This is a genomic window from Enterococcus saigonensis (assembly GCF_011397115.1).
GTDB lineage: Bacteria > Bacillota > Bacilli > Lactobacillales > Enterococcaceae > Enterococcus_C > Enterococcus_C saigonensis.
Genome location: NZ_AP022822.1, coordinates 57,672 through 173,014, shown reverse-complemented (window position 1 = coordinate 173,014; position 115,343 = coordinate 57,672). Strand labels below are relative to the sequence as shown.

Below are 115,343 nucleotides of genomic sequence, written 5' to 3'. Positions count from 1 at the left end.
TTTTTTCAATAATGTCAAATTGGTTTCATTAATTTCAGTATCTTCTCCGTAATTGAGCAAAATTTCTTTCACTGCTTTGGTAAGTTCAGCTGGCTTATCACTGTCACCGCCAAAATCAGCAAAGCAAAAAGTACGATCCAAATTGAACTCATAACCAAAAGTATCATCAATAATTCCTTCATCATATAAGCGCAAATAATTTTTCGATGTCGTGCCTAAAAGTAATTGCCATAACAAACTAGCAGCCGTTTTGAAACGTAATAATTCTGTGTTGTCTGTTGGTAATTGATTGGTTAATACTTTGATGCCTAAAACACCTTTGGCACGCGCCACTGGCATTTCCAAGGAATCAACTTTTTTGATATCTGTCAATGTTTCAGCTGGAAATGCTCGTTGAATTGGTTGCGGCAGTAAAAAATCCTTGCTTGCCTGATTCTCTTTAATCAACGTCATCATACTTTCAGGCTCAATATTGCCTACCACAAATAATTTCATATTGCTAGGATGATAGAAAGTGTTGTAGCACGTGTAGAGGTCTTCTGCTGTAATTTCAGCAATACTTTCTACTGTGCCCGCAATATCAATATGCAAGGGATGTTGTGGATATAAGTTATTAATAATGCCAAAAAATTGGCGCCAATTGGGGTCATCTTGATACATTTGAATTTCTTGGCCGATAATTCCTTTTTCTTTATTAACACTTTCAGCGGTAAAATAAGGTGCTTGAACAAAATCGAGTAAGGTTGCTACATTTAAATCGATATTATCTGTGGCAGAAAATAAATAGCTGGTTTTAGTGAAACTGGTAAAGGCATTGGCAGAAGCTCCTTGTTTTCCAAAATCTTGAAAAACGTCTCCTGTCTCTTTTTCAAACATCTTATGTTCCAAAAAATGCGCAATTCCATCGGGTACAGTAATAAATTCTTTTTCCCCTAGCGGAATAAAGCGATTATCAATTGAACCATAATCCGTTGTGAACAAGCCATAAGTTTTATGAAAATCCGGTTTAGGTAATAAATACACCGTTAAACCATTGGGTAAAACTTCGCTATATAACGTTTCGTTTACCTTTTCGTACACTTTTTTCATTATGAGGCGCTCCTTTCCAAGCAGTAAATAGCTTTTAATTCTACAGATAAAGCCATTTTCTTCACCGCTTCAATCGTTACTGCGTCAATTCCTTTGAGAAAAGCTTCCTCAGACACTTTTGTTTGAGGCAGCCACAAGTCTAAATACGCGTTTTCAATTAACGCCTGGGGATTATCTAAAGATAAAAGAAACTGATTCTTTAACATCGCTTTAGTTTGCGCCAACTCTTCCGTGGAGATTTCCCCTTTACGCAAACTTTCTAGCTGCTCATTGATTAAGTGCAAAACAGCCGCTCTTTTTTCTTGATCAATACCTGTTTGCACCTTTAACATACCGCGAAAAGAATCAAAAGAAGAAGAGGCATAATAAGCTAAACTTTCTTTTTCTCTTACGTTCATAAATAATTTGGAATGAGGAAAACCACCAAATAAACCATTGAAAACTAAGAGAGCAAAGCGATCAGTATCGCCGTAATACGTCTCCATTTGATAGGCTAAATTTAACTTCGCCTGTGTTACTTGATCATATTCCACTTGCTCATTGATAATATTGCTATGCTTTTGGGTAAAGAAAATTTCGGGTTTTGCGCGCGCTGTTTTTTCAAAAGGCAGTTGAGCAAAACTTTTACGCACTTGCTCAGGAGTAACATCTCCAATAACAAAAATATCAATGTGATCTTCTGTCATCATCTGTTGATAAACTGCTACTAATTTTTCTGCAGTTAAATCTTCCGTGGTAGGAACGGTACCAAAACTTGGAACTTTTTGATCCGGCGAATTTTGGAAAAATAATTCTTGCAATCGCAAAGAAGCAAACGTCTGTTTATCTTCTTTCATACTCTTCAAATAAGCGATTAAATTTTCTTTTTCCGTCACAAACGTTTTTTCATCGAATGCGCCAGCTTTTATATTAGGGGCAAATAAAATCTCCTGTAAAAAGGCTACCGCATCATCAAAAAGATGATCTTCTCCTACATATGCTCCATTCACAAGGGACATTCCTACGTTGATTTGATGAATATTACCCTTTTTAGCAACACTAACACCAAACCCTGCCCCATAAAGCTCTGCTAAACGCGTACTTAACTCATTTTGGGTAGGATAGTTTAAACTATTGGTTTCCAATAAACTCGTCAATAATGTGCGCGCTGCTGCTGTTTTCTCACTGTGACGAGCCGAAAAACGGATTAAGATCCGCGTGGTCTTGTATTTTTTGCTTGGCATCACTTCAAGGTTGATGCCATTTCCTAATTCAATTGACATACACATGCTCCTTATTACATAGTACCAACTTATGGACTAAAGGTTGTTACTACTGCAAATTTAACTTCTTTATTTTTTAATCTGAGAATCTAATTTACTTGTAGAAAAAAACTTTTTTACTAGTCATATTTTGAAATTGCATCACTACAATTATAGCATAGCCCGCTGTCAACGGTTTACTTTACGCCTGTTTACGATTTTTTTTCATATCATTTCAAATATTTAAAAATCTTCGCTATACTGATTTTAGTAATTCGCATTTTAATGCAAATTTTTCGCAACAAATGAAATTTTCCGATTTCATTTTCAATGTGAAAAGACTAGAAAGGAGTAGACAAATGATTAAGGAATTTAAAGAGTTTTTAATGCGAGGAAGTGTCTTGGACCTAGCCGTTGGGGTAGTTATCGGGAGTGCTTTTACTAGTATCGTCAATCAAGTGGTTGAAGGACTGATTACACCATTAATTGGATTAATTGTGTCGCTATTTACCAAAAAAGGTGATCTGGATTCCGCAATGAATGTTTTAGACGTTAAAATTAACGGTGTTAAATTCGAATTTGGTAACGTCGTAAGTGCTATTATCACCTTTATCATCACTGGTTTTGTTCTATTCATTATCGTAAAATTTGCCAATCGCGCCAAAGATTTACGCAAAAAAGAAGAAGTGGAAGAAGAACCAGAAATTACAGCTGAAGACTACTTAAAAGATATTCGCGATTTGTTGGAAGCACAAAGTGGACCTGCCACAAAAAAAGCACGGGAAGATTTGAATAATTCAGAATACTAAAAAAGACTCTGGGATAAACGTCAATTGACTTTTGTCCCAGAGCCTTTTTTACATTTTCTTAAAACGGTACGATAGGTTGATGTGCTAAAAATACATGTCTTTTTTAGCTTCGTTAGAGTCGAGGCTTTTCATTTTTACATGTTTTTAACTTTGTACGAAATATTTATCCCTTATGGTACAAAAAAAGCTCTTACACTACTTTGAACAGTGAGTGTAAGAGCTCTTCAATTAAAAAGCATCCAACTGCATATCAATATGAGGAATATCATCTTCTAGATAAACATCAGAAATAGGTTTAAAACCAAAGCTGGCGTAGAAATCTTGTAAGTAAGCTTGAGCACCGATGACAATTTTTTTACCCGGAAATCTTTCTTCAATTACTGCAATTGTTTTGGCTACAATTTGTTTGCCTAACCCTGTACCACGAAATTTCTCCGTTACCAAAACACGTCCAAAATGAATCGTGTCATCATCTTCATAAATGCGTGTATACGCCGCAATTTGCTCGTCTTCTGCGATAAAATAAGTGTGCAGTGCGACTTCATCTATTTCGTCAATTTCTTGATAGGGACAATTTTGTTCCACCACAAAAACTGCCACTCGTTCTTTTGCTAATTGGTAAAATTCTTTAGTTGTTAATGCTGCGAAACTTTTTACCACATATTCCATTTGGCCCCTCCTAATAAAAAAATTATCTTATAATCCTAGATACAGCTCGTGAATTGTGCTATCTTTTAAAAAAAATACGAAAGCCCTTCTGAGCCTTCGTAATTTTTTATATTGCATCACCTAAAAATTCGATTTCGACAGTGCGCGTTAAAACATCGGAATAACTGTATGACACTCGTTCGAAGGAATTTTCTTCTGGATCTAAATCGACCACGAACACAGAAGGGTATGTTTCTGTTAGAATCCCTTTACGTTCCGTTTGACGTTTACGACCAGTTTGCGCCACCAGCATGATTTCACTGCCGATACGACATTCTAAATCTTTTTTGATAGAAGCTAAAGTTGTTGGCATCGCGTTCACCTCGCTTGCCATCTTATCACATTTTTCTGAAAATTTCAAGTGTATCATAATTTTTTTGGTGTTTCAATACTGAATTTTTCGTTATTTTTTTCTTCTTTTAAAGGTTCTGTTTTCAAAAAAATTTCACCAATTCATTTTCATCCTCTTGCGTATTTTTCGGCGGGCACGTTCTAACGCACAATAAATTTTTTGCTGACTCATGGCATGTTGATAAGCATAATATTCTACCTGTTCTCCTTTTAAATAAGCCTGTAATACATCCGCTTCCAACCTTGATAATAAGCAAAAAGCTGACAGAAGCTCTTCTTCTAACAATAGCTGTTCTTCTGCTAATAGTACATTTTGATTGTGGGCAACCAAAAAGTCTGGACCCTCTTTAGCAATTTTTTCTTCCAACGAGATAGCTTCCACCATTGCTTTTCTTTTGTAGGCACCTTGTTTTCGCAATTCGCTTTTTATTTTATTTTCAAAGTTGTTTCTAAAAAAGGTGCCAAAAGAAACACCTCGAGACTCCTCATAACAGCTCAAAGAGTGAAAGAAACTTATCCGACCTTCTTGCAACCAATCATCATAATCAAAATCCCGCAGATAATACTGCCCCATCACTTTATAGACGACCGGGCGATAATCAAAAAAGAGCTTTTCAAAAACTTCCATCTGGTTCAAAACTACTTGGGGGTTAAAAGATGTACACCTCATTTTACTACCTCCTCCCAAATTCTCTTACTTTTTGACTGTATCATGAAAAAAAGCCCAACCAGTTTCATCCGGCGGGCTAATCAGCGTATTAATAATTTTAATTTTTTTTACTTAATTCCTGCAATTTTTGTTGCAACTCCGAAAGTTGTGCTTCATTCCATGGAGAGTTACGCCGAAAATTGCTGAATTTTAAATCTTCTTGATGTTCAGCAATTAATTTATTCGTTTTTTGCACTGTTTTGTACAATTCACGGGCAGAAGTTCGTAAAGCACCTTGGGAAAAGACTACCCATTGTTCTGCTAAATCACTAGTTGCGACGGTAACTTGTGTCAAGGCATTATTCAACTCTCCGGAAACCCGTTCAATATAACTGTCGGCAGTTTCTCCTTCTTCGGTGAAAATAACCTGCAACTGATATTTGGTATAGCGCTGAGTGATCCCTGGTACAAATTGGGCATCAAACACAACGATGATTTCTAAACCTTCGTATTTGGCATAATTTGACAATAAACTAAGCAGTGTTTCTCTTGCATCTTCTAATTTTTCTGCCTTTTTTAGCGAAACCAATTCCGGCCAGGCACCAATCATATTGTATCCATCAACAATTAATAGTTGTTTTTTCACCCTATTCACCTGCCCGTTGACTAAAGGCTTGATACATCAAAAGACCGCTGGCAACACTGGCATTTAAACTTTGTACGTGTCCTACCATTGGAATTGTCAGCAGCTCATCAACTGACTTCATCAAGCCAGCACTCATACCTTTGCCTTCATTACCAATAATAAGACCTATCTTCCCTTTGGCATTCCATTTGCGATAGTCTGTTCCTTCCATTGCCGTACCAAAAATCCAGAAGCCAGTATCTTTTAACTGTTGGACGGCTTGACTTAAGTTAGTCACGCGGGCAATTGGCATGTGTTCTACGGCACCTGTGGATGTTTTCACCACAATTGGGGTAATTCCGACGGCACGGTGTTTGGGAATAATCACCCCGTCGACTCCCGCTGCATCGGCAGTTCGTAAAATTGAGCCAAAATTATGCGGATCTTCTAAATTATCCAAAATCAAATAAAATGGGTTTTCTTTTTTTGTAATTTCCAATAACTCTGGTAATGAAAGGTATTCATATGGCGTAATAGCGAGCACCATTCCTTGATGAACACCGCTATCACTCATCGTATCTAATTTATTTTTTGGAACCCATTTAACCGGTACTGCTTGTTCTGTTGCTAATATTTTTAAGCCTTCGATTTTATCACCACGAGCATCTTCTGCTAAAAAAAGTTTATTGCCGCGACCAGCCTTTAAAGCTTCCACTACCGCGTGATGACCAAAGACAAAATTTTCGTTAACTTCAGTTGCTTGACTACTAACAGGGGCAATTGTCTTTTGGCTTCCGGTAAAATCATCTGCTTTTTTACGCCGAAAATTTCCTTTTTCATTAGAATTTTTCCCGCGTCTGTTTTTATCTCTTGTGCCATAAAAATTCCGGTTTTGATTTTTTGGCGGTTTGTCTTCTCGTCTATTTGCCATTTGTTTCACCTACCTTCTTGATACACCAGTCTATGAGCTCTTCTAAGCGTTCTTTTTTGTTTAACAAGTGCAGATAACCCATCAATGATTCAAAGCCTGTCGCAATGCGATAGGTAGTAATATCCGCATTTTTTGCACTAGTATGACTTTTGCTATTGCGTCCACGACGATAAAACAATTCCTCATCTTCAGATAAAATACCCGCACCTAACATTTCATTCATTAAAAAGGCCTGAGCTTTGGCAGAAACATAGTGGGTTGCTTGTTTGTGCAATTGATTTGGGCGGCTTTGACCAGACGATACCAAATAATCGCGAATGTAGACTTCGTAAATTGCATCTCCCACATAAGCTAGTGCCAAGCCATTTAATTGTGTGTAATCTCTCATACTTCTCGTCTCCATCGTGTACCTTGTGCAGTATCTTCCAAAATAATTCCTTGTTCTTTTAACCGATCGCGAATTTCATCACTGCGAGCAAAATCTTTATTTTGACGTGCCTCAATTCGTTGTGCAATCAATTTTTCAATCTCTTCGTCTAGTAATTCATCGCGAGTAAAACGAATCCCAAAAACGGCTAACCAATCTTGTAATTTTTTTATTGCAGCATTTAAGACAACTTGGGAAACTTCATTTTTTTCAGCATACATATTCAACCATTTGGCTAATTCATACACTACCGTAATGCCATTGGCAGCATTAAAATCATCATCCATTTCTGCCACAAAGCGGTTTTCCAATTCTGCTAACTCTGCAAGCTTTCCTTCATCACAAGTTAAATCAACTTGTGCTGTGGCCAATCGGAAGTTGGCATTTTCATATGCCGTTTTTAAACGTTGTAAATTATTGGCTGCATCTTTTAACGTTGCTTCACTATATCGAATCGGACGACGATATTGCGTTGTTGCCATAAAAAAACGTAAAACTTGTGGTTCAACTTTTTGAATCAAATCGTGAACCGTTACAAAATTCCCCAGTGATTTACTCATTTTTTCATCATCTTCACCAATGGTTACATAGCCATTGTGCATCCAATAATTTGCAAAAGTATGACCGGTTTTAGCTTCACTTTGCGCAATTTCATTTTCATGATGCGGAAATTCCAAGTCTTGACCACCACCGTGAATGTCAATGGTATCCCCTAAATGTTTGGTCGCCATAACAGAACATTCGATATGCCACCCCGGACGTCCTTTCCCCCACGGTGAATCCCAGGATATTTCCTCAGGTTTCGCACTTTTCCATAAGGCAAAATCTAATGGATCTTCTTTAATATCTTGCTCAGCACCTGTCCGCTGACTAGCACCTATTTCCAATTCATCGATTGATTGATCGCTTAACTTGCCATAATTTTCAAATTTACGGGTACGATAATAAACGTCCCCCTTTGATTCATAGGCGTAGCCTTTTTCTACTAAAACTGTAATAAAATTTATAATGTCTGGAATATGATCCATCACGCGTGGATGCAATGTGGCCGGTTCTACATTTAAAGCATTGGTATCTTCTTCAAACGCATGAATAAATCGTTCTGCTACTTCTGGCGCTGTGACACCTAGTTCTTTCGCCGCACGAATAATTTTGTCGTCAACATCTGTAAAATTAGAAACATAATTTACTTCAAAGCCTCGATATTCAAAGTAACGACGGATAGTATCAAACGCAATTGTACTTCTGGCATTGCCGATGTGGATATAATTATAAACAGTCGGGCCGCAGACATACATCCGCACTTTGTTGGCTTCAATGGGTTTGAATTCTTCTTTTTCTCGCGTCATGGTATTGTAAATTTTTATCATAATTCAACCTTCTTTCCTGCAATTCGCACAACTTTAGCCGGTACCCCTACCGCCGTTGCTTCATCTGGAATATTTTTTAATACAACTGCCCCAGCACCAATTTTCGCATTTTTACCAATTGTTACAGGTCCTAAAATTTGCGCATTAGCAGAAATCATCGCACCAGATTTAACCGTTGGATGTCGTTTCCCACCATGTTTACCAGTGCCACCTAGCGTAACTCCATGAAATAAAACCACATCATCGCCAATTTCTGCTGTTTCACCAATCACTACCCCCATACCATGATCAATAAAGACGCCTTGACCAATTTTTGCTCCGGGATGGATTTCAATACCGGTTAAAAAGCGCTGAAATTGCGAACTAAGCCGCGCCCACAAAAACAACTTATGGTTGTACAAAAAATGTTCAAAGCGATGCCAAAACAACGCATGAATACCCGGATACGTCAAAATAATTTCCAATGTGTGTCGGGCCGCTGGATCATTTTCCTTGGCCGCTTGAATCGCACGTTTCCCCCATCCCATCGTATTCCCTCCTAATTAAGATGTTCAAAAAAGATTGGGCTTGATCGTAAACAGTAAGATAAAATGGCGGATATGCCGGTCTATAACACGTGAAATGCTTATTCTTTCAAATCGTTTTGAATCCGATCTTGCTAACTGTTTTAAACAATTGTTTCCCATCTTTTAATAGTCAAAATGCTTATTCTAATAAAAAAGCGCCCTTTAAATAAGTTTCCTTACTTAAAAGACGCTTTTGGCGTGGTTCCACTTTCATTTGAACAAAGTAATTCTTTGTCCCTCATCTGTGGGTAACGTCCACAAAACGGCTTAAAGCTTGCTCCTAGGTGCATTTCCTGCTTCATTTCAGCTACTTCCACCAATCGTAACCTCTCTTTTAGAAAATCCCGCAGTACTTCGTCTAATCAACACAATTTTATTCAATTTCACAACTTTTAATGTAATACTGTATTCCAAAAAAAGTTACATTACTTGTTGTAAGTGAGCTAAAGCTTTTTCTTTACCTAAAAGTTCAACTGTATCTGGTAATTCTGGTCCATGAGTTTGACCAGAAACCGCAACTCGAATCGGCATAAATAAGTTCTTACCTTTTATACCTGTTTCTTTTTGTACTTCTTTAATGGCAGTTTTAACACTTGGAGCATCGACAGTATCCATTGCTTCAAGTTTCGCTTTAAAGGCAGCTAGTACTTGTGGTACTGTTTCGCCTGCTAATACTGCTTTAGCTGCATCATCTAAAACAGGATGTTCTATAAAGAACAATTCAGACAATTCAACAATTTGAGCAGCATAACTCATTTGTGGTTGATATAAACCAACAATTTTTTTCACTCGATCCATATCTTTTTCAGATAAATCAGCTTCCACACGCCCAGCTTTTTGAAGATAAGGCAAGCACATATCCGCTAAAACATCTAAGTCCATTGCTTTAATGTAGTGGTTGTTAACCCATTCCAACTTTTTAGCATCGAAAGCTGCTGGAGACTTACTTAAGCGATTTGGGTCAAACATTTTAATCAATTCATCCTGACTGAAAATTTCATCTTCGCCAACTGGTGACCAACCTAATAACGCAATAAAGTTAAACATTGCTTCTGGTAAATAGCCCAATTCTCGATATTGTTCGATAAATTGTAGAATTGATTCATCCCGCTTACTTAATTTTTTCCCTGTTTCAGAATTAATGATTAAGGTCATATGGCCAAATTCTGGTGCTTTCCAACCAAATGCTTCATAAATCATTAATTGTTTTGGCGTATTGGCAATGTGATCATCTCCACGCAAAACGTGTGTGATTTTCATCAGATGATCATCAACTGCTACAGCAAAGTTATAAGTTGGCATCCCATCGCGTTTTTGAATGACAAAATCGCCACCGACATTATCTGATTCAAAAGTGATTTCACCTTTAACCATATCGTGAAATTGATATTCCGTATTCTTTGGCACGCGAAAACGAATAACTGGTTCTAATCCTTGCGCTTCTTTTTGAGCTTGTTCTTCTGGTGTTAGGTGAGCACATTTACCAGAATAATGAGGCATTTCACCTCGCGCACGTTGTTCTTCTCTTTCAGCTTCTAATTCTTCAGGTGTACAATAACATTTATAAGCCCGGTTTGAAGCAAGTAATTGATCAATTAACGGTTGGTAAATGTCCGCTCTTTCTGATTGACGATAAGGGCCATATTCCCCTGGATTGGCAGGAGATTCATCCCAGTCCATTCCTAACCATTTCAAATTATCCAACTGGCTTTTTTCGCCGTCTTCAATATTACGCTTTGTATCCGTATCTTCAATACGGATAATGAAATCTCCACCATTGTGGCGGGCAAATAAATAGTTGAATAGCGCTGTTCTGGCATTACCAATGTGTAAATGTCCAGTTGGGCTTGGTGCGTAACGCACACGGATTTTAGTCATCTAATCGCTTCCTTCGAGTTATTTTCAAGTAGGGTAACAGCCAACGCCGCAATCGCTTCATTGCGACCAACAGGCCCTAATTGTTCCGTTGTTGTGGCTTTAATACTAAGCTGATTTTCTTCTAATTGACAAATTTCACAAAGCACTTGCCGCATTTTAGGAATAGAGTCCGCAAGTTTCGGCTGTTCAGCTAGAATTGTACAATCAATATTGTGAATAGTAAAGCCAAGCGACCATGCTTTTTGCAAAACTATCGCCAATAATTTGGTTGAAGTGGCATTTTGCACCTTTATTTCACTGGCGGGAAATACTTGCCCGATATCTCCTAGCCCTGTAGCACCTAAAATGGCATCGATAATGGCGTGCGTCAAACAATCCGCATCTGTCACTCCCGCCAAACCAAGTTGTTGTGGATGAAAAATTTCTACGCCACCTAAAATTAACGGACGTCCTGCTACTAAAGGGTGTAAATCATACCCTTGACCAATTCTAAGCATTTTTCCGGCCTTTGTTGCGATTTTTTTGATTGCCGTTTTGATTATTTTGACTTTGATTGCCATTATTTTGCATGGAGTTGTTTGTGTCTGATGCAACGGACAAGTCTTCTGCATTTTCTGGTTTTACATCATCAATTCCACGACCAGAGTGAGCAGGTTTTGCAAAAATCATTCGGCCGGCAGCAGTTTGCAACGCACTTGTGACGACGACTTTGATTCGTTCATTCATATAATGCTGCCCATCTTCTACTACAACCATTGTCCCGTCATCCAAATATGCGACACCTTGTTGGCGTTCTGTACCAGCTTTAACCAACAAAACATCCATCGTCTCTCCAGGAATGACTACTGGTTTCACTGCATTAGCCAAAGCATTGATATTTAAAACTGGAACGTTTTGAAACTCGGCTACTTTGTTTAAGTTGTAATCATTTGTCACTACAACACCATCCAAAAGTTTTGCCAATTTAATCAGCTTACTGTCGACTTCTTGAATATCTTCAAAATCACCATCATACATCTCAACTGAGATATCCTCTTCTTTTTGGAGGGCGTTTAAAATATCTAATCCACGTCGTCCACGAACACGTTTTAGACTATCACCGGAGTCAGCAATGTATTGCAATTCATATAAAACAAAGTTAGGAATTAACAACGTTCCTTCTAAAAAACCAGTTTTAGCAATGTCATACACACGTCCATCGATAATAACACTGGTGTCCAAAATTTTATAGCGATGGAAAGTATCTCCAGCTTTACGTTCTAAAATTTGCTGCTGTGTTTCTTCTGTTTTTTTAGATTTTGGTGTAAATATTTTCTTCCACTCTTCAATTCGCGTAACACCTACTTGAAAGCCAAAATAACCAAGTAAAATCATAACAAAAAAAGGTAAAAAACTAGTCACAAACGGAATATTCAAATTGTACAAGGGAATAGAAATAATCATCCCAATCATTAATCCGATAATAGTTCCAATTGCACCAAAAAGTAGATACGTTAAACTAATTTCACTTAATTTTTTCTCAATATAAGACAAACCAGCTGAAATATACCGTTCCAATACCAACGCGAATAAAAAGAAAATAATTGCGCCAATCAAAATGTTGGTAAAGGGATTGTTTAGCCACTGGTTGTCGGCCACTTGGATCGTACGCCATGCCATGGGTAAAAATGTAGCTCCCAAACTTGCACCGGCTACGACCATTAATAAAACAATGATCCGTCGTTGCATAACAAAACTCCTCCGATTTTTATCACCAAGTGGAAAAGATAAGGCCAACAAGCGCCGCAAACAACACGCCTAGACAATCTCATCTTTTCAACCTTGGTATACTTTTCTTGTCTTTTGACAAGAAAGTGATGGTTTTACTGGGTATTTTAATTAAAAACTTTTTTTAATGTTTCTGCTAGCGTTGCCACACCAACAACGTGAATACCTTTTGGTGCATCCCAGCCACTTAAATTATTTTTGGGCAGATAAACTTTGGTAAAACCCAATTTTTGTACTTCTTTGACCCGCTGTTCAATGTTTGAAACCCGTCTAATCTCACCGGTTAAACCAATTTCACCAATAAAACATTCCGTGGGACTAGTTCCTTTTTCTTTATAGCTAGAAGCAATTGCCACTGCAACGGCCAAATCAATCGCGGGCTCATTTAATTTCACACCGCCTGCTGCCTTTAAGTAGGCATCTTGATTTTGTAACAGCAAACCGGCGCGTTTTTCCAAAACTGCCATAATGAGTGATACCCGATTAAAATCAAGTCCTGTGGTGGTGCGTTTGGCATTACCAAACATCGTCGGGGTAACGAGGGCTTGAATTTCAACTAAAATTGGGCGACTACCCTCCATCGCAACTACAATAGCAGAGCCAGTTGCACCGGCCAAACGTTCCTCCAAAAAAACCTGCGAAGGATTTAAAACTTCATGCAACCCATCTTCATGCATTTCAAAAATACCAATTTCATTCGTAGAACCAAAACGGTTTTTTACAGCACGTAAAATACGGAAAGTATGGTGTTTTTCACCTTCAAAATACAACACCGTATCCACCATATGCTCTAACATCCTAGGTCCTGCAATGGAACCTTCTTTTGTCACATGACCGACAATAAAGATGGCGATGCCGTTGGACTTAGCAATTTTTAACAACTCAGCAGTCGTTTCACGCACTTGTGAAACACTACCGGCAACACTCGTAATATCTGGCTGAGTCATAGTTTGAATCGAGTCAATAATGACATAATCTGGTGCCAGATTTTCAATGGCGCGAGAAATTTCGTGCATGTCCGTTTCGGCGTACAAATAAAATTCCGTTTGAATGGAACCTAAACGTTCGGCCCGCATTTTGATTTGTTCCGCGCTTTCTTCACCAGAGACGTATAACACTTTCCCACCAGATTCTGCCAATTGTTGCGAAACTTGCAAAAGCAAGGTCGATTTCCCAATACCAGGGTCCCCGCCGATTAATACCATCGAGCCAGGGACAACGCCACCACCTAAAACGCGGTTTAATTCTGCTAATTTTGTTTTGACCCGTGGTTCTTTTTTGGGGACAACATCGGCGATTTTCGTGGGTCTCGTTTTCTCACCAGTTAAACTAGTACGTACACGGCGATCCGTTGTGTCTTGAATAACCACTTCTACCATCGCATTCCAACTTCCACAGTTGGGACATTTACCGAGATATTTTGGTGAGATATAGCCACAATGTTGACATTCAAATTGGACTTTAGGCTTTTTAGCCACAAACCATCCCTCCATTTTATTTTAGCACATCAAAAGCATTATCCCGCTGTACTAAACGTGTCTTTTTTATTTGTTTGACGAACCAAAACCACCCGTGCGCACAGCACTAGTACTGTCTTGATCTGATTTTAGAAATGGTAAGAAAATTCCCTGCCCAATTCGCTCGCCTTTTTTTATTATCACATCTGTTAAACCAAAGTTAGTGAACTGAAACATGATATGCCCTTCGTTATCGGCATTATTATAATAATCACTATCAATGACGCCCACCCCATTGGTTAACACCAAGAAACGTTTTAACGGATTGCTGGAGCGATTAGCTAATTGCAAAAATTCTTCTTGTCCCATGTAAGCTTTAATCCCAGTCGGAACTAAAACTGGTTTTAAGAATTTACCGCCATCTTTAGCAGCTTTCAAGGCTTTTAGCCCTGTTATTACGCCTTCTTGCCAAATGCTTGGAATTACAATGTCTTGGGCTGCTTCAAAATCATAACCTGCAGCATGATTGGTCGCCCGCTTTGGTAAGGAAATATCTTGATCTAAAAAATGTGAAACTACTTCAAAACCTCGTGTACGCAAGTGAGTACCTCCTAAAATTACAATCAAATGAAAAATAATTTTTTAGCTTTTACAAATGCAAAGAAAAGCTTTTCACAATTGAAAATCTACTTATTTTACATAACGCTATTTTAGCATAATTAGCGCTTTTTTTTATGAATTCAAAACAATAATACGAAAAATTTCGCAAATTCCATACAATCTTCAAAATTCCGCGCCTAAACTTATTTCTTTCTTATTTTTTACTGGTAAAAGTCGCATTTTTAAGCCCACAAAAACATGTCTTCCATCAGAGAAAAAATAGCGGCGCTAAGACAGACCGTCTTTTCCTAAACAACAGGTGAAAATTTCAACAAAACAAAGTACAATGAATGAAACTAACGGTAAATTAAGTATTTTGTAAAAAACAGGCATAATTTTCCAATATACAGCTAGAAAATACTTTTCTTTACGGGCCTAGCCAAAATTTAATGAGGAGTCAGAATATGGAACGTGAATTTTTAAAAGCAGCACAGCGAATTGTCATTAAAATCGGTACCAGCTCTCTTATTTACCCTAATGGCAACATTAATTTAGCTGGAATTGATCAACTAGCTTTTGTTTTAACTGATTTAAAAAATAGAGGCAAAGAAGTCGTCTTGGTTTCTTCTGGTGCAATTGGTGTGGGGATGAATAAGCTTCACCTTAACGAACGTCCAGCCACCATTCCTGCCCAACAAGCTGTCGCTGCCGTCGGTCAAGCAGAATTGATGAATATTTACAATCAACGTTTTTTGACCTACAGTCAGCAGACTGCACAAGTACTACTAACTCGCGATATTGTTGAATTTCCGGAAAGCCGTAAAAATGTGGTCAATACTTTGGAACAATTGCTAGAGATGGGAATAATCCCTATCATCAATGAAAATGATACGGTAGCCATTGATGAATTGGATCATCAAACCAAGTTTGGTGATAACGACCAATTGTCCGCTATTGTCACGCAACTCGTTCAAGGTGATTTGTTGGTGATGTTATCTGACATTGATGGTTTTTATTCGGGTAATCCTGCTAAAAATAAAAACGCGATTTTATTTCACGCCATTCACGAAATCACGCCAGAAATTTGGGATTTTGCTGGCGACAAAGGCTCAAAATACGGCACTGGTGGTATGATTAGTAAATTAAATGCCGCCCAGCGAATTTTAGCTACTGAAAGTGCCATGGTCTTAGCCAACGGACAACAGCCACAAGTCATTTTTGACATTTTAGCTGGTAAACAAATTGGTACTCTTTTTTGCGGTCCCGCCTAAATCATCATGAAGACAATTTGATAAACTAAAGAAACCCCCACTGTATCTTTTCATCGACATATTTAAACTGCTGAGTAATTTTACTCGCATTTTAGTGGAAAGAATCTATAATAATGGCAATCAACTCAATAAGCAATGCCATTGCTATTGACACAAAAAAGCAAAAAATTTTTAGTTACTATTTCCAACTTTGCTAAGAAACTGTTACTACTCAAAAATTTTACAAGGAGGAAAAACATGTTTGATTTAATTCAGTTAGGGCAACAAGCTAAAAAAAGTGCACAGCAATTAGCACTTTTGTCCACAACGCGCAAAAACGAATTATTAGAATTAATGGCGCGAGCACTTTTAACTAATAAAGACGATATTTTAGCTGCCAACCAAAAAGATTTAAACAATGCGCGCCAAAATGGTATCTCCGAAGTGATGCAAGATCGCTTGCGCCTAACAGGGCAACGTGTTGACGCTATGGCTTACGGTATCCGTCAGGTGATTCAATTAGCTGATCCTATTGGGGAAGTAGAAAAGATGTGGAAAAATACGGATGGTTTACTGATTGGACGGCAAAAAGTTCCATTGGGGGTCATCGGTATTATTTATGAATCGCGGCCAAACGTAACCACTGATGCAGCCAGCTTGTGTTTCAAAACTGGCAACGCCGTTATTTTGCGCGGCGGTAAAGAAGCATTTTACTCCAATCAAATTTTAGTTCGTGTACTGCAAAATGCCTTAACTACAGCGGGTGTTTGCGAAAATGCGATTCAATTTGTAGCCGATACAAGTCACGATGTAGCAAATCAAATGATGCGCTTGACCGAATACTTAGACGTTTTAATTCCTCGTGGCGGTGCAAGTTTAATTCAACGTGTCAAAGAAACGGCGACAGTCCCCGTAATTGAAACCGGCACAGGAAACAATCACATCTACATTGATAAAGATGCGCAATTGGAAATGGCGATTAACATTACCGATAATGCCAAAACACAACGGCCTTCTGTGTGCAATGCTGCTGAAACTTTATTAATACATGAAGATGTTGCTGCTGAATTTTTACCCAAAATTGCAACTAAGTTAGCCGAACATAAGGTGGAATTTCACGCAGATGAAAAGGCGATTGTTTACTTGCCAGACGCAATTGCCGCAACAAAAGAAGATTGGTCAACAGAATATCTGGATTATATCATGGCAGTCAAAGTAGTCGCTTCCATAGAAGAAGCCATTGCCCATATTAATCGTTACAATACCAAACATTCTGAAGCGATCATTACAGACAATTATTTCGCGAGCCAAAAATTTTTAAAAGAAGTAGATGCAGCTGCTGTATATGTAAATGCCTCGACTCGTTTTACCGACGGTTTTGTTTTTGGTTTTGGAGCAGAAATTGGCATTTCCACACAAAAATTACACGCTCGCGGACCAATGGGTTTGGAAGAATTAACATCTACTAAATATATTATCTATGGTGACGGTCAAATTCGAGAATAAAAAAGCAAGATGTACTTGTCTTTCCTTTTAGCATGAAGACAGCCTTGCAATTTGTTGTTTTCAATTTTTTGCTGTTGTCACTTTGACACGAGACATTTGGTCTAGCCAATATTGGATAAAAAAGCACAGCTCCTGCATCTTTAATATGCAGGAGCTGTGCTTTTTTATCCCAATCAATTACTCTCACACTTTTTTCAAGAGCGCACGAATAGCTGCAATTTTTTCAGCATTCAAATTTTTCAAACGTAGACAACTTTTCCCCATATTACTTTTTTTAAAAACAGATTCATATTTTGGAAATAAGGGCTCCCCATTTTCTTTGGGGAAAAAATACAAATTCACCGTTTTTTCATACTGCTTTAGAGAAACTTTTGGGACACCGGCTACTTCAGCGGGAAAAAGCCAACCTAAGCCCGTAAATTTCCCAATCGTATATACTTGTCCTTTTTCTTGCAACTCTTCTTCAATAATTTGGGTTAATTCGTGGTATAACGAATCCATTTTGATTCCTCTTTTCTACTTAACTATACTAATCTAGTTAAAGTATAGCCCATATCCTTTAAACCGCCGAGCTCTTTGCCTCAAAGAAAAAAATTAGAAGGCAACGCTCCAAATACATTTTAAAAATTATTTTTTGCGTTGGCGCCAAATTGCCAACAAAGCTAGAATACTCCCTAATCCAAAAGCAAAAAAATTACGCAAGTTTTTGATTGAAAATTCACGGCTTGTCCGTTGATTTAGATTTGGTTCAACATGAGGCGATAGTACCGGTGGCGTTTTAAAATTTGGATTAATAGGACTAGTAGCATTTTTTTCGGCATGTTTTAGTATCGTCACTTCAGGTACAACTGGGGTTACTGACCAAATAAAATTGTCACTTTTGTTCAAGGCGATAACAAATACCAAACTCACCAACAATTTACTCATGCTACCACTCCCTTCCCTTTTGAATTCTTATTAATATATTGTAACAAAAAGATTAGATTTCTTCTAATTTAAAATCAATTTATTAACTTTCAAAATTTTAAATAAAACCAAAAATATTGATTTAATTGCCTCAGTTCTTCATCAAAGCGGCAAATGATTTCTAATCCTATTTTTAAAATAGAAAATTATATTTCTTTTATTTTCGTAATCATAAGAAACTTTTGTGACAATTGTTTCATGTGAAACAATTTTTTAATGAAAGAGTGAGTTTTCTTCGTTTGCTATTCAAAATTACAAAAAGGAGAAAAAAAAGACAAATAACTGCCTTATTCAGTCAGAGAAGGATTATGGGTGATTTTAATTACTTTGATTGGCATGTTTTCTTTAGATGGTTAACTTGCAAAGTTTTCTTGATACAGTGGATTATTTTTATTATGCATTCCGGCAATTTGTTATTTACTAGATACTATTTGGTGTTTGACTCCCATTTTAAGTGGAGTGCTTGGTATTTCATATTTCAACGGCACAAGTAACAATTACCTATTTTCTTTATTTTAGCAGCTGTCAGTTTTGGCTTTTTTAACATCCGACGTTTGCAGCAAAAAAATAAAAAAAATCCAATCTGCTTAGATGTAGCATAAGCAGATTGGATTTTTTATTTTACTATTCTCAGGCTGTTTTTTCTTGTAAATGCATCATTTTTAAACCCGGCAATGTCAGCATGACTGTTAAACTGATCAAATAGATGACCGCTAAGAAAATAATAACTGTCATCAAAGAATAATGATCCATTAAAAAGCCAATGACAACTGATGAAAATCCGCCAATTGCTCGTCCAACATTCATGATAAAATTGTTGGCTGTCGCCCGAATCGTCGTAGGGTACAAACTACTGATAATCGCACCATACCCCCCGTACATACCGTTAATAAAGTAACCGACAATTACTGCCGCTGCAAGGAGTGTCCATTTGTCATGAGCGAAAACAATCAAGAAGACAGACGCAGATGAACAAATTAGAAAAATACCATACGCTAAACGTGGTCCTAATTTATCCATTACCGTTCCAAAAGTCATCATCCCTAAACACATCCCCAATATGGTACTAATCATCCATAAAGAAGATCCTGATACAGAAAGATGCAATTGTTTTTGCATAATGGATGGCAACCAATTCATTAAGCCAAAGTAACCTGCGATTTGGACGGTTACCATTAAACTTAACCCGACTGTTTGCCAAGCAGTTGCTTTATCAGCAAAAAGTAAAGAAAACTTGCCTGCACTTTTATCTTTGTGGCTTTCAGCAAAAGATTCCGGTTCTTTTAAACCTTTACGAATATCTAAGACTAATAATACAGGAATGACGCCGATAACATATAACATTTTCCAACCTAATAGTGGAATGATAAGAGATGCTAAGATTGCGGCTAAAATTGCCCCAACTTGTGCACCGATTGCAGCTGTCGAGGTTGCCCGGCCCAAGTGTTTTTTGGAGAAGGTTTCTGAAATTAGTGACATACAAGCACCATATTCACCTCCAGCACCAATCCCCGCAATAAAGCGAAAAAGATAGACAAGATAAATATTTGAAGCAAAAAACATTAATAAAGAAGCAATTGAAAAAATAATAACAGTTTGTGAGAAAACTTTAACGCGACCAAATTTGTCCGCTAAAATACCGAAAATAATTCCTCCTACCAACATACCTATATTCGTAATAGTGGAAATAAATCCGGCTTGTGTGCCTGTGATGCCAAAAGTTGTAATCATTGTAGACAAGGAGAAAGATAAAAACATAATATCCATGTTTTCAAGGGCAATCCCCGCTGAAGTAGAAACTAGCACTTTTCGTTGATATTTTGACATAAAAAACACCTTTCTTAAATCCAAACACCTTCTAATACACCTTTTTATCACTATGTGGCCAATTTTGGGCAAAAAAAATTTGTGACGTTTTCACGTCGGCAAATCTTTTTGCTTTCATAATTTTCCCTCAGGCTAAAAGAGCGGCTGTAGTAAGTGGGATTTTTAAAAGATTTTACCCTTATCTAACAGAAAAACAAGGAACTCCTAACATGAAGATGTTAGGTTTCTTTTTTATACGTAAATCAGTTTACGTCATTGCTATAGAAAACTTTCAGAAAATTACCCATAATAACACATAGCAAAAATCTCATTAAACTTTTTTTCTTTTAATAAAAAATGCCCCTTTTTTCTTTTTATTTGCGAAACTTTACACAATCGCCTGCTAAAGAGCATGTAACCGTTCTTCTTTCTTCCTTGACGTCAGTTTTTTTTCTTCGTATGCTAAATGCGAGGGGGTGAGAATATGTATTCGCTGTTAAAAAAAATTATTACCGAAAAAGACTTACATCGGCAAATTCGTTTATTAGAACACTTGTTACAACAGCCACAAATCACTGCCAAGGAATTGGCTTGGCAAATTCATACTACCGAACGAACTATTTTTTCCGATTTGCAAATCATGCGCGAAGAATTACCACCAAACTGGCAAATAAAGACAGATAGCAGTGGCATTTCCTTAAAACGCCAAAAAGATGCTTTAACCAATGACTTGTGGGAAGTCTTTTTACCCCATTCTATTAGTGTGCAACTAATCAAAGCGCTGTTGTTTAAACCAGATTTAGCCGTCAAACCTTTTTTGCGTCAGACCGGGGTTTCATTTGAAACGCTAAAACGACATACCAAAAAGATGAACACCGCATTAACAGATTATCAATTACAAATTAAACTATCGAGTACACAAGCTACTTTTATCGGTACCGAAAGTAGTATTCGCATTTTCTATCACCGGCTCTTAATTCCTTTCACCCATAATAATTATTTTTTTTCAGATTACGCTGTCCATGAAATTCATTACTTTGATTTTTTAAACCAGGTAACAAAAGCCCAAATACACGCCCAAACGGAAGAAATTTTTGGTGTTTGCTGGTTTTTTATCAATACCATCCGCAATAAAGCAGGCTGTACAATTAACCAACTTTCTTATCAAGCAGATCCTCTATTTTCACTTTATATCCCTTTATTAAAAGAACTCTATCAAAAAGAAGGGGTCTACTTACAGCAAAACGAATTATTTTTTGCTTTCTTCTGTTTCTTAGAAAGTTGGAATTATAACAATCAATTTGGTCACAAACTGCAGCAACTAATAAAAAAGGAGTATGTTCGTTTGTACCAGCAGACAACCAAATTTGTCAGCCAGTTAGCCCAAAAATTTCAGTTGCCTGCGCTAAAAGAGACGCTTTTAGCTGACAATTTAATGCTACTCATCTTGAAATATAACGAATCACCTGATTTATCCGTCCAATTTGAATCAGACTACCGCTTATCATTACCGCAAGAAGAAACTTTTGCGCGTCTTTATCCAGAAAATTTGCGCCTTTTGCAACAAGACTTATTTAAAATAGACACAGACAAAAAACCAATTTATTTGCTACATTTAATAACTTTATTGCAACAACAGGCTTTCTTTTCACTTCGTCCTCAAATGCGGACACTTTATTTTCTTTTCCAAAGTGAACCGGCTTGGAAAACGTTTGTCGAACAAGAATTACATGACTACTTAGGTAAGCGAATTGTTTTACAGACGATTGAAGTCACCGACTTAAAAACGTTGCAGTTTGGTCCTAAAGATATAATTGTTTCCAATTTTCCATTAGACCAAGCCCCAATGCCAATTTTTTACATTTCGACCATGCCAACAAAAAATGAGCTCCGCCAGTTAGCCGAGCTCACTTTTGAAAGTTATTTATAGTTATCTTGCGTCTTGTACCACAGGATTTTTAACAAAACGTCTTGTAATCCACTTCTCTACTTCAACAATTACAAATAATACAGCTACATTTGTTAAGACGAGTAATTGTTGGGTTAAGTTTAAACTTGTCGTACCGATTAAATTCTGCGCAACAGGGACAAAAACGACAGTCGTTTGCAGCAGTAACAAGAGTGCCAAGGAAATAAACAAGGCTTTATTTTGTAACATTCCTTTATTAATCGCCGGATTTAACAATTCACGACAGTTTAACATGTAGACAGCTTGAGACATCACAATTGTTTGTAATAAAATCGTCTGTTGTAAAGCTGTCCCTTCAAATTGCAAGGCGATAAAATAAGCTGGAAGAACAATGATAAGTGACACATATACAATACGAAACAGACTGTAGCCGGATAATATTCCCTCATTGACTGCTCGTGGCGGACGATTCATAGTATCTTTGCTGGCTTTTTCAAAACCTAATGCATAAGAAAGTGTAATGGTCGTAACCATGTTCACCCATAAAATTTGCACCGGCGTCAGGGGCAATGGCTGATTTAGTAATAACGCAATGACTACAATCAAGCCTTGCGATAAAGCAGACGGTAAAAAGAAATTGATTGTCTTTTTCAAATTATCAAAAATACGACGTCCTTCTTTTACTGCTTTGGCAATTGTGTGAAAATTGTCATCTGCTAAAACCATATCCGCCGCCTGCTTTGTTACTTCACTTCCTTTAATGCCCATTGCAATTCCAATATCGGCTTTTTTCAATGCCGGTGCATCATTCACCCCGTCACCTGTCATACCAACAACCTCACCATTGTTTTGCAAAGCCGTAACAATTCGCAACTTGTGTTCTGGTGTAGTTCTAGCAAAAATATCTACTTTTTTAACAGCTGTTGCCAACTCTTCATCTGTTAATTGATCAATCTCGATTCCTTCTAATACAGTAGCAGTATGCTTGAGTCCGATTTCTTTACCAATTGCTTGAGCGGTATCTTTATGATCACCAGTAATCATTTTAACGGTAATTCCTGCAGCTTGCGTTTCTTTAACAGCTTGAATGGCACTTTCTTTTGGCGGATCAATAATCCCTGCAATTCCGACAAAATCTAATTCGGTTAGTACCTCGTGGCTTAATTTTGTTTTTACTGGTAGTGTTTTTACAGCAAAAGCTAAAACACGTTGCCCTTTTTTAGCTAATTTTGAAGCCTGATTTTGCCAATCAGCTCGTTGTGTTTTGCTTAGTTGTGCTTTGGCTAGTAAAACTTCTGGCGCTCCTTTGACAAAGACCACATTTTCAGTGGCACTTAGTGGATGTAATGTCGCCATGTATTTGTAACTAGAACTAAAGGGTAGTTTTCCAATTTGCTTTTTCAACGTTAAATTTTTGGCATCTACATAGTGTAACAAAGCTAATTCGGTTGGATTACCTTTTAATTGCGCTACCTCTTGGTCATCTTGTAATTTCAAATCTTGACAGTTATTCATAATAGACATGAGTAACGGTGTATCTTGCGTACTTGTTTCAACTACCGTCATTTCATTTTTAGTTAACGTTCCAGTCTTATCTGAACAAATCACAGTCATCGAGCCCAACGTTTCCACTGAAGGCATACTTTTAATAATCGCATTTTCTTCTGCCATCTCTTTTACCCCTAAGGATAAAATCATCGTTAACACGGCAGGCAATCCTTCTGGAATCATGGCAACAATTAGCGCAATCATCGCAGAAAAAAGCAAGTCTAGTTCCATTCCATAACGCAATGTCGTAAAGAAAATCAAAAACAAAATTAAAACCATAATTCCCCGGAAAATTTGCTTATTTAGCTGATGCATTTTGCGCACTAAAGGTGTGGTTGTCCCGGTGACAGACTGCAATGCTTGGTTAATTTTACCGATTTCAGTGGCATTTCCTGTCGCAACTGCAATTCCCAACGCAGATCCAGCTTGCACTAGCGTACCTGAAAACGCCATATTTTTCTGATCACCAGCTAACGCTTCTTGGAAAATTTCCGTTACAGTTTTTTCCACTGCTTCAGATTCACCCGTTAAAATTGCTTCTTCTACTACAAAGTCATGGACTTCAATCAACCGCAAATCAGCAGGTACCACGTCCCCAGCTTTTAAATAAACAATATCGCCTGGAACAATTGTAGTTGTCGCAACTGTTTCTTTTTGCCCTCTACTTAAAATCACTGCTTCTTGACTCATCATCTGCTTTAACCCGTCAAGCGATTCTTCTGCTTTTCGTTCTTGCCAATAGCCAACAAAACCATTTACTATAACGACTAGTAAAATAATTCCGCCTTCGACATAATCTCCTGTGACAAATTTTAAAATTGCAGCAAACAGTAAAACAATCATTAATAAATCAGTAAAGTGTTTTAAAAACTTTTGCCAAGGCTTCACCTGTTGATTCTCCTCAATTTTATTTTCACCTTGAGCTGTTAAACGTTGTTGCCGTTCTTTTTTTGTTAAACCAGCAGAAGTGCTGTTAAATTTTTGTAAAACTTGTTTTGTATTTAGTTGATACCATTTCATTGGCATTTCCTCCTTATTTGTTGATACCTTTATTATAGGGAGAAAAAAAATTTAAAACCGCCGATAATTTCAGTGGAACATGAAAAAAATGTGTAGCAAAATTTTACGTTTAATCAATTTGGCTGATCCTATTGAAAACGAACGCAACTTACTCTTATAGCACTATCTGTAAAAAAGGAATCAGGTTTTAGTACGTAAAATAAAAAAAGGCGAAACTGTTTAGTTCCGCCTTTTAGTTTAACTTCTTACAATCATTCCCTCGTGTTGACGATACATTTTTTTTAGCAAAAAAATACCAATAACTAAACCTACGGGAAATATTATTCCTCCCAGAATTCCAAAACGCAATTGATTGTCTGCTGCGGCTGAAACAAAACCGACAACACTAGGACCAATTGAACAGCCTAAATCTCCTGCTAAAGCTAAATACGCAAATAACGCAGTGCCCCCATTTGGAATCGTCCGAGCAGTTAAGCTAAATGTTCCTGGCCACATAATTCCCACTGCCAATCCGCTTAACGCACACCCTAAAAATCCCAACGGCGCACTTTTTGAAAAACCGATTAACAAATATGCTCCCACACATACAATCCCGCTAATCATCATAAACCGTTGCAAAGCCAACTTGTGCCCGTACTTCCCATAAAAAATACGCGATATTCCCATCATAAAAGCAAATAACAACGGTCCGGCTAAATCTCCTACTACTTTTGAAACGAAAAGTCCCTTTTCAGCAAACGTCGATGCCCATTGACTAACCGATTGTTCACTTGCTCCTGCACAAACCATCAAAGCTAGAAATAACCAAAAACTTTTCAAATTTAATAGAGCTTTAGCTGTTAAGCCACGCTCGCCTTTTGCAATTAACGCACGCATTGGTACTTTTGTGAATAGTAAAGCATTACAAAATGGTAATACCGACCAAGCACCGGCCAAATAGGGCCAATTCTCAATTCCACTTAAAGCAATAAAAAGAGTGGAAAGTCCCACTACGCCCACTACGCCCCAACAATAAAAGGAATGTAATAAACTCATGGTTTTTTCCTTGTGTTCCGTGGGACAAGCTTCGACAATGGGGCTTACCAATACTTCTAATAAGCCACCACCAACGGCATACAGACTTACTGCTGCTAACAAACCTAAAAAAGCGTTCGAAAAAACCAATGGAAAAATAGCTAACCCGATTAAACCTACCCCTGAAAATAAATGTGCAGCAACAATCGAAATACGATAACCAATTTTGTCGACAAAAAAAATAGCAGCAAAATCTACTATTAATTGCAACAAGAAGTTGAAGGTCGCTAGTAGTGTAATTTGCGTTAAGGGGATATGAAACTGTCTTTGAAACGTTAAAAATAGCAATGGTGCAAAGTTATTAACTATTGCTTGAACAATATAAGCCATAAAGCAGGCGTAAATCGTTTGTTGATAATTTTTCATTTTTTTCTCCTGTATCAAAAGACGTTAGATTTTTTAATCCTGATATTTCCGATTAAATCTGTCCACTTTGACGTCAACTAACATCTTCATGCATCTAGTAAAAAAGTAAACTGATAAAATAATATTTAGTATCTTGAACACGCTTGTGACCTCACTAAAAAAAATAAAACTGTTGTACTTTACAATTTTCTAAAATACATTCAGGTTTACGAGCGTTAAGTTTGAAAGTTTTCTGAAATAGCAGTATGATAACAATGGAATTTCGTTATCAACTTAGTTGCCTTTCGTAAGCACACAAAAGAAAGGAGAATGAATATGACATTCTATAACACGCAAGTACCTTATCGGGTAACTTTAGACACCAAGTTGAACTTGTTTATCGTTTTTGACCAACGCAATAGTAACCATTTTGCTACTGGTGTAACGATTGAACAAGCGGTTCAAGAATTACAAAAATCTGCATAAGGAGTTTAAATCCCATGGAAGATTCCAGTTATTCTTAAAAAGCATCTGCTAGACTAGAAAGCAGATGCTTTTTTGTTGTCTTTTTGCGGATACTTCTTTCTCCCCGTTTTCTACCAGCTAAATCTTATTTTTCTAATGGCCTTACTTCAAAATCTGTTGCTTCTATATGAAACAATGTTGTTGCAATCGTGTTGACTTGTGTAAATACAGTGGTTAAATCACAATTTTGCTTATCAAAAGTTTGTTTTTCAGCTTTTGTTTGGAACGTTACTTTTCGCGGTGTCTCTTTTACGGCGATTTTTGTATCTGCTTTTTGATAAATCAAGACATCATCAAAATCATCTTCTTCATAGGATTGTTCCCAATGATTTTTTTGTGCAAGCGCCATGATCAATGATGGAATATCCAATTCTTCTAATGATTTGGTGGTGCCGTCTTCAAAAGTTACGTCATAAGTTGCCATGGTAAAAGGTTGACAGGCATTGCAACCACCCTCTGTATAAAATTCCTCACTCGTAATTACTGCTTTCATATTCAATGCTCCTTTTTAGATGATTTTCCAATCATCTTCTTGTCAATTTGCCTTTATTATACCGCCCCTCCACTAATTTTGATAGAAGATTCCAGCTCTGATAAGAAAAAAACAGTCTTTTTTAACCTCACCAATTCGTTTTCAAATACTTGGTGAAAGTCAAAAAGTAGACTGTTTTTTATTTCCTAATTTTGTGCCATAAAAATTTTAATTCGTTCTAAAGCTTCTACTAAAACTTCTTTAGGGGTACCAATATTTAACCGAACAAAATTTTCACCATCACTAGCATAATTTGTTCCAGGTTCAATAATCACACCGCCAATTTTTGCCAATGGCTCAACAATTTCAAGTGCTGTCTTACCTGTTTTGGAGATATCTATCCACGGCAGATAAGAAGCTGTCATCTCCATTAATTCCCAGTTGGGCAAATTTTGTTCGATAAATTCTTTGGTGTAGTGATAATTTTCTCGAATATAATCTGTCATAGCATCAAGCCAGTCTTCACACTGGTTATAAGCAGTGATGATACCCACTACACCGAATAAATTTGGTGAGGTAATCGAGTTCATCTCCAACCGATGACGAAATACTTGGCGTAATTTTTCACTTGGGATAATCGAGTAAGACGTTTTCAAGCCGCCTAGATTAAAGCCTTTATTCGGTGATGTCAACACAATTAAATTGTCATGATATTCTTTTGGTAACTGCAACGCAGAGACAAATTTTCCGCTCAAAATAATCTCGGCGTGCACTTCATCGCTAACAAAAATTGTACCGTATTTCTGACATAGTTTTGCTACTTGCTCTATTTCTTCTATGTGCCACACGCGACCAGATGGATTGTGAGGAGAGCAAAACAAGAAAACGCGTGGTCGCTTAGTACGCAATTGTTCTTCTAGTAAAGCATAATCAATTTCATACCGACCATTTACATTCTTCAACGTGTTGGCGATTACCTGCAGACCATTATGCTTTGCCGCATAACTAAACGGATCATATACTGGCGTATTCATAATAACAGCTTCATTAGTTTGGCAAAAAGCTTGATACAAATAGTGGATAGTAGATACAGTCCCATAAGATAACGTAATCCATTCTTTTTGTACTTGATTGCCGTGACGGCGTTTATGCCAATTAATGACAGCTTCATAAAATTCATCATACGCATAGGTGTAGCCGTATGCCCCATTTTGAGCAATCTTCATAAAAGCTTCATTAATAGGTGGTGCCGCCGGAAAATCCATGTCGGCAATCCACATAGGAATACAGTCTTTTGGCGTACCAGGATATTTACTTTGAATAATTTTTTGGTCCCATTTTCTGGCGTGATCAATAGTCCGATCTGCCATTTTATCAAATTGATACTCAACTTTCATCATGCTGGGCTCACCATAATTTCTTCAATCCCGTTTTTCACCGTCTGCACTTGGGCACCAATAACAACTTGAACATTGTGATCATCTAATTCTACAATTGCCAAAGCCCCTGCTTTTTTCAAAGTTGCTTTATCCATCAAGCTCTTATCTTTTAATTGCAGGCGCAAACGTGTAACACAATTGTCTAAACTCGTAACATTGGCACTGCCACCTAGAGCGTCCAAAATAATACCTGGATCGTAAATACCATTGCCTTTTGTAAAGGTTTTGGGTTTTGCCGTAACACCATCTGCCAATGTAACTTCCTCTTCTTTTTCCCGTCCAGGTGTTTCCAAATTATGTTTCAAAATGTACCAACGGAAAACAAAAAAGTAAATAGCAAACCAGACAATCCCAACTGGAATTAACAAATACCATTTTGTTTCATTGCCTTGCATAATCCCAAAAATCAACCAGTCTAAAATTCCGCCATCCGTGTTCCCAATATTCACGCCAATCAAACTCATTACCATTAACGCTGCCCCAGACATCACCGAGTGGAATAAATACAACCCTGGTGCCAAGAATAAGAACAAGAATTCAGTCGGTTCTGAAATCCCGGTAACAACAGCCACTAAAACTGCTGAAATTAAAATCCCTTTAATACCAGGACGATTTTTCTTGTAGGCTGTCAAATAAATTGCTAAACAAATTGCCGGTAAACCAAACATAAAGGTTGGCATAAATCCTTGTGAAAGAAAAGCAGTTGCTTGATGCGAAATCGCTTCGCCGGCGTTTAGTTGTGCATAAAAAATATTTAAAGCGCCAGAAATCGGCTTGCCGTCAACAACTTGTGTGCCCCCCGCTTCTGTAAAACGAACCAACGCAAGTAAAATGTGATGCATCCCAAACGGTTTTAATAACAATACGCCTAACCCATATAAGAATGGGCCAAAAATACCAGCGCCTTGAATGCCATTGCCTAATGCTTCAATCCCTGATTGCAATACAGGCCACGTAAAAGGAACAACCAAACCAACAAGACCTAAAACTAAAACACTAATAATTGGAATAAAACGAATACCACCGAAGAAAGAAAAGGCATCTGGCAAACGAATATCTTGGAATTTTTCTTGTAACATATAAACGATTAAACCAACGATAATTCCGCCCAAAACACCCATTTCAATACTTTGAATTCCTAAGACCATGTTTTGACCAGCAATTTTCATACTTTGTGCATCAGCCAACTCACCACGATAATTCAATAAGAAATTAATGGATAAGTTCATGGCTACATAACCTGCAAAAGCTGAGATAGCGCCTACTCCTTTGTTGCGTTTACACATCCCAAACGGAATAGCCATCGCAAACATTACAGGTAAATACGTAAAACCAAAACCACCTACTGTGTTCATAAAACTAAAAATAAATTGAATAATATCATTGCCCAAAAAAGGGATCTTTTGAATCATCGCTTCTGAAGTTACCGAACTGCCTAACCCAACTAAAATTCCCATAAAAGCTAAAGTTGAAACAGGGAACATAAACGTTTTCCCCAACTCTTGTAAAAAGCTCAAAATTTTCGTCCGTAGTGATCGTGATGCTGTCGCTGCGTTACTCATTTTCTTTCCTCCTAATTTTGATTTTCGCCATTTTAAATCTTTCTTTGTAAAAATAACTTTTCAGCTTTTTAAATGGTCTTACTTTTAAAAGGCATGCAACGATTAAAAGTAACCGCTTTAAAAAGCGAAATATAAAAAGATCTAGTCAGAAGGTAGCCTAAAGACAGCAGTCGTCACTGCGTTTTAGAAACCCTTCTGACTAGATCTTGCCTACCGAATAGTAACACTCTAGTTTTGAAGAATACGATTAATATGAATGGTCAAAAAGACCTTTTCTTCTTTTGGTACTTTGTGGCCAAAAAATGTCTCCAAATATTTGGCGATCTTTTCAGCACCTGCATAAGCTTGCGGAAAATCTTGTATTACTTGATCAAAATACCCAAAATCATCTACTTTTGCTTGCTGCTGCATCCCAAATTCCCGCAATAAAAAATATTTCAGATGCGTCACCAAGCGATGATAATTAATGCTGTCTTTCTTGAAATCCCGTTGATAAGTTTCATTTAGAATTTCGATTAAATCGCTAATGATTTTGTTAAAATCCTGCTCGGAGTGCGTCTTTTCCCCACTCCAACGGGCATTGATGATATGTAATGCAATAAAACCCGCTTCATCTGCTTGTAAATTTACTTGGGCTCTTTCATTTAAAAGTAAAACTGCCCACGCTCCTAATCGATATTCCGCTGGATAAAACATTTGTACTTCATGAAGTACCGCGTTAGGCAGATAAATGCCTGTCTTAGCACGTTCAATCGCAAAGTTGATGTGATCTGCTAAAGAAAGATAAATTAAATCATTTAGCGGATAATCCAATTGCTCTTTGAAATATTCAATAATCTCAAACGCCAAGCTTGATTCTTCATAACTGATTTTTTCAAATAGCTTTTGAAATTTTTCATCGATTTGGTTCGTATTGGCAACAAATTTCCGTTCAACTTTTGACGGATCAACTTCATCGCCAACTTTTTTGCCGAAAGAAAGACCGTTGCCAATCACAATTGCTTCATGATCGCCGTCCAAAACGATTGCCGCACTATTGTTTAGTACTTTAATAACTTTCATGATGGTCCCTTTCTATTCTGCATGCTCAATTTAACAGAATTTGAAAACGGTGTCAACTCTTTTTTGATAACTATACTGGTACAATTATTTCATTACCACCGTTCCAATTTCAGTTGAAAAATTAGAATCCCCCGTTATTTTTAACTCTATCGACTTGATGTCATCCATATTTGTAAAAATTACCATCACGTCATTTTCTTTTTCTTTTTCAGCAAGCAGTGGTAAATCAATGCTGGCTAATTTTGTTGCTGGGGTGACGTTCTCCCCTTCTTTTACAAAAACTTCAAAAGGCCCGCCATTTAATTCTACTGTGTCAATCCCAATATGGATTAATACTTCTAACCCGTTTTTAGTTGTAATACCAAGTGCGTGTTTTGTCGGAAAAACACTTGATATTGTCCCATTTACTGGTGCATACAATTCTCCGACTTTAGGCGTGATAGCAAATCCATCTCCCATCATTTTTTCTGAGAAGACAGGATCACTAACCTGTGCCAACTCTTTTAAAGTACCATTAATTGGATTATAAATTGTCTCGTTTTTTTTCTTTTTATTAAAGAACATTTCATTTCCCTACTTTCCTAAAAAGTTTGTAACAAGTATAGTATGCGGTTTCAGATTATGCAAGATAAAAATGGTATATGTTTTTTAATTCCATTCAAGTCCACGACAGTATTATTTTAACAAAAAATAAAATAACGAACTTCGAAATATTCATCCAGTCTTGTTCATCATCATTCTTGTTCTTATTATTTTTTACAGCACTTACCACTTGCCATTTAGAGACTCAGACAAATCATACTGTCTAAATAGCGTATCGACGTGCATTTTGGAAGGGTGTGCTACTCTGCATATAAATTTTACGCTTTTACTATCGCGATTAGCTACGAACTCAAGCAAAATATGTTTTATCTCTTCTTGTTCTTTCATCTCATTAAACGTTTGCTTCTTCATTATTTTAGAAAAATTATCATTTTAATTGTCGTTGCAACGCTTCAATTTCCGCACAAATAAAAAAACAAATCAAACATCTAAAAAATAACACCATATTATTGAAAAAGAGATTTTATAGCGGTATGCTTTATACATTAGTTCAACGTTTTTTTCAAAAACTCTTTGGACTTGATATGTAAAAAGAAAGAATATGTCCAAAAATTCTTCCTGTCGTTTATAATTTGTCACTACTTCTTTTAGAAGGATAAAACAGCATTTCAAGGTAATAGATCTATTCCATTTTTCAATTAGAAAATTAGCCAACAGACAGAAACAGAAAGGATACCCTTATGAAAAAAAATATTATAGCTCTTTTGCTATTTGTCACAATTGGAGGAGGATTTTTGTTTTTAAGTACTAAAAAAACAACTATCAAAAACAAACAAAAACAGCAATTACTTTTGAAACGGCAGATAATAGTACAATTAAATTTAACATTTTCGATGCGAATGGAAAAGAGCTGGGCAGAACCATCAAGCTTAGCACTGTAAATTCAAACGAAGTACGCTTCATTTTTGATTATTTGCCAAATGATGATTATACTAGCCTCTTTTGGGAGGACAAACAAGTCCAACAAGCAACTAAAGCAACTAAGTTAGAACGAGGATACTACTTAAAAGAAGACGCAAATAGTGTCGCTTTGAAAAAGGGCTCCCATAAAATTACAGTCAAGATATTTAAGACAAAAACAGATGCAAAAAAAGGGAACGTACTTAAAGAGTATCATTACACATACGCCATCCAAAAATAAAAAAAAGCTAAAAATAAAAGAGTACGGTCAGCAACTAAAACGGACTTTGCTCTTTTTGCTAAACAAATTTGTTCTACCTTGATTAACTCAAGCAATCTTCTTTTGCTGTGATATCCTGCCAATCGTTCAACTTACTTTCTAAATGTTTTCAATCAGCTTAATTTGCACGCGATTACTAAAAAATAACCTATATTTTTATTCAAATGACAATTGCGACATTTGTAAGCCCTACTAACAAGGTGTATATTTTTAGTATTACCTTAAAAGAACGGAGTAAGCTTGTGTGAAAAAGAAAGTTGTTTCGCTGCTTTTACTCATCATCTGTGCCATTGTGACAGGGATTGCAGTACAGCAATATAGTGGGCTTTTGTATCATTCCCCCATTATAGCAGTGAAAAAAGTTCAAAAACAAAATGATCAAATTAAAATTTCAGGCCAACTCATGAATCAGGGCAAAAAAAATCTTACCCTTAAAGTAGATACTCATGCTGTTTCTGCTCTCACAATTGATTTTAAAAAAGGACAACAGCTTTTACTTAATGATAACAAAGAAGAAATTATTGCTGAAAAACAAGATGGAATCGTTATTAGTCTTTTGGTTGTATTTGTTGGCTTCGTATTAATTTTAGGAGAAATTACTGGTGGTATGGCACTATTGGGATTGTTCCTTAACTTGGCATTGCTTTTTATTCTTCTAAAACTAGATAGTTTTTTTGGGGGCATACCCACGCTAGGCTTAATGTTTGTTTATGGTACCTGCTCGATTGTCATCACCTTTTTGGCAAATTATGGGATTAAAGCTTTTCGCGTTGATTTAATTGTCACAACTTGCGCAACTGTCTTTGGCGGCTTTCTGATTTGTTGGTTAGCTTTAAAAGTTTTTGAAAACAATGGGATTCGTTTTGAAGAAATGCAATTTTTAACGCGACCTTATCTGGGTGTTTTTTATGGCAGTTTACTTATTGGTGGTATTGGAGCAGCAGTGGATATGGTGGTCACACTTGTTTCTTCGTTGAAAGAACTCGTCAATCAACAACCCCACATCACCCAAAAAGAATTGGTGCACGCTGGCCGCCGCATTGCCCAAGATGTCACGTCATCTATGATTAACGTATTACTATTTGCTTATCTAAGCGGTTCAATTCCTATGCTTGTTTTTTATTTAAAAAACGGCTGGCCCTTTATTTCGACCTTACAGCTTCACTTATCATTGGAATTATTACGTGCTTTTTGTGGTGCATTTACAATTTTACTTTCCATTCCAGCAAGCCTGTTTTGTGTTATTTTAGAACGGAGGCGTAAGACGTGAATGTATTGCTTTTTCTCTTTTTTATTTTTTGTCTTTTAAGTTTCCTGATTTTAGGAAAACCCGCTTTTTACTTAATTACAGGCATTTTTATGACCTTGGTCTTATTTTTAGTCGCAATTTATTTCATCAGCTTAGATTTCCCTGTCTTGCCTATTTTTCTTGTGATTTTATTGGCACTAACAGGAATTATATTATTTTATACAAATGGCTATAACAAAAAAACGAAACTGGCTTTTTTCTGTTCTATCGTGACGTTTATTTTGATGACTGTATTTATTTTCTTTTTGACAAAAAATATCGCCATCGCTGGTTTTACCCCCGAAGAAATTGACGAGCTGGCCACGATGAATTTTGCAGTCTCGCTTCCTTATCAGTCCTTAACCGTCCTCTTAATCATTATGAGTATGGCAGGTGCTGTAATTGATGCCAGCATGGCTGTGGCAAGTTCTCTTTACGAGTTACGCTATCAAGGGCAACTCATATCATCAAAAACTCTTTTTCAATCCAGTATGAAGGTTGTCAAAGAAATTCTGGGTTCTAGTATTCATACTCTTTTCTTTGCTTTTGTCGCTAATAATCTGGCGTTAATTTTTTGGTTTAGCGATTTGCACTACTCATTTGAAATACTCCTTAATTCAAAAGCTTTTGTAGCAGAGTTTTTAACCAGTATTTTAGCCGGCCTGATGACAGTAGCCACACTCCCTTTCACAGCTTATATTGGCGCAAAATATTTTACCCAATAAACGTTCAAAACATAAAAACAAAAAGTGGAAAAAGCATGCTTAGCACTGCTTTTTCCACTTTTTTATTTGAACATAAACACGCCGCATTATGGCATTATGCTCAACCTAATGCTTTAGTTAATGATTGACACGACACACCATCTTCATAATAGACATCTGAGCAAATCGTGTAACCCAGTTTTTGATAAAAACCAAGGGCTGTTTGTTCGGCATGCACCAAAGAATGGGAGTAGCCATTTTCCACCCCATAATCTTCGATTGCCTTCATAATTTTAGCACCTAAATTTCGCTTACGGTATTCTTTTAAAGTAGCAATTCGGGTCGGTCGGATTGTTTTTTCATCTTCAATAACAATTCGTCCAGTTGCCACAGGTAGCTCTCCATCATAGATGACCGCATACACTCGTTCAGATGTGTCCAGGCCGTCAAATTCTTCTGCTAAGGGAATCTTTCGTTCTAAAACAAAAACCTTCATGCGGATAAAACAACTTGCTGCTCGTTGAAAATTTTCACTACCTAGCTTTAATTCCATGAGAAAACCTACTTTCTTTTGGTATTTTTCTATTTCTCGTTAACTGTAGCATAGCAAAAAAAGAGGCAAAGCGAAAATCTAATTTCCTTTTAAAATTGATGCTGTTGCTCAAAGTTTCCGCACATAGTCTGAGAAAAATATCGGTCTTTTGGCCGATTAAAACAAGCGTTATCCTTGCTAAGATAAATCTATAGAAAAAAAGAGGCGCTGGCTACTTCTAAACAGGAAAAGTTGGTTTTATGATTACTTTTTGCAGCTAGTGCAAGCTTTTAAATAAATGGAGGAGTTACTATGGAAAATAATTCAATGTTAATGCGCATCTTAATGTTTATTGGTTTTCTTTTTGTCGCAGGGATCATCTTGAATTTAGTATTGGGAATTGCCGGTTCATTAATCGCGCTCGTCTTTCGTTTCGGGATTCCATTGTTAATTGCAATCGTAATTGTCCGCTTTTTAACCGGTACTACAGCAAAACGCAACAACCGGCGCTATTACTAACATTTTTTTCAACAACCTTTTATTTTTGAACAGGAAAAAATTTTTTCAAGTAATTTTCTTAAATTTCGACTTAACGTCCAAAAAAGGTAGTCTCATTGTAAGAAAGCGAAGCCGACCTTGCATTTGTTTAGCTCTTTAAAATTTGGATTTCCTCTAGCCTGAAAATGCGATTAAACAAAAAACATCAGACCACTCGTCACCTTCTTTTTTACAAACGTGACAAGTCGTCTGATGTTTTATTCGCTAGTCTAACTTGCTGCAACTTTAACCTAATGCCACATCTAAAATCATCATAATCATAAAGCCTAACATGGTACCAAACACCGCAAAATGACGATGACTGGAACTTTCTTGTTGTGCTTCTGGAATAAGTTCTTCTACTACCACATAAATCATCGCCCCTGCCGCAAAAGCTAAAGCATAAGGTAAAATTGCGGTCATTCTTGAAACTAAGATTGCGCCAATAACACCGGCAATTGGTTCGACAATCCCAGAAGCCTGACCATAAATAAATGCTTTTGTCCGACTAAGACCTTCTTGGCGTAACGGAATGGACACGGCAGCTCCTTCTGGAAAGTTTTGGATCCCAATTCCCAAAGCAACGGATATGGCAGCTAAGACTGCCGCCGTTGGATTGTCTGCACTAGCAGCTGCTCCAAAAGCAACTCCCACAGCTAAACCTTCTGGAATATTATGAAGTGTAATCGAAAAAACCAATAAGATGGTTCGCTTCAAATGCGTAGGCAATCCTTCTTGCTCATGATCTGGTCCAAAGTGCATATGGGGAATTGTTTTATCGGCTATGTATAAAAATAAACCACCCACCCCAAAACCAATCGCCACAACCAACCAAGGAAATTGCGAGCCATTTTCCTCTGCCCGTGCAATTGCAGGATCAAGAAGTGACCAAAAACTTGCCGCAATCATCACCCCTGAGGCAAAGCCCAACATGAGATTTAAAACATCTTTTTTAATCTCCTTAAAGAAAAAGACCAATGCCGACCCAAGCGCTGTCATAAAATACGTAAAAGCGGTTCCTGTTAAGGCTTGTTGCCAAGGCTCAAGCTGCAAAATCCAATCAAGCATCAAAAAAACCTCCTGTTCTTTTTATTTAACTGTAGCATAAAAAGAACAGGAGAGCGACTATTTTAACACTTAGAAAAACTCATTACATTTAACGAAATGCCATTAAAATGTGCGTCATACCCCACATCATGAAGTAAAAACCAACTAAAAAGCTTAAAGTTAACGCAGCAGAAAGCGGGTTAAATAATAACATAAACCCAACAATAACTCCCAATATATTAACAATTAGCGAAAACCAGAAATAACCATTATTTAACTTTCTGGCAGCATCTAAACCAAATAAACCAAAAATGGAATCTACGATAAACCAAATGGCAAATACAAAAGGCAATGCCAACACACTGGCGTTCATATTCCACAACAAGAAAATTCCGATTAAAATATCCAATACCCCAACTAAAATGGGCATTTTCGCTTTATAGCCCGTCAAATCTCTAAAACGATTCCGCAAGAATATTTCAAAAATACCTTTCAAAATCGCCACTACGCCAAAAACAATAACAATTGCAACTAAATTTCCAACTGGGTCACGAAAAGATAGTAATGCCACAATAATGAATAAAATGCCTAAAACCAATGATCCCCAATCAAAGCTTCTTTTTTCCATTACAATTCACCTTCCTTTTAAATGTCAGTCCATTTCACCGTTGCCAAAAGATGCGGTAATATGCACTTTTGCTTACAGTCATAATGTTACGCTTAAGGTGAAATATGGTCAAAAGTTAAGCTTTTTTTGCGAAATAGTGACAATCATAAAATTTAGTATTTCCTATCTTTTTTATTTTGAATTTTCTATTTTAAAATTAAATTCTCACCCATTTCCTAATAAAACCTTTGAAATTAGCATGAAATGTCCAGATATGGTTGCAACTTCCTACTTGCGCCTATATAATGCTAGAAGATTACACAAATATCTACCATATATAGTAGGAAAATTAAAAACATCAGCGACCCCTTTAAAATTTTGAACAAGAGTTTACTTGTTTCAAAGATTTGAAGCTATGCGGCCGCATCTTTTTTTGCCCGCTGATTTTAAGGGAGTAAAATTGATTAGGAGGATTATTTTATGATTACAGTTAGTGACGTAAGTTTGCATTTTTCAGACCGCAAACTTTTTGATGATGTGAATATTAAGTTTACACCGGGAAATTGCTATGGCTTAATTGGGGCCAATGGTGCTGGCAAATCCACTTTTTTGAAAGTTTTATCAGGTGAATTACAACCATCCACTGGTAATGTTTCACTTGGTCCAGACGAACGGATGGCGGTTTTAAAGCAAAATCATTTTGATTTTGAAGAATATACGGTCATTGAAACAGTTATTATGGGACACAAACGGCTATACGATGTAATGAAAGAAAAAGATGCCATTTACATGAAAGAAGATTTCAGCGATGAAGATGGTATTAAGGCCGCTGAATTAGAAGGTGAATTTGCCGAATTAAATGGTTGGGAAGCAGAACCTGAAGCAGCAGTCTTACTACAAGGGTTGAACATTCCGGAAGATTTGCATCATTTGCAAATGAAAGAATTAACAGCCGGTCAAAAAGTTAAAGTTTTACTCGCACAGGCATTATTTGGTAAACCAGACGTACTTTTACTAGACGAACCAACCAATGGCTTAGATATTCAATCGATTAACTGGTTGGAAGAATTTTTAATTAATTTTGAAAATACTGTGATTGTTGTTTCCCATGACCGCCACTTTTTAAATAAAGTCTGCACCCACATGGCTGATTTGGACTTTGGTAAAATCCAACTTTATGTAGGAAATTACGATTTCTGGTTGGAATCAAGCCAATTAGCAACAAAACTACAAGCGCAACAAAACGCGAAAAAAGAAGAGCAAATCAAAGAATTACAAGACTTTATCGCCCGTTTTTCTGCCAATGCTTCAAAATCTAAACAAGCGACTTCAAGAAAGAAAATGTTGGAAAAAATTACGTTAGATGATATTAAACCATCTAGCCGTCGCTACCCATTTGTCGGCTTCAAACCAGAACGCGAAATTGGCAATGACTTATTGCAGGTTGATAATGTCAGTGTGACGATTGATGGCAAGAAAATTTTAGACAATATCAGCTTTACGCTAAATAAAGACGATAAAGTTGCTTTTGTAGCCAATAACGATATTGTAACGACAACCTTATTCAAAGTTATTATGGGCGAAATCACACCAGATACCGGTAGCGTTCGTTGGGGTGTTACAACGAGTCAATCTTACTTGCCAAAAGACAGCAGTAGTGAGTTTGCTAGCAACTTAACAATTTTAGATTGGTTGCGTCAATATGCTTCAAAAGAAGAAGACGATAATACTTTCTTACGGAGCTTTTTGGGCCGGATGCTATTTTCTGGGGATGAAGTTTTAAAACCAGTTAATGTTTTATCTGGTGGAGAAAAAGTTCGTTGTATGCTTTCAAAATTAATGCTATCTAAATCTAATGTTTTGGTTTTAGACGATCCAACCAATCACTTAGACTTAGAATCTATCACCGCATTAAATGATGGCTTAATGGCCTTTACGGGCTCTTTGTTATTTGCTTCTCATGACCACCAATTTATTCAAACCTTGGCAAATCGCATCATTGCCATTTCTGATAAAGGGGTCGTGGACCGTTCTGAGACAACTTACGATGAATTCTTAGAAAATCCCGATGTACAGGCGCGAATGTCAGAAATTTTTGCGTAAATATATTTTTTCAATGCAAAACCACCACAAATTTTGTAGCCGATTCCCGAAAGTTAGCTTTTAGCTGATTTCGGGAGGCCGCTTCATTTTTGTGGTGGTTTTTTTATTCCCTTACCATTCTACTTTTGTATCGTTTGCTTAATTTTATTGGCTGCTACCCTTTAATGTGCCATCATCTCTTGAGCAATGGCGTATTTGGATAGATTATCTGGATAATAGGTTGGCCAGTTGTGCATTTGGGTAAATAGACTTTCTTGGCTTTTTCCACCAAAGAAAATATGGTAATGTGCTGTTTTTTGTGGGGCAATATTATGATCGCTAAATTGTACGTATTTAAAACGCCCTGCGTCACCTTTTGCTTCAAATAAGAAGCGTACACCACGATTTCCTTTTTCATAGTTTAAAATTTTATAGCCTTTGGCAACATATTCATACTTGTACGTTTTACCATCTACAACAAACTCTATCGTATTGGCGGTAATATTAATCTTTTCCACATCGGTTTTATAACCTGTATCATAGTATGCCTTGTATTCTGCAGCAGTCATATCTTTATTTTGTTTTGCTTTGTAATCAAAAACTTGATCCAAAGCTCCAGCTTGTAGCAACGGATAAACAGACTGCCATTTACCTGTGTAGTCACTTAATTTACGATTTTTCACTGCACTGTCTGCAAAGTAACCATTGGCAACTGTTTTTACTGCAGTGTCTTGTGGCATTTCTTGTTTTACATTTTTGCCTGCCACATTTGTCGTTTTTTCTAAAGCTTGTAGGTTTTCTTTCATCACAGAAATATAATCTTCCCCGTCTGCAATCTGCTCTTTGGTTAGGCTTTCTAAAGGATTTAAAACCGCCAATTTAACGTTTGCCTCACTCGCTAATGTTTCAGCAATTTTATCATTAGCATTTTTTTCAAAATAAATATATTGGATACCATTATCTTTCACATATTCCTTCAATTCACCTAAACGACTTGCTGAAGGTTCCTGTTCTGGTGAAAGTCCTGAAATCGCGACTTGATTTAAGCCGTAATCTAATGCTAAATAACCAAAAGCTGCGTGCTGGGTAACAAAACTTTTTTGTTTGGCATCTTTCAAACCCGCATTATATTGCTGATTTAACTGCGTTAATTTTGCTAAATATTTTTCCGCGTTAGTTTCAAAAGTTTTGGCTTTTTTAGGATAGAGTTTTACTAACTGATCTTTAATGCTTTTTACTTCTTTCATTGCACGATAAGGCGATACCCACGTATGAGGATCTAATTCATGATGATGTCCTTCTTCTCCATGATCATGGTCGTGTTCTTCTTCTCCTCCAGGCAAAAGAATCATGTCTTTGGTACCTTCAACAATATTTGGTCGGTCTTTGGCAAAACCTTTTTTAGCTTTTGGTACCCAGGTTTCCATATTTTCATTGTGATAAATAAAAACGTCGGCATCATGTATTGTCGCCATATCTTTGGCAGATGGCTCATAGTCGTGGGGTTCAGAACCCGCTGGAATCATTAATTTGACGTTAGCTTCATCTCCTACAATGTTTTTCGTGAAATCATACATAGGATAAAAAGTCGTGATAATTTCTAATTTATCTTTCTTGGTTACAACTGTATCTTTTGCACTCTTGGCATTTGTCCCACAAGCGGCTAAAAACCCCAATACAACTATCCCCATTAAATACATTCCAATTTTTTTCATGCTTCAAGTCCCTTCCCTTAAAAACTTACATTATAACATTTGAATCAGTTTTACCTTTTATACATTACAAAACGAAACAATTACGATTTACCTCAATAACAATAGCAACTCTTTTTCTTATTGTCAATAAAAAATAACATGAAATTTTATTCAAATGATTATAAATTCATTTAAATATCGATTAATACTTGACTTTAAATACATAAAAAATAATCATTAATAACAATTCAATACAAAAAAAGCCCTTTGCATCAAACTGTTTAACGTATTTGAAGAAACTTGTCTTTGAACGCATTGAGGAGTACCATATGAAAAAGGAGTGAAAATGAATGAAAGAAATAAAGTGGTTTAGTGGTGGCAGCGAACGCGCTGAAGTTGCGTTAAGTGAAATTTCACTAATTTTAGGTTTGATTCCGCCAGAAGATAATACTGCACCGTTGCGCCAATTGCTTTTTGACTATGCGCAAGAAATTAACGAAGGTGTGACAGCGGTCCCTTATATCTTAAGCCGGATGGGGATTGCCATATCCAATTGTATGACCAAAAATAAAATCATTATTTCTCCAGAAGCCGCGGCTCATATAAAAAATCTGCTCACACTAGGAGAAATTCGTTACGGATATTAAAAAGAGCTAAAGAATCGCCCAGTCCTAAGCCATAAGACCAAACTTTGCGAAAATGACTTTTTTATTTTCGCAAAGTTTTACTGATAGTCAAAGGTTGATTCGTGAAGCTGGACAGATAGAAAAGCTTTATGCCATCGCACAATTCATCAGCACTAAGACAGATCAAAAAACGTAATGAAATAACCTAAAAAATGTCTCTTTTTAGTAAGCTTTCGTGATTTTCACGATCATCTTGCTATAAAGAGACATTTTTATTTTATTCGTTTAAACGAAATATAGATAAGTAACGCCGGTATCCCAAAGCATATTAGGGCTCGAAAAACCTGTTGGTTCCCACTAAGCCAAGGTTTAAGGGCACATAATAGTCCAATAAAAACGCAACTGTCGCCAAAAAAAGCAGACGACTTTAAATACCTTTTTACTTTTTGATTTACCATTTTTCTACCCTTTACCAATATTACTAATTTTAGCATTCATCATAAAAATTGTTGTAATGCCAAATAAAATGCCCGCACCACCGGAAATGATTAGCTCAAAAGGAGAGCAGATATACGCCAGAAAACCATCGCCAGTTATCCAAGAAAAGACGGCTTGTAAAAGATGCATCGTAACACCAAAGTAAATTGCATCTCCTATCCCTTTTTTGACATTGTGCAGACGAATGCGAGCAACATTGTCACTTGTTACTTCGTTTACAGTCAGCAAAGCATTTTTACTAGCTTTCATTATATAAAAGCTGACACCATAAACAGCGGTTAAAATATTACACGCAAGGAGGGCATACAATGCATATTGGGGATATTTTAGTCCCACCATTAGTGCAATCAAAGAAGAAAGTAAAAGATAACTATATAAGGCCATAAATGCATTAGTTCCAATGCGATTTGCTTCATTACGCTTATATTCATCCATCGTACCTTCAATTCCAAAAAAATGCTTGATTACTTTATCCCGCGTTATTTTCATCATTATCCCTCCAAAATAGTGTATTTAAATCCGACTTTAATGCCCACGCAATCTTCAAGCACAAATCAAGGGTGGGGTTATACTTATCATTTTCAATCATATTGATTGTTTGTCGCGCTACCCCAACTTTATTGGCTAAATCCAATTGTGAAAGCTGCAAATTTTTACGATATATTTTTACTTGGTTCATAAGACTCCTCGTTTATGTCATCTATACATGACTTATTAATACTAATTATAAGCTTAACTTTCAAAACGTCAACTATATTTGACATTACAGTTGAATATGCCATAACTTTTTACAAAAAAATTTGCCCAGCTGTATATTACACTGGGCAAATTTTCTTTGAAAGCTGGCTTTCGTCATTATTCTGTAACTGAAATAGGTACAATTTCAAATTTAGTTACATCTACTAAGCCAATATCTGTAATTTTCAAATTAGGAATGACCGCAAGCGACATAAAACTTAGCGTCATAATGGGATCAACTTTTGATGAAATTCCTAATTTTTCATGAGCCAATTGATTGATTACCTCTTCTTGCCGGGCTACTTCTTCGCCTGTAAGTTCGCTCATCAAACCTGCAATTGGTAATGCCATACTGCCAATCACAGCACCCGCCTCAACTAAGACGATACCGCCTTCTTGCTCTTTTAATGCCGTTACTGCTGTTGCCATATCTGCATCGTTTGTTCCTGCCACAATTAAATTATGGGAGTCATGGGCAATCGAAATGCCAATTGCTCCTTTTTTCAAACCATAATCTTTTAACAAACCTACAAAAATATTTCCCGTATCTTTGTGACGTTCAATCACGGCCAGCTTTACCACATCTTCTGTCTCTTGATAAACAAATTCGTGCTTATCATTTCTTTTCACCGTTACAATTGCTTGGTTTGTCAGAGCTTCTTGAGGAATGACTTCAATTGCCCGTGCTTTATCACTGGTTAAATGCAATGCCAGTTGTTCTTTTTTGAATTTTTTAATATGAACACTGGATTGAACATTTTGGGTGGCGACCCGATTCACTTGCGGTAGGTATTTAGTATCTTCGGCTACGAGTTGGCCGTTAATGTACGTTGCTTCAATAATGGGTGCCTGTAAATCTGAAAAGACAACCAAATCACCCCGCAACCCCGGTGCAATAGCACCACGATCGGATAATTGACAACATTGCGCTGCATTAATTGTCGCCATCTGAATTGCACGAATTGGCGGAACTCCTTCTTCAATACAGATCCGAATACTATTATCCAAATGACCTTTTGTCAGAATATCTTTGGCTTGTAGATCATCTGCCACAAGAACACAACGGTTAAAATTATCGTCTGTTACTCCTTTTAGAAGCGTACGCAGATTTTGCGTCACCGTACCTTCTCGGAGAAAAACATACATGCCACGAGCAATCCGCGCTTTTAATTCTGCTACAGTTGAACATTCATGATCATTTTTTATTCCTGCTGCGATATACGCATTTAAATCTTTGCCCGCTACCATTGGCGCATGGCCGTCAATTCGTAAGCCGTAGTCTTTAGCTGCTAGTAATTTGTCTAAAACAGCCGCGTCAGCAGAAATGACGCCGGGAAAATTCATAAACTCAGCTAAACCTGCCACTTGTTTTGCTTTAAAAGAATCCAGCATGTCTGTAGCTGTAATCACAGCGCCAGAATTTTCCATGTTGGTAGCCGGCACACAAGAAGGCATTGTATATTGAATATCTAGCGCCGTTTCTTTTGCCGCCGCCAAAACATATAATCCAACCCGGTTAAACCCAGTACATTGACGATTTCGTGGGGATCAGCCAACACGGTCGTTGTACCATGAGGGACTAATAGTCGTCCGAATTCCTCTGGTGTAACGTAAGCAGATTCTACATGGATGTGGGCATCAATAAACCCCGGTGCTACAAATTTTCCTTTTAAATCAATGGTCTTTCGGCCTTCATATGACTCACCAATGCCTGCGATAAATCCATCAACAAGTGCAATATCTCCTTGTATAATTTCTGCTTGGTACACATCAATTATTTGCGCATTTTTCAATACTAAATCAGCTGGTCTTCTTCCTGCAGCAGTATCAATTAGTCTTTTGAGTGCCTTTTTGTTCATCGGTTCTCTCCTTTAGTCTTGTAGTCTTCTTTTTTTACACGTTTATTGATTGTTTTACAGTGTAACACGTCTTGAACCGAATTTGTTTATTCATTTTGAATTTTTTTGACTAAAAAAATACACCAACACTAACAAGGGCATGTACAAAAACACTAGCGAAATCCGCTGTACTGCTCCTTTATACGTAAAAGAAAATAATTGCGCTAAACCATTAAAAGCCGATGTTGCCAATGCCCCATAAAAAATGAACCAACACCCTTTAGCTATTTTAAAATAATTACCAGCAAAAATTCGGGCTAAAAAAAACGGCGCCGCCAACATCCCCAAAATCCCCGCCCCTGATCCTAAACCGTGAATAATAGTAGCCAAGGTAAAACCTGATGTCTGATGATTAATGGCAAAAATTCCTGTAAAAATACAATCGCCAATTGCAAAAGCTGCAATACCTGTCAGTAATAAGCGAATTTCACGCCGTTTTGATTGAAATTGCGCTGTATTAAAGTAGAATTTAACAGCAGGTAGTGCTAACAATAATAAAATACCCGTTAGCACCGACCCTCTTTCAAAGTACTCTTTCACAGGACTGCTTACACTCCCTAAATCACTGACAACTTGTCTTGTTTGACTATATTCTTGCCACAGGATTCCTAAAAAATACGGCATGCCGCCGTCACCTACTACAAACAACAACATAAGAAGCCAACCGTATTTACGATACAGATTCACTGAAGTTCCTCCCTTTTCTCTAAAATCTTTATCTCAAATTTCAACTTAGCAATTCCTGATTTTTCAGGCAAAGCATTTTGGATCCGGAAAGAAAAAGCTCTCGTCTACTTTTAGACCAGAGCTTTACTTTTATTTTTCATTACGATTTTTACCAAAAGTAAAAATGGCTACACATCCTAAACCAGTATGCGCCGCAATAGTCGGACCTAGCGGCAGACATGCGATATCTTCAATACTGATTTCTTCTACAATTGCGGATAATACAGTTTCAGCCGCGGATACATCGCCAGAATAGGCAATGTAAACAATTTGATTTTCTCGGGAAGTTAAGTGCTGCAACGTTTCATCAATGATTTTTTGTAAAGATTTATTGCGTCCCCGCACTTTATCCACATTTTGTAATTTACCATTTTCATCCACATGAATGATCGGCTTCACCTTTAACAAACCGCCTAAAGCTGCTTCTGATTTTGAAATGCGTCCGCCACGTTCCAAATGTTTCAAATCATCCACTGTTACCCACGACTGCAAAAGCATTTTCTGATTTTCAACCCAAGCGACTACTTCAGCAAAACTGTGCCCAGCATCTTGTTGCTTTTTGGCTCCTAAGACCAATAAACCTTGTCCTAAACTTGCCGCCAAGGTATCAACCACAGCAATTTGAGCATTGGGATACTCCTCTTTTAAAAGGTCTACTGCTTGCAGTGCACTATAATAAGAACCGCTCATCCCAGAAGAGAACGCTAAATAAATAACTGGGATTTCTGCTTTCACATAAGGCTCAAAAAATTCCAAATAACGTCCTACATTAATTTGTGAAGTCGTCGGCATTTGTTTATCTTTTAAAGCTTGATAAAAGAAATCTACATCAAATGTTTTTCCTAAATCATCTTCATATTCTTTACCGTTTACTTCCACCAACATTGGTAAAAATGCAATGCCCGCTTCATCCAAAAACTGAAACGGAATATCACAACAAGAATCTGTTACGATTTGATACATGCTTCTCCCCCCAAACATTCTCTTTTAAAATTCACAAAGATTTTGTGATAAAAAATTTCCAACTATATGTAAACAATCTACCTTGTTATTTTACCATAGAGAAAAGACCTTTGAAAATTTTAACAGAAATAATCCACCCTAGCTAAAACATTCAATAGAACAAGCTAAATTTCACAATCTATATTTTTTTATTTACATTATTTATCTTCACAAAAAAGTATGCCACTTTTTTGTGGCACACTTCTCGTTGAGATTTATTTTTTAATAATACTGCAAATCACTACCCACAGAAGGATACGCCATAATAATATTTTGCAGTTGTTCTTTTTTAATACCTAAATTGATAACGAAGGTCATTAAATTGATCCACTCATCTGCTTTTTGATTTAAAGTCGCTGCCCCAACAATTTCGCCACTATCTTTGGCATAAATAATTTTAGCTAAAGCTACTGGATCATTAGTACGAAAATAGTTATACCACTCATGCATATCAAACCATTCCGTTGTATACATATCGGGATTTTCTTTTGCCTCACTGCTGGTCACACCAACTTGTGCTAATGTAGGCAACGTAAAAACGGAAGTGGGTACTTTAGGATAGCGAATCGCAGCTTTTGTTTTACCTAGTAAGAATTGACTCAAATAACGTCCTTCAAAACCTGCCACTGGTGTCATTTTAGGTTCCTTTTTGGCAATACAGTCACCCATAGCAAAAATATTTTTTTGACTCGTTTGCAAACGCTCATCTACACTAATACCACGACTACTTGCATCAATTCCTAGTTCTTCTAATCCCAAATTTTCTACATTCGCCATTCTTCCTGTTGCACATATTACTGCATTCGTTTCATAAACCGACTTATTGGTGGTAACCCGCAAGTTTTTATTTTCTTGTTTTGTAAGCGACTGAATATCTTCATTAAAGACAAACGTAATTCCGCTTTTTTCCAGTTCAGTTACCAAATGTTGTGCCAAATCTGAATCAAAGCCTCTTAAAGGGGTATCATTATGGTGTAAAATCGTCACTTTAGCACCGCAAGCATTCGCAATTGCCGCCAACTCAAAACTAATATAACCTGCACCAAGAAAAATCATCTTCTCTGGCAAAGTTTCCAGTGCTAAGAAATCTGTACTGGTTAAAAAGTGTTCTTTACCTGGAATATCCAGCAAGCGTGCCCGTTGCCCTGTGGCTAGAATGATTTGTTTAGCGGTTAATTTTTGTAGCGGTTTTTCAGCTATATTTTCATCTTTTGATGTTCCAAACGTAGCGGATACCACAATTTCATGATTGGAAATTAGGCGTCCATGGCCATGAAAATGTTTAATGCCACTAGCATCAAAACCCGCGATTCTTTCAGGAGAAACCGGATCGGTGTATGTCTTTTTAAAAGCCATTAATTCTGGCCATGAAACTGCGGGGACTGCATCAGCTGCAAATCCTTTTCCGACCAATTGCGCTACTTGTTGACGGGCTTGTTCTGCGGCAAATAAAATTTTCTTTGGGTCGCATCCTGCATTTGGACACGTCCCGCCAAATAAATTCTCTTCTACTACAGCAACAGTTTTTCCTGCTGCTTTTAAATCAAAAGCCAATGATAAACAAGCTGGACCTGCACCTAAAATTGCCACATCATACTCTGCCATATTTTTCCCTCCATTACCTCTATCTTTATTCTTCTTGACTTGCTGCTAAAAAACTCAATAAATTAGCCGCAGTTAAAATTTTGTCGGTTGCTACACGAAAATTATTTTTAGCTAGTAATGGCAGACTTTCTTGCACTGTCTGCTGAAGTGTAAGTGTCGGATAATCTGAAGTGGTATCTTCTGTGTAAAATCCTGCTAACACTACTGCTGCTAATTGAGCTTGTAACGGTTGCCAGGTAATATCTGTTCCTTTAAAGAATTCTGCCACAAATTCATTGGCAGGATGTGCCGCAATTTCTGCTGGAGTATCACATTGAATTAAATGCCCTTCTTTCATGACAGCAATACGATCACCCAATTTAACGGCTTCTTTCATGTCGTGCGTCACAAAAACAATCGTATTTTGTAAATCTTTATGAAGGGTCAAAACAAGATTTTGTAATTGCTCTCTTGAAATTGGATCTAGCGCACTAAACGGTTCATCCATTAGCATAACATCTGGTTTAGCAGCTAAGGCACGCAAGATACCTACACGCTGTTGTTCCCCGCCAGATAATTCACTTGGCATACGGTCAGCATATACTTGAGGATCCAACTCCACTGCACGCAATAATTCAAACGCTCTTTCTTTCCGTTTTTCCTTGCTCCAACCAAGCATTTCAGGAATAATTTCTATATTTTCTAAAACAGTCATAGTTGGAAATAAGGCGATTTGTTGCAAAACATACCCAATCTGCCAACGAAGTTTCTGTGGATCATAATCTTTAATCTTCTTATTTTTAAAATAAATATCTCCGCTAGTAGGTATATGCAATGCGTTGATCATTTTTAAAGAAGTGGTCTTACCACTGCCAGATGAACCGACGAGGACAAAAATTTCACCCGTTTTAATACTAAAAGAGACATCTTCTAGCGCTGTACTTTCACCAAATTTTTTACCAACATGGTCAAAAACAACTAACTCACTCATTTATCCTCACCTCCTAAAAGACCTTTTTGTTGCAGGTATTCGCGTGCAACTGTGGCCGGTTTTTGTCCTTCTACATTGACAGCATAGTTCATAGCGACCATTTCATCTTCTGTAATCTTATCTTTTAATTGATTTAAGCTTTTGACAATTTCTGGATGTTTTGTTGCAAACGCTTGTCGCATCAGCGGTGCACCTTGATAAGGTGGAAATAGCTGTTGATCATCTTGTAGTGTGATTAAGTCGTATTGCTTGATCTCACTATCCGTCGAATAGGCATCAATCACATTCACATCCCCATTATTAATCGCCGTGTAACGTAGGGCGGGCTCCATTTGACTAACTTTTAAATTGAGTTGGTACAATTGTTTTAAGCCCTTATTTCCATCATTACGATCATTAAATTCCAGTGTAAAACCAGCATGAACCTGATTTTCAATTTTTTTCAAATCACTGATGGTTTTTAACCCATGTTCTTTTGCAAATGTTTTTTTCACTGCGAGTGCGTACGTATTTTGATACGCCATCGGAGGTAAAAATGCCAGCTGTTCTTGCTGAAGTAATAAGTCTTTGGCCAATGTATAAGTTTGAGCTGCTGAATGCTGTCCGGCATCTTTTTTTGGCACTTTTACTAAAGATTCTAATACTGTCCCGGTAAACTCAGGATAAATGTCAATTTGATCATTTTTTAACGCGCTAAATAGAAAAGTTGTTTTACCAAAATTGGGCTTTAATTCCACATTGACGTCACTATCTTGTTCAATTAACTCTTTGTACATATTAATTAAGATTTCAGGTTCTGCTCCTAATTTACCAGCAATCGTTATAGTTTCAGGTTGGAATAATGACGACTGTGATAAGCCAATACCACCAATTACTAGAAACAACGCTACTAAACTAGTCACAATGACACGAGGGCGGACTTTTTGAAGCAGACGAATAGCCGTACTAAAAATAATCGCTAATAAGGCTGAGCTCACAGCACCAATGATGATTAAACTGGTATCATTACGATCAATTCCCAGCAAGATAAAAGTACCTAAACCACCTGCACCGATTAACGCCGCAAGTGTGGCTGTCCCAATGATTAAAACCAATGCCGTCCGAATCCCAGAAATAATAACAGGTAGTGCAATGGGCAACTCCACTTTTCGCAACTTGCGAAAACGGCTCATCCCAAAGGCATCTGCGGCTTCTTCTAGTGAAGGGTCAATCTCACTTAACCCGATGTAAGTACTTTGAAAAATTGGTAATAGCGCGTAAATAACGAGTGCGATAATTGCCGGTACGGTGCCTATACCCACTAGGGGAATTAGTAGCCCCAAAAGAGCTAACGAAGGAATCGTTTGTAAAACTCCTGTAATTTGTAGCATAATCTCTGCTAATTTTTTATATTTAACTAACCAAATGGCTAACGGGATTGCAATCAACATTGCAAATAATAATGCAACAAGTGAAATACTAATGTGTTCAACTAATGCTGAAATTAATTCGCCCTTTCGTTCGCTAAATGTTTGCCATAATGACCCCATATATTCCCACCTTTCTATTTTAAAAAAATAACTGATGCACTTTTTGCTCCAGCTTCTTCTTAGACTTATTGTAACGTAGGCATAAAAATAACTCGAAAGATACGCCTAAAAGAGGCTGGGAAATCATAATTTCCCAGCCTCTTTTCTTTCAGCTTCTTCAAAATCAGTCCAACCGAAAGAGTCTTGTTGGGCTGTGATTTTAGCAGTATAAAATTGTAATTTGCGCTCTACTTGTGCTTTATTTTCTTCCAACTCTGCTATTTGCTTTTTGACGGCTTCACATTGATTTTCTAATAAAAAGACCAGTGCAGCTGAATCTTTTGTAACATCCTCGTGGTAAAAAAAATCTTTAATCTGCTTTAACGACATTCCTGTTTTTTTAAAACATTGAATTGCTCCTAGTCGATCAATGTGTTCGGTTGTGTAAAGGCGATGTTTGCCAGCACGATGTACATTTTGCAAGAGTCCTTGTTTTTCATAATAGCGCAATGTCGATGCTGGAATAGCCAATTGCCGACTGATTTCTTGGATACTATATTTTTTTGTAGTGACTGGCATAACTTCCTCCAAAAAAGTATTTACTTGAAGTCTACTTTAAGTGGTATGCTATGTAAAGAAAACCCTAACAATAGTATTTTGGAAAACAGAAAGTGAGGTTTTTTCATGTATCACGCTAATGAACACCGTTATGAAAAAATGACGTATCAACGAGTGGGAAAATCTGGATTAAAATTGCCGGAAATTTCGTTAGGTTTTTGGCATAACTTTGGGGATGTCGATGTTTTGGCTAACCAACGCAAAATTATGCAGGCTGCTTTTGATAATGGTATCACCCACTTTGATTTGGCAAATAATTACGGTCCTCCTGCAGGCTCTGCGGAAAAAAACTTTGGCAAAATTTTCGCCGAAGACTTTGCACCTTATCGCGATGAAATTATTGTCTCTTCTAAAGCAGGATATTACATGTGGCCTGGCCCTTATGGCGAATGGGGTTCAAAAAAGAATCTCATCGCAAGCTGTGATCAAAGTCTCAAACGAACAGGCTTAGATTACTTCGATATTTTTTATCATCATCGCCCAGATCCTGATACGCCGTTAGAAGAAACTGCCCACGCACTAGATTTATTAGTAAGGCAAGGAAAAGCATTATACGTAGGCGTTTCGAATTATTCACCAGAAGAAACAGCTGCAATTGCAAAGATTTTTAAAGAATGGCATACCCCATTTATTATCCATCAGCCACCTTACAACATGTTTAATCGTAAGATTGAAGAAGGACTAACCGATGTTTTAGCCGATGAAGGATTAGGTGCCATCGTCTTTAGTCCACTAGCTCAAGGTTTACTAACAAATCGCTATTTAAATGGTATTCCAGCTGATTCTCGGGCAAAACGTTCTGACAGTCCCTTTTTATCTTCTGAACAAGTTGAAGCAACATTAAGTAAAGTCCAAAGATTAAACGACCTTGCCAAAACGCGCGGACAAACCTTAGCAGAAATGGCATTGGCCTGGAATTTACGTCAACCTACCGTTGCTAGTGTCTTAATCGGAGCCTCTCGTGTCAGCCAATTGGAAGATAATTTAAAAGCGTTGGAAAATACAATTTTTTCGCCAGCAGAATTATCTTTAATTGATGAAATTTTAGGATAAAAAAACGACCACCCGAAAAGAAAATATCGGGTGGTTTTTTTCTTGTCACTATTAAATAAATGATTCATGGTGTAGTATTACGTTGCATGGATCAAACCAAACGTAGTGAAAAAATTTGTTTTTCAGAAGAAGCAGTAACGTATTTTGCTATTATTTCTGTGCGTTTATCTGAACATACGAAAAAACAAACAAGACTACCCGTTAATTAGAAAGTAGGCAAAACATGGAAGATAGAAAAACTTTAATTAAACAATTTTCCCATACAGACTTAGATGGTGTGGGCTCCGCTTTGTTATTACAAGCCATTTTGCAAGAACAAAAGGGCTATGTAGCAGAAAATTATTTGCCAGTTGGCTATTCTGAACCTGGCGCAGACGGTACAATTGACAAACACGTTTTAAACTTTATAAAAACTAATGACGCTGCGATAACTGAGCTTTACATTACTGATATTTGCCCATCAGATGAAGTAATTGACCAATTGGCGACGTATTGTACTGAAAATAAAATTACCTGGCATATTTTTGATCACCATATCACCTCTGTTCACGTTAACCAAAACTATCCGGAAAATGCTTCAATTATTGTGGCAGATGAAACGACGAATTTGAAACATTCCGCTACGAGTGTGTTATTTAAAGTTTTAGTTGGGAAAATGCCTACAGAACTATTCCAAGATAAATTATGGCAACGACTAGCTAATGTTGCCGATATTATTCGCTGTTATGACTGTTGGGATTGGCAACTGAATCCAAATGCAGCTTATAAAGAAGCCGCAGCGGAGTTCAACAATCTATTTTATTTCTACAGTTGGGAAAAACGCATTGAGCTGATGGGAAGCATAATGGCAACTGGCCTCACTTTACTTTCTGACTACAGCGAAATTATTGCGGCATTAAAAGAAAAAGAAGCAGATTATGTTCGTAGTAAAACGCTAAAAGCCCAATTTGGTGTCTTAGCTGGCAAAACTTTCGCCTACACATTTGGCGAACAATACACTTCTGTTTTAGGAAATGCATTAGCACGTTTAGAACATCCGGAAACAAAAAAAGAAGTTGATTTTAGCTTGGTGCTAAATGGCAAAGGCGTCTCTTTACGTACCAACAATGACGATATCGACTTGTCTTTACTTGCTGCACGTTACTTTAACGGTGGCGGACACAAGCGTGCTTCCGGTGGCGCCTTTGCTGAAATTCAATACTTTATTTCAGATAGTGAAAATCCAGATAACGCATTACGTTTATTTTTAGACATTACACGCTAAGACGAATAAAAAAAACTCTTTTTCTTGTTTTCCCAGCCAAAGTGACGCGAAAAAAGAAAAAGAGTTTTTTTAGTTTTGTTTTAATATCCTAATTTTTTCATACACTCTCTTAGAAAAATCTATCCTTAGTCCTGACTAAAAAATCAATACGCTAATAAAGCTACTTTTGGGCTAATCAACTCTTTAGTATCTTTAAAAAAAGACGTTCGAACTTGAGAGATAAAATAAAGAGAACCCGTAATAAATAGCGTATCTTCTGGTTGCATTTTTACTATCAGCTCCTGTATTCCATCTTGCCAGTCAGGATAATACGTCAAATGAAACTGACCACAATCCTCTTGTTTTAAAGCCCGAGGATATTCAAAGGTAGTTATGGCAAGTTGACTATTAGGAATTTGCTGAATCTGATTTAGCATTTCATTGATATTTTTAGTTGTAAGCGCCGAAAATAAAATATAATTGGTCCCCTTTGAAAATTCTGTTTGGAGAGTTTTTACAAATTCTTTTATCGCATGGGGATTATGTGCCCCGTCTATTATAATCCTAGGCTTCGTAGAAATTTGCTCCATCCGACCAGGCCAAAAGGCTGTTTTTAATCCCGAAACTAGCGCATCTTTTGAAACCTGTTTTTTTTGTTTTTGACAGTATAATAAGAACAATTGTATAGCAATAGCAGCATTTTCAACTTGGTACTTTCCTAAAAGCGGAACAGTTAGATTTTCAAAATAATAATTTTTATTTTTGAAAGTGAAAATTTCTCCTCTTTGGTCATTTTGTGAGCTGTATATTACCTGATAATCCTCTTTAAGTGAAAAAAAAGGTGCACTTTGTGTTAACGCTGTTTTTCGAATTACTTCTAAGGCTTCAGGTTCAATCTTCCCTGTTACAATGGGAACTTTATTTTTTATAATACCTGCTTTTTGCTTGGCAATTGCTTCTTTTGTTTCTCCTAAAATATCTGTATGATCCAATCCAATTGTTGTAATAGCCGTCAACATCGGAGTAAAGACGTTGGTGCTATCTAGCAATCCTCCAATCCCCGCCTCAAAAATAGCAACGTCTACGCGTTTTTTGAAATAATAAAAAGCCATTGCAGTTAAAATTTCAAATTCCGTTATTCCTTGATAAGAAGTCTGCTCATCCATCTGCGCTACATAGGGTTGAAATTTATTGGCTAGTTTCACAAAATCGTTAACTGGTATTGCTTTACCAGCAATCGAAATTCGTTCGTAAAAACTTTCAACATAAGGTGATGTAAAGGTCCCGACAGTTACGCCTTGCGTCTCTAAAAGACAGCGCAAATATGTGACGGTTGAACCTTTTCCATTTGTTCCAGCAATGTGTATACCGTTAATCGTTCTTTCAGGATTGCCACATAAACGCAGTAATGCTTTGACACGTGTCAATCCTGGGCGGGAACCAAATTTTTTACGAGAATGAATCCATGCCACTGCTTCATCTCCTGTTGCAAACATCTTAAATCATCTCCATCTGAAATAGAATCTTCTTAAACTTTTTAAACTAGATTCTTCGCTAAGCGTTTAAACGGTAAGGCATTGCCAAAAAATACGATTAGTCCCGTTTGCACAGGAAGCATAATAACTGCTTTTAGTAATCGGATGCTCCAAAGTTTAGCATCAGTTAATGGTATTTTATACATCATAGATAACCAAATCGGGGTTAAACATAAGCTGATAAGTAAGGTATTACACAAGACACACAAGAAAGCATTTTTAATAGTAATGGGCTTTTTATAAAAGAAATAGCCATAAATCCCCCCTGCAATAAACGAATTTAAGGTAAAGCCAATAAAAAACGGAGCCTTGCCTAATAATGTGTTGCCAATAATATCAGCAACAGCGGCACCTACTGCCGTCCAAAAAGGCCCAAACAAACTTGCCATCACAACTTCTGGTATAAAATCAAACGTAATTTTTAATAATTGCGTTTCAAAACCTAAAACTTGGGACAAAACGACCATTAAACCAATTAATAATCCCATTGTTGCAATAAAATGTGCATCTATTTTTTTCTTTAACATTTTTCGTGCATCTCCTTAAATAGAGCTGCCACACAATATATTTATGCAGCGAATGCAAAGATAAAATCGTGAAGTTCACTTCTTCGTCCAAAAGGCAACATCCCATCCTTTTGACACTTAACGCTCTATCTTCTACTCTGTTTTTTTCTATTCTTTTATTTGTGTCAAGACTGCGACTTTGTTGCGAGAAAAAGACGTTTTTTGACTTATTACGTGTAGCTGTTTTTGTCCTTTTAAAACTAGTGACTCTCCTTTTTGGAGTAAAACTTCAGCCACTGTTTCTAAAGCAGATACCTCTACTTTAATAGTCTGTAAAGCATATAAAATACTCTGTCCTTTGGTAAAAAGTACAACTGTTTCATTATTTTGTAGTACCGTTACACTAACCTGATACTTCTTTTTAAAAATCACATTGAAGTCTTGGCATTTGCCGTGACTTTGCATCGTAGTACCACCGTCAAACCGATAGATTTCAAAAGGCTGAAGCGGGATCATGATATTTTGGTGTTGCAACGTAATTGGTGCATCCAAAGACATAATAAAACGTTCATAGCCGGTAAAATCGGAGAATTCAGTGGTTTTACTGGCGACCGTTGCGGTTGAAAGTCGAAAATCAAAGTTTCGCTTTGTCAAACAACTATCCTCTGGCGCGATTAAAATTTCAGTAGTTTGGCCACCTGACCAAGCACGTGTAACATAGTCTTGGTTTCCTTTCTTTTCAAACACCAGCTATCACCTCCTGCTAAACAATATCTAGTTCCTCAAATTGACTAAGAATTTTAATATCTTGTGTCACGCTAACAAAAGCCTTAGGATCGACTTCTTTCATAATTTGATCTAAAATTTCCATTTCATAAGTGGTAATAATTAAAATCAAAATAGTTTGTGTTTCTTGATTATAGGCACCTAATGCATGGGGAATAATTGTAATCCCACGACTAAGTTTTTCTTGCAAAGCAGGAATTACTTCATTTGGTTTTTGCGTAATGATTGTTACCTGTACTTTTTTATGTTTCACATAAACCAAATCAGTCACTTTGCCACTAACGAAAATGGACAGTACACTATAAAACGCATACGGCCAGCCAAATAAATACCCAGCAATTAAAACAATAATGCCGTTTAAAATAATGGAAATAACGCCAATACTGCGCCCGGTCATTTGTCTGATTGTGATAATTAACGCATCCATTCCACCTGTTGAAAGACCATATTTTAAAGCTAAGCCTAATGAAAAACCATTAATGGCCCCGCCAAATATCGCACAAATAATAGGATCTGTTGTCAGCGTCGTGCTTGGGACAATGTGTATTGCAAAAGAAGCCGCCGATACACAAAGAATGGTATATAACACAAATTTGCGATTGATTTTAAACCATGCCAAAATGAACATCGGGACGTTTAAAAGGTAATAAATAATGGAAATGGGCAACGCAATCTGATTTTTGGCAAAGACGGTTGCCAAAATCTGGGCAATCCCAGTAAGTCCTCCTGCATAAATATTCCCTGGCTGCCAAAAGATATTCAGCGCCAAGGAATATAAGAAGGCATAAATTAAGATAACCGTTAATTTTGTCACCATATCTTGCCAGATTTCTCTTTTCTTGAAGTGTGTCATGACTTACATAACATTCCTTTTTTATAAAGTGAAGTATCTACTAACGGATTAAACACTTTCAAACTGGCCTATGACAACATTAGTTAAATTGTAAATCCAATGCAACTTTGTTTTCGACTTCTTTTAAGAAGTCGCCATTTTCTAAAACAGCCGTTGCTTTGTTCAATTCATCGTACATTTCAATATCTTTATCGTGTTCAATAAAGGAAACTTCGCGTCTAAAAGCATCATAGGCAGCTTTTGTTCCTTTTCCAAGGCCACTTTGATAGCCTTTAATATCCAATGCTTGACAGGCAGCCATAATTTCTGTGGCTACGACGCGACGAGAATTTTTGACAATTTCTAAAGCTGTGCGAGCTGCTGTTGTCCCCATGCTGACAAAGTCTTCTTGATTTTCACAAGATGGAATAGAATCCACACTTGCTGGATGTGCCAAAATTTTATTTTCAGAAACTAAAGACGCACACGCATATTGCGTAATCATAAATCCAGAATTTAGCCCCGGGTGTTTCACTAAGAAAGATGGCAGTTTGCTTAACTGACGATTCACTAGACGCTCTACGCGACGTTCTGAAACGTTCCCGATTTCTGCTGCGGCAATTCCTAGGAAATCAAAGGGTTGGGCCAATGGTTCCCCATGGAAATTCCCCCCTGAAATAACTTCGCCGTTTCTAGTAATAATCGGATTGTCTGTCACGGAATTAATTTCAATTTCTACTTTTTCTTTCACATATGCAATCGAGTCTTTACTTGCGCCATGAATTTGTGGCATACAACGCAAGGTATACGGATCTTGTACATGGTCTGGGGTTGCTTGTGTGATATATTGGCTGTCTGCAATTAAGCGGCGAATATTACGGGCCGTTGCCAATTGTCCACTTTGCGGACGAATCGTATGCAAATCTTCTTCAAAAGGACTCGAAATGCCATCATGAACTTCTAAAGAAAGCGCTCCGGCGATATCTGAAAGTTTTAATAATTGGATCGCATCATAGGTGGCTAACGCACCGACAGCATTTAAAACCGTTGTCCCGTTAATAAAAGCCAACCCTTCTTTAGCACTGAGTTGAATAATTTCTAGTCCAGCTTTTTCCATTGCTTCTTTACCAGAATATAAAACACCGTTGTAATAAGCTTTTCCTAGTCCTAATAACGGTAAAACCATGTGTGCTAATGGTGCCAAGTCACCAGATGCCCCCAGTGAACCTTTTTCTGGAATATGTGGGTGTACCCCAGCATTTAACATGGCTAATAAACTTTCAACGGTACTTAAGCGAATTCCTGAATACCCTTTAATTAATGAGTTTACCCGAATTAACATAATGGCCCGCACGATGTCTTCAGAAAACGGATCGCCATAACCAGAAGAGTGGGTACGAATCAAATTTTCTTGCAACTGCACGGTATCGTCTTTTGAAATGCTGACGTTACACAATGAGCCAAAACCAGTATTCACACCGTAAACAACACGCCTTTCTTCAACGATTTTGTCAACGATTTTACGGGATTCAATCACCGCTTCTTTGGCACTTTCGGCAATTTCACAGCGTACATGATGCCGTGCAACTGCGATAACGTCTTCTAATGTTAAACTTGCACCATCCAAAACAATTACAGCAGATTTATCAAAATTTTGTGTTTGATCTTTCATTAAAGTATTCATCATTTTCCCTCACTTTTTAATCTCTTGGTTTGATTGAATTTTCCAAGCCAAGACAAACTTAATTTGCTTGTTTCATTTTATTTTTGTTCAAAATGACATATAAGATACTCGCCACAACAACGCCAACAACACCGGCTACTAAGTTGATTGGATTTGCCGCGGCTACCATCCAAATACTAACGATAATCGAAATTATTGGTATTACCGGACCAAAAGGTAATTTGAATGCTGGGACATTGTCCATGTCTTTTTTTCGTAACCAAATAACAGCCAATGCGGTTGGAATATATTGGAAGAAACGAAAGACAACAGATAATTCTGCCAACTGCTCAAAAGAGCCGCTTAACAAAAAGGCAATCGTTAATAATCCAGAAAAAATAATGGCGATAATAGGTGCATTCTTTTTATTTTTCTTAGCAATAACTTTTGGTAACAAGCCCTCATCGGCAATAGAAGCACCGTAACGAGGAATCATTAAGGAATCCCCCATGTTTAAGCCTGCAATAGAAATTAAAGCACCGATGGAAATAATCCATTTACCTGCTGGTCCAATCATTTTGACAAAAGCATCTTGAACTGGTGCATTACTTTGTAAGATGCCTGTTCCAAGCATCGCAATTGTACCGGCAATAATCATAAAATAAAGCAATGAAACAATACTGATAGAACCAATAATGGCTTTTGGTACGTTTTTTTTGGCGTTTCGCATTTCACCTGCAACCACTGGCAAAGCTTCAAAACCGATAAAAGCATAAAAAACAGTAAGCGAGGTGGAAGCCATCGCTTTTGATAGCGTTAAATCTGGATTTAATTGCAAAAATGGTGTGAAATTGCCACCATTAATCCCACTTTTAATAAAGAAAATTGCAATCAACGTAAACGCAATAATCGGAATTAATTTTGCAATTGTAATAACGATGGTAAAAATTTTGGAGGTTTTGATCCCCATGCTATTGATAACTGATAGAAAAATGACAAGACAAATGCTGATTAACGTATTTTTCCCTTCTAAAGCTGGAAAAGTCTGAATTAATAACTTGGCAAAACCAGCCGCCATCGCAGCCCAGGCGATAATGGTTACAAACCAGCCTAGAACACCCACATTAAAGCCGATAAAATCACCAAAAGCTGTTTTTGAATACTGGAATGCACCGCCATTTTTATTAAAATAGCCCGCAACTTCGGCAAAGCATACGGCCAACATCAAAACCAAGACGGCATCTAGTAACATGGCGACTAATGAAGCGGGTCCTAAATCTTGGTAGATTGTACGGGGCAAAAGAAAAATTCCCGAACCAATCACGGCATTAATACCATATAAAGTAGCTCCGCCCAAACTAAACTTTGCATTCTCATTTTCTGCCAGTTCAGCGGAATCAACGTCTTTCACATCCGAAACTTCTGGGATTTCTACGTCTTTTTGCATTTTATTCACCTCTTATTTTATATTTTTAAAGCGCTTTCAATTAGGTAAAAAAAACTACTTTGAATCACATCTGATTTAGATAGGGAGATAAAAACTCCCTATCTAATCTTCCAATAGCTAGAACAAACCGGTAATATTACCTTTTGCGTCGACATCAATTCTTTCGGCAGCAGGAGATTTCGGTAAACCTGGCATTGTCATCACCGCTCCTGTCAAAGCTACGATAAAGCCCGCACCAGCAGAAACTTTTAAATTGCGAATGGTCACTGTAAAGTCTTTTGGTGCCCCGATTAATGTAGCATCATCAGAAAAGGAATATTGTGTTTTGGCCATACATATTGGATAATTTCCAAAACCAAGTCGTTCTAATTCCTTTAGTCCTTTTTTCGCACTTGGAGCTAGTTCTACACCTTTGCCGCCATATACTTTTTGCACAATTTTATTTAATTTGTCCTCAATAGAATCTTCTAAATCATAAACATAACTGAAATGATTAGGCTCCTCTGCTAATGCGACAACTTTTTCTGCTAATTCTTTACCACCTTCACTTCCTTTGCCCCAGACATCAGATAAGACAACGGAGACGCCTAATTTTTCACAGGCTTCTTCTACTGCTGCTATTTCTGCTGGTGTGTCTGTTGGAAACTTGTTGATTGCAACAACTGTTGGCATCCCATAAACTTCCGTAATATTTTTCAAGTGCTTAGCTAAATTGGGAATTCCATCCATTACTGCAGCGACATTTTCAGTGCCTAATTCATTCTTTTTAACACCACCATGCATTTTTAAAGCACGAATCGTAGCAACTAAAACGACAGCATCTGGTTTTAAATTAGCTAAACGGCATTTAATATCAATAAATTTTTCTGCTCCAAGATCTGCCCCAAAACCAGCTTCTGTTACGGCATAATCTGCGTATTTTAACGCCAATTTTGTTGCTAATACACTGTTACAACCATGAGCGATATTTGCAAATGGACCACCATGAATAAAGGCTGGTGCATGTTCTAAGGTTTGGACGATATTAGGTTGAATAGCATCTTTTAATAATGCGGTTAAAGCGCCTTCAGCTTTTAAATCTCCTGCGGTGACAGGTTCACCGTCAAAATTATATGCCACAATAATGTTACGCAATTTGTTTTTCAAGTCGGTAATATCATTTGCCAAACATAAAATAGCCATAATTTCAGAAGCTACGGTAATATCAAAGCCATCTTCCCGAGGAACACCGTTTACGCGACCTTGCAAGCCGTCGACGATGTGTCGTAATTGTCGATCATTCATATCAACAACGCGTTTCCATGTAATCTTACGCGAGTCGATTTGTAACGTGTTTCCTTGATGAATATGATTGTCCAATAAAGCTGCTAATAAATTATTGGCTGCACCAATGGCATGAAAATCTCCGGTAAAATGTAAATTGATGTCTTCCATTGGGACTACTTGGGCATAGCCCCCACCAGCAGCACCACCTTTTACACCAAAAACTGGTCCTAAAGAAGGCTCCCGTAAAGCAATCACAGCTTTTTTTCCAATTGCAGTTAAAGCGTCGACTAATCCCACGGATGTTGTTGTTTTCCCTTCACCAGCTGGGGTAGGTGTAATCGCCGTTACTAAAATTAATTTGCCGTTGTCTTTTCCATCTAATTCTTTAATATTGCTGATTTTTGCTTTGTATTTGCCATAAAGGGACAAATCTTCTTTATCGATACCAATTGACTCGGCAATTTCTTCAATTGGTTTCATGGTGACTGAATTGGCAATCTCGATATCTGATAAGACCATGTAAAAACTTCCTTTCTTCAAACAAAATTTAAGCATCAAATAATTTCAATGATTTTTTGATAAATTGTATCTGCTAATGTACTGCCTTTGGTGACCAACTCTTTTCCATCGCGTTTGTATTGCAAAACAAAAGCATCATCTTCAATGCTTGAAAGATTAATCAAAACATTTAGCCAAGCTCCTTGTAAGGCTGCTTTTAAATTTAGTGCGGCTACACCTAGATCACTCGCTGCATTAGTATTTGACTTCCCGATAGCTTTTTGTGTGAGCTCTAGTGCGGCAACAATTTTTTCCATCATTTTAAATGGTGTCATTGCAGCGCCTTGCAGTGCATTTTGCATTGCTTTTTGGCGTTCTTTTTTTTCTTCTTCGGTATTTTTTGGCATTTCAAAAACAGCCGAAACCTGATTAAAAGCGACAGTATCTTCATCAATCGCCACTAGCAATTCCTCTTGCAACACTGCAGCTTTTTCTTGTAAATCTTTCATCTCTACTTCAAATTCCGCATATTTCTTTTTGCCAATTGTCAGTTCTGTCACCATTTTTGTTAGTGCAATTCCTTGGGCCGCTGCTAAAGCCGAAGCAGAACCGCCTCCTGGTGCTGGTGCATTAGAACCTAAGATTTTCACAAATTCATTTAGTTGCATCTCAACGAGTTTCATAGTAATCCTCCTAATTTAGTAAATGATTTTCTAAAACTTGTTTATCATAATCAAATTCTTCAATTTGTAAGTAATAATCTGCGCAATCAATCAAGGCTTTAGCTGGAGTTAAGCCAATTACTTCACTGCCAATAATTGAAACACCATAGCGTTTTGCTTCAAAGCGAATGGTTTCAAAAACACGATATAACGGAGTTTTTTCAAAATTCACCATGTTCATAGATACTTGGGCAATGTTACGCCCTTCTAACATGACGCCAATTCCTTTACAATATTTCCAACCACCAGAAGATCCGCGGACAATTTTCGCGATTTTATTGGCGATTTCAATATTATCAGTGTCAAGGTTAACATTAAAAGCCACTAGCGGCATTCTTGCTCCCACAGCAGTTACACCCGCAGTAGGATGAATTTTGCGTTCGCCAAAATCAGGCGCCCACTGCTCTTCCAATAATTTTTCTGGCATTTTTTCAAACTGTCCTTTACGAACTTTTGCTAAATTCTTTCGCTCAGGGGTCGTAGCAGAATCTTCATATAAGAAAATAGGAATGTGTAATTCTTCGTTAATTCGTTTGGCAACCTCTTTAGAAATCGTGATACATTCTGCCATCGTTACGTCTTTAATTGGTACAAAAGGCACAACATCGGTGGCTCCCATTCGAGGATGTTCTCCGTGATGTTTTGTCATATCAATGTTTTCGCTGGCGAATTTCACCAATTGAAACGCAACTTCTTGAATACCTTTTTCATCCCCTACTAAAGTAAAAACACTACGATTATGAGAGGAATCAGAAGAGTAGTCCAATAATGTAACCCCGCTAACATTTTTGGCAGTCTTCACCAGACCTTCAATTACGCTTTGATCTCGACCTTCACTAAAGTTTGGAATACATTCAATTAATTTTGCCATGGTAAAACGCTCCTTCTTATATAATTTGAACGAATTTACGTTCATTTATTCTTTTGTTACTTTACTGCCCTATGCTCAACTTAACACATGTTATTTTTCCTACTTTATCTTTTATTATCACAAGATTTTTGACACCGCTTTCATTTGCCAAAATCAGCTTATCACTCTTTCAAACTGCTTGCAAATATCGCTAAAACACGCTTTTTATAATTTTTTCATAAAAGTCAGAGCTGTTTTTTTTATTGAAAACAGCCAAACTATTCAATCTTATTTTTTGTCATTTTTTTCATTTGACCTTTTTTTGACTGTCTTTTTTAAACTAAAGTTAGCGTGTGCTCAATCCAACTGCTTAAAGCAGTCACAAACCTAAAGAATATTTTGAGACATCCCTGTTTCATCCTTTTGTCCAACCGCTGTTATTTATGCTCTTTGTACAGAAGTTTTAAAAAGGATACTTGTGAAAAAGCAAAATATAAAACTTTACTTGTCTTTGTTAAAAAAGCGTTTTGACGTTTAATAGTCGTTAAGTGGCGTTTTTTATATAGTAAGATTAAAAAAAACTAATTATTTTCCTGCAAATTTTTTTATTTATAACAAACTTTAGCCATTAAAGAAGGTGTCATTTATGCAAAAACTTATCTTATTAATTGACTTTGGTAGCACATATACAAAACTAACGTTAGTTGATCCTAACAAAAGACTGATTGTTAATACAGTCAGTTTGCCTACCACTAGCCAAACCGACCTCATGCTTTGCTATCAAAAAGGAAAAGCGGCTGTCTTAAAAGATATAGAACAGACTAGTGTGCGTGACGTTGAAGAATATTTTTGTTCTTCTGCTTGGGGTGGTTTCAAAATGGTTGCAATTGGATTAACGCAAAGTTTAACGACAGAAGCGGCTAAAAGAGCAGCTTTAGGTGCAGGAAGTCGTATTTTGAAAACATTTTGTTACCGTCTCACCCCAGCAAATATCCACGAAATTTACCAGTTAAGACCTGATGTCGTTTTATTAACAGGTGGTTCCAATGGCGGTAATCACGAAATTATTTGTCAAAACGCCAAATTACTCACACAGCTACCACCAAGTATCGCAATTATCGTCGCTGGAAATGAAGCGGCTTATAACAAATTGGCGGTAATTTTGAAGCAAAGGAAAAATATCTATTTTACTGAAAATGTCATGCCTCAAGTTAACACCTTAAATCCAGTCCCTGTACGTCAAGTAGCGCAAAATGTTTTTTTAAAAAAAATTACCCAATCAAAAGGGATTCAACAAGTTGCCACCCACAGCAACGCACCAATTATTCCCACTCCTACTGCTGTTTTAGCTGCTGCTAAACTTTTGAAAGAAGGGACTCTTACTACTTCTGGTTTTGGGGATTTAATCATTTTAGATATTGGCGGGGCCACGACAGATGTTCACTCAGTCGGCCAAGGATTGCCCAAAGCTGACAATGTTTTTTTTGAGGGCCTGGCCGAACCTTATTTAAAACGGACCGTTGAAGGAGACTTAGGTATGCGTTCTTCGGCTGAAAGTCTACTCGCACAAATATTTACCAGTACCGCGGTAAAAAAAGAACTTTTACCAACAGATAGCGCTGCCTTAAAAGCAGCTTGTCAGTATCGCTGTACCCACCCGATTTTTGTACCAAAAACTGACCGGGAAATCTATTACGATCAATTTCTCGCCCAAGCTGCTGCCGCATTTGCCTTAAAACGCCATGCTGGAAATAAAAGCGCACTCCAAACGCCAAATCGGACCGTTTATTATCAACAAGGAAAAGACTTGCAACAATTTAAAACCCTAATTGCAACAGGCGGTGTGGTGGTTTACAGCCAAAATCCTAAAGCTATTTTGCAAACAGAACTTTTGGAAAACGGCAGCGCCCTATTACCTGTTCACCCAAATTTGTATCTAGACCAAGATTACTTACTCGCTGCGATGGGACTTTTAAGCCAACATTATCCAGAAGTTGCCCTTACCATTTTGAAAAAAAGATTACGGCAACTTTAGCTCCTTTTTCCCTGTCATGTATCTGGAAATTTTCTCTGCCAAAAGGATTCTTACAGATGAAATTTACTTCAGTTGTAAGAATCCCTTTGCTGTTTATTCTAACCTTCATCCTTTATGAAAAGACAAAAACAGATAGCAAAAGCTATCTGTTTCATCGTTTTTACATCCTTTAATCCTTCTGATCTTTGATGCCCTAAAAAATCATATTATAAGTGTGATATTTCTTTTCTTCCCTTATCTGGAAATGTTTCCTTTAGTAATTGCAATTCGTAACGATCCCGATACTGACTAAGATTTTCCATCGCTTTAGTCAAATAATAGGACAAATCTTCTGTCAAAAGATGATCCAATTGTATATTTTTTATACCTGTGTTTAAACACTGTTCTTTTACCAACGCTTTAATGAAATAAACCAGTCCACTATCTCGCGGATTTGCTAATTGATTTTGATAGCTAATCGTTTTTTCAATATAGTCTACTACTTTAAGATAGTCTTGTTTATGCAAATAAATCAAGGTTAAATAGGCATTGAGTTGGACACGTTTCCAAAGCGAAGACGTTACTTCAAATAATTTATTTGCCTTTAAAAAATAGCTTTCTGCTTGATCGTAGTCTTTTTTTGCATATAAGGTAATCCCCATATCTACATAAAAAATAGCCAGACTTGTCATCAAATTATTACCTTCACATAGATTAATCGCCTTTTGTTCCAATTTAATTGATTGGTCATAATTGGAGCGTAACCGTTGAATTTCAGCTAGATAATCATATGCCGCTGCAATATTACTATTGTATTTTTCATCAAAACGATTGGCAATATTAAAAATCGTAATTGATTCTTGAAATAGGGATTCTGCTTGATCTAAATCGCCAATCATTAAGTGATACAAGCCTTTTAATCGCAATAAAATCCCAATTGATTCATTGTTGTTCGCACTGATGGCAACTTCCATTGCCAAATCGATATAATGAGCCATATCTGTCGCATTATCAGTTTGAATATAATAATAAATCATCTGGCGATAGCCGCGCAATAAATCTGTGGTGAGATGGAAATCTTTGGCTTTGACAATGACACGTTGAATATTTTCCAAGCCTTGATTGTAATCACCACAATTTATAAAGTAACGTCCTTCCAAATAAAGAAATTTCACCAGTAACAATTGATACGTACTATCTTGGGCGTATTGTGTTTCAATTTCTTTTAGTCTGGCCCCAATCTCTTTAAATTTCTCTAACTCATTAGGGTCTGCTTTTCGGACACTTTCTTGTGAGGACAAGTGTTCCTGATGATAAATAGGAAATAATTCGTGTTGAATACGTAAAAAGGCTTGATGGTGAGACAATTCATAATCCAATGACTTTAACTCTTGATGCGCATGGCGATAGTGATACCCAATCGCTGCTAATAATTCACTGTTTTCTGTGGCTTCATTTAACTTCTGTTCCAATAAAATGGCAATTTTTTCGTGAATCACGCGCAATTTCATCGCAGATTGTTGTGCATAAATGTATTGTTTCATTTTTTTATGATGAAAACTAAAGCAAACTTCGTCGAGGTAAACATTTTCTTTCAACAATCCTTGTTTATTCAAATTATCTAAAGCTGCATAAATTTCAGTAGTGCCTGCTGTCACCAATTTTGTTAATAAACTCATGGGAGCAACTTTTTGAAAGAAAGAAATGAAATCCACTAACTCCGATTCTAAAGGCGTTAAGTTCACAAATTGTAAACTTAATTCATCTTTTATTTTGGGTGTTAAAATATCCAGTGTATTACTTTCTTGTAGCTGTTTTAAATATTCATTGATATATAATGGTACCCCTTCTGATTCTTTTACAATAAAATCCAGCGTTGTCGCTTGAAAATCGTAATCGGGTAGTTGTTTTTCACAAAAAGCACGTACCTCAAAGTCTTTAAACGGCAATAATTCCAGGGTTATGATTTTTTCATAATGCCGTACACTTGCGATAAAATCATAAATTTCTTTGCGATACCCTGTTTGCAGCGTCAGCACAAAAATAATGTCGCGGTGTGGATTATGCAAAATTAAACTAGTTAACAATTGAAGACTGGCTTTATCCATCCACTGTAAATTTTCAATAAAAATAACGACCGGTTGTTTTTTACCTAGTTGTTGCAAAGCTTCTGAGATACTTTGTGCTAAAAAATTGAGTTTAGAAAGTGACATTTCTTCTATTAGTTGTTGGCCTTTTAAATCTTTGAAAAATGGAAATTGGCGACTAAACGTCTCTTCCCATTGGGTAACATCTACCATTTTTTCTTGCTGCAAAACCGTCACCAATTGTTGCAGTAATTCGCGAAAAGGACGTAAAAAATGATTTTGTTCTGCTTTGTAACAAGTGACTTTAAAGCATTCATAGGAATATTGAATGTTTTCCAACACTAATTGACAAAGTGCCGATTTCCCTACACCTAAATCCCCTGTAATTAATAGGGATTGAAATGGTTTTTTTTGTTTTAAATTGGCTAAATTTAACTCCAGACGCTCCACTTCATTGGCTCGGTCATAAAAATGATAAGCTCTTTTTTTTCGTTGTTCTCCTTGTTTTTGGTTCGCAATTTTCAAAGTTTCCTGATAAAGCTGTTTTGTTTCTTCACCTGGTTCAATGCCCAGTTCAACTTTTAGAATTTCAGCGAGTTCATAATAAGTTTCAATGGCTTTACCATTCCGCTGGTTTTCAATATAAAAGCGCATCAACAATTGATAGTTTCGCTCATCAAATTCATCAATGGCAATTAACTTACGAATGTTTTTTTCCACATCTGCTACTGCATGAAATGAAATATCCTCAGCAACTTTTTGATAACAAGATTCAATAAATTGATGTTCATACATATTACGCATTTTGGCTAACCAGGCATCAAATAAATCGGAATCTTTTAAATAAAAACCTTTCAAAAATTCGTCTCGATATTCTTCTAAATGCGTATAGGCATCTTCTTCAAACCGGTAAGTATCACTTTCAACAGTCACATCACAGTTGAAAGTTAAAATTGTTTTATTGGGCGATACAATAAACTCGCCACCCATTCCGCGATTGGCCTGATAAATAGTATTCCGTAAATTCTTTTTGGCACTTTTTTCGTCTTTACTGGGCCATAAAATACCTGCTATCTCATCTCGACTAATCTGCTTATTAACCACCATGTAATACAATAAGGCATTAATTTTTGAAAAGGAAAAGATTTTAGTCTCACCATCTACTTTAATAGTCGGTGTTCCTAGTAATTCAAACGATAATGTATGTGGCATAGTGTTACCTTCTTTCAACCAGTATTGCCATAATTGTCCAACCTTATTTTAAAGGAAGTGACATCAGAAAGATACCGCTTTCAAAAAAATTAAAAAGTGCTGCATAAAAAACTCTCAAACTCTAAGAATAGAATTTGAGAGAACAACGAAGAAGCCGACTATTATTTGACGCTGTATTGCCGCTGTGAAATAACTAAATTACCTGCCTTATAAACAGCTTCCACTAAATTTGTCGCAAAAAAGTATAACGGAAAATCAATATTAGGTGCATCAAAAATTGCAATATCGGCATTTTTCCCTTTATCAAAGCTACCGATTGTATCTGCTCTACAAACAGAATAAGCTGCATTAATGGTAACGGCATTAAATACTTGAATAGGCGTTAATTTTTGCATAAAGCATCCCAGTTGCATAATGAACTGTAAATTTGCCGTCGGACAACTTCCTGGATTACTATCGGTGGTTAAGGTGATTGCCATTCCGTGATCAATCATTTTTTTAGCTGGGGCATACGTATCTTCCATTAAACTAAAAGTAGTGGCTGGCAATAAATTGCCAATAACGTGAGCTTCACTTAATTTTTTGATGCCTTCATCGGTAATCATCATTAGATGTTCTGCACTAACAGCTCCTAATTTTGCTGCCACGTCCACTCCGCCAATCGTAGCAATCTCATCGGCGTGGATTCGCAATTTAAAGCCCATATCTTTTGCAGCTTGCAATAGTTTTTCAGATTCTTGGGCTGTGAAGACGCCTTTTTCACAGAAAATATCACAGAACTCTGCTAAATTCTCTGCTTTTACTTTCGGCAACATATCATGAATAATAAAATCGATAAATTCACTTGCGCGACCTTTGTACTCCGCTGGGATAGCGTGAGCACCCATAAAGGTAGAGACCAAATCTACCGCGTGTTCTTCATTTAGTTTTTTAACAACTTGCAGTTGCTTTTCTTCGGTTTCCCAATTTAAACCATACCCACTTTTGGCTTCTACTGTGGTCACCCCGTGAATGAGCATTTTATCCAGCAACGCAGCAGATTTATCATAAAGCTCTTTGAAAGAAGCTTTTCTTGTCGCTTCCACAGTACTTAAAATACCTCCGCCTTGTGCTAAAATATCTAAATAAGCCACCCCGTTTAACTTTTGTGAAAATTCATGTTCGCGACTGCCCCCATAAACCAAATGGGTATGGCAATCAATCAAGCCCGGTGTCGCTAATTTTCCGGTATAATCAATAATTTCTGTTTCCTCATCAATAAGTGCTTCGTCGGGATCGCCTTTTGCTACAGCTAAAATTTTCCCATCTTTAATTGCAATATAGCCATCTTCTATAATCACAGCTTCACTCATTTGTTCGCCGCGTAAAGGAATTCCTTGATCAATTGGACAAAAAATCTGACTAAAATTTTTAAGAATTTTATCTGCTTTCATATTTTCTTCTCCTTTATATCTTATTCGTACTTCTAGTATAAAAAAATATAGTCAAATAGGAGTCAAACACGAGATTACTTTTAGCAAAAAACTTTTTGATAAAAATTTTTAATCGATAGACGCTTTGTTGACACCGCTCACATATACTAAAAAGCGTAAAAGCTTTGAAATCATTTCATTCATTCACACCACGAGAATACAAAGGAGGAAATCATGATGATCGACTTAAAAGACATCGAACAAGCGATGACGGTAAAATTAGATGACGTTTTACCAGAAAAAACAATTTTTCAAGAAGGAATTCGGCGCGCTCCTGACCGCGGTTTTCGTTTAACCAAAGAACAAACCGAACTGGCATTAAAAAATGCCTTGCGTTATGTTCATCCCAAATATCATGAGATTGTGATCCCCGAATTTTTAGAAGAATTGCGAACACGGGGACGTATTTATGGTTATCGCTGGTATCCAAAAGAACGCATCTATGGCAAACCCATTGACGCATACAAAGGAAATTGTACCGCCGCTAAAGCCATGCAAGTAATGATTGACAATAATTTGGATTTTGCAGTGGCTCTTTACCCGTATGAATTGGTTACGTACGGTGAAACAGGGCAAGTTTGTTCCAACTGGATGCAATATCATTTGATTAAAAAGTATCTTGAAATTATGACAGACGAACAAACATTGGTAGTAGAATCTGGGCACCCATTAGGTTTATTTAAGTCTAAAAAAGACGCACCACGGGTAATTATTACCAATGGCCTACTCGTTGGCGAATACGATAATATTGATGATTGGGAAATTGCCGAAGAAATGGGTGTCACCAATTATGGCCAAATGACAGCAGGCGGCTGGATGTATATTGGACCACAAGGAATTGTACACGGGACATTTAATACCCTTTTAAATGCTGGACGGTTAAAACTGGGGATTGCAGATGATGGCGACTTAGCTGGAAAGCTATTCATTTCTTCTGGTCTTGGGGGAATGTCTGGTGCTCAAGGTAAGGCTGGCGAAATTGCCAATGCTGTGGCGATCATCGCCGAAGTTGACCGTTCTCGAATTGATACCCGTTTGGAACAAGGCTGGATTTCAAATCTTGCCACCACGCCTGCAGAGGCTATAAACATTGCAACGGCGTATTTAACCAAAAAAGAAAAAACCTCCATTGCCTATCACGGAAATATCGTCGAACTACTGGAATACATTGATCAAAATAATATACCCGTTGATTTATTGTCTGACCAGACTTCTTGTCATAATGTTTACAATGGTGGCTATTGTCCAGCTGGAATTACATTTGAAGAACGAACAGAGCTGCTAGCAACAGATAGCAAAAAATTCCAGCAACTCGTAGATGAAACGCTAGCACGTCACTATCGTGTTATTAAATCCCTTGTTGCTAAAGGAACTTATTTCTTTGATTATGGCAACTCTTTTATGAAAGCCATTTATGATTCCGGTATAAAAGAAATTTCCAAAAATGGTGTTGATGATAAAGACGGTTTTATTTGGCCATCTTACGTAGAAGATATTATGGGACCAATGCTTTTTGATTATGGCTATGGCCCATTTCGTTGGGTGTGCTTGAGTGGAAACCACGAAGATTTAGTAGCAACTGACCAGGCCGCAATGGAAGTGATTGATCCAAATCGCCGCTACCAAGACCGCGATAACTATAATTGGATTCGCGATGCAGAAAAAAATCAGCTCGTGGTGGGCACACAAGCCCGCATTCTTTACCAAGATTGTATGGGACGCGTAAATATCGCACTAAAATTCAATGAATTGGTACGTGAAGGAAAAATTGGACCAGTTATGCTAGGACGAGATCATCATGATGTTTCTGGCACAGATTCACCTTTCCGTGAAACATCTAATATTAAAGACGGTAGTAATGTTTGTGCTGATATGGCAACACAATGCTATGCCGGCAACGCCGCGCGCGGCATGTCGCTAATTGCTTTGCATAACGGCGGCGGCGTTGGAATTGGCAAATCAATTAATGGCGGTTTTGGTCTTGTTTTAGATGGTTCTGAATTGGTAGATGAAATTATCAAATCTGCTATTGCCTGGGACACTATGGGCGGTGTGGCGCGACGTAGCTGGGCACGAAATGATCATGCCATTGAAACATCAATTGAATACAATAAGATGAACAAAGGGACTGATCATATTACCATTCCTTATTTAGCAGACCAAAGTAAAGTGGATGCTGCACTACAAGAACTTTTTAATTAGCAACATTTAAAATTTTGAAAGAGAGGATGTTGGTGATCAATCATCAACATCCTCTTTTATAAATATGTAAAGGATGTGCCCTCATGTTTACACCAGAAGAAATTTTAGAAATAACAATCCAAAATGGCAGCAAAAAAATTCACAAAACGCCCCTAGCCAAAGCAATTTTAGGCTTTATCGGCGGTGCCATGATTTCTTTAGGCTACTTAGCCTACATTCGCATTTCTGCTCCGATTCCAAAAGAGTTTTCGGGTCTAGGAACCCTTTTAGGTGCTGCTGTTTTTCCCATCGGCTTAATTGTCATTTTACTAGCTGGAGGTGAATTGATTACTGGGAATATGATGGCAGTATCTCTGGCTTGTTACGCCAGGAAAGTCTCATTAAAAGAACTCGTGGGCAATTGGCTTTTTATTACCTGTTGGAATGTAATTGGGGGAATTTTTGTCGCCTATTTTTTCGGTCATCTCGTCGGGTTAACACACGAAGGCATTTATCAAGCACAAGTTATCCAAGTCGCACAGCATAAAATTCACGCCAGCTTTATTCAATCCTTTATTTCAGGCATTGGCTGTAATTGGTTTGTTGGTCTGGCGTTATGGCTTTGTTATGGTGCTAAAGACGCCGCTGGTAAAATAGTTGCCATTTGGTTTCCTGTCATGATTTTTGTCGCTATCGGTTTTCAGCATAGTGTCGCAAATTGCTTCGTTATCCCTGCTTCCATTTTTGAAGGTAGCGCCACTTGGCAAAATTTTATAACAAACTTTGTTCCTGTTTATTTGGGTAATATTGTTGGCGGAAGCATTTTTGTTTCGGGCCTTTATTACTACAGTTATAAGAAAAAAAACTAGGTCTTACTTGCGACCTAGTTTTTTTCTTATACAAACACTTGCCAACCGTTATAAAGATTGATTACTAAGACTAGTAAAATGACACATTGAAATACAAAAGTGACTTTTTTGGGCGACAAAATATTACTTAGTTTACTACCTAACAGTCCTCCTAAAATGGCTGCGGGTATAACAAAGGCCAACATCGTTAAGTCGTAACGTGCAAAACCAACACTAAATGTGATCGTTAAAATTTTAGCAAGTTGTGAGAAAAAAATAGTCGCAAGCGAGTAAACGGTGGCTTCTTTAATTGGGATTGAAAATAATAGCATCAACAGCGAAACATTAATCGGGCCCCCGCCAATGCCCAGTAAACTCGCAAGAAAGCCTAACAGTAATCCTGCTAAAAAATAACTTAGTACTGAATTAAAATGATAGTTTTTCCAATCAAAACGCGAATATAAAAAGGCAAACACCAACGTTATAATCGTTAACCCAATCTGAATTAGTTGGACAAAACTTTCATCAGCTAACCAAGATAATAAAAGTTCAAAAATATAATTTCCTAAAATACCACCAGCCACTGCGCCTCCGGAAATAAAGGCAACCAACTGCCAATTTAAATGAACGCCATTTTTTATCTGTCGCCAGGTAGAGACTAGCGACATCGTAAAAACTGCCACTGTCGAATAAAAAGAAATTGCAGCGACTGAATCTTGGGCTATCAGATCAAACACTGGTTTAATAATAACACCACCACCCATGCCGGACACCGCCCCAATCGTATTGGCAAAAACAATTACGATAAAATAAATAATTCCAATTAGCATAGCGTTAATTTCCCCATTTCATTTAAAATCAGCGGTATCTGTGGTATTAATTCCACCAACAATTCCTTATACCCACATATGTTATTTTCTTTATCTACATACATAACGTCTTTCATACGCTTACACCCTCCCTGACAGATGCGCTTAAGTTCGCAATTTTGGCAAAAATCAGTTAGTTTTCGAGGAGCACAAATAAATGAAACGGCACTTTCTTTTTCAAATAGTTCACGTAAGGTTTCTTCTTGAATATAGCCCATCCGATATTCATCTAAAACATAAAAATCACAAGGATAGACGCTGCCATCAGCTTCAATAACGTACTGAATCTGACAATTTCCTAAAATACCACATGCGGTTATTTGTTTGTTAACAAGTAGATTCACCACGTCATCAAATAATTTAATACTGATGTAGTGACCACTTATTAAATCGTTTAGCCATAATTGCAATAATTCTCTATAAAATATGGAAAAATTTTTGGGTGTTAAACTATAGGAGCTATTTCCTTTTGCGTCTAAATCATCCATGCAAGGGATAAACTGAACAAATCGAATTGATTCGTTTTTTAAAAAATGAAATACTTTTGTCGCTTCTTTGGCTAATTGGTTAGTTAGTACGCATAACACATTGTATTCAATTTCAAATTTATCAAATAGCCGCTTTGTATGTAAAACTTTTTGAAAGGTTCCTTTCCCTCTGACATCTACGCGATTTTGATTATGATATAGTGGTAGACCATCGATGGATAGTCCTACAAGAAAGTTATTTTCTTTAAAAAATTTACACCACGCGAAGTTAATTAGCATTCCATTTGTTTGAATTGCATAATGCACATAGACTTTTTTTTCTTGCTGTTTTACTAATTGAACAATGTTTTCATAATATTTCAATCCAGCGAGCGTGGGCTCTCCACCCTGAAATGCAAGTGTTAATTCGTCCCCATTTTCTAAATCTGAAAAGATGTTTTTAATCATTTTTTCCGCAACTTCTTTTTTCATTCTTCCATAGGAGCGAACTTCTCTCAATGAACTTACATCAGCATAAAAACAATATTTGCATCTCAAATTACACAGCGAAGAAGCTGGTTTGATTAAAACAGAAATATGTTTCACACGTAATCCTTCTTTCTAGCTTATTAAAAAGAATACTATTCTTTAGAAATTTTGTAAATTACTTGTTATTTTTTAAAAGTCTATTTATAAAATATCTTCTATACCGCATTCCTATAATTCAAGGTTCCTTACCAACGTAAAAAAACTTCATAACACTTATTTCCATAAGTGTTATGAAGTTTTTTATTAATCTATCTCATCTTCAATATCCACTATATTTTTAAATTCTGCACGAGTTAAAAATAATTCCGGACGTTGTAATTGTTGGTAAACTTCTTCTTCTGATTTTCCATCAAAATTATGAACTAAAATCTCTAAAACAACGGGAGTATTCACGCCGGCAAAAAGTAGAATATTATCAGGATTACTTGCTTTAAGATGATATGCTACGTTAAACGGTGTACCGCCTTTAATATCCGTTAAGATAAATACTCTTTCTCCTAATTGAGATACTTTTTGATTCATTTTCTCACTAAAATTTTCCAGTGAATCCATCCCATTATAGTCTAATGCGATTAATTCTGAGTTTTCTCCTGCAATTAGGCTCAAGTTTGATACCAATCCAGAAGCAAAATTCCCATGTCCAGTAATTAGTATTTTTGTCATGATACTCCCCCTTCATTTTTTAGAAAAGAAAGTGAAAGTATGGTCTCATGTAATTTGACCAAATGATTATCTTCTACAAACCCCTCTTCTCTGTCTTTTAACTCATGGATAAGAATATCCCGAAATTTGCTAGTTTTATTTGGCTCTAATTCACTAACGTCCCATTTCTCATGCGGGTCTTCTTTCAAATGAAATAACTGTTCTTCGCCTCTAACTGGAAACCAGATATATTTCCAGTCTTTTGTCAAAATATACTGACTTGAGTCTTTACCAAAACTGTGCTCCCCATGAATATAAGATCTTAGCTTAATAGCGCTATCTGACAGCATTGGTTTTACACTCATACCATCAATCCCCTCAACTTTTGAAGATGTAGCAAAATCTATCAATGATGGAAAAACATCTTGTAATTCCACTAATTCAGCAATTTTGTGTTTTTTTCCTTCTAGAATATTTGCCGGATCATACACAATGAAAGGAATGTGAATACTTCCTTGGTAGGGATAAGCTTTGCGAAATAAATGATGTTCGCCAAGCTGATCTCCATGATCAGATAGAAATAAAATAATAGTATCCTTATCCATTCTATGTTCCTTCAACGCTATTAAAAACCGTCCAATCTGATGATCAATATGTGTTATCGCACCATAATAGCCTGCTCGCATTCTATCCAATTCGTGTTTTTTATAGTGCCCCTTCGTAGCAATTGTCGAATATTTTTCATCCAAGCCAATATTTTTCGCCCACTCGCCTACATGAATTTCTGGCATATCCTTTAATAAATTCATATACATATCAAAATAATACGCTGGGGGGTCTAGAGGTGAATGTGGTCTTGTAAATGACATTTTCAAGAAAAATGGAACCGTTGGATCATGCCGCTTTAAAAAATCAATCGACTTAGTAACTACCCAGTTTGTTGGATGAAGTTCTTCTTCATACATCCAAGGACGAGCTACCCATGAATTACAATCTAAACCATTGTCCATTAGATCTACAGTATTTCCCTTATGTTCTTTAAACCAAGATAAATAATCATCTGTATTTTCAAATTGGGTACCAAAAGGATTATCATACTTCCTCGCAGCATGTAAATAGCCATCATGTAATTCTACATGTTCAAATCCCATACGATTTCTTTCAGGATAAACATGCATTTTCCCTATTACTTCTGTTTGATAACCTAAATTGGTAAATTCTGATCCTAAGGTTTTTTCATACGTCCAAGGAATTTTATCTTCATACCCCACTCTTCCGTGATGTGCTTGTGATAATCCCGTCATTAAAGCAGCCCGAGATGGAATGCAACTTGGAACAGCAGTGTAAGCATTTTCGAAATTATAGCCTTGTTCTGCCATCATATCTAAATTGGGGGTGGAAATGATACTATTCCCATTTGCTCCCAAGGCATCAAATCTCATTTGATCAACCATCATCAATATAATATTAGGTTTCTTTTTCATTTCTTTCACCTATCCTAGTAAGTGTAAATTATACAAAACAATGGAAAGAATCATCATAAACCAAATGACACGTGTGGAATTCATTTTCTTTAAGCCCAATAACCAATACGCAAGTGCCACTAACAAAACAGGAATCATTGCAGGCAAAATTTGATCTAACATATCTTGCATTTTTAAGACAACATCGCCAGATTTATACTCCAGTGGCATTTTAGCATTAACTACTGTAGGAATTAGTGCGCCCACAACAGTAATCCCTAATAAAGTTGCAGATTCTGTAATTGCTTTTAATGTATTGCTCATGGATGATACTAATTTTGTACCTTGTTTGTAGCCAATAAATAATAACGGGTAGCGCAAAAATACAATAGCAATACTTAAAATCAGCCATAAAACGGCACCAATTGGACTACCTTCTAGTCCCATATAAGCAGCAACTGATCCCATGATAGTAGGAATAATTGCGCCAAATAAAGAATCACCAATTGCAGCAAAAGGTCCCATCAATCCTGTTTTTAACCCAATAATCGTATCTTTAGATTTTATTCCTTCGTCTTCTTCTATCGCCAAATCTATTCCCATAATCAAAGTTGCTAAATGCGGACCAGTATTAAAAAATTGAAGTTGTGTTTGCAACATTTCTTTTCTTTCGCTTTTATCGGGATATAATTTTTCTAAAGCTGGCAATAACGCACGCGTATAAGCGATACTCATCATTCTTTCGTAGTTCCAACCAATTTGGCCTGCTAGTAAATATCGCCAATTAACTCTTTGCAAATCTTTTTTTGATAATTTCTTTGTAGTTTCAAAGCTCATCTTCGTCATCTCCTACTTCAAAGTTAGTTTGTGCTACTTGAGATCCAGTAGTTACTACTTGCTGTGTTTTTGGTACAGAGATAACTTTGTAATAAATCAAGGCCATCGCTGCCCCTAAAATAGCTGCTCCCATCATAGGGACTTTTAGATATGCCGCAGTAAAAAAGCCAATTAAAAGGAATGGGAAAAATTTTTTCACTGGTAAATAACGTAATAAAATAGCAATACCTACCACAGGTAAAACTCCCCCGGCGATTTTCAGACCGCCCATTAACCAATCTGGAGCAAAATCAACAATCGTTTTCACTAAACTATCGCCAAAAATTAAGGCCAATCCTACAGGTAACGCTCGAGATAGACCAAAAGGGATTGTACTTAAGAGCGCTTCTCTATTGATTGCTTTAATATTATCTTCTTCGACATGTTTTTCAATGCGATGTAAGAAGAAAACTGTTACAAAACGCGCTAAAACATCTAACTGTACTAACATCAATCCCACCGGTACAGATAAGCCAATCGCAAATTCAAGTCCTTTCCCACTTAAAACACCAAAAACAGTACCGATAATTGCACCGGAAGCAAAATCAGGGATAGAAGCTCCCCCATAAGTTCCAACTCCTAATACCATTAATTGGAGCGTTGCTCCAACTAAAAGACCTGTCTTCAAATCTCCCATAATAAGCCCTGCAAACATTCCTGCAATAATAGGTTTATTCGTTTGAAGCATCGCAAACAAAGGATCAATTCCAGTAAAATAGGCGAGCGATACTAAGAGAATCAGCTGAACTACTGATAATTCCATTATACGGCTCCCTCCTTAAGTAAAAGTTCATCAAGAGTGTATTTTGTCTCATTTGGTACCATCTGTACCACTATTTCGGTCGTTTTTTGTACTTCTTTTAAGGCCTCTACATCTGTTTTGCTGACATGTACAGATTTAGTGAGCTGTTTTGTACCTTCTTTTTTTGACATATTTCCAACTGTAATAGTAGGTAAATGCACACCAAGTTTTACTAAGTCCAATAATGTTTCTGGCTTTTTAACGATAAGAAAAACTCGTTGTTGATTATAACGACCACTATTGATATTGGCAGCTGCCTTATCTATAGACAAGACACTTAATGCAACACCAGCTGGAGTAGCTAATTTTAATGAAGATTTTGCTATATCACTTTTTGCTGCCTCATTGTCCACTACCATAATACGTGTTGCCTGCAAATAATTTGTCCACATATTTGCCACCTGTCCATGGATCAGTCTTTCATCAATTCGCACATTTTCAATTCCCATTATCTCTTCTCTCCTATCTCAATATAAATTGGCTCTTTTGAGAATTTCAATTCATTATTGAATTTTCCTTCTGTTTCAAATACTATGATTTCATTTACACCCGCTTTTAAAAGTGGAGCTGGTAAATATAAATAACCAGTTGGTCCCACTTCCCAAAAACGCCCTAAATTAAATCCATTTACTAATAAACAGCCTTTGCCCCATCCCCGACAATCGACAAACGTATCTGCTGGTTCATCCACAAATAATTCAAATTTGTAAAAAGAAGGACCTATTCCTGTGAAATTTTCGTAATTTAATTGAGTTGATTTTTCTACGTCAATACAATAATGTGTCCATTCTGAATGGAAGTGTAAATCCAACATAACGCCACCACGAATTCCTTTTCGTTGTGTAGGAGCTAATAATTTAGAACCATAATTTACACGCCCCATATTTTCCATAAGAATTATTAGCTCATTATCTTCTTCACGTGATAAGTCTACGGATAATTCCGTGCCAATCTCTTTTTTATACTGCGTAGCTATTTCTTTATTATTCACATAAATTTTAGCCCGGTCACTTGCTTCAATCACTCGGACTTTCTCTAAATGTCTTTTTGGCCCGATATTAGACTTATAAGCGATGTAACCGTACCCTTGACCTAACTTCTCCATAGATAGCGGCCATTTATTTTTTGAAACTCGACTAACAGTTTCAAGGTTTTCAAACAAGGATGCTGCGCCTATATATTTAACACGCTTAAATGCTTTTTTGGTGTGACTTTTAGTAACTTCACTTTTTACTTCATTTGAAAATAACGACTGAAGTAAATGAAATTTTTCTGTTTTATCACCCCATTCTGTTAAAACAGCATCGTAGTCATATGATGTAATCTGATGTAAATCATTGGTACCCCGCGCTGAGCAACCATTCATAAAACCAAAGTTTGTTCCCCCTTGGAACATATAAAGATTTAAACTTCCCAGATTGTACATTTCCTCTACTGCGCTTTTTAACTCCTGAGGGTCTCTGCGAATAATTTCTTCATCCCAACGATTAAACCAGCCATCCCAAAATTCCATACACATAATAGGCGCTTCAATCTTATTTTCTTCCATAAATTCAACTAAATTTTTTACATTTTTAATCGCATTTGATCCGAAATTTCCCGTAGGAAAAACACTCTTTTCTAGCAACGATCCTGCAGTTAAAGCCTCTTTCCACGATCCATCGGATGTGAAAATTGGTACGTCGATATATTTTTTCATAATGCGTAAAATTTCAGATAAATACTCTTTGTCGTTTCCATATGAACCATATTCATTTTCTAATTGCATCATGATTACAGGTCCATTTTCTGTCCATTGGTATTCTTTTAATTTTGGCAGTAGAATGTCAAAATATCTTTCTACATATTCAATAAATAACGGATCACTACTACGGATTTTACAATTTTTTTCTAATAACCAAAATGGTAATCCGCCAAATTCCCATTCTGCACAAATATAAGGTGAGGGTCTCAAAATGACAAATAGATTTCGCTTTTCCGCTTCTTTGATGAACTTTATCAGGTCATGCCCATAAGATTCAAAATCAAAATCTCCTTCATACATCTCATGATAATTCCATGGAATATATGTTTCTACCGTATTACACCCAACTTCTTTTAAGCAATCCAGCGCGTATCCCCAGTATTCTTCTACAATTCTGAAATAATGTACAGCTCCTGAGATAATTTTTGTCTTTTTTTCATTTATGATAAAGTCTTGTTTTATTTCAATAGAATTCATATTCTCTCCTTACTTCTCATCTTAATATATTAAGATAATAACATTTAGATGAAACGTTTACAATATAAAAAAATAAAATAATGTACCTTGTACAAAAATATGTTATAATCTTAATATACTAAGTGCATACTATATAAATAAAATAACTTGCTTTCAGGAGATAGAAGCTCATGCAACCTAAATATTTGAAAATAAAAAATGATTTGCTCCAAAAAATACGTCTTGGAGAATTCGAACCTGGTGACCAATTTTATTCTGAATCTGAATTAACTAAAATGTATAATGTGAGTTCAATAACTGTCATTCGCGCTTTAAAAGAATTAGTAAATGAGGGTTATTTATTTAGCATTCAAGGAAAAGGCCGTTTTGTTTCTAAAGGAAAATTGGGACAAACAGTCCACTTCACAGACATCGAGCTGTTTCCAGATCAAGAAACATCAGTTGAAGTTATTTCTATTTCAAAATCAAGCGATAATCGAATAAAATCTATTCTAAGTGTTTCAGATACAGAAACTATCTATCGCTTTGAAAGACTACGAAAAAGTAATGGTGTCCCTTTTTTCTTGCAATATTCTTATCTTTCCTCTCGCTATATAAGTGAAGATGACGTTAAACATCCCGAACGATTTATTTCAATCTACGACAAAATGCGAGAAGATTATGGTTTGCATTTGACTACAGCCCCTTCAGTAGAATATTACAAAATATGTTTTCCAACGCCTAATCCTATGGCACAATTACTATGTATTGATGATAAAAGTCCTACAAGTTTCGTTGAACGTACTACTTTTTTAGAAAACGGAAAACCGGTTGAATTTATACAATCTTACAAAAGATGGGATTATTATTGCAGTAAGATTGATTCTTTATAAAAAAGATTTATATCTCTGTACAAAGTTTTGCACTCAGACGATGATAAAAATACGCTATTTAAAAAGAAAAAAAGACATCCACCCCTTGATTCAAGAGCGGATGTCTTTTTTATTAAAAGAACTTAAATCTGTGCCCAGACACTTTCCAAAATATTTGTTTGGTTACGGTCTGGTCCAACAGAAAATGTTGAGATACGTACGCCAACTAACTCAGAAATACGACGCACATAATTGCGGGCATTTTCTGGTAATTCGCTTAAATCTTTGCAGTTTGTAATATCTTCAGACCAGCCTGGTAATTCCTCATATACTGGCTTACAGCGGTTTAATTCTTTCAAACTTGCAGGATAATGGTAAATTAATTCACCGTCCAACTCGTAAGCTGTACAAATTTTCACAGTTTCAAGGCCACTTAAAACATCAATAGAGTTCAATGATAAGTTGGTAATCCCTGAAACACGTTTACTGTGACGCATCACGACAGAATCAAACCAACCTACCCGTCGTGGACGGCCAGTAGTCGTGCCGTATTCGCGACCAACTTCACGAATTTGTTCCCCAGTTTCATCAAATAATTCTGTTGGGAATGGACCGTCGCCCACACGAGAAGTATACGCTTTGCAGACCCCAACAACTTTATTGATTTTTGAAGGACCAACCCCAGAACCAATCGTTACACCACCGGCAACAGGATTTGATGACGTTACAAATGGGTATGTTCCTTGGTCAATATCTAACATAACCCCTTGTGCACCTTCAAATAGCACGCGTTTACCTGCATCTAGCGCATCGTTTAGAATAACCGAAGTATCGGTCACATATTTTTTAATTTCTTGCCCATAGGCATAATATTCTTCAAAAATATCCGCAAAATCCATCGCTTCACTGTCGAACATTTTAGTAAATTGACGGTTTTTATCTTCTAAGTTGATCCGTAAGCGTTCTTCAAAAATTTCTTTATCTAATAAATCTGCAATCCGAATCCCAACCCGTGCTGCTTTATCCATATAAGCTGGACCGATACCTTTAATTGTTGTCCCGATTTTATTATCCCCTTTTGCATCTTCTTGCAATTGGTCTAATTTGATATGGTAAGGCAAAATAACGTGGGCGCGATCTGAAATGCGTAAATTGTCAGTAGCAACACCGTGTTCTTTTAAATAAGCCAGTTCTTGCACCAATGATTTCGGGTTCACAACGACACCGTTACCGATTACACTGATTTTTTCCCGATAAAAAATACCTGAGGGAATTAAATGTAATTTATATGTCACACCATCAAATTTGATTGTGTGTCCAGCATTATCGCCACCTTGATAACGTGCGATAACTTCTGCATTTTCACTTAAAAAGTCAGTGATCTTTCCTTTTCCTTCGTCGCCCCATTGTGTCCCCACAACTACTACTGATGACATACGAACACCTCATTTTCTTTTATTCAATCCTGAACTATTGTATCAGGTTAACTGGAATTATTCAACTTATTATCGAATAATGATTTTAATTTATTCTTTAAATCGACTAAAACACGAACATTAAATTGAACAATAAAAAATCTGCCTGTTAAAACTTGCTTTGCACTACTGAAATTACTTTGCGTTAGCTTCAAATAATTTAACACAGCTAAACCCAATTGCTTCACTTTTACCCTATAACATTTCATCAACATCAGCCAATCTTGGCGCGCAAAAAAATGCTTTAAATCATAAAAAAATTTAAGTTGCCAAAGATTCCATTTCGCGTGGGCATAAATTTCTGCCAACTCTACTGCAAAACAAGCGCGGGGAAATTCTATCGTTTTTGCTAAACATTCTCGTAGTTGAAAGCATTTCAATAACTGCACATAAATAATTTCATCAAAGTTATCGTCTTTGTAATACGTTTTAATGTATTTGGTTAGGTTTTTAGCACTTAGACAAAAGACTTGTTTATCAGAAAAAGGAATATCCATCTGTTTTGTGACTCCTTTCTTTTACGCAATTTCATTTTATTAAAAAATCTTGTAATTTGTTTTGCGTAATAACTATTACGCAAAACATCTTAATATAGTACAGTACCTTGCCAAGTTATCTCTCACTATAACAACGAAAAAAACACGCTGTTTGTCAAAGGAAAATCAGACTTGCGACTGATTTTTATAAAATTCATTTTTTTTACTTCATCTGTCGTAGTAAACATGCTATTATTATTACGACAGATGAAGTAATTTAAAAGGTGGTGACACAATGATTTCAAGTGATGGCATTCGTGGATACAACGACGCGATTATTTTAACTATTTTGGCTGAAGGTGATTCCTATGGTTATGCGATTTCAAAAGAAATTAAAGAACGCACTGATGAAATCTATGTCATCAAAGAAACAACCCTTTATTCTGCCTTTACCCGTTTAGGAAAACAAGGTCTGATTACTTCTTATCCAGGTGAAGTTACTCATGGAAAAAAACGGACCTACTATGCCATTACCGAAGCCGGAAAAAACGCTTTGGCAGAAAAAATTGCCGAATGGGAACAGACTAAAAAAGTCGTAGATCGCTTTTTAATCGACACGTAATTTATTTTTGGTCTATCTGCTGCTCCCAACAACCAAGATTATGAAAGCTATTCAAGTTTCGTTGAAAATAAACGATTTTTTGATTTTACACTTAACTAGTATTTAAACAGCTTGGATTTAAAACGCGTATCTTGTTGTTCGTCTGAATAAAAAATCCCGCTACGTCAAAAACAATTACGTTGCCGTGAACAGTTTACTTACCAACAAAAGACTAGCAACAAACACACAAGGAGGAATAAAAATGAAAATTATCGCGGAATATTTAGATAGTTTGTTTTTGAATGTCCCCATCACCCCGGAAACAAAAAAAGCCAAAGAAGATTTATTGGCATTGATGGAAGATCACTATCACGAATTAATCGCTGAGGGAAAAAATGAACACGAAGCAATCGGAGCCGTTATTACCGAGTTTGGCTCAATTGATGAATTACTTGAAGAACTAGGTGTTCAGCGCGCTGTGCCAAATAGTGGCTCGAGGAAACAAACAAGGCAAGAACAAGATTTTCTGGATGATGATTTTAATTTTGATGAAGAAGATTTTTCCAAAGCTGCTTGGCGTGCAAATCATGAAAATTTTGACAGTCAGGAAGATGAGATGGATGAATACCTGTCAAAAGAGGAGCAAATTTCCTATGCAAAGCCGATTACATTAGCAGAGGCAGAGGATTATTGGCGCATGATTCGCCAATTCGCCCTTTTTATTGCCAGTGGTGTCTTACTTTGTGTTGTGGCAATTGCTTCCCTTATCTTTTTGGCTGGTAATGGGGCTGATGGTCTTAGTTTAGCCAGTTTCTTTTTACTCGTCGCAGTAGGGGTCGTTATGCTTATTACCGGAGGAATGAAATTTAGTCACAGCCATAAAGAATTGGATGATCGCCCCATCGCCAAAGAAGTCCGTGCAACAGGGAAAATGTACGCCCAACAGTACCAAAAAAGCTTCAGTTTTTCTTTAATCGTTGGCATTTTCCTATGTATTGTCTCTTTTGTTCCGATTTTTATTTTTCAATACAATGAAAATTTTGGTATTGCCTTATTTTTAATTACCGCCGGCTTAGGTGCTTTTCTAATTATTTATGGGAGTATCGTCCAAGCCTACTACAAGCGTTTTGATAACGGTCCTATCTTTGTTTCCGATGAAGATGAACCCGGTCCAAATGCTCGTCAACATATTTATGGGAAGAATGCACCCATTGTTGGTATTTTTTCTACTGTTTATTGGCCAGCGGTAGTTGTCCTTTATTTTATCTGGTCTTTTGCTTTTAATGGATGGGGTTATTCTTGGTTAATTTTTGTCGTTGCCGGAATTTTGCAAGATAGTATCTTAAAGTATTTCAAAAATAAACGGTAAAACCACTAAAAAGATGCCAATCGTTTAAACAATAAAAACTTTCTAGCAAATGGGTAATGTACTCCGCTTTGCTAGAAAGTTTTTTTGTTAAGATAATCCTCGTAAACAAGGAAATTGATAGAAAATTAGCCCGAATAAATTGGGTTAGATGGTATCATAAGCTTAACCTACATTGAATTTAAATCTAAAATTCCCGTAAGATTTTCTCGAATACCTTCGCGGATATTATGAGTAACCATGATGAGGGTAATATCTTGATTCTCTATAAGGTTCCTTTCAATTTCTATGGCGTTATGCTTATCTAGGCTTGAGGTTCCTTCATCGAGAAGAACTATTTTCTTGCCTCTGATTAAACCGCGAGCTAATGCTAATCGTTGTTTTTGTCCTCCTGAAAGATTTCTCCCATCTTCACCGATATCCGTATTTAAGCCATCTGGTAATGACTTTACATATTCTTTTAACCCAGCATCTTTTAACGCAGTCCACAAATCCTCATCAAAAAAAGGTTGACCCAATTCAATATTTTCTTGTATAGTCCCCTCAAACATATACGGTGTTTGATCCAAGTATATAATTTCATCTCTGATTTGTTTGTTATTTACTGTCTTCAATTCATTTCCATAAACAGTCACAGAACCCATATAATCTGAAAGTTTCCCATTTAATATATTAAGAAGTGTTGTTTTTCCACTACCGCTAGCTCCTATTATTGCGTACTTACCGCCAGATTTAAAAATATAGGATAAATTTCGCCAAAGTAATGATTTTCCATAATTATAATTCAAAATTTCTATTTTTATTTCCTCATTTTTTATTACAAAAGATTCTTTTGGGTTATTATCTACAGTAAGTTGTTCAAATTTTTCAAATATAGGCTGTACCGTCTTCATCTCAACGATAATATTTGTAATATTCCCCAAACCATTAAAAATCTTATTGCTTAACGATTCTGTAGCAGTTATTGCCCCTATGGACACTACTCTTTGAAAAGCTAGAATACCCGTTAGGATAAGCACTCCTACTTGTCCTATTACATTTCCACTAGCTCCTAAAATCGCACTATACGTGAGTGATTTCATCTGCTTAATTTTTTTATCTGCTAAAGTATCTGATGCTTTTAAAACTTTTTGAGTTAAGACTGATAGTAAATTATAAGCAAATAGTGTATCAAAGCCCTTAATTACACTTGTAACTGAAATAACAAAATTTTCTTGTTCTTTTGATAATGCGCTCATAGCGATATTTACGTTTTTTTGTACCAACTTAGGTAAAAAAATCGTCACCACAGAAACGACAATAGAAAAAAGAATTATACTCCAATGAAAGAACATAAGTGCTATTGCGGCTAAGACCATCTCAATAATTAAAGTTAACAACGCGTATAGGTTAGTATAACCATTCTGCTCAATTGTTGAAATATCATTCGTCAACCATGAAACAAAGGTTCCGGCTTTATAATTATGATAATTTTGATACGTCATTTTTTCAAAAGATTTGGTAATGTCTTCACGTGTTTTTATTGACATCATTTGAATTACTTTTGCCTCATAGGGAATTCTTATTAATAATGATATGATATAAAAAGACAACAATGAAAATATAATTAACATCGATTGTAAAAAGTCTTCTAAATTCAATGATATTAGCGCGTTAAATGCCCGGGCATTCATAACTCCAGCTAATATTTGACTACACGCACCAAAAGTAATTATAAGAGTCAATATTAGATTTTGCTTCCAATATATTTTCAAATATTTATTCATCGTTTCCCTCCCAAGAAAGTTCTTCATTCAAAATTTTTTCAAAATAATACTGATTTCGTTCAAAAGATTGGAGATATTTCAATAAATAGAATGGCTTTTCGAAATGTATTTGCTGATTTAAAACCTTAACAAAACTATCTAAACGATACTTTGTCAAATCATTAAAATCAATTTGAAATCTTGGTAGGGTGTCCGTAATAACAGCTTTTTCATAGTGAGAAATTGCATAATTTTTAACAAATAAAATCATTTTTGTCTTCAAATAATATTTACATAACTCATGTGAAATCGTTCCTTTCACGTTATTTACTTCAAAAAATCTTAGTTCCCATTCCATTACGAATCTTTCATGTTCATAAGGATCATTCGTTATATCCCAAAATACTATATGTAACAGTTCATGAATTTCTCCTATAATTCGTTCAAAGTCACTGCTGTATTGTGTATTAAATATTATCCATTGATCTCGAATAAATATCGTCTTATTTTGTTGCTTTCTATTCAAGCTTTGCTCCGTTATTATGCCGTTTTTATGAACTGAAGCCACACGATTATGTATATCTTCTCCAAAATTCTCTAATATAAATGAAAAGAATCTGTTTATGATTTTTTGCTCATTGTCTTCAGTAAGAGACAAGCTACTAATAACTAATTTTTCTTGTTTAAATTCTGCTATCTGGATAAAATCATTTCTACCTTTTCTTAATAAAAATTCTTTTTCAACCGCAGAGAGACTTGAAGTAACATCGTAGTTTGGATGAATGGAAAGTACATTTCTTTTATTAATTTTAGGAATCCAATGTTCAGTTTTGTTATTTACTTTGCGCTTATAATTCATATTATTTTGAATACTATCCGAAAAATCTTCATACATGATTTTTTCATATTTACCACCAATGAAATATCTATTTTGTAAAAAATCTCCAAATGCAATTTTAGTATCATTAATACTTAAAATTTTGTCAAAAATCAATTTTGATATGGAGAATGCACTGAATATAGAATTGAAAATTGAACCATTATTATCTACAATTCATCTTTTATTGCCAGAAGAAAATTCTTTCAAACTTCTTTGAATTTCCAAGGCTGACTCAATGTTGTCAATCATGTATATATTTTGATTTAATACTCCATATCCACCTTCAATTAAGATCCCGTTAAATTTTTGCTTGATTTTTGCTTCTATTAATCCTATCATCAATGAAATTTGATCTGCCCCATTAATAATATAATCATAGTCATTAAGCTCTACCAACAATTCCAATTCATATATAGACTGTACATATTGGGTAAATATCTTTAATTCCATATGTCTTCCATATTTTTTTTCCAAACTTCTAACTTTATAATTTCCTATGTCATCATTAGAATAGTTTTGGACCTCTAAATTTCGCTTTTCAACTTGGTCACCATCAATTAATGTGAATTTTTTAATATCCAATTTTGAAAGTATTTCTAATACATAACTAGTAGCAGTACCCACTCCGATAATTAATATATTTGTCATTTCAATTTTTTCTTTATAATCTTGAAAGTTAACATTGGGAATAGAATTAATGAATGCTTCGGATCTGCCAATTGAGTGATCCTCCATCCAAATTGCATATTTATTTTTTCTAAATATTCAATTATCTTCATTTTTTCTTCGTTACTTAATGAATTATAGCTAGCAATTTCCTCGTTAGTCCTTCCTTCTGAAATATACTCTAAAAAGTCAAATACCCCTTCGATATCATCTGTACATAGCTTTCTATTAGGCTCGTCATTTTTTCCAAAAAATTCAATATAATCTTCCTTTAGAATCCAATATAGTTCTGTTTTCAACCTAAATACATTCTTCATCTTATCACTCCTTATTTTAAAAAGAAAAAACATTGTGTATAAATATTCGATATTTTCTTTTTTTAAGTATACAATATACACAACAAATAGAAAAGGGGGAATGTAATTATGTTAATAATTGAAGAAAAAGCATCTGTTGACGAACAGAACGGAGATACTTATGTAGCAGTCTCAGTATTTAAGTAATTCTTTTCTATTATAAGGAGGTGAGAGCTATGTCTATTATTGAAGAAAAAATTCTAGTTGAAGAGCAAAATGACGATACTTACGTTGTAGTTTCTGTAGTTAAATAATTCTAAGTCATAAAGTTTATAGCAATAACCCGTTTTCAGGGAGCGTCAATAATTTTGTGTAAATGATTCTTCCCTACTGCAGATTGTTTCTAATTCTCAATCAGTTGGCTTAGCATTTGTTCAAGTTCGCCTTCGGCCTGTTGAAAGCCTTTATGACTGCGACCTAGGAATTTTTGGTTGTAAGTATCAAAAGACGAGACTAAGAAACGTTCCATCGACTCTTCGTTTTGGAACTGTTCCTTGCGGTGGCTGTATTTCTTGATTTGCTTATTAAAGGATTCAATCAAGTTCGTAGAATAAATACTCTTGCGTATGGCCAAGGGGAAATCATAGAAAGTGAGCAAGTGATCGTTCGAAAGAATCGATTCAACCACTTTTGGATAGCTGGTTTTCCATTTTTCCGCAAAAGCACCACGTGCTTCCAACGCCACCTCTTTAGATGAGGCTTGATACACCATTTTAAAATCATCACAGACTTCCTTACGATCATCGACACGCACTTTGTGACTGATATTACGGGAAACGTGTACACAACAATGTTGAAAACGAGCTTTGGGATAGAACCGACTAATCGCTCCTACCATCCCCTTTAAGCCATCCGTGATGAACAGGAGGACATTTTTCAAACCGCGCTCTTGAAGGTCCAATAAAATTTCCTCCCAAATCGTGATGGATTCAGTCGGTGCAATCGCATAGCTCAATACTTCCTTTGATCCGTCCGGGCGAATGCCAACTGCGATATGAATAGCTTCCTTGGCGACGGTTTTCCGCTTTAACGGAATATACGTTGCGTCCATATAAATAGCAGCATAACGGTCATGAAGCTCCCGCCCTTTAAACGCCGTTACCTCTTCTGTAAATGATTTTGTTATATTGGACATGGTTTGGGGCGTGTAGTAATGCCCATACATTTTCTCAATCAAGTCTGCGATTTCCGACATGGTAATACCTTTTCGGAAGAGGTGAATGACGGTCTCCTCTAACGTGTCATTCGTCCGTCTATAAGCAGGAACAGTCTGTTGCTTGAACTCACCATTGCGGTCGCGCGGAATCTGGAGATGAAGTTCCCCATACTCGGTCTTGACCGTACGGTCATAGGAGCCGTTACGAGAATTACCCGTGTTAAAACCAATGCGATCATACTTTTCGTAATCTAGGAAAGCCGTTAACTCCGTTTTGAGAAGCGTATTGACTGCTTTCTCCAAATGGACACGGAATAATTCATTCAAATCGCCTTTGTTCGCTAGAGTCTTTAGAATTTCTGTAGTAAAATCGTTCATAGGGAAGTCCTCTCTTCTGTGAATGTGTTGTGGTAACTCTATTCTACAGAAGGGACTTCCTTTTTTCTATTTACACAAAATATTTTACACTCTCCGTTTTCAACTTATATCGTACAGATATACATAACTAAATAATATTCATAACTTATTAGGATATATTTACGTTAGTTTTTGGTTGAACAAAAACTATAAACACACGAACTTCACACGGATAAATATTTATAGCAAGTGACTTATTTGAGAACTATTTCACAAATTAGAAATCACTTGATCAAAATATTTAAACTGGAAAATAGCGACATGATCCGTTATAGGAAATGCATACAAAAAAGTTAGTAAAAAACAGTTGCAAGGGTAGCTTCAATTTCCTCTTTTAACTAAAAGTCGAAAAAGGAAACAGCTTAGCTTGCAACTGTCTTTATTTATAATTCGTGGTGTGACAAAAACTTATCCTATTCTTTTACAAATAAACGGTATTTCAGTAGCGCCTTCTTAAATAAGTCGAAATTTCTTTAAGCTGTCCCGTTTCTGTTACAACCGTTAATTGTGTTATCTATAACTCGGTACTCATCTCACGAATTTGCTACATGACATTATTGTTTTGAATCACTTCTTGAATGGCACAAAGATATTTCTCCGTATTTTGTATTTGTAGCGCTTCTTGCGCCTTAATTTCATCCAAACGATGATCCGTTTCTTCCAATTTCACCAATACTTGTTTTAATAAAGTAGTAATTTGTTCGTTATTCATTTTCTTCCTCCGTCATCGTTTATTCTTCTTCAAAAGTTAAATTTTCTGATTTTTCTTTTTCACTTAATTTCACACGGTAAAAAATACCGTACAAAATGGCACAGGCTACTGGTAAGAAACCTGCGACCAAATAAAGGCCTTGGAAAGACAATACACTTCGCAATTCTCCTAAAATAAAAGGACCAATGCCAAGTCCTAGATCAAGGCCGATAAAATAGGTAGATAAGGCAATGCCGATGCGATGATCTTCACTTGCTTTCAAACAAATTGCCTGACCATTTGACATGAATGTACCGTAACCCAAACCAATGAATGCCCCTGCCAGCAGCAACATCCAGCCAGCGTTTGTAACGCTTAATAAAAACAAGCCACCAGTTAAAAATAAATAACTTGGGTACATGACATAGTTTTCCCCACGCAAGTCAAAGATTTTACCAGACATCGGACGGGTAAAGGTGATCACTAACGCATAGATAACAAAAAACAATGAACTGGCTCCCACTAAATCAATTGCTTTTGCATAAGAAGACAAAAATGCCAAAACACTTGAATACGCTAAGCCCATCAAAAAGGCGATAAAGGAAATGAAAACCACTTTCTTCTCTACAAAACTATCAAATGTCCATTTTGCCAATTGTTCTTTGTGTTCTGGTGTTAATACAATATTTTGAACTGGAAAGGCAAAACAGGCAATTGTTGTTAGTAAAATAAGCACAATTGAAAAAATAATAATAAAATAAAAGTTTGTTGTATTTAATAAGACCATCCCAATTAAAGGACCAATAGCCGCAGCTAAACTCGTTGAAAGTCCGTAATAATTAATCCCTTCACCATACTTTGATTTTGGAATATACGCTGTCACAATCGCATTGGTCGCGGTCGAAACAGTTCCATAAGCAAAGCCATTCAAGAGGCGAATCAAATACATCATGCCAATAGTGGGCATGTAGAGGTAGGCAATCATGGTTACCAAATAAAATAATGCCCCATAACGCAGGACTGCTTTACGCCCCAAAAGCTCCAATGTTTTTCCGATAATCAAACGGGCGACTAATGTTCCCAAAATATAAATACCCGTTGCTAATCCAGCCTGTCCCAAGGTCGCGTGCAAATTATCTTGTGCAATTACCGCCATAATAACGACTAGCAAATAATACACCAAATAAACGACAAAATTAATGAGGGTAATACTGATAAAACCTTTATTAAACAATTTTTCTTCCGTGTGTTCCAATGATTCTCCTCCTAAAAATTTCCCTTCTTTCAGGGTTATAACAATTTGGCAAAACAGACAGATTTTTTTACTCCACTTACACCTTGTAACGTTCCTGTTTTGAAGTGTTAAGCTGTCAGTAAAAATAAACTAGTTAAGCAAGAGATGTGCTTGCATTTGGAAAAAATTTTATTGCAACATCATTACCCGTTCTTAAATGTTCTAGTTTGACTTTTACTTCATGATAATTAGAAGGATAACGGTCGACTAATAGACCGATAAACAAATCCCGAATCTCCATAAATTCTTGCATAAATGCAGTAAAGTCTTGCCTATCACTGTTACTTACTTGCATTTTCCAAAATAGGGCATCCTGATAGGCGTCATTTAAGAAAATAAGTGCCTGATCTTTTTCAAATCGGGCTTTGTAAGCGGCATCTAGGCGCTCCAAAATCATGTCTTTCCATTCTTCCATGAAAATTTCCTTCTTTCTTTTCTCTGTCTGGCTTAGTATAGCGAGAGATAAAAAAGAAAAAATGTGATTTTGTGATAGAAAAAAGTTAAAAAGATTTTATAAAAACAAACAATATTAACATTTGTTATTGTTTTTCTGTCTTTTATCAGTTTAAATAATGCTAACTGTTTTTTTCTGAAAATATATGAAAGTTACGTAAAAAGAGGGTAAGGAGCGTTTACTTGGATGGATAATCGGGTGTTAGCGGACTATTTAAAAGCTCATGATTTTCCGGTGGTCGTGAAAGAAAAGAAAAAATATTTGACTTATGAAGGGATTCAAGACTCAAATGTTTACATTTTAAAAAATGGAATTATCAAAACGAGTGTCATTTCTCGCGATGGAAGAGAATTTAACTTGCGCTACATCAATAGTTTGGAAATTGTTTCCTTGTTAAAAGATGAATATTCTCAATTTATTGATGCCCCTTTTAATATTCGGGTAGAATCTTGTCAAGCAGAATTGTATCAAATTGACCGTGTACAGTTTTGGAAAGACATCAATCAAAATTTAGATTTACAACTTTTTGTCAAAGATTATTATCGCGTGCGCCTGTTGCATTCTATGAAACGAATGCAACAAATGTTAATGAATGGCAAGTTCGGAGCTGTTTGTACTCAAATTTATGAGTTATACGACACATTTGGTGTAAAAACACCTGAGGGCATATTGATCGATTTTATCGTCACCAACGAAGAAATCGCACATTTTTGTGGGATTGCCTCAGCCAGTAGCGTCAACCGCATGATGCAACAGCTAAAAGACATGGGCGCCATCACGATTAAAAAGCGTAAAATTTTAATTTTAAATCTCGAAATTATAAAAGATAATATTATTTTTTAATACAAAAAATCCGTTACAAGAACAGCTTAAACTCTTCTTGTAACGGATTTTAGCTTAAGATAAGCATCTTTTTGTTGCTATTATCTACTCCTAACTTATGCTAGACTAAATAAGAGATTTATTACTAAGGAGATTGAAACTATGATGATCTTAGCTTTGGGGATACTGATTTTACTGTATCCATTGTTTAGCATTCCCACCTTACTAAAGCGCAAAGAAAAAACAGGGCATTTTTTTGCGCCAGATACTCGCATTCTCGTTGCGAAAAGGGAAAACATGGGAAATAACTTAAATATGCAAAATAAATATGCTTTTTTTATCGATTTTATTGTGGGTCTTAGCTTAGTCTGTTATGGCCTCTATACGATACTGCATTAAAAAAGGAAGTCCTTTGCAACTTTTTAGCTGCGGACTTTCTTTTTTATTTTTCATACCAGAAGATATCTCCGGGCTGACAATCTAATACCTCACAAATTTTTTCCAACGTTGAAAAGCGAATTGCTTTGGCTTTTCCATTTTTTAAAATCGAGATATTCGCCATTGTAATACCTACTTTTTCAGAAAGTTCGGTGACACTCATCTTGCGTTTTGCCAACATCACATCTAAATTGACCTCAATTGCCATTCACTTTCCTCCTATACCGTTAAATCCTGTTCCTTTTGCAAGGCAACAGCTTGTTTAAACAGCTCTTCAACAATTTGTGCAAAAACAAATAGGGCAAAAGGCAAACTGACTAAAATTAAGCCTAAAATAACAAGCCCTGGTGCATCTTCTATCTGTGCTCCTTGATAAACAAAAGGTAAAATACCACAAAATGAACAAGCCATTCCCAAAAGCAAGTGACTCATGCGATGGACTATTGGCAATATTTTCATTGAAAAAGCTTGATTATCACCAATTAATTGGACCGCTAGATAAAGCTTATACAAAGCTGCCAAACCAAAAATCGTCGTTGCGGTAACTGCGACCATAAAGACAATTAATGGCCCATCCCACACTATTTTTTCTGCCGTAAAAATTTGCGTCGCCACTAAAAAAACTAAAAATAATATACTCATCACAAGCAAGAAAATGACACCTTTAAAAAAATTAATCTTTCGTTTCATAATTTTCACCTCAACTATTGATGGCTTGATTATAAACAGTGTAACATTGATAGTCAATATAAATTTATCGTTATTCGATAAACAGATAACGTTTTTTACTTTTTAAAACGAAATTGCATTTTTTTACCCATCTGTCGATTCAGATCAGATAACGCGATTTGTCCTATGCTATACTAGCTTTAGCTACTAAAAATAACTAAGCAAGAAAAGAGGGTTCTCATGGCAGAAATTAAATTAAAAAAAGTTACACCGCCTCAAAAAGATAACCAAGCACACATTCATCAATTAACAGATGCCACCATGATTGAAAGAAGAAAAAAAGTGCTTGAAAATATGCGTACTGAAAATATCGATAGCCTGATTATTTATTGTGACTTAGAACATGGTGGAAATTTTTCTTACCTAACCGGTTTTGTCACTCGTTTTGAAGAAAGCCTATTTGTTTTACATCAAGATGGCACCGCTTTTTTTATTTCCGGCAATGAAAATCTGAAGATGCATCACTATAGCCGCATACCTGCCACCCTGCTGCATTATCCACAATTTTCATTACCCGACCAACCTATGGCAGGTGAAAAAAATCTAACAACGGTATTACAAGCGGCAAACATCACAGCAGCAAAACAAACTATCGGCCTTATAGGTTGGAAAATGTTTACGACAACGAATGAAAATAATCGCAAAATTTTTGATGTGCCGCATTTTATCGTTGCCGCCATTCAAGCTGCCGCTCCTAAGAGTACAATTGAAAACCGATCTGATATTTTTATCCATCCTTCTTATGGTGCTCGTATAACCAATAACGCCAACGAAATTGCTTATTACGAATTTGGCTCAAGTTTAGCTTCTGACTGCGTTTTAAATGCTCTGGATGCTGTTGCGATTGACAAAACTGAAATGGAAATCGGTACTCATTTGACCCGTTACGGGCAAACACCCAATGTTATGCCCATCGCAGCTACCGGCGAGCGTTTTTCTCACGCTTTTATTTCCCCAACTGACAAAAAAATTCAATTAGGGGACAAAATGTCACTAACAACAGGATTCAAAGGTGGGTTAGCTAGTCGTAGCGGCTATGTTGTTTCCTCGATTGAAGAATTGCCAAATGGACAAAAAGATTATTTAGAAAAAGTCGCAAAGCCTTATTTTAATGCCGTGATTACGTGGTTGGAAAAAATTGAATTGGGGATGACTGGTGGGCAACTGTATCAAATAATTGAAGATGTCTTGCCAAAAGCGACCTATCACTGGCACTTAAACCCAGGACACTTAACTGCTGACGAAGAGTGGTTATCATCTCCTGTCAAAGAAAATTCACCAGTAGCACTCACCTCTGGTATGCTCCTGCAAATTGATATTATTCCAGCTGTATCAGGTTTTGCTGGCGCTAGTTGTGAAAATGGGATTGCCTTAGCCGACAGCAGATTGCGCCAAGAATTAGCGGCAAATTATCCAACTGTTTGGAAACGCATAAAAGCTCGCCAAGAATACATTCGCCAAACACTCAATATTGCTTTACCAGACCACGTCTTGCCATTATCTAGTGGCGTTGCCTTTTACACACCATTTTTCTTAGCCAAAGATCTGGCTTTTGTGAAAGAATAGCAGAAAAAATAAACTCAACAAATTAGCGCATTAAGTCTAAATCTGTTGGGTTTATTTTTTTTTTGAAAATTATTCTTTTGTTAGTTGTAAAGAAAGCATAATTTTCTCAGTAATTACTTCTAAAAAATAGATAAATCCAGCTATCATCGGACCCAAAGCAAAAACTGCTAGCAATGTACCCACGCCTAATGACCCACCTAATAAAAAGCCAACAAAAACAATCGTAAAATCAATTAAAATACGACTGTATTTCAGCGGGAAATTTAATTTATCGCAAAGACAAAGCATAATACCTTCAACTGGTCCTGCTCCTAAATCTGCTTGCAAATAGATTGCTGTCCCTAAAGCCATTAAAGTAAACCCCACTATCAAGTAGCTAAAGTTCAAGCCAAAAGAACGATTCGCCTCAAATTGAATAAATTGGGCTAAAAAAGAAATCGCCTCACCAAATAAAAACGTATTAATAACGCTACCTATACCCAATATTTCTCTTTTATATACAAAAGTACTAAGTAAAAATGTTAAACTTATCAACTGGCTCCAACGTCCAAAGGGAATACTCGTGTGCTGTAATAATCCCAATATCAAAGTACTGACAGAATCAGACCCCATATTTGCGGCTACAATGAACTGAACACCAAAACCTGCGATAATTGTCCCGGTACAAACAATAATAAGGCGCTTTACAATATTATTCATCTGCTTCCACCAACGTTTTCAATTTTAAAATAAATTCCGTGAAATTATCTGTATCTGCTAGTAATTTGACATTGATTGGTTCTGAAACAATTGCAATAAAAGTTTCAAAAAAATCATTAAACTCTTTGCTTTCTTCTTGGGCAATTGCAACCAATGCTACCATTTCGACCGAATACTCACACCATCGTATATTTTCTTGCAGTGTCATCACAGAAATAGCACTTTTTTGAGCGTTTTGTTCAATGGAATGTGGAACGGCGATGCCAGAAGGAAAGCTTGTTGGCGACATTTCTTCTCTTTTTTCCATCGTAGCAGCAAATTCTTCACCAACGTAATTTGCATGGAGCATTTTTTGAAACATTTTTTTGCGAATATCTTTTGGCATACTATCTACTGGATCAAATTGCCCAAAATAAAGATCTTCCACAACAAAACGATCAATTAACTGAAACATTTTTTTACGCCAACAACTTTTTTTCTTAGCTGCAACGCGTTTTTGCACTTTTTCTAAATCTTTTCGGGTCAAAATTGGATGAACACAAACTGCCCCATTCGTCTCTGTCGCTTTTTCATGATCAGAAGTTAAATAAACATCACATTCTTTAATTTCCCTTACTCGGTCTTTTACTTCAATAATTGCGATATCTTCGCCTAAAGTGTTCCGTAAATTTTTAATATTTGTTGTTTCAAAATCATGATAATCATTCACATCTACCAAGACCCTTAGCGTAGGTCCACTGTCTTTTTTGCTTTCTAGATAGGCCCCTATATGCAGTGCAATAAAGGAAATCTCATCATCGTTAAACCAAATGGCAAGTTTTTCTTGCAACAACATTGAAATATAAACGGCTATATCGTAGGTTAACGGGTAGGCAGTTTTAATGTCTAGAAGACTACTATTACGTGTAAAATGTTCATATTGAGAACGATTATACAAACTTTGCAAATGGATAGCCAATTTATTAAAAAAAGCTTCATCTTGTAAATCAATAAGATACGTTTCTTTAACTTCTTTTAGCACTTCTTGAAGTGTTTCTATAAAACGAAAATCAACAAATTCAGATAATGAACTTTCTTTATGGTTAGCTAAAAACTCATTTTGCAATCCAACAAAAAGTAAAGCTAGCTGTTGTATCTCAGAATCAGAGAAGACAATTTGATAAAAATGGGAGAGAATATCCGTAATTTCTTTACTCAGTTGATATTCACTGGAATCCTCTTTCAAAAGTGAGTTCTTCACTAATTTTAAATCATTTCCTTGTCGGATACGCTCAATACTAATAGCAAAGTGTAAAACAATATTATTCATAGAATATTGATTAATTTTTATCTTATGTAGAGCTAAGACGTCTCGAACTCTTTGCTCTAAATCTGCCAACGAGATTTCACCAATCATATCTTGAATATGGTATTTCAACTTTTCTTGGTAATCTCCTTCATTGTAGAGTAACGAAATCATGTAACGTCTTTTGTCTCGTTCTGATCCAATTAGCCGAATTGTATTTTCTCTAATACTCAACTTTAAATTTTTAGTTTGTATCTCCTGGCGCAAAATCTGAATATCATTTTTCAACGTCGATTCAGAAACGTATAGTGTATCCGCCAAATCATACAGGTCAATTCCCGCAACTGTACTTTTGAGCAACAGTAAAAACAATTGCGCTTTACGGTCTTCATTTATATCATTATGCTTTCTATGACGTATCTTCATATTTGTATCGATCCGATAGCCTTGACTGCTTGAAAGGATTTGCTGCTCTGTTTCATTAATTTGGGCTACTTGATTGCGAATTGTTCGAGTAGTACAACCGCAAAATTCTGCTAGTTCGCCTGCAGTCACCCAACGCTGCTGATTTTTTGTAAGGTATGCAATCATCTCTTTTTGTCTTTTGGTGGCCACTTTTTTCATCTCCCATAGCGTTTACTTAACAGAAATTTTTCTAGGAAATACTCTAAAAAGGTGGATACGAAAATAGTAAACTCGTATCACACCTATCAACTACTGTAATTTATAGTTTTTCTCCGTTAGATTCAATCACATCTTTGTACCAATAAAAACTATCTTTTTTGATACGAGCTCCACTACCGTTACCCTCATTATCCAAGTCAACATAGATAAAACCGTATCGTTTTTCCATTTGCGCCGACGAGCAACTAATGATATCAATTGGTCCCCATGCACAATAAGCAATTACACCTACTCCGTCATACATCGCATGTTTAATTTGTTCGATATGACGGGATAAGTAATCAATTCGATAATCATCGTGAACTTCACCATCTTCTAGCTTGTCATACATACCAAAACCATTTTCAGCAATAATAATTTCTTTTCCATAGCGATCCCAATACTGAGATAATGAATTGTATAAACCTTTAGGATCTACTGCCCATCCCCAAGGATTAGCTTTTAAGTTGGGGTTAGGAGTTACAGAAGCTGGATTCATATTATTTTTCTTCGCATCGACCATTTGCGAATAATAATAAGAGATTGCAAGATAGTCCATAGTATTTTCTTTTAAAGTTCGTTTATCCTCGTCAGTTATTTCAATGTGAATATTATTTTCCGCAAAATAATTCAATGCGTACTGCGGGTACTCTCCTCTAAACTGTACATCCGTATAAAAATATTCCATGCGATTACGACGCAGTGCTAAATTGACATCATCTGGATCACAAGAAAATGGATATGCCGTACAATCAGCAACCATTGTGCCAATTTGCATGTCAGGATTAATTTTCTTACCATATTCATAGATTTTTGCACTCGCAACAAATTGGTTGTGTACCGCTTGATAGCTCGCTTCTTCATAGTTATCTACTGTGTCATAAGGAATTGCAGTGGAATTAAATGGTTCAAACTGAATCAAATTAATTTGATTAATGACAATCCAATATTTTACTTTGTCTTTATAGCGATTCAGTATTGTTTTACCGTATTTTACAAACAGATCAATCACGCTGCGATTATTCCAACCACCATATTTTAATGTGATTTCTACAGGTGTTTCATAATGCAACATGGTAATAATCGGTTCCATACCCAATTCACGAATCTTATCAATTAATGCATCGTAATAAGCTAATCCGGCTTCGTTTGGTTCTGTTTCTTCACCTGTAGGAAAAATACGTGTCCAATCAATAGATGTCCGAAAAGTTTTAAACCCCATTTCTGCTAGCAAGGCCAAATCTTCTGGATAAGTATGATAAAAATCAATGCCGTGACGTTTAGGATAATAGCCGTTTTGATCTGCCATATTTTCTTTGACTTGTGCTACTGACATTCCTTTGTGTTGTTCAGCTGCAATTTCTTCATTTGTCTTATTGGGATAGTAGATGTGTAAATCGGCTAAACTCACCCCTTTACCATCTATCTTAGATGCTCCTTCTGCTTGATTGGCTGCAATCGCGCCTCCCCAAAGAAAATTTTTTGGAAATTTATATTCTGAAAACATTCAATATTCCCCCTAATTAGCTATTTTTTTCCGTGAACTTCCTGAATAAGCGGACCATATGCTCTCCAATTAGAATCTCGCTTTGCGCTGTCATTAACGTATCTTGCGCATGACAAAATAATGTTGAATAGCGAATTTGTTCCCCCGACGCTTCCATTTGTAAAGTATCAGTTTGTAACCCATGTGCTACAACAACTTCTTTACGCGCAGCTTTTACTAAATCCTCTGCGACATCAAAGTTCATTTCTTCTAATGCATTTAAGCCTTTTACTAAAAGTTCTCGCGCATTTCCCGCATGAATTAAGATATTCATGGATAATTCATTTAAACTATCTGTTTCTTCGATAAACTGTTGTGACATACTGATTCCTCCAATTACTGAACAATTGAAGCTTGCATCGCTTTTGCTCTTGCTTCTGCTGCTTCTTGTTCCTCAGCGATTTTTTCTTGTTTTAGTAGTGAATTATCATACGCTTTGAAAAATGGTAAGAATACGAACCACGTAATAATAAAAATTAAGGCGCAGACAATAATGGCACGAAAATCTTGAGTTGCTAAATAGGAAGTAAAGGGATATGGCATATACCAAAGTAAAAAGGATTGACTTGGTATATTTACCATCCCCATACTCATTACAACATAAGAAATCGTTGGTACAATTAAAGCGTTAATCCACATTGGTACCATTAAATACGGATTAAATGCAATTGGGGCTCCAAATACAAGCGGCTCATTAATATTGAAGATAGAGGGTACAAATACAGCTTTACCAATTGCTTTTAACTGCGCTGATTTGCTTAAAAGTAGCATCATAACCGACAATGCCAAGGTTGTGCCGACACCGCCCATGGATGAAAAAGCGTAACACGTTTCTTGTGTGGCAATGTTCACTGCTTCACCGCCGCTAGCAACAGCCTCTGCGTTAGCAGCTAGACCAGCCATGTATACTGGATAGATTGCTGGCATCATTACCCAACCAGAAATACCAAAAGTATATAAAAATACTGGGATGAAGACAGATAATACAAATCCTGGGTAAGATTGTACAATAGTTGCAAGTGGACTAAAGGCCCAAACAACAACTTCAAAGAAATCGACGCTCATTTGAACGGTAATAAACCAACCCACTAATAAAATCAATGTAATTGGCAATAAGCTATTAAACCAACCTACTACAAAATCTGGAATTGGTGTATCTTCATCAAATAAAGATTTTTTTGCTGCAAAATTCATGATACATGAGACAAACAATCCTGAAATAATTGCTAAAAACATCCCAGTAGCACCAAAACGTGAAAGAATAAATGTTGCATTTCCTTCTGCTGTCACAGTCGGGAATAATAACATCATGAATAAAACCAATCCTGTAGCGCCCGAAATTAATTTTTGACCACTGTTTCCTTTTTTCTCCATTAAGTAATAAGGAATTAAAAATGAAACTACTAAACCAAACATCCCAAAAGAAAAATTACTGATCATCGAAAAATCTGGCAGTCCACTAAATATATTTTTTAATAACGAGACAACTGTCACCAATGACCCGACAAACACTAATGGTAAGGCCGCCATAATAGAATCTTGAATCGCCGATACCCACGGATTTTTAACAACCTTATTAACTTTTGGCGCGAATTTATTCGTCATAAAGTCCATAATTTTATTCATCATTGTCTAACCCTCCATACTTAGAATTAAGTCCAATGCTTTATCACCATTTAAAGTTCCGTATGTTGTTTGCGGAATAACAGCTACTTTTACATCTTTTCCTTTAGTCTGTAATTTTAATTCATCCAACATATAAGATAAGTGGGGGCCGATTAGAAGATAGTTAATCTCATTGATTCGCTCATCCAACTGTGATTCACTTGCTGCTTTTACCGTTACTTCTTCTCCACGTTTTTTTGCTGCTTTTCTAATTGAAGCAGCCATAAAACCACTTGATGCTCCCGATCCACAAATTAATAAAATGTTTTTTGCCATATTTACCATTCCCCTCTCTTTTGTACACACTTAGTTTAGCTAGCTTGGTATCCGCTTTCAAACTGATATTTTTCCTAAGGATAGGAAATTTTTCTAGTTTATTTTTAAGATAAAAAACTCTGACACAAATAATTTGGTCAGAGTAAATTTTTATTATTTCGCATAAATCTCTACAAAACGCTGCAAAACAATTCCAATCGCCGCTTCCCAATAATCCCAGTTATGCTCTCCGGGACCATCTTGGTATTCAAAATTGCGCAAAGTTTTTTTGGCTACTTGTAAAAAACGTTGGTTATCAGCGTAAACAAAATCTTCAGTCCCACACATTTGTAAAAAAAACGTATCACAAGATTTTTCTACTAGCTCTTGTCTTTTCAGCAAGGTAAATAAATCATTTTGACTGTCTTTAAGTTTCTGTAAGTCCCCAAAAATAGCCACAAGATGTTTTTGGCGTTCTGGTCTTTTACGCCATATATTCACAACATCTAATGCTCCTGAAAGTGAAGCGGCAGCACAAAATTGCTCGGGATAGGTGAGTGCCCATTTAAATGCACCATATCCGCCCATAGAAAGTCCGGCGACAAACGTGTTTTCTTTTTTAGGCATAATTTGAAACCATTGGCAGATTTTTTGTGGTAATTCTTGGGTTAAAAAGGTGAAATAATCCCCGCCTGCAACCATATCCGTATAATAGCTTAAACCCACTTGTGGCATCACAATAACAAAGGGATATTTTTGGGCTTGGCGTGCCAAATTCGTCTGATTCAACCAAGCGTTGCAATCATCTGACCAGCCATGTAATAAATAAAGGACTGGCGCTTTTGCTACGTTTACCACCATATCTGGCAGGTAGACATTCACACTAGTACTTAAATCTAACACTTGGGATTTAAAATTCATTTTACAAATTGTCATAAAAAAAACTCCTTTTTTAATTGTGACAACACAATTTTATCAATAATGCGGTAAATTACACGCGGGTAACTAGAAAAGACGCCAAGTAAACACTTCCAAGTAAACGGATTCTTACTTGGAAATTTTTTACTTGGCGTCTTTTTCTAGCCTAATGAAACACCGGGAACAAACGTGGTATAAATCGCTTCGTCTTCAACTTCTTCTCCTTGAATCAGGCGAATAATTTTTTCAGCGGCAACCATACCCCACCGATGTTTGGAATAGGCAATAGTAGCCAGTCGTGGGGTTAAAAATGAACTGATTTCAATATTATCAAAACCGACAATGCGAATATCTTGTCCGATCTTTTCTGGTCGTTTGGCAAAAAATTTGTAAATCCCCACTGCCATTTCATCATTAAAGGAGAAAATATCAATTGGCAGTTGCGCTTGTCCTTGATCGATTTTTTCGGCTATTTTTTCCGCTGCGGCATAGCCAGAAGGTTCTGTAAAATTTCCTTCCAATAAATCATAACCAATCCCAAAACGTGTCAGTTCTTTTGTACTTGCCAAAAGTCGTTGTTCGTTGTCATAACCCATTGAACCGGTTATTAGATAAACATGTTTGGTCTTTGCTGCAACCAAACGCTCTACTGCCAAGGTCGCACCACCTTTGTTATCTAATAAAACTCGAGATATATTTTCGTTGGCAATTTCACGGTCTAAAACAACCATTTGATGTCCGCGATTTGCGAGCATCTCAATTTCTTCGGTTTTAAAAGTCCAATCCAAAATAATTGCCCCATCTACCATTCGTTCTGGAATGAACAAGTGTGATTTTTGCCCACTACAAACAATCATTTCATAATCATAAGCCGCTAGTCCCCGTTTAATCCCGTCTAATAATTCACCGTAAAAACTCCCAGCATAATCGGCTAAATAAACACCGATAATGTTTGTTTGTTGTCTTTTTAAAGTGCGGGCGGCCATGTTGGGAACATAGTTTAGCTCACTGGCAATTGCCATAATCCGCTGGCGGGTTTGTTCTGTTACTTTGTTGCTGCCGTTTAAAGCATATGAAACCGTTGAAATTGATACCCCTGCGGCTTTTGCTATATCTTTAATACCAACCATGTGCCTTACGCTCCTATTCTTCTTTTTCTACCATTCAGCTAAATGCTATGTAAAATTTTTTTCTATTTTATTTTGACAATGCGCTAGCTTTTTCTAACGCATTGTCAAAAATTTTTTATCAATTAACAATAAATAGCAATTTGATTGCCTTGTTTCATGTATTCTTTGAAATCTTTTTTGTTTATGACAAAGCCACCGGTACGATATGGGTTAGCTTCTAATTTTGTTTCTACCACTTTATCATTGATTACTACTTTACGCTCATTCTCTGCTACTGCGTAAAAGGTAATGGTAACTGGTGCATTATCCAGGACATAATTTACTTTCAGACCTTCAAGTTCTGGCGGTAAAACGGGGTCTAAGACGATTGTTTCACTGTCTTCTCGTAGGCCTAAGACATTGGTTAACAATTGATTTAAGTAAATTCCCGGTCCACTAGAATAAATGCGCCAGCCTCCTTTCACGTCAACGCTTCCATCTCTTAGTTTACCAAAGTTTTCCTGCGCTTCATATCTTGTTTTGAAATCGCCATCAGAACTACTAAAATAAACATTCGCTTGGCGTAATTTAGCATTTTTTACCCGCTCTTTTAAATTGATGGGATTAATGGTTTGTAGCGCACGCCAGGTTTCATCTGCCTTACCTAATTTTGCCATTGCTTCGGTAAAACGAATGTGGGCATGAACGTATTGCAAACCAATTTCGCGACCAAAGTTTGCTGCTTGTTCCGCCCGTTTAAAGTTGGTACTCACGCCCCCAGCATACTGGGCTGGACGATTCATCAAGCGCACACCATCTGGGAATTGCAAGTTTTCTTTAATCACAGCCAAATGATCTTGGGCTTGTTTTGGTGTTAATAATTCCGCAATCATACTGCGGGTCATTGGCAATAGGCGGTATTGAATGCCGGTCTTTTTGTCAGTTGGATGAATCATTAGTTCCGGAGTGCCATCTTCTTCCATATAAACAAAACCAGGAATAACGTCAGTGGCTAACATATACTTATTAAAGTCAGCTTTAATACCTAGGACAAGTTGAGCCAAGTGGTCACTGTAATCTTTATCGACTGGCGCTAAAACAGCGCTGAGTTTATTTAACACTTGGTAAGTTAAAGCAACTGTCCAACTAGATGCCATATGTTTTTTCAAACGACTGTCATAAGGTTGTAAAGTATCGTCCCAATCGCCATCTCCGTAACAAGATAAATACGTTCCTGCCAAGAAATTCTCCTCGATATACTGAATTTCTTTTTTCAAGTGGTCAAATAACGTATAACGTTCGGCTGTTTTATGAAAATCACTGCGGCGAGTATACGGTAATTCTTCTTGCAAAATACTGTGATCTGCTGTTTTTGCTAAATAATCCGCGACAATTTTCATGGGCCAAACAATGACATCCCCATGGCTTTCATCAGCTTTTTGTGTTTCATAACGATCAAACATAAACCATTGTGGCCAGTTGCCGTCATCATCAAATTGGTTGGCATAGACTTTTTTGATAATATCTTTTACAACTTCAAGACGATTAACCGCAAAGAAAAATTCAGTAGGTCCTTGGGAAACATCCCGCGTCCCCCAGGCAGCGCCCCCGTATTGCTCCAACCCATGCGGAGATAAATAATGAACGAGCATATTGTGAACATACCAGCGACTCAAATAATTCATACTGCTAACGTCCACTGTTTCATGTTCCAATTTAAAATTGTGTAACAAGCTGTCAATAAACGTCACATACGCTTCATCTTCTGCAATCAAATCGGTTTGGGTTGCAACAAAATCAGCGCCAGTCAATGTCCCTTGAATACTACTTTCAAAACCTGACACAGCTTCTAAAACTACAACTTGCAAGTCAGAAGATTCTACCCCAAAGAGACGTTCATCTGTCACAGTAAATTCGGTATCCATTGTCATATAATAAGTTAACTCTGGATATTCACTGTTTACTGGTGAGTCTGCTGCTGGTTTAATCGTCATTTGGTTGCCATTTTGCGTCATTTGATAAGTCGGTGTTTCTGTAGCGCCCATCAACAGATGGCTCGTTAAAGCAAAAGTATAATTTTTCCCAATCCCACTGTGGCAATTCAAACGAATTTCACGACCATCAGCTAGTGTATAAGTCGTAATCGTCAATAAATCGTCCTCTAATTGGTAATACCACGTAGCCGAATTTAAGCCCATTTCAAAAGCAGAAGGCATCGTCAAAATACGCCAATTTTCGTCAACTTTAACGTACAAACGCTGACCAGAATGTTTTAAAACATTTAAACTGTTACGACTATTGCTCATCAATTTATTCATAGAAGTGTTGCCTAGTACCACTTGTGAATTGAAAATTCCGTACATATAAGCTGTGGTTGCTAAAAGTGGTTTATCAACAGTTAAGTCCGTGCCACTTAATAAAATATGACCGGTAGTCCGTTCCATTTGTTCTTCTTTTGCTTGTAAAACGACATGATGATAATTAGGTGTGAAAAAAGATAATACTTCTGTCTCATCTGTTTCAACTTGTTCTTTTTCCGGAAAGAGCACGTCAATTTCAGCTGTCGTTAATTTACGCCCCGTTAAAGGTGCTCCCAATTTTTTAGCGTTAATTTTTTCTGGTATAGAAGCTAAAATGGTTGGCTTAACGTAAGCAGCTTCTACTTCATCTTTGGAAAAAATCGCCGTCTTTATAGCTTCTGGCTGATTTTTTTGGAAACCACCATAAAAAATGGCAGAATCTGTGCCTTGTAACGTCATCTTTTCAGATTGTAATACCGGATAAGCAAACTCATATTGATACACTTCATTTTCAAATTGATCAATGGTTAAAGCTTGCGGTACTGCGGTTGTTTTGAAGCTAGTACCAAAGAATTGATAACCATCTGTTAAAAAGCCACGGTTTTTCGTTAAACTCCCATGTTCAACGACGGGAAATTCTCCGCCTTGTGGTTGATTTTGACGGGAAGTAATTACATAACCATTTTCTTGTTGTGTTACTTTGTGGTCAACATATTGGGACATATAAGCTTCATTGGATTGCACTGCACCTTTGGCGGCATTCCCCAAATCTTGGCCAAAAACGATATCGACAACTTGTCCTTCACCTTTTACCGTTACGCTCCAAAACCAAATATCTTTTTGACTTAAAGTAAAATCTACTTGATAAGAAATTCCTTCAACACTACCTTGCCACGTTACGCCGTTTTCACTTTGTGCAAACGTGCTGTTAGTATTTGAACCAATTAAAGGGATAGCCGTAATTTTTTCACCAAAGATTCGTAAATAAATTTGGTTGACACTGCCGTCTAAGGCATTGCCGTTTAATTGATTAATCATAATTTCATTACTCGTCAGTGCGTATAAATCCCCCGTAGGTAAAAACGCCGCTTGGACGTCTTTACCTTTTAAAATGATTTGCTTCATCGTTTTGACTCCCTACTTCACTAAATTAAATTTTACTGCTGTTACATCACGACTGTTTGGCCCCACCATTGCTAAAAAGGCACCACTATCACTTGTAGTTTGTTGATTTGAGTGAACATAACGCAGCATGTCTTCTGTAATGGTAAAGGAAACTTTGCGACTTTCTCTGCCTTTTAAATCAACTTGTTGGAAAGCTTTTAATTCTTTTATTGGACGGACAACTTCTCCGACTAAATCTTGAATGTACAATTGTACCGTTTCTTTGCCTGCTCGTTCACTTTCATTTGTGATTGTCACTGTAACTAGAATTTCGTTTTCTGGTGTTAACTCTGTCTGGTCAATCACGACGTCTTGGTAAGAAAATTGGCTATAACTTAAGCCAAAACCAAAAGGATATTTCGCATAATTAGAGACATCCAAATATTTTGAAACATATTTTTCATTCGGTGCACTCTCATAGGGACGCCCCGTATTATCACAATTGTAAAAAATTGGGACTTGACCAACATTTTCTGGAAATGACATGGAAAGTCGCGCAGTCGGATTATAAGCTCCCCATAAAATATCAGCTAAGGCATTGCCTGCTTCTGTTCCGGCAAACCACGCTTCCACAATGGCTTTGGCTTCTCCAATACCATTCAAATCTAGCGGGCGACCATTGTATAACGTTACAATAATGTTGGCATTTACTTTTTTGATATCTTCAAACAAGGCAATTTGTGCCGGTGGTAGCGTAATATCACTACGGCTAGCCGCTTCCCCACTCATCCACTCTGTTTCTCCTAAAGCTAAAACAACTTTGTCGGCTTTTGCCGCGAGTAAAATGGCTTCATTAATTGCTTCGTCACTTGGATTAAAGTAATCAAATTCTTCTTTGGCGACCAACAAATGTTCACTATATTCTTTGGCACCTGCTAAAAGAGAGACTGCTTCTGACATTTTCCCTTGCCAAGACCAAGCTCCTAAAACATCTTGGCTTCCAGCCGCTGGTCCAATAATTGCGATCGTTTCAGCAGCATTTAGCGGTAAGATATTTTCTTCATTTTTTAACAAAACAATTGATTTTTGCGCAATTTCGCGGGCAGATTGGCGGTGTGCTGGTGATAAAATTACTTTTTCGGCTTCCACACTTGCACCACGATATGGATTTTCAAACAATCCTAAGTCGTTTTTCAATTCTAAAATACGTAAAACTGCTTCGTCCAATAACGCTTCATCGACACTGCCTTCTTCAATTAATTCGGCTAAATATTGCGTATAACAAGTCGTCATCATTTCAATATCGACGCCCGCTTCAATGGCTAGTTGGGCAGCTTGCTTTTCATCTGCGGCAACTCCATGGGGAATCAATTCTTTTACCGCACCCCAGTCTGAAATCACCACACCATCAAAATCGTATTCTTTACGCAAAACTTCTCTGAATAACCACTTATTTCCTGTAGCAGGAATGCCGTCAACGGTATTAAAGGAAGTCATTACTAATTTAGCTCCTGCATCTAATGCAGCTTTATAACCTGGCAAATAACTTTCCCGCAACTGTCTTTCAGACATATTGACTGTATTGTAATCCCGACCAGCTAAAGCAGCCCCGTATGCTGCAAAGTGTTTGACACAAGCAGCTACGCGCGTGAAATCATTTTTTAAATCATTGCCTTGATAGCCTTTCACAAAGCTTTCTGCAAAACGAGCGTTCAAGTAAGGATCTTCGCCTGTCGATTCCATCACGCGACCCCAACGTGGATCGCGAACCAAATCAACCATCGGAGAAAAGGTCACGTGTAAACCAGAAACCGCGGCTTCTTTGGCGGAAACTTGCGCCATTTCTTCTGCTGCCGCTAAATCCCAACTACTCCCAATACCTAATGGAATTGGAAAAATCGTTCGAAAACCGTGGATGATATCAGCCATTAACAAGGTAGGAATACCTAATCGATTTTTTTCCATGTATTCTTTTTGAATGCGTTTGGCTTCACTTGCTCCTGATAAGCCTAAAATCGTACCGGCATTTTGAATATTTTCATCAGTTAAGCCCATTTCAGTCATGGGACCAGTTTTTTCTTCGGCGGCCTGTGAGTAAAAATCGGCAGCCAATTGTAAAAGCTGATCGACTTTTTCAGCCAATGTCATTTCTTGTACCAATGCAGTTAATTTTGCCTGTTCCATTGCTGCATCCTCCTTTAGCTGGTGCATTTTTTATTTATTTCCTGAAACGTTGTAGCCTTCCAAGATATATTTTTGTAAGAACATGAAGATGATTAAAATTGGGACAACCATGAAAGTTGAACCGGCCATTTGTAGGGAGTAATTATTGGCATATTGCCCTTTTAGTAATTGCAAACCAACTGATAAGGTATAATATTTTTCGTCGTTTGCCATAATTAATGGCCATAAGAATGAATTCCAACCACCGATAAATGTGGCGATTCCTTGGACTGCCAAAACAGGTTTGGAAATAGGTAACACAATTCTGGTGAAGATATACCATTCACTTGCGCCATCTAAGCGAGCAGCTTCTAAAAGTTCATTTGAAATAGCTGAAGCAAATTGACGGAATAAGAAAATACCATACGCTCCCACCAACCCCGGCAAAATAATCCCTGCCATAGTATTGGTTAATTTTAAAGAGTTCATAATTAGGTAGACCGGAATCATGGTTACTTGACCAGGAATCATCATAGTAGCCAAAACTAAGTAAAACAAAGGTTCGCGCCCTTTAAAGTTATATTTGGCAAAACCAAATCCTGCCATCGCATTAAAGAACATTCCTAAAAACGAAAAGGCTACAACGATTAACGTATTTTTCAAATATACGATAAAGTTAAAAGCGCCAAATAACTCTTTGAAGTTATCCATAGAAAAATGTTCGGGTAAAATTTTCGGAGGAAACTGCATAATTTCCGCATCTGTTTTAAAAGAAGAAAGGATCATCCATACAAAAGGAATCATCCAAATAATCGCACCAATGGCTAAGGCAATCCCGATTGCAATTTTGGCACGACGGTTACTTTGCATTTCTTTTGTCATCTCTGATTACCTCACTTATAATTGATTTTCTGCATTTTTGCGTTGCATTCTAAATTGTAGCAATGTCACGATAATGATTGCCGCAAATAAAATGAATGAACCTGCTGCGGCATAGCCGAACTTACTTAATTGGAACCCGTTGCGGTAAATAAATAAGGCAACAGAAGTCGTTGAATCTAGCGGTCCACCATTGGTTAAAACAAATGGTTCTTCGAAGAACTGCAACCAACCAATTAAAGTTGTCACGGTGACAAAGAACGTTGAAAAACGTAAAGATGGAATCGTAATGTACCACATTTGCTGCCGTTTAGAAGCGCCGTCTAACGAAGCCGCTTCATACAATTCTTTGGGAATTCCTTGAATAGCAGCTAAGAAAATCAACATATTGGCACCAACTGCCCGCCAAACACCTAGAATAATCAAAGAAACTTTTGCCATAACCGGATTAGTTAACCATGGAACTGCATCAATGTGTAACAGAGATAGCAAATAATTCAAGAAACCAAAACTTGGATTATATAAATACGCAAAAACAACTGCCACCGCTACCACGTTGGTAATGGCTGGTGTATAAAAAATCATCCGAAAAGCAGAAAAGATTTTATTTTTCCCAAAATTAATCATTAAGGCCAGTCCCATCGACAATGCGATAACAACCGGTACCCCAAATACCACGTAAAAAAGCGTATTTTTTATACTCTTTAGAAAAATAGGATCCAAAACAATATCCTGATAGTTTTTAAATGCAACAAATTTAATTTGTGACCAGTCGGCGAGCCCAACAAGACTCATATCAGTAAAACTAATAAAAAATGCAACAAAAATAGGAATAATAGAAAATAGCAAAAGTAAAATCAGGGCTGGAGCAATGAAAAGATAAGGTGCTTTGGTGGTTTTGGCTTTTCGCAATGGAAGCGCCTCCTTCAAAATAATTTTGTAAATTGGATTAATTGACAAAAGGAAGGAGTGGTTAAAAGTCCAAACTGGACTTTTGGACCACTCCTAGAAAATTGGTGGACACAATTTAACTCTTTTTAGATGTTAAATTTTTACACCACACTTATTTGTTTAAAGTAGCTTCTGATTCTTGATTGAAAGCGTCCATTTCTTTTTGAACGTCGGCGCCACCAAGATAGATTTGTTCGAAGTGTTTCAAGTAGTTTTGCGCGATTTCTTCAAATTCAGGAATTAAAGGCATTGGTTCAGAGTTTTGCAATTGTTCATTAAAGACGCTGTAAACTGGATCAGATTTTAAAGATTCATCTTCCCAAGCTTTTAAAGCTGTTGGTAGGGCATCTGTTAATTTCATCCATTCTAATTGATTTTCAGGACGTGCCATAAATTCGATGAATTTCGCTGCATCATCTTTTTTCTTAGAGTATTCAAAAATTGTTAAGTTTGAACCACCCATTGAAGAAGTGTTATTTTCTTTTTTCGGTAATGTCGCGATTGCCCATTTACCCTCTACATCTTTCACTGTATCTTTCACTGTTTTTGCCATCCAAGGACCACTGATAAACATTGGTACCATAGCATCATCACCAGAGAATGTTTGCGATACATCTAAACCTAAATCTTCTTTTGGTGAGTAGCCTTTTTGGATAAAGTCATTCAAGTAAGAAACAGCGTCAACAAAAGGTTTTTGATTAAAAACAGGTTTGCCATCTTCTAATAACGGTGAACCATTTTGACGGGCGAACATAAAGCCTAATGTTTGTTCTTTACTATCGACGTTAATGCCGTATTTATCATCCCCACGAGCTGCTAATTTTTTAGCCGCATCTTCTAATTCTTCCCACGTTTTTGGTGCTTCCTTGTAACCAACTTTTTCTAAAACATCGGTACGGTAGAATAGTACGCGGGTCTCAGCTGCCCACGGAATGCCGTAATATTTGTCGTCAAATTTTGTTGTTTCAACAGAACCATGATAGAAGTTTTCAGCTTTTAAGTTATCGTATTTTTCAATGTACTTGCTCATATCTGCTAGAGCGCCAGCTTTTTGGAATTCCGGCATCCAAGTTGTTCCCATTTGTAAAACATCTGGGCCACTTTTAGAAGCAACGGCTGTTAACAATTTGTCATGGGCATTTGACCATGGAATCGACTGTATTTTTACTTCAATTCCAGTTTCATCAGTGAATTTATCTGTCATTTTAGATAATTGCTTCACTTCTTCTCCCATGCCCCAAATATTTAAGACTTTGTCATCTTTAGCAGAATTTCCGCCTGAACCTGACCCACAGCCTGCTAGAACACCCAAAGTCATTGCTGCTGTTACACCCAATAAACAAAGCTTTTTCGAAATCTTCATCTTTCTTCCTCCGTATTTCATTTTTGGTGAAACGTTTCTACGATCAGAGTATATAACGCCATCGTTTAATTTGCAACCGTTTTCTACATTTTTCTATAAAAAAACTTTCTAATACGCTTATAAACGGCTTTAAATAAGCATTTATCAAAAGTTAAATGACAATATTTTAATAAATTTACACCTTTTAAACTTTTTCATGTTAAAATTTAGCTGAAAATATTTCACCAAACAAGAAAAACGTTTCACTAAATTTATATTTATTTGGAAGGAGTTTTATAATGACTTCAAAATGGTGGCAACAAAGTGTTTTTTATCAAATTTATCCCCGCAGTTTTCAAGACAGTAATCATGATGGCATTGGCGATCTTAACGGGATTACCGCGCGCTTACCTTATTTAAAAGAATTGGGTATCGATGCGATTTGGCTCTCACCCGTTTTTGCTTCACCCAATGTCGACAACGGTTATGACGTGAGTGATTACTGCGCTATTATGCCAGAATTTGGGACGATGGAAGATATGGAAGAATTAATTACAGCAGCTAATAACATGGGCATTAAGATCATCATGGACTTAGTGGTCAATCATACTTCCAGTGAGCATCCTTGGTTTAAAAAAGCTTTGGCAGGAGATCCACATTACAAAGACTATTATATTTTTCGCTCTGATAAAAAAGGTTTACCCAATGACTTAAATTCTTTTTTTGGAGGTTCTGCCTGGGAATACGTTCCTGAAAGAAAAGAATATTATTTTCATTTATTTGCAAAAGAGCAACCGGATTTAAATTGGGAAAATCCTGCGGTTAGAAAAGAAGTTTGGCAAATCATGAATTTTTGGCTGCAAAAAGGAGTTGGCGGCTTTCGTTTGGATGTGATTGAATTAATCGGCAAAATACCTGATCAAAAAATTATTGGCGATGGTCCTTTGCTACATCCTTATTTA

General features: G+C 36.7%; 105 protein-coding genes, 1 pseudogene, 1 riboswitch and 1 other annotated feature (2 of these 108 cut by a window edge). Of the genes and pseudogenes, 24 read left to right on the top strand and 82 right to left on the bottom strand.

All coding sequences use genetic code 11. The features are described from left to right. Positions 1-1,092, bottom strand: the 5' portion of a protein-coding gene (gene yfmH / locus EsVE80_RS00770; protein ID WP_173104090.1) for an EF-P 5-aminopentanol modification-associated protein YfmH. It extends 207 nt beyond the left edge of the window; only the first 1,092 of its 1,299 coding nucleotides appear in the window; it begins with the start codon at positions 1,090-1,092; the stop codon falls past the left edge of the window. Next, positions 1,089-2,351, bottom strand: coding sequence for an EF-P 5-aminopentanol modification-associated protein YfmF (gene yfmF, locus EsVE80_RS00765; protein ID WP_173102028.1), 1,263 nt, complete (start codon positions 2,349-2,351; stop codon positions 1,089-1,091). Before yfmF ends, yfmH begins: the two co-directional genes overlap by 4 nt. A 338-nt stretch (positions 2,352-2,689) precedes the next feature. Between yfmF and mscL the strand changes: the two genes are divergently transcribed. Beyond that, a complete protein-coding gene (gene mscL, locus EsVE80_RS00760) occupies positions 2,690-3,139 on the top strand; it encodes a large conductance mechanosensitive channel protein MscL (RefSeq protein ID WP_173102027.1) in 450 nt (149 codons plus the stop codon). 228 nt (positions 3,140-3,367) lie between these two features. On the opposite strand, the gene EsVE80_RS00755 is transcribed toward mscL, so the two are convergent. The 13 genes from EsVE80_RS00755 to EsVE80_RS00695 all read right to left on the bottom strand — a co-directional run bounded on the left by EsVE80_RS00755 (position 3,368) and on the right by EsVE80_RS00695 (position 14,468). Further along, a complete protein-coding gene (locus EsVE80_RS00755; RefSeq protein ID WP_173102026.1) occupies positions 3,368-3,808 on the bottom strand; it encodes a GNAT family N-acetyltransferase in 441 nt (146 codons plus the stop codon). A gap of 106 nt (positions 3,809-3,914) precedes the next feature. Then, the gene (locus EsVE80_RS00750; protein WP_408639861.1) at positions 3,915-4,217 is read right to left on the bottom strand and encodes a Veg family protein; all 303 of its coding nucleotides are present in this window, start codon (positions 4,215-4,217) and stop codon (positions 3,915-3,917) included. 75 nt (positions 4,218-4,292) lie between these two features. Then, a complete protein-coding gene (locus tag EsVE80_RS00745) occupies positions 4,293-4,868 on the bottom strand; it encodes a sigma-70 family RNA polymerase sigma factor (RefSeq protein ID WP_173102025.1) in 576 nt (191 codons plus the stop codon). Positions 4,869-4,965: 97 nt separating this feature from the next. After that, positions 4,966-5,493 (bottom strand): NYN domain-containing protein, encoded by a 528-nt coding sequence (locus tag EsVE80_RS00740; protein WP_173102024.1) that lies wholly within the window; start codon positions 5,491-5,493, stop codon positions 4,966-4,968. A 1-nt stretch (position 5,494) separates the two neighbouring features. Further along, entirely contained in the window at positions 5,495-6,403 is a 909-nt protein-coding gene (gene rlmB / locus EsVE80_RS00735; protein ID WP_173102023.1) for a 23S rRNA (guanosine(2251)-2'-O)-methyltransferase RlmB, read from the bottom strand. Then, a complete protein-coding gene (locus EsVE80_RS00730) occupies positions 6,393-6,791 on the bottom strand; it encodes a Mini-ribonuclease 3 (RefSeq protein WP_173102022.1) in 399 nt (132 codons plus the stop codon). The genes rlmB and EsVE80_RS00730 overlap by 11 nt, the downstream gene beginning before the upstream one ends. Beyond that, positions 6,788-8,200, bottom strand: a complete 1,413-nt coding sequence (cysS, locus tag EsVE80_RS00725) for a cysteine--tRNA ligase (protein WP_173102021.1) — start codon at positions 8,198-8,200, stop codon at positions 6,788-6,790. Before cysS ends, EsVE80_RS00730 begins: the two co-directional genes overlap by 4 nt. Next, complete coding sequence (epsC, locus tag EsVE80_RS00720) at positions 8,197-8,727, bottom strand: serine O-acetyltransferase EpsC (protein ID WP_173102020.1); 531 nt, start codon at positions 8,725-8,727, stop codon at positions 8,197-8,199. Before epsC ends, cysS begins: the two co-directional genes overlap by 4 nt. A gap of 219 nt (positions 8,728-8,946) precedes the next feature. Further along, positions 8,947-9,141: a binding site (T-box leader), on the bottom strand. A gap of 45 nt (positions 9,142-9,186) precedes the next feature. After that, the gene (gltX, locus tag EsVE80_RS00715) at positions 9,187-10,644 is read right to left on the bottom strand and encodes a glutamate--tRNA ligase (protein WP_173102019.1); all 1,458 of its coding nucleotides are present in this window, start codon (positions 10,642-10,644) and stop codon (positions 9,187-9,189) included. Then, a complete protein-coding gene (ispF, locus tag EsVE80_RS00710) occupies positions 10,641-11,141 on the bottom strand; it encodes a 2-C-methyl-D-erythritol 2,4-cyclodiphosphate synthase (protein WP_173102018.1) in 501 nt (166 codons plus the stop codon). The genes gltX and ispF overlap by 4 nt, the downstream gene beginning before the upstream one ends. Then, complete coding sequence (locus EsVE80_RS00705) at positions 11,134-12,372, bottom strand: PIN/TRAM domain-containing protein (protein WP_173102017.1); 1,239 nt, start codon at positions 12,370-12,372, stop codon at positions 11,134-11,136. The genes ispF and EsVE80_RS00705 overlap by 8 nt, the downstream gene beginning before the upstream one ends. A gap of 146 nt (positions 12,373-12,518) precedes the next feature. Beyond that, complete coding sequence (gene radA / locus EsVE80_RS00700; RefSeq protein ID WP_173102016.1) at positions 12,519-13,889, bottom strand: DNA repair protein RadA; 1,371 nt, start codon at positions 13,887-13,889, stop codon at positions 12,519-12,521. A 66-nt stretch (positions 13,890-13,955) separates the two neighbouring features. Then, positions 13,956-14,468 (bottom strand): dCTP deaminase/dUTPase family protein, encoded by a 513-nt coding sequence (locus EsVE80_RS00695; RefSeq protein WP_173102015.1) that lies wholly within the window; start codon positions 14,466-14,468, stop codon positions 13,956-13,958. Between the two features lie 464 nt (positions 14,469-14,932). On the opposite strand from EsVE80_RS00695, the gene proB reads away from it, so the two are divergent. Together proB and EsVE80_RS00685 are read left to right on the top strand one after the other, a co-directional pair. Next, positions 14,933-15,739 (top strand): glutamate 5-kinase, encoded by an 807-nt coding sequence (proB, locus tag EsVE80_RS00690; protein WP_173102014.1) that lies wholly within the window; start codon positions 14,933-14,935, stop codon positions 15,737-15,739. 237 nt (positions 15,740-15,976) lie between these two features. Then, a complete protein-coding gene (locus tag EsVE80_RS00685) occupies positions 15,977-17,224 on the top strand; it encodes a glutamate-5-semialdehyde dehydrogenase (protein WP_173102013.1) in 1,248 nt (415 codons plus the stop codon). 183 nt (positions 17,225-17,407) lie between these two features. Here EsVE80_RS00685 and EsVE80_RS00680 read toward each other — a convergent pair whose 3' ends face one another. The 3 genes from EsVE80_RS00680 to EsVE80_RS00670 form a co-directional block, all read right to left on the bottom strand. Continuing rightward, positions 17,408-17,725 (bottom strand): hypothetical protein, encoded by a 318-nt coding sequence (locus tag EsVE80_RS00680; RefSeq protein WP_173102012.1) that lies wholly within the window; start codon positions 17,723-17,725, stop codon positions 17,408-17,410. A gap of 126 nt (positions 17,726-17,851) precedes the next feature. Next, entirely contained in the window at positions 17,852-18,151 is a 300-nt protein-coding gene (locus EsVE80_RS00675) for a hypothetical protein (RefSeq protein WP_173102011.1), read from the bottom strand. A 669-nt stretch (positions 18,152-18,820) separates the two neighbouring features. Continuing rightward, positions 18,821-20,017, bottom strand: coding sequence for an MFS transporter (locus EsVE80_RS00670; protein WP_173102010.1), 1,197 nt, complete (start codon positions 20,015-20,017; stop codon positions 18,821-18,823). A gap of 463 nt (positions 20,018-20,480) precedes the next feature. Between EsVE80_RS00670 and EsVE80_RS00665 the strand changes: the two genes are divergently transcribed. Continuing rightward, positions 20,481-21,926 (top strand): helix-turn-helix domain-containing protein, encoded by a 1,446-nt coding sequence (locus tag EsVE80_RS00665; protein WP_173102009.1) that lies wholly within the window; start codon positions 20,481-20,483, stop codon positions 21,924-21,926. Here the strand turns inward: EsVE80_RS00665 and EsVE80_RS00660 are convergent, their stop codons facing one another. Both EsVE80_RS00660 and EsVE80_RS00655 read right to left on the bottom strand, forming a co-directional pair. Next, entirely contained in the window at positions 21,927-24,473 is a 2,547-nt protein-coding gene (locus EsVE80_RS00660) for an HAD-IC family P-type ATPase (RefSeq protein ID WP_173102008.1), read from the bottom strand. It abuts the gene before it with no gap. Between the two features lie 237 nt (positions 24,474-24,710). After that, positions 24,711-25,913 (bottom strand): MFS transporter, encoded by a 1,203-nt coding sequence (locus EsVE80_RS00655; RefSeq protein ID WP_173102007.1) that lies wholly within the window; start codon positions 25,911-25,913, stop codon positions 24,711-24,713. Positions 25,914-26,228: 315 nt separating this feature from the next. Between EsVE80_RS00655 and EsVE80_RS00650 the strand changes: the two genes are divergently transcribed. Then, complete coding sequence (locus EsVE80_RS00650; RefSeq protein ID WP_173102006.1) at positions 26,229-26,378, top strand: hypothetical protein; 150 nt, start codon at positions 26,229-26,231, stop codon at positions 26,376-26,378. Between the two features lie 124 nt (positions 26,379-26,502). Here the strand turns inward: EsVE80_RS00650 and EsVE80_RS00645 are convergent, their stop codons facing one another. The 5 genes from EsVE80_RS00645 to EsVE80_RS00625 all read right to left on the bottom strand — a co-directional run bounded on the left by EsVE80_RS00645 (position 26,503) and on the right by EsVE80_RS00625 (position 31,516). Then, on the bottom strand, positions 26,503-26,910 hold the full coding sequence (locus EsVE80_RS00645; RefSeq protein WP_173102005.1) for a DUF4809 family protein: 408 nt from the start codon (positions 26,908-26,910) through the stop codon (positions 26,503-26,505). A 185-nt stretch (positions 26,911-27,095) separates the two neighbouring features. Beyond that, a complete protein-coding gene (locus EsVE80_RS00640) occupies positions 27,096-28,289 on the bottom strand; it encodes a MalY/PatB family protein (RefSeq protein WP_173102004.1) in 1,194 nt (397 codons plus the stop codon). Beyond that, positions 28,286-29,890, bottom strand: a complete 1,605-nt coding sequence (gene malX / locus EsVE80_RS00635; protein ID WP_173102003.1) for a maltose/glucose-specific PTS transporter subunit IIBC — start codon at positions 29,888-29,890, stop codon at positions 28,286-28,288. Before malX ends, EsVE80_RS00640 begins: the two co-directional genes overlap by 4 nt. 228 nt (positions 29,891-30,118) lie before the next feature. Next, positions 30,119-30,952, bottom strand: coding sequence for a PRD domain-containing protein (locus EsVE80_RS00630; protein ID WP_173102002.1), 834 nt, complete (start codon positions 30,950-30,952; stop codon positions 30,119-30,121). 84 nt (positions 30,953-31,036) lie between these two features. After that, positions 31,037-31,516, bottom strand: a complete 480-nt coding sequence (locus EsVE80_RS00625; protein ID WP_173102001.1) for a PTS sugar transporter subunit IIA — start codon at positions 31,514-31,516, stop codon at positions 31,037-31,039. 719 nt (positions 31,517-32,235) lie between these two features. Between EsVE80_RS00625 and EsVE80_RS00620 the strand changes: the two genes are divergently transcribed. The 3 genes from EsVE80_RS00620 (at position 32,236) to EsVE80_RS00610 (ending at position 34,748) form a co-directional block, all read left to right on the top strand. Continuing rightward, on the top strand, positions 32,236-32,436 hold the full coding sequence (locus EsVE80_RS00620; RefSeq protein WP_173102000.1) for a hypothetical protein: 201 nt from the start codon (positions 32,236-32,238) through the stop codon (positions 32,434-32,436). A 543-nt stretch (positions 32,437-32,979) separates the two neighbouring features. Continuing rightward, a complete protein-coding gene (locus tag EsVE80_RS00615) occupies positions 32,980-34,005 on the top strand; it encodes a YibE/F family protein (RefSeq protein WP_173101999.1) in 1,026 nt (341 codons plus the stop codon). Next, a complete protein-coding gene (locus tag EsVE80_RS00610; RefSeq protein ID WP_173101998.1) occupies positions 34,002-34,748 on the top strand; it encodes a YibE/F family protein in 747 nt (248 codons plus the stop codon). The genes EsVE80_RS00615 and EsVE80_RS00610 overlap by 4 nt, the downstream gene beginning before the upstream one ends. Positions 34,749-34,848: 100 nt before the next feature. Here EsVE80_RS00610 and EsVE80_RS00605 read toward each other — a convergent pair whose 3' ends face one another. Then, entirely contained in the window at positions 34,849-35,280 is a 432-nt protein-coding gene (locus EsVE80_RS00605; RefSeq protein WP_173101997.1) for a GNAT family N-acetyltransferase, read from the bottom strand. A 291-nt stretch (positions 35,281-35,571) separates the two neighbouring features. Here EsVE80_RS00605 and EsVE80_RS00600 point away from each other — a divergent pair, with 291 nt between their 5' ends. Continuing rightward, complete coding sequence (locus tag EsVE80_RS00600; protein WP_173101996.1) at positions 35,572-35,778, top strand: hypothetical protein; 207 nt, start codon at positions 35,572-35,574, stop codon at positions 35,776-35,778. Positions 35,779-36,042: 264 nt separating this feature from the next. Here EsVE80_RS00600 and EsVE80_RS00595 read toward each other — a convergent pair whose 3' ends face one another. Further along, a complete protein-coding gene (locus EsVE80_RS00595) occupies positions 36,043-36,864 on the bottom strand; it encodes a ZIP family metal transporter (RefSeq protein WP_173101995.1) in 822 nt (273 codons plus the stop codon). Between the two features lie 88 nt (positions 36,865-36,952). Then, a complete protein-coding gene (locus tag EsVE80_RS00590; RefSeq protein ID WP_173101994.1) occupies positions 36,953-37,471 on the bottom strand; it encodes an HdeD family acid-resistance protein in 519 nt (172 codons plus the stop codon). Positions 37,472-37,930: 459 nt separating this feature from the next. Between EsVE80_RS00590 and EsVE80_RS00585 the strand changes: the two genes are divergently transcribed. Then, positions 37,931-39,553, top strand: coding sequence for an ABC-F family ATP-binding cassette domain-containing protein (locus tag EsVE80_RS00585; protein ID WP_173101993.1), 1,623 nt, complete (start codon positions 37,931-37,933; stop codon positions 39,551-39,553). A 161-nt stretch (positions 39,554-39,714) separates the two neighbouring features. Here EsVE80_RS00585 and EsVE80_RS00580 read toward each other — a convergent pair whose 3' ends face one another. Beyond that, entirely contained in the window at positions 39,715-41,247 is a 1,533-nt protein-coding gene (locus tag EsVE80_RS00580; RefSeq protein WP_173101992.1) for a metal ABC transporter solute-binding protein, Zn/Mn family, read from the bottom strand. A 329-nt stretch (positions 41,248-41,576) separates the two neighbouring features. Here EsVE80_RS00580 and EsVE80_RS00575 point away from each other — a divergent pair, with 329 nt between their 5' ends. Further along, entirely contained in the window at positions 41,577-41,873 is a 297-nt protein-coding gene (locus tag EsVE80_RS00575; RefSeq protein ID WP_173101991.1) for a bacteriocin immunity protein, read from the top strand. Between the two features lie 441 nt (positions 41,874-42,314). Here the strand turns inward: EsVE80_RS00575 and EsVE80_RS00570 are convergent, their stop codons facing one another. From EsVE80_RS00570 to EsVE80_RS00530, 9 genes and pseudogenes are all read right to left on the bottom strand, one after another. Further along, on the bottom strand, positions 42,315-42,842 hold the full coding sequence (locus EsVE80_RS00570; RefSeq protein ID WP_173101990.1) for a DUF3278 domain-containing protein: 528 nt from the start codon (positions 42,840-42,842) through the stop codon (positions 42,315-42,317). Next, positions 42,820-43,029, bottom strand: coding sequence for a helix-turn-helix transcriptional regulator (locus EsVE80_RS00565; protein WP_173101989.1), 210 nt, complete (start codon positions 43,027-43,029; stop codon positions 42,820-42,822). Before EsVE80_RS00565 ends, EsVE80_RS00570 begins: the two co-directional genes overlap by 23 nt. A gap of 176 nt (positions 43,030-43,205) precedes the next feature. Next, a pseudogene (gene ade, locus EsVE80_RS00560) lies at positions 43,206-44,947 on the bottom strand (adenine deaminase). Between the two features lie 90 nt (positions 44,948-45,037). Continuing rightward, positions 45,038-45,673, bottom strand: coding sequence for a DUF998 domain-containing protein (locus EsVE80_RS00555; RefSeq protein WP_173101988.1), 636 nt, complete (start codon positions 45,671-45,673; stop codon positions 45,038-45,040). A gap of 129 nt (positions 45,674-45,802) precedes the next feature. After that, entirely contained in the window at positions 45,803-46,675 is an 873-nt protein-coding gene (locus EsVE80_RS00550; protein ID WP_173101987.1) for a DegV family protein, read from the bottom strand. A 261-nt stretch (positions 46,676-46,936) separates the two neighbouring features. Beyond that, positions 46,937-48,319, bottom strand: a complete 1,383-nt coding sequence (locus tag EsVE80_RS00545; protein ID WP_173101986.1) for a dihydrolipoyl dehydrogenase family protein — start codon at positions 48,317-48,319, stop codon at positions 46,937-46,939. Positions 48,320-48,344: 25 nt separating this feature from the next. Next, positions 48,345-49,289, bottom strand: a complete 945-nt coding sequence (locus EsVE80_RS00540; RefSeq protein WP_173101985.1) for an ABC transporter ATP-binding protein — start codon at positions 49,287-49,289, stop codon at positions 48,345-48,347. Beyond that, positions 49,286-50,818, bottom strand: a complete 1,533-nt coding sequence (locus EsVE80_RS00535; protein WP_173101984.1) for an ABC transporter permease/substrate-binding protein — start codon at positions 50,816-50,818, stop codon at positions 49,286-49,288. Before EsVE80_RS00535 ends, EsVE80_RS00540 begins: the two co-directional genes overlap by 4 nt. Before the next feature lie 123 nt (positions 50,819-50,941). Further along, complete coding sequence (locus tag EsVE80_RS00530; protein ID WP_173101983.1) at positions 50,942-51,376, bottom strand: MerR family transcriptional regulator; 435 nt, start codon at positions 51,374-51,376, stop codon at positions 50,942-50,944. Positions 51,377-51,481: 105 nt separating this feature from the next. On the opposite strand from EsVE80_RS00530, the gene EsVE80_RS00525 reads away from it, so the two are divergent. The 3 genes from EsVE80_RS00525 to EsVE80_RS00520 all read left to right on the top strand — a co-directional run bounded on the left by EsVE80_RS00525 (position 51,482) and on the right by EsVE80_RS00520 (position 53,732). Continuing rightward, positions 51,482-52,468: an aldo/keto reductase gene (locus tag EsVE80_RS00525; RefSeq protein ID WP_173101982.1), complete on the top strand. Its 987-nt coding sequence runs from the start codon at positions 51,482-51,484 to the stop codon at positions 52,466-52,468. Between the two features lie 86 nt (positions 52,469-52,554). Next, positions 52,555-52,677: a hypothetical protein gene (locus EsVE80_RS13980; RefSeq protein ID WP_269474240.1), complete on the top strand. Its 123-nt coding sequence runs from the start codon at positions 52,555-52,557 to the stop codon at positions 52,675-52,677. 14 nt (positions 52,678-52,691) lie between these two features. Beyond that, positions 52,692-53,732 (top strand): DHH family phosphoesterase, encoded by a 1,041-nt coding sequence (locus EsVE80_RS00520; protein WP_173101981.1) that lies wholly within the window; start codon positions 52,692-52,694, stop codon positions 53,730-53,732. A gap of 143 nt (positions 53,733-53,875) precedes the next feature. Here EsVE80_RS00520 and EsVE80_RS00515 read toward each other — a convergent pair whose 3' ends face one another. From EsVE80_RS00515 to ftcD, 9 genes are all read right to left on the bottom strand, one after another. Further along, a complete protein-coding gene (locus tag EsVE80_RS00515; RefSeq protein WP_173101980.1) occupies positions 53,876-55,207 on the bottom strand; it encodes a bifunctional folylpolyglutamate synthase/dihydrofolate synthase in 1,332 nt (443 codons plus the stop codon). Positions 55,208-55,248: 41 nt separating this feature from the next. Continuing rightward, the gene (locus tag EsVE80_RS00510) at positions 55,249-55,773 is read right to left on the bottom strand and encodes a folate family ECF transporter S component (RefSeq protein ID WP_173101979.1); all 525 of its coding nucleotides are present in this window, start codon (positions 55,771-55,773) and stop codon (positions 55,249-55,251) included. 44 nt (positions 55,774-55,817) lie between these two features. Further along, positions 55,818-55,915: riboswitch (THF riboswitch) on the bottom strand. A 5-nt stretch (positions 55,916-55,920) separates the two neighbouring features. Continuing rightward, positions 55,921-56,499 (bottom strand): HutD/Ves family protein, encoded by a 579-nt coding sequence (locus EsVE80_RS00505; protein WP_173101978.1) that lies wholly within the window; start codon positions 56,497-56,499, stop codon positions 55,921-55,923. 16 nt (positions 56,500-56,515) lie between these two features. Further along, positions 56,516-57,391 carry a YitT family protein gene (locus tag EsVE80_RS00500; protein WP_173101977.1) on the bottom strand — a complete coding sequence of 292 codons (876 nt, stop codon included), beginning with the start codon at positions 57,389-57,391 and terminating at the stop codon, positions 56,516-56,518. A gap of 79 nt (positions 57,392-57,470) precedes the next feature. Further along, a complete protein-coding gene (gene hutH, locus EsVE80_RS00495; protein WP_232061302.1) occupies positions 57,471-59,054 on the bottom strand; it encodes a histidine ammonia-lyase in 1,584 nt (527 codons plus the stop codon). Between the two features lie 58 nt (positions 59,055-59,112). After that, the gene (locus EsVE80_RS00490; protein ID WP_232061233.1) at positions 59,113-60,480 is read right to left on the bottom strand and encodes an APC family permease; all 1,368 of its coding nucleotides are present in this window, start codon (positions 60,478-60,480) and stop codon (positions 59,113-59,115) included. A 117-nt stretch (positions 60,481-60,597) separates the two neighbouring features. Continuing rightward, on the bottom strand, positions 60,598-62,265 hold the full coding sequence (locus EsVE80_RS00485) for a formate--tetrahydrofolate ligase (protein WP_173101976.1): 1,668 nt from the start codon (positions 62,263-62,265) through the stop codon (positions 60,598-60,600). Positions 62,266-62,300: 35 nt separating this feature from the next. Continuing rightward, positions 62,301-62,927, bottom strand: coding sequence for a cyclodeaminase/cyclohydrolase family protein (locus EsVE80_RS00480; RefSeq protein WP_173101975.1), 627 nt, complete (start codon positions 62,925-62,927; stop codon positions 62,301-62,303). A 10-nt stretch (positions 62,928-62,937) separates the two neighbouring features. Beyond that, a complete protein-coding gene (gene ftcD, locus EsVE80_RS00475) occupies positions 62,938-63,837 on the bottom strand; it encodes a glutamate formimidoyltransferase (RefSeq protein ID WP_173101974.1) in 900 nt (299 codons plus the stop codon). A 625-nt stretch (positions 63,838-64,462) separates the two neighbouring features. On the opposite strand from ftcD, the gene glmL reads away from it, so the two are divergent. After that, positions 64,463-65,851: a methylaspartate mutase accessory protein GlmL gene (gene glmL, locus EsVE80_RS00470; RefSeq protein WP_173101973.1), complete on the top strand. Its 1,389-nt coding sequence runs from the start codon at positions 64,463-64,465 to the stop codon at positions 65,849-65,851. Positions 65,852-66,057: 206 nt separating this feature from the next. Here glmL and EsVE80_RS00465 read toward each other — a convergent pair whose 3' ends face one another. Both EsVE80_RS00465 and hutI read right to left on the bottom strand, forming a co-directional pair. Beyond that, the gene (locus EsVE80_RS00465) at positions 66,058-69,129 is read right to left on the bottom strand and encodes an AAA family ATPase (protein ID WP_173101972.1); all 3,072 of its coding nucleotides are present in this window, start codon (positions 69,127-69,129) and stop codon (positions 66,058-66,060) included. Positions 69,130-69,290: 161 nt separating this feature from the next. Next, positions 69,291-70,562 (bottom strand): imidazolonepropionase, encoded by a 1,272-nt coding sequence (hutI, locus tag EsVE80_RS00460; protein ID WP_173101971.1) that lies wholly within the window; start codon positions 70,560-70,562, stop codon positions 69,291-69,293. 216 nt (positions 70,563-70,778) lie between these two features. Between hutI and EsVE80_RS00455 the strand changes: the two genes are divergently transcribed. Continuing rightward, positions 70,779-72,803 (top strand): urocanate hydratase, encoded by a 2,025-nt coding sequence (locus tag EsVE80_RS00455; RefSeq protein WP_173104086.1) that lies wholly within the window; start codon positions 70,779-70,781, stop codon positions 72,801-72,803. 83 nt (positions 72,804-72,886) lie between these two features. After that, positions 72,887-73,651, top strand: coding sequence for a formate/nitrite transporter family protein (locus EsVE80_RS00450; RefSeq protein WP_173101970.1), 765 nt, complete (start codon positions 72,887-72,889; stop codon positions 73,649-73,651). 26 nt (positions 73,652-73,677) lie between these two features. Here EsVE80_RS00450 and EsVE80_RS00445 read toward each other — a convergent pair whose 3' ends face one another. From EsVE80_RS00445 to EsVE80_RS00410, 8 genes are all read right to left on the bottom strand, one after another. Continuing rightward, positions 73,678-74,460 carry a sulfite exporter TauE/SafE family protein gene (locus EsVE80_RS00445; protein WP_173101969.1) on the bottom strand — a complete coding sequence of 261 codons (783 nt, stop codon included), beginning with the start codon at positions 74,458-74,460 and terminating at the stop codon, positions 73,678-73,680. Further along, positions 74,454-75,572: a radical SAM/SPASM domain-containing protein gene (locus tag EsVE80_RS00440; protein ID WP_173101968.1), complete on the bottom strand. Its 1,119-nt coding sequence runs from the start codon at positions 75,570-75,572 to the stop codon at positions 74,454-74,456. Before EsVE80_RS00440 ends, EsVE80_RS00445 begins: the two co-directional genes overlap by 7 nt. Before the next feature lie 186 nt (positions 75,573-75,758). Then, complete coding sequence (locus EsVE80_RS00435; RefSeq protein ID WP_173101967.1) at positions 75,759-76,178, bottom strand: PTS sugar transporter subunit IIA; 420 nt, start codon at positions 76,176-76,178, stop codon at positions 75,759-75,761. Continuing rightward, on the bottom strand, positions 76,175-77,641 hold the full coding sequence (locus EsVE80_RS00430) for an arylsulfatase (protein ID WP_173101966.1): 1,467 nt from the start codon (positions 77,639-77,641) through the stop codon (positions 76,175-76,177). Before EsVE80_RS00430 ends, EsVE80_RS00435 begins: the two co-directional genes overlap by 4 nt. A gap of 9 nt (positions 77,642-77,650) precedes the next feature. Then, positions 77,651-78,457 carry a PTS system mannose/fructose/sorbose family transporter subunit IID gene (locus EsVE80_RS00425; RefSeq protein WP_173101965.1) on the bottom strand — a complete coding sequence of 269 codons (807 nt, stop codon included), beginning with the start codon at positions 78,455-78,457 and terminating at the stop codon, positions 77,651-77,653. After that, the gene (locus EsVE80_RS00420) at positions 78,447-79,259 is read right to left on the bottom strand and encodes a PTS mannose/fructose/sorbose/N-acetylgalactosamine transporter subunit IIC (protein ID WP_173101964.1); all 813 of its coding nucleotides are present in this window, start codon (positions 79,257-79,259) and stop codon (positions 78,447-78,449) included. Before EsVE80_RS00420 ends, EsVE80_RS00425 begins: the two co-directional genes overlap by 11 nt. Then, complete coding sequence (locus EsVE80_RS00415) at positions 79,259-79,747, bottom strand: PTS system mannose/fructose/N-acetylgalactosamine-transporter subunit IIB (protein WP_173101963.1); 489 nt, start codon at positions 79,745-79,747, stop codon at positions 79,259-79,261. The genes EsVE80_RS00420 and EsVE80_RS00415 overlap by 1 nt, the downstream gene beginning before the upstream one ends. Further along, on the bottom strand, positions 79,747-81,519 hold the full coding sequence (locus tag EsVE80_RS00410) for a glycoside hydrolase family 35 protein (protein WP_173101962.1): 1,773 nt from the start codon (positions 81,517-81,519) through the stop codon (positions 79,747-79,749). Before EsVE80_RS00410 ends, EsVE80_RS00415 begins: the two co-directional genes overlap by 1 nt. Positions 81,520-81,689: 170 nt before the next feature. On the opposite strand from EsVE80_RS00410, the gene EsVE80_RS00405 reads away from it, so the two are divergent. Beyond that, positions 81,690-82,391, top strand: a complete 702-nt coding sequence (locus EsVE80_RS00405) for a GntR family transcriptional regulator (RefSeq protein WP_173101961.1) — start codon at positions 81,690-81,692, stop codon at positions 82,389-82,391. A 122-nt stretch (positions 82,392-82,513) separates the two neighbouring features. On the opposite strand, the gene EsVE80_RS00400 is transcribed toward EsVE80_RS00405, so the two are convergent. Both EsVE80_RS00400 and EsVE80_RS00395 read right to left on the bottom strand, forming a co-directional pair. Continuing rightward, positions 82,514-83,806, bottom strand: a complete 1,293-nt coding sequence (locus tag EsVE80_RS00400) for an adenylosuccinate synthase (protein WP_173101960.1) — start codon at positions 83,804-83,806, stop codon at positions 82,514-82,516. Positions 83,807-83,853: 47 nt separating this feature from the next. Further along, positions 83,854-84,342, bottom strand: a complete 489-nt coding sequence (locus EsVE80_RS00395) for a hypothetical protein (RefSeq protein WP_173101959.1) — start codon at positions 84,340-84,342, stop codon at positions 83,854-83,856. 274 nt (positions 84,343-84,616) lie between these two features. Between EsVE80_RS00395 and EsVE80_RS00390 the strand changes: the two genes are divergently transcribed. Next, positions 84,617-84,943, top strand: a complete 327-nt coding sequence (locus EsVE80_RS00390) for a PadR family transcriptional regulator (protein WP_173101958.1) — start codon at positions 84,617-84,619, stop codon at positions 84,941-84,943. A 241-nt stretch (positions 84,944-85,184) separates the two neighbouring features. After that, positions 85,185-86,291, top strand: a complete 1,107-nt coding sequence (locus EsVE80_RS00385; RefSeq protein ID WP_173101957.1) for a permease prefix domain 1-containing protein — start codon at positions 85,185-85,187, stop codon at positions 86,289-86,291. Between the two features lie 167 nt (positions 86,292-86,458). Here the strand turns inward: EsVE80_RS00385 and EsVE80_RS00380 are convergent, their stop codons facing one another. The 8 genes from EsVE80_RS00380 to EsVE80_RS00345 all read right to left on the bottom strand — a co-directional run bounded on the left by EsVE80_RS00380 (position 86,459) and on the right by EsVE80_RS00345 (position 93,908). Beyond that, positions 86,459-88,054, bottom strand: coding sequence for an ATP-binding cassette domain-containing protein (locus EsVE80_RS00380; protein WP_173101956.1), 1,596 nt, complete (start codon positions 88,052-88,054; stop codon positions 86,459-86,461). Continuing rightward, a complete protein-coding gene (locus tag EsVE80_RS00375; RefSeq protein WP_232061231.1) occupies positions 88,047-89,027 on the bottom strand; it encodes a hypothetical protein in 981 nt (326 codons plus the stop codon). The genes EsVE80_RS00380 and EsVE80_RS00375 overlap by 8 nt, the downstream gene beginning before the upstream one ends. Positions 89,028-89,087: 60 nt before the next feature. After that, positions 89,088-89,561, bottom strand: a complete 474-nt coding sequence (locus EsVE80_RS00370) for a ThiF family adenylyltransferase (RefSeq protein ID WP_173101954.1) — start codon at positions 89,559-89,561, stop codon at positions 89,088-89,090. Then, positions 89,558-89,896, bottom strand: coding sequence for a DUF1289 domain-containing protein (locus EsVE80_RS00365; protein ID WP_173101953.1), 339 nt, complete (start codon positions 89,894-89,896; stop codon positions 89,558-89,560). The genes EsVE80_RS00370 and EsVE80_RS00365 overlap by 4 nt, the downstream gene beginning before the upstream one ends. Before the next feature lie 382 nt (positions 89,897-90,278). Continuing rightward, entirely contained in the window at positions 90,279-91,469 is a 1,191-nt protein-coding gene (locus EsVE80_RS00360; protein WP_002299749.1) for an IS256-like element ISLgar5 family transposase, read from the bottom strand. 583 nt (positions 91,470-92,052) lie between these two features. Next, positions 92,053-92,220 (bottom strand): hypothetical protein, encoded by a 168-nt coding sequence (locus EsVE80_RS00355; RefSeq protein WP_173101952.1) that lies wholly within the window; start codon positions 92,218-92,220, stop codon positions 92,053-92,055. 19 nt (positions 92,221-92,239) lie between these two features. Next, entirely contained in the window at positions 92,240-93,454 is a 1,215-nt protein-coding gene (locus EsVE80_RS00350; protein ID WP_173101951.1) for an MFS transporter, read from the bottom strand. A 133-nt stretch (positions 93,455-93,587) separates the two neighbouring features. Then, positions 93,588-93,908, bottom strand: coding sequence for a hypothetical protein (locus tag EsVE80_RS00345; protein ID WP_173101950.1), 321 nt, complete (start codon positions 93,906-93,908; stop codon positions 93,588-93,590). Positions 93,909-94,133: 225 nt separating this feature from the next. On the opposite strand from EsVE80_RS00345, the gene EsVE80_RS00340 reads away from it, so the two are divergent. Both EsVE80_RS00340 and EsVE80_RS00335 read left to right on the top strand, forming a co-directional pair. Beyond that, on the top strand, positions 94,134-94,790 hold the full coding sequence (locus tag EsVE80_RS00340) for a Crp/Fnr family transcriptional regulator (RefSeq protein WP_173101949.1): 657 nt from the start codon (positions 94,134-94,136) through the stop codon (positions 94,788-94,790). 141 nt (positions 94,791-94,931) lie between these two features. Further along, positions 94,932-95,168, top strand: coding sequence for a hypothetical protein (locus tag EsVE80_RS00335; protein ID WP_173101948.1), 237 nt, complete (start codon positions 94,932-94,934; stop codon positions 95,166-95,168). 43 nt (positions 95,169-95,211) lie between these two features. On the opposite strand, the gene EsVE80_RS00330 is transcribed toward EsVE80_RS00335, so the two are convergent. After that, positions 95,212-95,415 carry a helix-turn-helix domain-containing protein gene (locus EsVE80_RS00330; RefSeq protein ID WP_173101947.1) on the bottom strand — a complete coding sequence of 68 codons (204 nt, stop codon included), beginning with the start codon at positions 95,413-95,415 and terminating at the stop codon, positions 95,212-95,214. Positions 95,416-95,426: 11 nt separating this feature from the next. Beyond that, positions 95,427-95,897 carry a DUF2975 domain-containing protein gene (locus EsVE80_RS00325; RefSeq protein ID WP_173101946.1) on the bottom strand — a complete coding sequence of 157 codons (471 nt, stop codon included), beginning with the start codon at positions 95,895-95,897 and terminating at the stop codon, positions 95,427-95,429. A 219-nt stretch (positions 95,898-96,116) separates the two neighbouring features. Here EsVE80_RS00325 and EsVE80_RS00320 point away from each other — a divergent pair, with 219 nt between their 5' ends. Then, entirely contained in the window at positions 96,117-97,502 is a 1,386-nt protein-coding gene (locus EsVE80_RS00320; protein ID WP_173101945.1) for a M24 family metallopeptidase, read from the top strand. A gap of 69 nt (positions 97,503-97,571) precedes the next feature. Here the strand turns inward: EsVE80_RS00320 and EsVE80_RS00315 are convergent, their stop codons facing one another. From EsVE80_RS00315 to EsVE80_RS00255, 13 genes are all read right to left on the bottom strand, one after another. Further along, positions 97,572-98,201, bottom strand: coding sequence for a YczE/YyaS/YitT family protein (locus tag EsVE80_RS00315; RefSeq protein WP_173101944.1), 630 nt, complete (start codon positions 98,199-98,201; stop codon positions 97,572-97,574). Then, complete coding sequence (locus EsVE80_RS00310) at positions 98,194-100,110, bottom strand: BglG family transcription antiterminator (protein ID WP_232061229.1); 1,917 nt, start codon at positions 100,108-100,110, stop codon at positions 98,194-98,196. The genes EsVE80_RS00315 and EsVE80_RS00310 overlap by 8 nt, the downstream gene beginning before the upstream one ends. A 100-nt stretch (positions 100,111-100,210) precedes the next feature. Continuing rightward, positions 100,211-101,656 (bottom strand): glycoside hydrolase family 1 protein, encoded by a 1,446-nt coding sequence (locus EsVE80_RS00305; protein WP_173101942.1) that lies wholly within the window; start codon positions 101,654-101,656, stop codon positions 100,211-100,213. Between the two features lie 16 nt (positions 101,657-101,672). Beyond that, positions 101,673-102,017, bottom strand: a complete 345-nt coding sequence (locus EsVE80_RS00300; protein WP_173101941.1) for a PTS lactose/cellobiose transporter subunit IIA — start codon at positions 102,015-102,017, stop codon at positions 101,673-101,675. Positions 102,018-102,031: 14 nt separating this feature from the next. Beyond that, positions 102,032-103,321 carry a PTS sugar transporter subunit IIC gene (locus EsVE80_RS00295; protein ID WP_232061301.1) on the bottom strand — a complete coding sequence of 430 codons (1,290 nt, stop codon included), beginning with the start codon at positions 103,319-103,321 and terminating at the stop codon, positions 102,032-102,034. Between the two features lie 6 nt (positions 103,322-103,327). Then, positions 103,328-103,645, bottom strand: a complete 318-nt coding sequence (locus EsVE80_RS00290; protein WP_197745904.1) for a PTS sugar transporter subunit IIB — start codon at positions 103,643-103,645, stop codon at positions 103,328-103,330. Between the two features lie 144 nt (positions 103,646-103,789). Then, positions 103,790-104,551, bottom strand: coding sequence for an alpha/beta hydrolase (locus tag EsVE80_RS00285; protein ID WP_173101938.1), 762 nt, complete (start codon positions 104,549-104,551; stop codon positions 103,790-103,792). 143 nt (positions 104,552-104,694) lie between these two features. Next, the gene (locus EsVE80_RS00280; RefSeq protein WP_173101937.1) at positions 104,695-105,663 is read right to left on the bottom strand and encodes a LacI family DNA-binding transcriptional regulator; all 969 of its coding nucleotides are present in this window, start codon (positions 105,661-105,663) and stop codon (positions 104,695-104,697) included. A gap of 122 nt (positions 105,664-105,785) precedes the next feature. Then, positions 105,786-109,067 (bottom strand): GH36-type glycosyl hydrolase domain-containing protein, encoded by a 3,282-nt coding sequence (locus EsVE80_RS00275; RefSeq protein WP_173101936.1) that lies wholly within the window; start codon positions 109,065-109,067, stop codon positions 105,786-105,788. A 12-nt stretch (positions 109,068-109,079) separates the two neighbouring features. Further along, positions 109,080-111,230 (bottom strand): glycoside hydrolase family 3 N-terminal domain-containing protein, encoded by a 2,151-nt coding sequence (locus tag EsVE80_RS00270; RefSeq protein ID WP_173101935.1) that lies wholly within the window; start codon positions 111,228-111,230, stop codon positions 109,080-109,082. A 30-nt stretch (positions 111,231-111,260) separates the two neighbouring features. Further along, entirely contained in the window at positions 111,261-112,091 is an 831-nt protein-coding gene (locus EsVE80_RS00265) for a carbohydrate ABC transporter permease (RefSeq protein WP_173101934.1), read from the bottom strand. A gap of 15 nt (positions 112,092-112,106) precedes the next feature. Then, positions 112,107-113,000, bottom strand: a complete 894-nt coding sequence (locus EsVE80_RS00260; protein ID WP_173101933.1) for a carbohydrate ABC transporter permease — start codon at positions 112,998-113,000, stop codon at positions 112,107-112,109. A gap of 151 nt (positions 113,001-113,151) precedes the next feature. Then, entirely contained in the window at positions 113,152-114,402 is a 1,251-nt protein-coding gene (locus tag EsVE80_RS00255) for a sugar ABC transporter substrate-binding protein (RefSeq protein ID WP_173101932.1), read from the bottom strand. Between the two features lie 278 nt (positions 114,403-114,680). Between EsVE80_RS00255 and EsVE80_RS00250 the strand changes: the two genes are divergently transcribed. Next, a protein-coding gene (locus tag EsVE80_RS00250; protein WP_173101931.1) for a glycoside hydrolase family 13 protein crosses the window boundary here: on the top strand, positions 114,681-115,343 show its 5' portion. Its footprint extends 957 nt past the window's final position; the window shows 663 of its 1,620 coding nt (coding positions 1-663); its start codon is at positions 114,681-114,683; the stop codon falls past the right edge of the window.

Excerpts from the sequence above, each read along its gene's own strand:
- yfmF (WP_173102028.1), bottom strand. The coding sequence starts at position 2,351 with ATGTCAATTGAATTAGGAAATGGCATCAACCTTGAAGTGATGCCAAGC.
- mscL (WP_173102027.1), top strand. The coding sequence starts at position 2,690 with ATGATTAAGGAATTTAAAGAGTTTTTAATGCGAGGAAGTGTCTTGGAC.
- EsVE80_RS00755 (WP_173102026.1), bottom strand. The coding sequence starts at position 3,808 with ATGGAATATGTGGTAAAAAGTTTCGCAGCATTAACAACTAAAGAATTT.
- EsVE80_RS00750 (WP_408639861.1), bottom strand. The coding sequence starts at position 4,217 with ATGATACACTTGAAATTTTCAGAAAAATGTGATAAGATGGCAAGCGAG.
- EsVE80_RS00745 (WP_173102025.1), bottom strand. The coding sequence starts at position 4,868 with ATGAGGTGTACATCTTTTAACCCCCAAGTAGTTTTGAACCAGATGGAA.
- rlmB (WP_173102023.1), bottom strand. The coding sequence starts at position 6,403 with ATGGCAAATAGACGAGAAGACAAACCGCCAAAAAATCAAAACCGGAAT.
- EsVE80_RS00730 (WP_173102022.1), bottom strand. The coding sequence starts at position 6,791 with ATGAGAGATTACACACAATTAAATGGCTTGGCACTAGCTTATGTGGGA.
- cysS (WP_173102021.1), bottom strand. The coding sequence starts at position 8,200 with ATGATAAAAATTTACAATACCATGACGCGAGAAAAAGAAGAATTCAAA.
- epsC (WP_173102020.1), bottom strand. The coding sequence starts at position 8,727 with ATGGGATGGGGGAAACGTGCGATTCAAGCGGCCAAGGAAAATGATCCA.
- gltX (WP_173102019.1), bottom strand. The coding sequence starts at position 10,644 with ATGACTAAAATCCGTGTGCGTTACGCACCAAGCCCAACTGGACATTTA.
- ispF (WP_173102018.1), bottom strand. The coding sequence starts at position 11,141 with ATGCTTAGAATTGGTCAAGGGTATGATTTACACCCTTTAGTAGCAGGA.
- EsVE80_RS00705 (WP_173102017.1), bottom strand. The coding sequence starts at position 12,372 with ATGCAACGACGGATCATTGTTTTATTAATGGTCGTAGCCGGTGCAAGT.
- proB (WP_173102014.1), top strand. The coding sequence starts at position 14,933 with ATGGAACGTGAATTTTTAAAAGCAGCACAGCGAATTGTCATTAAAATC.
- EsVE80_RS00685 (WP_173102013.1), top strand. The coding sequence starts at position 15,977 with ATGTTTGATTTAATTCAGTTAGGGCAACAAGCTAAAAAAAGTGCACAG.
- EsVE80_RS00680 (WP_173102012.1), bottom strand. The coding sequence starts at position 17,725 with ATGGATTCGTTATACCACGAATTAACCCAAATTATTGAAGAAGAGTTG.
- EsVE80_RS00675 (WP_173102011.1), bottom strand. The coding sequence starts at position 18,151 with ATGAGTAAATTGTTGGTGAGTTTGGTATTTGTTATCGCCTTGAACAAA.
- EsVE80_RS00670 (WP_173102010.1), bottom strand. The coding sequence starts at position 20,017 with ATGTCAAAATATCAACGAAAAGTGCTAGTTTCTACTTCAGCGGGGATT.
- EsVE80_RS00665 (WP_173102009.1), top strand. The coding sequence starts at position 20,481 with ATGTATTCGCTGTTAAAAAAAATTATTACCGAAAAAGACTTACATCGG.
- EsVE80_RS00660 (WP_173102008.1), bottom strand. The coding sequence starts at position 24,473 with ATGAAATGGTATCAACTAAATACAAAACAAGTTTTACAAAAATTTAAC.
- EsVE80_RS00655 (WP_173102007.1), bottom strand. The coding sequence starts at position 25,913 with ATGAAAAATTATCAACAAACGATTTACGCCTGCTTTATGGCTTATATT.
- EsVE80_RS00650 (WP_173102006.1), top strand. The coding sequence starts at position 26,229 with ATGACATTCTATAACACGCAAGTACCTTATCGGGTAACTTTAGACACC.
- EsVE80_RS00645 (WP_173102005.1), bottom strand. The coding sequence starts at position 26,910 with ATGAAAGCAGTAATTACGAGTGAGGAATTTTATACAGAGGGTGGTTGC.
- EsVE80_RS00640 (WP_173102004.1), bottom strand. The coding sequence starts at position 28,289 with ATGATGAAAGTTGAGTATCAATTTGATAAAATGGCAGATCGGACTATT.
- malX (WP_173102003.1), bottom strand. The coding sequence starts at position 29,890 with ATGAGTAACGCAGCGACAGCATCACGATCACTACGGACGAAAATTTTG.
- EsVE80_RS00630 (WP_173102002.1), bottom strand. The coding sequence starts at position 30,952 with ATGAAAGTTATTAAAGTACTAAACAATAGTGCGGCAATCGTTTTGGAC.
- EsVE80_RS00625 (WP_173102001.1), bottom strand. The coding sequence starts at position 31,516 with ATGTTCTTTAATAAAAAGAAAAAAAACGAGACAATTTATAATCCAATT.
- EsVE80_RS00620 (WP_173102000.1), top strand. The coding sequence starts at position 32,236 with ATGAAAAAAAATATTATAGCTCTTTTGCTATTTGTCACAATTGGAGGA.
- EsVE80_RS00605 (WP_173101997.1), bottom strand. The coding sequence starts at position 35,280 with ATGGAATTAAAGCTAGGTAGTGAAAATTTTCAACGAGCAGCAAGTTGT.
- EsVE80_RS00600 (WP_173101996.1), top strand. The coding sequence starts at position 35,572 with ATGGAAAATAATTCAATGTTAATGCGCATCTTAATGTTTATTGGTTTT.
- EsVE80_RS00595 (WP_173101995.1), bottom strand. The coding sequence starts at position 36,864 with ATGCTTGATTGGATTTTGCAGCTTGAGCCTTGGCAACAAGCCTTAACA.
- EsVE80_RS00590 (WP_173101994.1), bottom strand. The coding sequence starts at position 37,471 with ATGGAAAAAAGAAGCTTTGATTGGGGATCATTGGTTTTAGGCATTTTA.
- EsVE80_RS00585 (WP_173101993.1), top strand. The coding sequence starts at position 37,931 with ATGATTACAGTTAGTGACGTAAGTTTGCATTTTTCAGACCGCAAACTT.
- EsVE80_RS00580 (WP_173101992.1), bottom strand. The coding sequence starts at position 41,247 with ATGAAAAAAATTGGAATGTATTTAATGGGGATAGTTGTATTGGGGTTT.
- EsVE80_RS00575 (WP_173101991.1), top strand. The coding sequence starts at position 41,577 with ATGAAAGAAATAAAGTGGTTTAGTGGTGGCAGCGAACGCGCTGAAGTT.
- EsVE80_RS00570 (WP_173101990.1), bottom strand. The coding sequence starts at position 42,842 with ATGATGAAAATAACGCGGGATAAAGTAATCAAGCATTTTTTTGGAATT.
- EsVE80_RS00565 (WP_173101989.1), bottom strand. The coding sequence starts at position 43,029 with ATGAACCAAGTAAAAATATATCGTAAAAATTTGCAGCTTTCACAATTG.
- EsVE80_RS00550 (WP_173101987.1), bottom strand. The coding sequence starts at position 46,675 with ATGTATCAAATCGTAACAGATTCTTGTTGTGATATTCCGTTTCAGTTT.
- EsVE80_RS00545 (WP_173101986.1), bottom strand. The coding sequence starts at position 48,319 with ATGGCAGAGTATGATGTGGCAATTTTAGGTGCAGGTCCAGCTTGTTTA.
- EsVE80_RS00540 (WP_173101985.1), bottom strand. The coding sequence starts at position 49,289 with ATGAGTGAGTTAGTTGTTTTTGACCATGTTGGTAAAAAATTTGGTGAA.
- EsVE80_RS00535 (WP_173101984.1), bottom strand. The coding sequence starts at position 50,818 with ATGGGGTCATTATGGCAAACATTTAGCGAACGAAAGGGCGAATTAATT.
- EsVE80_RS00530 (WP_173101983.1), bottom strand. The coding sequence starts at position 51,376 with ATGCCAGTCACTACAAAAAAATATAGTATCCAAGAAATCAGTCGGCAA.
- EsVE80_RS00525 (WP_173101982.1), top strand. The coding sequence starts at position 51,482 with ATGTATCACGCTAATGAACACCGTTATGAAAAAATGACGTATCAACGA.
- EsVE80_RS13980 (WP_269474240.1), top strand. The coding sequence starts at position 52,555 with ATGGATCAAACCAAACGTAGTGAAAAAATTTGTTTTTCAGAAGAAGCA.
- EsVE80_RS00520 (WP_173101981.1), top strand. The coding sequence starts at position 52,692 with ATGGAAGATAGAAAAACTTTAATTAAACAATTTTCCCATACAGACTTA.
- EsVE80_RS00515 (WP_173101980.1), bottom strand. The coding sequence starts at position 55,207 with ATGTTTGCAACAGGAGATGAAGCAGTGGCATGGATTCATTCTCGTAAA.
- EsVE80_RS00510 (WP_173101979.1), bottom strand. The coding sequence starts at position 55,773 with ATGTTAAAGAAAAAAATAGATGCACATTTTATTGCAACAATGGGATTA.
- EsVE80_RS00500 (WP_173101977.1), bottom strand. The coding sequence starts at position 57,391 with ATGACACACTTCAAGAAAAGAGAAATCTGGCAAGATATGGTGACAAAA.
- hutH (WP_232061302.1), bottom strand. The coding sequence starts at position 59,054 with ATGAATACTTTAATGAAAGATCAAACACAAAATTTTGATAAATCTGCT.
- EsVE80_RS00490 (WP_232061233.1), bottom strand. The coding sequence starts at position 60,480 with ATGCAAAAAGACGTAGAAATCCCAGAAGTTTCGGATGTGAAAGACGTT.
- EsVE80_RS00485 (WP_173101976.1), bottom strand. The coding sequence starts at position 62,265 with ATGGTCTTATCAGATATCGAGATTGCCAATTCAGTCACCATGAAACCA.
- EsVE80_RS00480 (WP_173101975.1), bottom strand. The coding sequence starts at position 62,927 with ATGAAACTCGTTGAGATGCAACTAAATGAATTTGTGAAAATCTTAGGT.
- ftcD (WP_173101974.1), bottom strand. The coding sequence starts at position 63,837 with ATGGCAAAATTAATTGAATGTATTCCAAACTTTAGTGAAGGTCGAGAT.
- glmL (WP_173101973.1), top strand. The coding sequence starts at position 64,463 with ATGCAAAAACTTATCTTATTAATTGACTTTGGTAGCACATATACAAAA.
- EsVE80_RS00465 (WP_173101972.1), bottom strand. The coding sequence starts at position 69,129 with ATGCCACATACATTATCGTTTGAATTACTAGGAACACCGACTATTAAA.
- hutI (WP_173101971.1), bottom strand. The coding sequence starts at position 70,562 with ATGAAAGCAGATAAAATTCTTAAAAATTTTAGTCAGATTTTTTGTCCA.
- EsVE80_RS00455 (WP_173104086.1), top strand. The coding sequence starts at position 70,779 with ATGATCGACTTAAAAGACATCGAACAAGCGATGACGGTAAAATTAGAT.
- EsVE80_RS00450 (WP_173101970.1), top strand. The coding sequence starts at position 72,887 with ATGTTTACACCAGAAGAAATTTTAGAAATAACAATCCAAAATGGCAGC.
- EsVE80_RS00445 (WP_173101969.1), bottom strand. The coding sequence starts at position 74,460 with ATGCTAATTGGAATTATTTATTTTATCGTAATTGTTTTTGCCAATACG.
- EsVE80_RS00435 (WP_173101967.1), bottom strand. The coding sequence starts at position 76,178 with ATGACAAAAATACTAATTACTGGACATGGGAATTTTGCTTCTGGATTG.
- EsVE80_RS00430 (WP_173101966.1), bottom strand. The coding sequence starts at position 77,641 with ATGAAAAAGAAACCTAATATTATATTGATGATGGTTGATCAAATGAGA.
- EsVE80_RS00425 (WP_173101965.1), bottom strand. The coding sequence starts at position 78,457 with ATGAGCTTTGAAACTACAAAGAAATTATCAAAAAAAGATTTGCAAAGA.
- EsVE80_RS00420 (WP_173101964.1), bottom strand. The coding sequence starts at position 79,259 with ATGGAATTATCAGTAGTTCAGCTGATTCTCTTAGTATCGCTCGCCTAT.
- EsVE80_RS00415 (WP_173101963.1), bottom strand. The coding sequence starts at position 79,747 with ATGGGAATTGAAAATGTGCGAATTGATGAAAGACTGATCCATGGACAG.
- EsVE80_RS00410 (WP_173101962.1), bottom strand. The coding sequence starts at position 81,519 with ATGAATTCTATTGAAATAAAACAAGACTTTATCATAAATGAAAAAAAG.
- EsVE80_RS00405 (WP_173101961.1), top strand. The coding sequence starts at position 81,690 with ATGCAACCTAAATATTTGAAAATAAAAAATGATTTGCTCCAAAAAATA.
- EsVE80_RS00400 (WP_173101960.1), bottom strand. The coding sequence starts at position 83,806 with ATGTCATCAGTAGTAGTTGTGGGGACACAATGGGGCGACGAAGGAAAA.
- EsVE80_RS00395 (WP_173101959.1), bottom strand. The coding sequence starts at position 84,342 with ATGGATATTCCTTTTTCTGATAAACAAGTCTTTTGTCTAAGTGCTAAA.
- EsVE80_RS00390 (WP_173101958.1), top strand. The coding sequence starts at position 84,617 with ATGATTTCAAGTGATGGCATTCGTGGATACAACGACGCGATTATTTTA.
- EsVE80_RS00385 (WP_173101957.1), top strand. The coding sequence starts at position 85,185 with ATGAAAATTATCGCGGAATATTTAGATAGTTTGTTTTTGAATGTCCCC.
- EsVE80_RS00380 (WP_173101956.1), bottom strand. The coding sequence starts at position 88,054 with ATGAATAAATATTTGAAAATATATTGGAAGCAAAATCTAATATTGACT.
- EsVE80_RS00370 (WP_173101954.1), bottom strand. The coding sequence starts at position 89,561 with ATGACAAATATATTAATTATCGGAGTGGGTACTGCTACTAGTTATGTA.
- EsVE80_RS00365 (WP_173101953.1), bottom strand. The coding sequence starts at position 89,896 with ATGAAGAATGTATTTAGGTTGAAAACAGAACTATATTGGATTCTAAAG.
- EsVE80_RS00360 (WP_002299749.1), bottom strand. The coding sequence starts at position 91,469 with ATGAACGATTTTACTACAGAAATTCTAAAGACTCTAGCGAACAAAGGC.
- EsVE80_RS00355 (WP_173101952.1), bottom strand. The coding sequence starts at position 92,220 with ATGAATAACGAACAAATTACTACTTTATTAAAACAAGTATTGGTGAAA.
- EsVE80_RS00345 (WP_173101950.1), bottom strand. The coding sequence starts at position 93,908 with ATGGAAGAATGGAAAGACATGATTTTGGAGCGCCTAGATGCCGCTTAC.
- EsVE80_RS00340 (WP_173101949.1), top strand. The coding sequence starts at position 94,134 with ATGGATAATCGGGTGTTAGCGGACTATTTAAAAGCTCATGATTTTCCG.
- EsVE80_RS00335 (WP_173101948.1), top strand. The coding sequence starts at position 94,932 with ATGATGATCTTAGCTTTGGGGATACTGATTTTACTGTATCCATTGTTT.
- EsVE80_RS00330 (WP_173101947.1), bottom strand. The coding sequence starts at position 95,415 with ATGGCAATTGAGGTCAATTTAGATGTGATGTTGGCAAAACGCAAGATG.
- EsVE80_RS00325 (WP_173101946.1), bottom strand. The coding sequence starts at position 95,897 with ATGAAACGAAAGATTAATTTTTTTAAAGGTGTCATTTTCTTGCTTGTG.
- EsVE80_RS00320 (WP_173101945.1), top strand. The coding sequence starts at position 96,117 with ATGGCAGAAATTAAATTAAAAAAAGTTACACCGCCTCAAAAAGATAAC.
- EsVE80_RS00315 (WP_173101944.1), bottom strand. The coding sequence starts at position 98,201 with ATGAATAATATTGTAAAGCGCCTTATTATTGTTTGTACCGGGACAATT.
- EsVE80_RS00310 (WP_232061229.1), bottom strand. The coding sequence starts at position 100,110 with ATGAAAAAAGTGGCCACCAAAAGACAAAAAGAGATGATTGCATACCTT.
- EsVE80_RS00305 (WP_173101942.1), bottom strand. The coding sequence starts at position 101,656 with ATGTTTTCAGAATATAAATTTCCAAAAAATTTTCTTTGGGGAGGCGCG.
- EsVE80_RS00300 (WP_173101941.1), bottom strand. The coding sequence starts at position 102,017 with ATGTCACAACAGTTTATCGAAGAAACAGATAGTTTAAATGAATTATCC.
- EsVE80_RS00295 (WP_232061301.1), bottom strand. The coding sequence starts at position 103,321 with ATGAATAAAATTATGGACTTTATGACGAATAAATTCGCGCCAAAAGTT.
- EsVE80_RS00290 (WP_197745904.1), bottom strand. The coding sequence starts at position 103,645 with ATGGTAAATATGGCAAAAAACATTTTATTAATTTGTGGATCGGGAGCA.
- EsVE80_RS00285 (WP_173101938.1), bottom strand. The coding sequence starts at position 104,551 with ATGACAATTTGTAAAATGAATTTTAAATCCCAAGTGTTAGATTTAAGT.
- EsVE80_RS00280 (WP_173101937.1), bottom strand. The coding sequence starts at position 105,663 with ATGGTTGGTATTAAAGATATAGCAAAAGCCGCAGGGGTATCAATTTCA.
- EsVE80_RS00275 (WP_173101936.1), bottom strand. The coding sequence starts at position 109,067 with ATGAAGCAAATCATTTTAAAAGGTAAAGACGTCCAAGCGGCGTTTTTA.
- EsVE80_RS00270 (WP_173101935.1), bottom strand. The coding sequence starts at position 111,230 with ATGGAACAGGCAAAATTAACTGCATTGGTACAAGAAATGACATTGGCT.
- EsVE80_RS00265 (WP_173101934.1), bottom strand. The coding sequence starts at position 112,091 with ATGACAAAAGAAATGCAAAGTAACCGTCGTGCCAAAATTGCAATCGGG.
- EsVE80_RS00255 (WP_173101932.1), bottom strand. The coding sequence starts at position 114,402 with ATGAAGATTTCGAAAAAGCTTTGTTTATTGGGTGTAACAGCAGCAATG.